The sequence below is a fragment of the Chitinimonas sp. genome (genome assembly GCF_036568685.1).
Lineage (GTDB): Bacteria > Pseudomonadota > Gammaproteobacteria > Burkholderiales > Chitinimonadaceae > Chitinimonas.
Map to the genome: position 1 here is coordinate 1 of NZ_DATCSC010000051.1, position 100,711 is coordinate 100,711.

Annotated in this window: 91 protein-coding genes and 2 tRNA genes; 22 read left to right on the top strand and 71 right to left on the bottom strand. The window is 61.4% G+C overall.

The genetic code is table 11. The features are described 5' to 3' along the window. A partial coding sequence (locus tag VIM95_RS08285) for a hypothetical protein (RefSeq protein ID WP_331984567.1) occupies positions 1 to 1,288 on the bottom strand: 1,288 nt, incomplete at its 3' end. A 187-nt stretch (positions 1,289 to 1,475) separates the two neighbouring features. Here VIM95_RS08285 and VIM95_RS08290 point away from each other — a divergent pair. Genes VIM95_RS08290 through serB form a run of 3 tightly spaced genes read left to right on the top strand, consistent with a single transcriptional unit; the run spans position 1,476 to position 4,244 of the window. Beyond that, a complete protein-coding gene (locus VIM95_RS08290) occupies positions 1,476 to 2,714 on the top strand; it encodes a lipoprotein-releasing ABC transporter permease subunit (RefSeq protein ID WP_331984568.1) in 1,239 nt (412 codons plus the stop codon). Continuing rightward, the gene (lolD, locus tag VIM95_RS08295) at positions 2,707 to 3,381 is read left to right on the top strand and encodes a lipoprotein-releasing ABC transporter ATP-binding protein LolD (protein ID WP_331984569.1); all 675 of its coding nucleotides are present in this window, start codon (positions 2,707 to 2,709) and stop codon (positions 3,379 to 3,381) included. The genes VIM95_RS08290 and lolD overlap by 8 nt, the downstream gene beginning before the upstream one ends. Before the next feature lie 8 nt (positions 3,382 to 3,389). Continuing rightward, positions 3,390 to 4,244, top strand: a complete 855-nt coding sequence (serB, locus tag VIM95_RS08300) for a phosphoserine phosphatase SerB (protein WP_331984570.1) — start codon at positions 3,390 to 3,392, stop codon at positions 4,242 to 4,244. A gap of 4 nt (positions 4,245 to 4,248) precedes the next feature. Here the strand turns inward: serB and VIM95_RS08305 are convergent, their stop codons facing one another. The 8 genes from VIM95_RS08305 to phaR form a co-directional block, all read right to left on the bottom strand. Beyond that, entirely contained in the window at positions 4,249 to 5,148 is a 900-nt protein-coding gene (locus tag VIM95_RS08305; protein ID WP_331984571.1) for an alpha/beta hydrolase, read from the bottom strand. A 72-nt stretch (positions 5,149 to 5,220) separates the two neighbouring features. Continuing rightward, positions 5,221 to 7,629, bottom strand: coding sequence for a DUF1631 domain-containing protein (locus tag VIM95_RS08310; protein ID WP_331984572.1), 2,409 nt, complete (start codon positions 7,627 to 7,629; stop codon positions 5,221 to 5,223). A 376-nt stretch (positions 7,630 to 8,005) separates the two neighbouring features. Next, positions 8,006 to 8,923, bottom strand: coding sequence for an alpha/beta fold hydrolase (locus VIM95_RS08315; RefSeq protein WP_331984573.1), 918 nt, complete (start codon positions 8,921 to 8,923; stop codon positions 8,006 to 8,008). A 55-nt stretch (positions 8,924 to 8,978) separates the two neighbouring features. Then, positions 8,979 to 10,148 carry a GNAT family N-acetyltransferase gene (locus tag VIM95_RS08320; RefSeq protein ID WP_331984574.1) on the bottom strand — a complete coding sequence of 390 codons (1,170 nt, stop codon included), beginning with the start codon at positions 10,146 to 10,148 and terminating at the stop codon, positions 8,979 to 8,981. Positions 10,149 to 10,163: 15 nt separating this feature from the next. Then, positions 10,164 to 11,312 carry an FAD-dependent oxidoreductase gene (locus VIM95_RS08325; RefSeq protein ID WP_331984575.1) on the bottom strand — a complete coding sequence of 383 codons (1,149 nt, stop codon included), beginning with the start codon at positions 11,310 to 11,312 and terminating at the stop codon, positions 10,164 to 10,166. A gap of 91 nt (positions 11,313 to 11,403) precedes the next feature. After that, complete coding sequence (locus VIM95_RS08330; RefSeq protein WP_331984576.1) at positions 11,404 to 12,342, bottom strand: hydrogen peroxide-inducible genes activator; 939 nt, start codon at positions 12,340 to 12,342, stop codon at positions 11,404 to 11,406. A 50-nt stretch (positions 12,343 to 12,392) separates the two neighbouring features. Beyond that, positions 12,393 to 13,709 carry a 30S ribosomal protein S12 methylthiotransferase RimO gene (gene rimO / locus VIM95_RS08335; protein ID WP_331984577.1) on the bottom strand — a complete coding sequence of 439 codons (1,317 nt, stop codon included), beginning with the start codon at positions 13,707 to 13,709 and terminating at the stop codon, positions 12,393 to 12,395. A gap of 79 nt (positions 13,710 to 13,788) precedes the next feature. Next, positions 13,789 to 14,349: a polyhydroxyalkanoate synthesis repressor PhaR gene (gene phaR / locus VIM95_RS08340; RefSeq protein ID WP_331984578.1), complete on the bottom strand. Its 561-nt coding sequence runs from the start codon at positions 14,347 to 14,349 to the stop codon at positions 13,789 to 13,791. Positions 14,350 to 14,534: 185 nt separating this feature from the next. On the opposite strand from phaR, the gene VIM95_RS08345 reads away from it, so the two are divergent. Continuing rightward, positions 14,535 to 15,071 carry a phasin family protein gene (locus VIM95_RS08345; RefSeq protein WP_331984579.1) on the top strand — a complete coding sequence of 179 codons (537 nt, stop codon included), beginning with the start codon at positions 14,535 to 14,537 and terminating at the stop codon, positions 15,069 to 15,071. 102 nt (positions 15,072 to 15,173) lie between these two features. Here VIM95_RS08345 and VIM95_RS08350 read toward each other — a convergent pair whose 3' ends face one another. From VIM95_RS08350 to VIM95_RS08410, 13 genes are all read right to left on the bottom strand, one after another. Next, complete coding sequence (locus tag VIM95_RS08350; protein WP_331984580.1) at positions 15,174 to 16,859, bottom strand: dipeptide ABC transporter ATP-binding protein; 1,686 nt, start codon at positions 16,857 to 16,859, stop codon at positions 15,174 to 15,176. 12 nt (positions 16,860 to 16,871) lie between these two features. After that, positions 16,872 to 17,900: an ABC transporter permease gene (locus VIM95_RS08355; protein WP_331984581.1), complete on the bottom strand. Its 1,029-nt coding sequence runs from the start codon at positions 17,898 to 17,900 to the stop codon at positions 16,872 to 16,874. 15 nt (positions 17,901 to 17,915) lie between these two features. Further along, the gene (locus tag VIM95_RS08360; RefSeq protein ID WP_331984582.1) at positions 17,916 to 18,857 is read right to left on the bottom strand and encodes an ABC transporter permease; all 942 of its coding nucleotides are present in this window, start codon (positions 18,855 to 18,857) and stop codon (positions 17,916 to 17,918) included. Then, on the bottom strand, positions 18,854 to 20,845 hold the full coding sequence (locus VIM95_RS08365) for a M3 family metallopeptidase (protein WP_331984583.1): 1,992 nt from the start codon (positions 20,843 to 20,845) through the stop codon (positions 18,854 to 18,856). The genes VIM95_RS08360 and VIM95_RS08365 overlap by 4 nt, the downstream gene beginning before the upstream one ends. Before the next feature lie 30 nt (positions 20,846 to 20,875). Then, the gene (locus VIM95_RS08370) at positions 20,876 to 22,615 is read right to left on the bottom strand and encodes an ABC transporter substrate-binding protein (protein ID WP_331984584.1); all 1,740 of its coding nucleotides are present in this window, start codon (positions 22,613 to 22,615) and stop codon (positions 20,876 to 20,878) included. A 210-nt stretch (positions 22,616 to 22,825) separates the two neighbouring features. Continuing rightward, entirely contained in the window at positions 22,826 to 24,073 is a 1,248-nt protein-coding gene (locus VIM95_RS08375) for a tetratricopeptide repeat protein (protein WP_331984585.1), read from the bottom strand. Between the two features lie 79 nt (positions 24,074 to 24,152). Continuing rightward, entirely contained in the window at positions 24,153 to 24,581 is a 429-nt protein-coding gene (locus VIM95_RS08380) for a biopolymer transporter ExbD (protein ID WP_331984586.1), read from the bottom strand. Between the two features lie 29 nt (positions 24,582 to 24,610). Beyond that, on the bottom strand, positions 24,611 to 25,033 hold the full coding sequence (locus tag VIM95_RS08385) for a biopolymer transporter ExbD (protein ID WP_331984587.1): 423 nt from the start codon (positions 25,031 to 25,033) through the stop codon (positions 24,611 to 24,613). Between the two features lie 9 nt (positions 25,034 to 25,042). Then, positions 25,043 to 25,942: a MotA/TolQ/ExbB proton channel family protein gene (locus VIM95_RS08390; RefSeq protein ID WP_331984588.1), complete on the bottom strand. Its 900-nt coding sequence runs from the start codon at positions 25,940 to 25,942 to the stop codon at positions 25,043 to 25,045. Between the two features lie 110 nt (positions 25,943 to 26,052). After that, positions 26,053 to 26,715: a hypothetical protein gene (locus VIM95_RS08395; protein WP_331984589.1), complete on the bottom strand. Its 663-nt coding sequence runs from the start codon at positions 26,713 to 26,715 to the stop codon at positions 26,053 to 26,055. A 323-nt stretch (positions 26,716 to 27,038) separates the two neighbouring features. After that, positions 27,039 to 27,115 (bottom strand) — tRNA-Arg (locus tag VIM95_RS08400). Between the two features lie 25 nt (positions 27,116 to 27,140). After that, positions 27,141 to 27,234 (bottom strand) — tRNA-Ser (locus tag VIM95_RS08405). 49 nt (positions 27,235 to 27,283) lie between these two features. Next, positions 27,284 to 28,510, bottom strand: coding sequence for an aspartate kinase (locus VIM95_RS08410; protein WP_331984590.1), 1,227 nt, complete (start codon positions 28,508 to 28,510; stop codon positions 27,284 to 27,286). Between the two features lie 286 nt (positions 28,511 to 28,796). On the opposite strand from VIM95_RS08410, the gene lplT reads away from it, so the two are divergent. Then, positions 28,797 to 30,089 (top strand): lysophospholipid transporter LplT, encoded by a 1,293-nt coding sequence (lplT, locus tag VIM95_RS08415; RefSeq protein WP_331984591.1) that lies wholly within the window; start codon positions 28,797 to 28,799, stop codon positions 30,087 to 30,089. A 67-nt stretch (positions 30,090 to 30,156) separates the two neighbouring features. Here the strand turns inward: lplT and VIM95_RS08420 are convergent, their stop codons facing one another. The 3 genes from VIM95_RS08420 to VIM95_RS08430 are packed head-to-tail and all read right to left on the bottom strand — an operon-like array spanning position 30,157 to position 32,000. After that, positions 30,157 to 30,756: a glutathione S-transferase family protein gene (locus VIM95_RS08420; protein WP_331984592.1), complete on the bottom strand. Its 600-nt coding sequence runs from the start codon at positions 30,754 to 30,756 to the stop codon at positions 30,157 to 30,159. Between the two features lie 55 nt (positions 30,757 to 30,811). Further along, positions 30,812 to 31,486, bottom strand: a complete 675-nt coding sequence (gene ung / locus VIM95_RS08425; protein WP_331984593.1) for a uracil-DNA glycosylase — start codon at positions 31,484 to 31,486, stop codon at positions 30,812 to 30,814. Beyond that, positions 31,476 to 32,000 (bottom strand): PilZ domain-containing protein, encoded by a 525-nt coding sequence (locus VIM95_RS08430; protein WP_331984594.1) that lies wholly within the window; start codon positions 31,998 to 32,000, stop codon positions 31,476 to 31,478. The genes ung and VIM95_RS08430 overlap by 11 nt, the downstream gene beginning before the upstream one ends. A gap of 258 nt (positions 32,001 to 32,258) precedes the next feature. Between VIM95_RS08430 and VIM95_RS08435 the strand changes: the two genes are divergently transcribed. Together VIM95_RS08435 and VIM95_RS08440 are read left to right on the top strand one after the other, a co-directional pair. After that, complete coding sequence (locus VIM95_RS08435; protein WP_331984595.1) at positions 32,259 to 33,029, top strand: phytanoyl-CoA dioxygenase family protein; 771 nt, start codon at positions 32,259 to 32,261, stop codon at positions 33,027 to 33,029. Between the two features lie 118 nt (positions 33,030 to 33,147). Further along, complete coding sequence (locus tag VIM95_RS08440; RefSeq protein ID WP_331984596.1) at positions 33,148 to 34,065, top strand: DMT family transporter; 918 nt, start codon at positions 33,148 to 33,150, stop codon at positions 34,063 to 34,065. Here VIM95_RS08440 and VIM95_RS08445 read toward each other — a convergent pair. The 24 genes from VIM95_RS08445 to VIM95_RS08560 form a co-directional block, all read right to left on the bottom strand. Beyond that, positions 34,045 to 34,818: an RNA methyltransferase gene (locus VIM95_RS08445; RefSeq protein WP_331984597.1), complete on the bottom strand. Its 774-nt coding sequence runs from the start codon at positions 34,816 to 34,818 to the stop codon at positions 34,045 to 34,047. The two genes, VIM95_RS08440 and VIM95_RS08445, sit on opposite strands and share 21 nt — an antisense overlap. Before the next feature lie 73 nt (positions 34,819 to 34,891). Further along, a complete protein-coding gene (locus VIM95_RS08450) occupies positions 34,892 to 36,301 on the bottom strand; it encodes a hypothetical protein (RefSeq protein ID WP_331984598.1) in 1,410 nt (469 codons plus the stop codon). Next, positions 36,298 to 37,023 carry an SAM-dependent methyltransferase gene (locus tag VIM95_RS08455; RefSeq protein WP_331984599.1) on the bottom strand — a complete coding sequence of 242 codons (726 nt, stop codon included), beginning with the start codon at positions 37,021 to 37,023 and terminating at the stop codon, positions 36,298 to 36,300. Before VIM95_RS08455 ends, VIM95_RS08450 begins: the two co-directional genes overlap by 4 nt. Beyond that, positions 37,020 to 37,916 carry a flagellar motor protein MotB gene (gene motB, locus VIM95_RS08460; protein WP_331984600.1) on the bottom strand — a complete coding sequence of 299 codons (897 nt, stop codon included), beginning with the start codon at positions 37,914 to 37,916 and terminating at the stop codon, positions 37,020 to 37,022. The genes VIM95_RS08455 and motB overlap by 4 nt, the downstream gene beginning before the upstream one ends. Before the next feature lie 23 nt (positions 37,917 to 37,939). Beyond that, complete coding sequence (motA, locus tag VIM95_RS08465; RefSeq protein WP_331984601.1) at positions 37,940 to 38,794, bottom strand: flagellar motor stator protein MotA; 855 nt, start codon at positions 38,792 to 38,794, stop codon at positions 37,940 to 37,942. A gap of 109 nt (positions 38,795 to 38,903) precedes the next feature. Next, positions 38,904 to 39,485: a ribonuclease HII gene (gene rnhB / locus VIM95_RS08470; protein ID WP_331984678.1), complete on the bottom strand. Its 582-nt coding sequence runs from the start codon at positions 39,483 to 39,485 to the stop codon at positions 38,904 to 38,906. A gap of 5 nt (positions 39,486 to 39,490) precedes the next feature. Next, entirely contained in the window at positions 39,491 to 40,663 is a 1,173-nt protein-coding gene (lpxB, locus tag VIM95_RS08475; protein WP_331984602.1) for a lipid-A-disaccharide synthase, read from the bottom strand. 11 nt (positions 40,664 to 40,674) lie between these two features. Continuing rightward, complete coding sequence (gene lpxA / locus VIM95_RS08480) at positions 40,675 to 41,451, bottom strand: acyl-ACP--UDP-N-acetylglucosamine O-acyltransferase (RefSeq protein WP_331984603.1); 777 nt, start codon at positions 41,449 to 41,451, stop codon at positions 40,675 to 40,677. A 9-nt stretch (positions 41,452 to 41,460) separates the two neighbouring features. Further along, the gene (gene fabZ / locus VIM95_RS08485; RefSeq protein ID WP_349258182.1) at positions 41,461 to 41,922 is read right to left on the bottom strand and encodes a 3-hydroxyacyl-ACP dehydratase FabZ; all 462 of its coding nucleotides are present in this window, start codon (positions 41,920 to 41,922) and stop codon (positions 41,461 to 41,463) included. Positions 41,923 to 41,948: 26 nt separating this feature from the next. Next, positions 41,949 to 42,983 (bottom strand): UDP-3-O-(3-hydroxymyristoyl)glucosamine N-acyltransferase, encoded by a 1,035-nt coding sequence (gene lpxD, locus VIM95_RS08490; RefSeq protein WP_331984605.1) that lies wholly within the window; start codon positions 42,981 to 42,983, stop codon positions 41,949 to 41,951. Between the two features lie 9 nt (positions 42,984 to 42,992). Continuing rightward, a complete protein-coding gene (locus tag VIM95_RS08495) occupies positions 42,993 to 43,484 on the bottom strand; it encodes an OmpH family outer membrane protein (RefSeq protein ID WP_331984606.1) in 492 nt (163 codons plus the stop codon). A 62-nt stretch (positions 43,485 to 43,546) separates the two neighbouring features. After that, positions 43,547 to 45,859, bottom strand: a complete 2,313-nt coding sequence (bamA, locus tag VIM95_RS08500; protein ID WP_331984607.1) for an outer membrane protein assembly factor BamA — start codon at positions 45,857 to 45,859, stop codon at positions 43,547 to 43,549. Positions 45,860 to 45,936: 77 nt separating this feature from the next. After that, positions 45,937 to 47,283, bottom strand: a complete 1,347-nt coding sequence (gene rseP, locus VIM95_RS08505) for an RIP metalloprotease RseP (protein WP_331984608.1) — start codon at positions 47,281 to 47,283, stop codon at positions 45,937 to 45,939. A gap of 26 nt (positions 47,284 to 47,309) precedes the next feature. Further along, positions 47,310 to 48,503: a 1-deoxy-D-xylulose-5-phosphate reductoisomerase gene (gene ispC / locus VIM95_RS08510; protein WP_331984609.1), complete on the bottom strand. Its 1,194-nt coding sequence runs from the start codon at positions 48,501 to 48,503 to the stop codon at positions 47,310 to 47,312. Positions 48,504 to 48,508: 5 nt separating this feature from the next. Then, complete coding sequence (locus tag VIM95_RS08515) at positions 48,509 to 49,327, bottom strand: phosphatidate cytidylyltransferase (protein ID WP_331984610.1); 819 nt, start codon at positions 49,325 to 49,327, stop codon at positions 48,509 to 48,511. Beyond that, positions 49,321 to 50,076: a polyprenyl diphosphate synthase gene (gene uppS / locus VIM95_RS08520; protein WP_331984680.1), complete on the bottom strand. Its 756-nt coding sequence runs from the start codon at positions 50,074 to 50,076 to the stop codon at positions 49,321 to 49,323. Before uppS ends, VIM95_RS08515 begins: the two co-directional genes overlap by 7 nt. A 19-nt stretch (positions 50,077 to 50,095) precedes the next feature. Continuing rightward, positions 50,096 to 50,653 (bottom strand): ribosome recycling factor, encoded by a 558-nt coding sequence (frr, locus tag VIM95_RS08525; protein ID WP_331984611.1) that lies wholly within the window; start codon positions 50,651 to 50,653, stop codon positions 50,096 to 50,098. 230 nt (positions 50,654 to 50,883) lie between these two features. Continuing rightward, entirely contained in the window at positions 50,884 to 51,603 is a 720-nt protein-coding gene (gene pyrH / locus VIM95_RS08530) for a UMP kinase (RefSeq protein WP_331984612.1), read from the bottom strand. A 136-nt stretch (positions 51,604 to 51,739) separates the two neighbouring features. Beyond that, positions 51,740 to 52,612 (bottom strand): translation elongation factor Ts, encoded by an 873-nt coding sequence (gene tsf / locus VIM95_RS08535; protein WP_331984613.1) that lies wholly within the window; start codon positions 52,610 to 52,612, stop codon positions 51,740 to 51,742. 90 nt (positions 52,613 to 52,702) lie between these two features. Beyond that, entirely contained in the window at positions 52,703 to 53,425 is a 723-nt protein-coding gene (rpsB, locus tag VIM95_RS08540; protein WP_331984614.1) for a 30S ribosomal protein S2, read from the bottom strand. 209 nt (positions 53,426 to 53,634) lie between these two features. Continuing rightward, positions 53,635 to 54,438, bottom strand: a complete 804-nt coding sequence (locus VIM95_RS08545) for a hypothetical protein (protein WP_331984615.1) — start codon at positions 54,436 to 54,438, stop codon at positions 53,635 to 53,637. After that, on the bottom strand, positions 54,435 to 55,388 hold the full coding sequence (locus VIM95_RS08550) for an MlaD family protein (protein ID WP_331984616.1): 954 nt from the start codon (positions 55,386 to 55,388) through the stop codon (positions 54,435 to 54,437). Before VIM95_RS08550 ends, VIM95_RS08545 begins: the two co-directional genes overlap by 4 nt. After that, positions 55,375 to 55,920: a hypothetical protein gene (locus VIM95_RS08555; protein WP_331984617.1), complete on the bottom strand. Its 546-nt coding sequence runs from the start codon at positions 55,918 to 55,920 to the stop codon at positions 55,375 to 55,377. Before VIM95_RS08555 ends, VIM95_RS08550 begins: the two co-directional genes overlap by 14 nt. Beyond that, complete coding sequence (locus VIM95_RS08560) at positions 55,917 to 56,627, bottom strand: ABC transporter permease (protein WP_331984618.1); 711 nt, start codon at positions 56,625 to 56,627, stop codon at positions 55,917 to 55,919. Before VIM95_RS08560 ends, VIM95_RS08555 begins: the two co-directional genes overlap by 4 nt. Positions 56,628 to 56,783: 156 nt before the next feature. Between VIM95_RS08560 and trxB the strand changes: the two genes are divergently transcribed. Beyond that, entirely contained in the window at positions 56,784 to 57,737 is a 954-nt protein-coding gene (gene trxB / locus VIM95_RS08565) for a thioredoxin-disulfide reductase (RefSeq protein WP_331984619.1), read from the top strand. A 76-nt stretch (positions 57,738 to 57,813) separates the two neighbouring features. Beyond that, positions 57,814 to 58,446, top strand: a complete 633-nt coding sequence (locus VIM95_RS08570; protein WP_331984620.1) for a Smr/MutS family protein — start codon at positions 57,814 to 57,816, stop codon at positions 58,444 to 58,446. A gap of 3 nt (positions 58,447 to 58,449) precedes the next feature. On the opposite strand, the gene VIM95_RS08575 is transcribed toward VIM95_RS08570, so the two are convergent. Beyond that, positions 58,450 to 58,989: a dihydrofolate reductase family protein gene (locus tag VIM95_RS08575; protein ID WP_331984621.1), complete on the bottom strand. Its 540-nt coding sequence runs from the start codon at positions 58,987 to 58,989 to the stop codon at positions 58,450 to 58,452. Between the two features lie 160 nt (positions 58,990 to 59,149). On the opposite strand from VIM95_RS08575, the gene VIM95_RS08580 reads away from it, so the two are divergent. Next, on the top strand, positions 59,150 to 60,070 hold the full coding sequence (locus tag VIM95_RS08580; RefSeq protein ID WP_331984622.1) for a 4-deoxy-4-formamido-L-arabinose-phosphoundecaprenol deformylase: 921 nt from the start codon (positions 59,150 to 59,152) through the stop codon (positions 60,068 to 60,070). A gap of 42 nt (positions 60,071 to 60,112) precedes the next feature. Beyond that, a complete protein-coding gene (locus VIM95_RS08585; protein WP_331984623.1) occupies positions 60,113 to 60,541 on the top strand; it encodes a hypothetical protein in 429 nt (142 codons plus the stop codon). A 33-nt stretch (positions 60,542 to 60,574) separates the two neighbouring features. Here the strand turns inward: VIM95_RS08585 and apaG are convergent, their stop codons facing one another. Further along, positions 60,575 to 60,958: a Co2+/Mg2+ efflux protein ApaG gene (gene apaG, locus VIM95_RS08590; protein ID WP_331984624.1), complete on the bottom strand. Its 384-nt coding sequence runs from the start codon at positions 60,956 to 60,958 to the stop codon at positions 60,575 to 60,577. 118 nt (positions 60,959 to 61,076) lie between these two features. Here apaG and rpe point away from each other — a divergent pair, with 118 nt between their 5' ends. The 4 genes from rpe (at position 61,077) to trpE (ending at position 64,772) form a co-directional block, all read left to right on the top strand. Next, entirely contained in the window at positions 61,077 to 61,760 is a 684-nt protein-coding gene (gene rpe, locus VIM95_RS08595) for a ribulose-phosphate 3-epimerase (RefSeq protein WP_331984625.1), read from the top strand. Between the two features lie 2 nt (positions 61,761 to 61,762). Next, positions 61,763 to 62,515: an SDR family NAD(P)-dependent oxidoreductase gene (locus tag VIM95_RS08600; RefSeq protein ID WP_331984626.1), complete on the top strand. Its 753-nt coding sequence runs from the start codon at positions 61,763 to 61,765 to the stop codon at positions 62,513 to 62,515. An 8-nt stretch (positions 62,516 to 62,523) separates the two neighbouring features. After that, a complete protein-coding gene (locus tag VIM95_RS08605) occupies positions 62,524 to 63,195 on the top strand; it encodes a phosphoglycolate phosphatase (protein ID WP_331984627.1) in 672 nt (223 codons plus the stop codon). Between the two features lie 113 nt (positions 63,196 to 63,308). After that, complete coding sequence (trpE, locus tag VIM95_RS08610) at positions 63,309 to 64,772, top strand: anthranilate synthase component I (RefSeq protein ID WP_331984628.1); 1,464 nt, start codon at positions 63,309 to 63,311, stop codon at positions 64,770 to 64,772. Positions 64,773 to 64,800: 28 nt separating this feature from the next. Here the strand turns inward: trpE and VIM95_RS08615 are convergent, their stop codons facing one another. The 13 genes from VIM95_RS08615 to VIM95_RS08675 form a co-directional block, all read right to left on the bottom strand. Continuing rightward, positions 64,801 to 65,511 carry an META domain-containing protein gene (locus VIM95_RS08615; protein WP_331984629.1) on the bottom strand — a complete coding sequence of 237 codons (711 nt, stop codon included), beginning with the start codon at positions 65,509 to 65,511 and terminating at the stop codon, positions 64,801 to 64,803. Between the two features lie 174 nt (positions 65,512 to 65,685). Next, complete coding sequence (gene xdp1, locus VIM95_RS08620) at positions 65,686 to 66,450, bottom strand: exosortase-dependent surface protein XDP1 (RefSeq protein ID WP_331984630.1); 765 nt, start codon at positions 66,448 to 66,450, stop codon at positions 65,686 to 65,688. A gap of 155 nt (positions 66,451 to 66,605) precedes the next feature. Beyond that, positions 66,606 to 69,341 carry an XrtA/PEP-CTERM system TPR-repeat protein PrsT gene (prsT, locus tag VIM95_RS08625; RefSeq protein WP_331984631.1) on the bottom strand — a complete coding sequence of 912 codons (2,736 nt, stop codon included), beginning with the start codon at positions 69,339 to 69,341 and terminating at the stop codon, positions 66,606 to 66,608. A gap of 106 nt (positions 69,342 to 69,447) precedes the next feature. Further along, a complete protein-coding gene (locus tag VIM95_RS08630; RefSeq protein WP_331984632.1) occupies positions 69,448 to 70,815 on the bottom strand; it encodes a phosphomannomutase CpsG in 1,368 nt (455 codons plus the stop codon). A gap of 21 nt (positions 70,816 to 70,836) precedes the next feature. Beyond that, the gene (locus tag VIM95_RS08635; protein WP_331984634.1) at positions 70,837 to 72,291 is read right to left on the bottom strand and encodes a mannose-1-phosphate guanylyltransferase/mannose-6-phosphate isomerase; all 1,455 of its coding nucleotides are present in this window, start codon (positions 72,289 to 72,291) and stop codon (positions 70,837 to 70,839) included. 13 nt (positions 72,292 to 72,304) lie between these two features. Then, the gene (locus VIM95_RS08640) at positions 72,305 to 73,366 is read right to left on the bottom strand and encodes an SDR family oxidoreductase (protein ID WP_331984636.1); all 1,062 of its coding nucleotides are present in this window, start codon (positions 73,364 to 73,366) and stop codon (positions 72,305 to 72,307) included. Beyond that, a complete protein-coding gene (locus tag VIM95_RS08645) occupies positions 73,354 to 74,634 on the bottom strand; it encodes a nucleotide sugar dehydrogenase (RefSeq protein ID WP_331984638.1) in 1,281 nt (426 codons plus the stop codon). Before VIM95_RS08645 ends, VIM95_RS08640 begins: the two co-directional genes overlap by 13 nt. A 47-nt stretch (positions 74,635 to 74,681) precedes the next feature. Further along, positions 74,682 to 77,453, bottom strand: coding sequence for an XrtA/PEP-CTERM system TPR-repeat protein PrsT (gene prsT / locus VIM95_RS08650; RefSeq protein ID WP_331984640.1), 2,772 nt, complete (start codon positions 77,451 to 77,453; stop codon positions 74,682 to 74,684). 42 nt (positions 77,454 to 77,495) lie between these two features. Further along, positions 77,496 to 78,854 carry a PEP-CTERM-box response regulator transcription factor gene (gene prsR / locus VIM95_RS08655; protein WP_331984642.1) on the bottom strand — a complete coding sequence of 453 codons (1,359 nt, stop codon included), beginning with the start codon at positions 78,852 to 78,854 and terminating at the stop codon, positions 77,496 to 77,498. An 11-nt stretch (positions 78,855 to 78,865) separates the two neighbouring features. Next, on the bottom strand, positions 78,866 to 80,953 hold the full coding sequence (gene prsK, locus VIM95_RS08660) for an XrtA/PEP-CTERM system histidine kinase PrsK (RefSeq protein ID WP_331984644.1): 2,088 nt from the start codon (positions 80,951 to 80,953) through the stop codon (positions 78,866 to 78,868). Positions 80,954 to 81,007: 54 nt separating this feature from the next. Next, positions 81,008 to 82,171: a TIGR03013 family XrtA/PEP-CTERM system glycosyltransferase gene (locus tag VIM95_RS08665; protein WP_331984682.1), complete on the bottom strand. Its 1,164-nt coding sequence runs from the start codon at positions 82,169 to 82,171 to the stop codon at positions 81,008 to 81,010. 580 nt (positions 82,172 to 82,751) lie between these two features. Beyond that, positions 82,752 to 85,208, bottom strand: a complete 2,457-nt coding sequence (locus VIM95_RS08670) for a hypothetical protein (RefSeq protein WP_331984646.1) — start codon at positions 85,206 to 85,208, stop codon at positions 82,752 to 82,754. A gap of 12 nt (positions 85,209 to 85,220) precedes the next feature. Next, positions 85,221 to 85,913, bottom strand: a complete 693-nt coding sequence (locus tag VIM95_RS08675; protein ID WP_331984648.1) for a hypothetical protein — start codon at positions 85,911 to 85,913, stop codon at positions 85,221 to 85,223. A 447-nt stretch (positions 85,914 to 86,360) separates the two neighbouring features. Here VIM95_RS08675 and VIM95_RS08680 point away from each other — a divergent pair, with 447 nt between their 5' ends. The 4 genes from VIM95_RS08680 (at position 86,361) to VIM95_RS08695 (ending at position 89,363) form a co-directional block, all read left to right on the top strand. Beyond that, positions 86,361 to 86,939, top strand: a complete 579-nt coding sequence (locus tag VIM95_RS08680; RefSeq protein WP_331984650.1) for a hypothetical protein — start codon at positions 86,361 to 86,363, stop codon at positions 86,937 to 86,939. Positions 86,940 to 87,056: 117 nt separating this feature from the next. Then, positions 87,057 to 87,347 carry an HPr-rel-A system PqqD family peptide chaperone gene (locus VIM95_RS08685; protein WP_331984652.1) on the top strand — a complete coding sequence of 97 codons (291 nt, stop codon included), beginning with the start codon at positions 87,057 to 87,059 and terminating at the stop codon, positions 87,345 to 87,347. Further along, a complete protein-coding gene (locus VIM95_RS08690) occupies positions 87,334 to 88,248 on the top strand; it encodes an HprK-related kinase A (RefSeq protein WP_331984654.1) in 915 nt (304 codons plus the stop codon). Before VIM95_RS08685 ends, VIM95_RS08690 begins: the two co-directional genes overlap by 14 nt. After that, positions 88,245 to 89,363 (top strand): nucleotidyltransferase family protein, encoded by a 1,119-nt coding sequence (locus VIM95_RS08695; RefSeq protein WP_331984656.1) that lies wholly within the window; start codon positions 88,245 to 88,247, stop codon positions 89,361 to 89,363. Before VIM95_RS08690 ends, VIM95_RS08695 begins: the two co-directional genes overlap by 4 nt. Here the strand turns inward: VIM95_RS08695 and VIM95_RS08700 are convergent. From VIM95_RS08700 to VIM95_RS08730, 7 genes are all read right to left on the bottom strand, one after another. Continuing rightward, positions 89,360 to 90,154, bottom strand: coding sequence for a serine protease (locus tag VIM95_RS08700; RefSeq protein WP_331984658.1), 795 nt, complete (start codon positions 90,152 to 90,154; stop codon positions 89,360 to 89,362). The two genes, VIM95_RS08695 and VIM95_RS08700, sit on opposite strands and share 4 nt — an antisense overlap. A 26-nt stretch (positions 90,155 to 90,180) precedes the next feature. Further along, the gene (locus VIM95_RS08705; RefSeq protein WP_331984660.1) at positions 90,181 to 91,137 is read right to left on the bottom strand and encodes a transglycosylase SLT domain-containing protein; all 957 of its coding nucleotides are present in this window, start codon (positions 91,135 to 91,137) and stop codon (positions 90,181 to 90,183) included. Positions 91,138 to 91,259: 122 nt separating this feature from the next. Continuing rightward, positions 91,260 to 92,732, bottom strand: coding sequence for a lipopolysaccharide biosynthesis protein (locus tag VIM95_RS08710; protein ID WP_331984662.1), 1,473 nt, complete (start codon positions 92,730 to 92,732; stop codon positions 91,260 to 91,262). A gap of 12 nt (positions 92,733 to 92,744) precedes the next feature. Then, positions 92,745 to 93,980 (bottom strand): glycosyltransferase, encoded by a 1,236-nt coding sequence (locus VIM95_RS08715; RefSeq protein WP_331984664.1) that lies wholly within the window; start codon positions 93,978 to 93,980, stop codon positions 92,745 to 92,747. Then, positions 93,977 to 94,840 (bottom strand): hydrolase 1, exosortase A system-associated, encoded by an 864-nt coding sequence (locus tag VIM95_RS08720; protein WP_331984666.1) that lies wholly within the window; start codon positions 94,838 to 94,840, stop codon positions 93,977 to 93,979. The genes VIM95_RS08715 and VIM95_RS08720 overlap by 4 nt, the downstream gene beginning before the upstream one ends. Further along, positions 94,837 to 95,652, bottom strand: a complete 816-nt coding sequence (locus tag VIM95_RS08725) for a hydrolase 2, exosortase A system-associated (protein WP_331984668.1) — start codon at positions 95,650 to 95,652, stop codon at positions 94,837 to 94,839. Before VIM95_RS08725 ends, VIM95_RS08720 begins: the two co-directional genes overlap by 4 nt. Before the next feature lie 17 nt (positions 95,653 to 95,669). Continuing rightward, positions 95,670 to 95,915 (bottom strand): acyl carrier protein, encoded by a 246-nt coding sequence (locus VIM95_RS08730; RefSeq protein ID WP_331984670.1) that lies wholly within the window; start codon positions 95,913 to 95,915, stop codon positions 95,670 to 95,672. A 180-nt stretch (positions 95,916 to 96,095) separates the two neighbouring features. Between VIM95_RS08730 and VIM95_RS08735 the strand changes: the two genes are divergently transcribed. The 3 genes from VIM95_RS08735 to VIM95_RS08745 form a co-directional block, all read left to right on the top strand. Next, positions 96,096 to 96,833: a hypothetical protein gene (locus tag VIM95_RS08735; protein ID WP_331984672.1), complete on the top strand. Its 738-nt coding sequence runs from the start codon at positions 96,096 to 96,098 to the stop codon at positions 96,831 to 96,833. Between the two features lie 144 nt (positions 96,834 to 96,977). Next, positions 96,978 to 98,573, top strand: a complete 1,596-nt coding sequence (locus VIM95_RS08740) for an acyl-CoA ligase (AMP-forming), exosortase A system-associated (protein ID WP_331984674.1) — start codon at positions 96,978 to 96,980, stop codon at positions 98,571 to 98,573. Between the two features lie 167 nt (positions 98,574 to 98,740). Beyond that, positions 98,741 to 100,711: Ig-like domain-containing protein (locus VIM95_RS08745; RefSeq protein WP_331984676.1), on the top strand; the 1,971-nt coding region annotated here is incomplete at its 3' end.

Sequence of the window (100,711 nt, forward strand, 5' to 3'; positions counted from 1 at the left end):
ACTCCGGATCGCGTGCCAGCAACTGGATGCCCGCCATGATGTCGTCGTGTCCGCGGACGATGGCACGGCGTACGACGCCGATCCGCCAGTTGACGTCCTTGTCGGTCTTGACGCCAAGCAGCATGCCCACCTTGACCCAGCTACTGCGCTTGGGCAGCTTGAGGCCGACCCCGGTCGCGCTGATATCTTCCACAAGTGCCCGCTCGATGGTGGTCTCGTTGGTGCGGGTCGTGGTTTGCTGCGTGGCCTGTACCACCATGCGGCGGATGGCGCCGAAGTCATAGCAGATGCTCAAAGAGCCACTGATGGCCTTGCGTTCGGACTGGCGCTTTACCTCGCGACCGGTCCAGCGGTTCTTCAGATGCTTGATTACCACCAGCGTCTCTGCCACGTCCAGAAGGCCGTTCGGGTCCATCTTCTGTGGCACTTTGTTCTGCGCGGTGATCAGATTCTCCAGCGCTACCAGCTCCAGCACCGTCTTTTCAAGGCCGTAGAACAGGCCGTGGCCGTCTTGCTTGGCCTTGGTCGGCATCTGGGTCAATACGGTGGGCGGGTTGTCGTCATCATTGGCCTGGCCAAACGGTGTCTGGCTCGAGTGCTGGCTGCTGACCTGGATAAAACTGGCCAGGACGTCGGCCACGCGGTCGGCGATCAAGAGCTGCCGGCCTTGGAGGTCCGGGGTCAGCGTGCGGGACAGCAGTACCAGATGGGCCAACTGCTTTTGCAGCTTGCCTGCCTCCGAATCGGTACGTGCCATGCGGGCGGTGAGCGTACCGCTGAGGCCAAGTGCGAATTCCGCCGCCGGTTTGATCTCGTGCCAGGGTAAACGGTCAGCCTTGGGCTCACGGACAAAGCGCACCACATGGTCGCGGCCTATCCAATACAGCCAGTTGGCAACCGAAATCTGCAGCAGTGGCGTGTTGGCCGGCTTGCGGGCCAGCTCCACCATCTCCCGGCGCATCGCCTCGGTATAAGCTTCGACGATAGTGGTGCAGATCGGCACCGTAGTCTGAAGTAGCAGGCTGAGGCGGGCGTGGTTGCTCTTGGCCTCGAGCATGTCAGACATGGCCCGCTCGACGATATTGCGCAAATGAGTGTCGATGCCGCGCAACACCATGAGGCCATCGCTGCGGTTTTCCGCCCGACGCTGCTCCTGCTGCAGCCATTCGCTGATCGATTGCATGGCCTGCACCGGCGGTAGCGAGGCAGCGCTTTCCACTGTCGCGACCGCCATATCCAACCGCGATTCCCGGCCGAAGACGAACAGTTTTTTGAACGTGTCTATCATGTGCTTAACCTTGGGTACGGCCGCATTTTAACTGTCTACTTATAGACTAGGTGCATATTGTAAAGTGCCCCAGGCTAGTGGTTTACCACAGGCAATCCGCAGTCGTCGTTCCCCGCCGGAGCTCGGGCGTTGGTCGCTAGTCGCCACTGTGGCACACTGCGGCCCTGGCATTTCTCTCTGGTTCCGTGTGAATTCCTTTGAATGGCTGATCGGCCTGCGCTATACCCGCGCCAAGCGCCGCAATGGTTTTATCTCCTTTATTTCTGCCGCCTCGATGGCGGGGATCGCCCTTGGCGTCATCACCCTGATCACAGTCCTGTCGGTCATGAACGGTTTCCAGCGTGAAATCCGTGACCGCATACTCGAAGTTGCTTCGCATATTCAGGCCAGCGGTGAGTACGGGCGTCTGCCGGATTGGCAAACGGCGGCGGCTGAGCTGCGGCGCCAGCCGGAGGTTCAGGCCACTGCACCCTATGTGCAATCGCAAGGTCTGGTGTCCTATGGTGACGCCATGCAAGGCACCTTGGTGCGCGGCATTGAGCCAGCGCTAGAGGAGCAGGTAGCGGGCCTTGGCAAGCATATCGTTGCCGGTCGGCTCGATGGCTTGCGGCCGGGTGAGTTCAATATCGTGTTGGGCCAGGAATTGGCGCGGGCACTCGGGGTGGGGCTGGGTGACAAGGTAACGCTCTATGTTTCGCAGGGGAACATTACGCCGGTGGGCATGGCGCCTCGGCTGCGTACCTTCACCGTGGTGGGTCTCTTTCAGATCATGTACCAGTACGACGCGGGCCTCGCCTATATCAACCTGCAGGATGCGCAGCGCCTCTACCGCATGGGTGACGCCGTCAGCGGCGTAAGGCTACGCATTGCCGATCCGCTCAAGGCGCCGGCACTGGCAGGCAGCCTTCAGGCCAGCCATCCGGCCTTGCAGTTCAACGACTGGACCATGGAGAACGCCAATTACTTCCGTGCGGTGCAGATCGAAAAGCGCATGATGTTCCTGATTCTGACCCTGATCGTGGCGATTGCCGCCTTCAACCTGGTATCCAGCCTGGTCATGACGGTCACTGACAAGCAGGCTGACATCGCTATCCTGCGTACCCTGGGGGCATCGCCGGGCAGCATACTCAAGATATTCGTCATCCAGGGGGCCACCATCGGTGTGGTTGGCACCATTGTCGGCGTACTGGGCGGCGTGCTCTTGGCCTCCAACGTCGGCGCGGTGGTGAGTTTTTTCGAGAACCTGCTGCATGTAAAGGTACTGTCGCCCCAGGTCTATCTCATCTCCGAGCTGCCCAGCGAAGTGCTGCCGGCTGACGTGCTCACCATCGGTTTGATTTCCTTGTTGCTGGCCTTTGCCGCGACGCTTTACCCCAGCTGGCGTGCCGCCCGCATCAACCCGGCGGAGGCACTGCGCTATGAGTGAGCTGATTCTTGAAGCGCGAGGCTTGGCCAAGACCTACCCAGATCTCGATGTGCCAGTGCTCAGTGGCATTGATCTTGACGTGGCCAAGGGGGAGAAGCTGGCCATCGTAGGTAGTTCAGGTTCGGGCAAGAGCACCTTGTTGCATCTGCTGGGTACGCTGGATCAGCCCAGTCAGGGAAGCTTGAGTGTGGCTGGCCAGAACCCCTTCGCACTGACCGAGGCGGCGCGCAGTGCCTTGCGTAACCGGCAGATGGGTTTTGTCTATCAATTCCACCATTTGCTACCGGAATTCAGTGCGCTGGAGAACGTGGCCATGCCCTTGCTGATACGCCGCACCCCGCGTGGTGAGGCGGAAGCCAAGGCTGCAGCTATCTTGGAGCAGGTTGGTCTGGGCCATCGTTTGCGGCATAAGCCGGGTGAATTGTCCGGCGGCGAGCGTCAACGGGCGGCGATTGCCCGGGCGCTGGTGACGGAGCCCCTGTGCCTGCTGGCCGATGAACCGACCGGTAATCTGGATCGGCACACCGCGCAGTCCGTCTACGACTTGATGCTCTCCCTCAACGACCGCCTGGGCACTGCGCTGGTGATCGTGACCCACGATACTGAACTGGCCGCTCGTACCGGGCGTGTCCTGACCCTGGCCGACGGCCGGCTTCATACTGCCTGAGTTCACCCATGTACAAGCTTGTCATTCAGGCGACCGAAGTCGCCACCCAGAATCTCAAACGCTTGGCGCAACTGGTCGGTGCCGGCGAGATCACCGCCGTTCGTTCCGGCGCCCTCGCCCACCAGGCATTCAAGCTCAGCCCCGCTGACCCAGCCCAGCGCGAGGCGGTGGCTAGTTTCTGCGCTGAGGCCGGCTACGACTTCGCTTTCGTGCCATACGGTGCGTCCCTGTCGGACATCGGTTTGATCGCGATGGATATGGATTCCACCCTGATCACCATCGAGTGCATCGATGAGATTGCCGATATGCAGGGCATCAAGCCCCAGGTTGCTGCCATCACTGCTCGCTCCATGCGCGGCGAGTTGGATTTCCGGCAGAGCCTGCTGGAGCGCGTGGCCTTGTTGGCGGGTTTGCCGGAGCAAGCGCTGCTGGCAGTGTATGAGGAGCGGCTCAAGCTGATGCCCGGTGCAGAAACGCTGCTCAAGGCTGCTGGCAAGGTCGGTTGCAAGACCCTGCTGATCTCCGGTGGCTTTACCTTCTTTACCGAGCGCTTGCAGGCCCGTCTGGGCTTGACCCGTGCGGTGGCCAACGTGCTGGAGGTCGCCGACGGCAAGCTGACCGGCCGGGTGGTCGGTGAGGTGGTGGATGCGGCGCGCAAGGCGGCCGAGCTGGTGCGCATGCGCGAAGAGTTGGGCCTGCGGCCCGAGCAGGTCATCGCCCTGGGCGATGGTGCCAACGACCTGCCCATGCTGGCGGCAGCCGGGTTTGGCATCGCTTGCCATGCCAAGCCTGCGGTCCGTGCACAGGCGGCTTATGCGCTCGATCAGGTCGGCCTGGACGGCGTGCTGGGCTACTTCGACTAAGCCATCAGCTTCTTTGGCGCACGGCTTCCAGCAGCAATTCCGCCACCGCCGCTGGGGCGTCGTGTTGCAGGTTGTGGCCGCAGTCCGGCAAGGTCAGGTAGCGCAACTGCCGAAAGCAGGCCCGGCGCTCGGCAAACTGGTCGGCGTCTTCCTTCAGCCATTGCAGCAATCGTGTTTCATCGCCCACTACCCAGGTGGTAGGGGCTTGAACCTCGCGCCAGCAGGCCATGGCCTCCTCCAGCCGATAGAGCACCGGATTGACCCATTTGTGACGTGGATCGGCCCGGTAGCGAGTCTGCCCCCCCTGCTCTATCGCCAACTCGCCAGCTAGCCATCGTGCCTGTTCGGGTGCCAGCCGCGGGTTGACCTTTTGTAGTTGCAGTGCGGCCGTCGCCAGCCCCTGCATGTCCTTTCCTGCTGCGGGCCCGGCGACTTCATCCAGCCACCGTCTGTAGCGAGCCGGTGCCAGGCCTGGCTCGGTGGCCGGTAGACCAAAGCCCTCCAGCGACACGACCTGGGCCACCCGCTCAGGACGTATGCCGGCATACAGGCAGGCGACGATGCCGCCCATGCTATGCCCCAGCAGGGTGGCTGGCTGGTCTGGCGCGTATTGCGTCAGCAAGGCGTCCAGATCCGCCAGGTAGTCGGGGAAGTAATAACTCTGCTCTGCCCAGGCGCTCTGGCCAAAACCCCGCCAATCCAGCGCCAGCAGGTCGTATTCCCGCAATGCGGCCGGCGCGGCGTCGACCAGGAATTGGAAGGTGGCTGCACAATCCATCCAGCCATGCAGCAGGACTATCTTCGGCGTGTCCGGTCGGCCCCAGCGGCATAGTCGATGGGGCATGCCACGCAGCAGCACGGTCTCGCTACGGTAGGGGTGGATGGGGCGATAGATGGCGGTCATAGGCGGCTTCCGGGGGGTAAAACGACAATGCCCGCTTGCGCGGGCATTGTCTACGTACTGACGAATGAATGACTAGGCAGCTTGGGGCTGCAGCATGCCGATCATGTCGCTGACCGCACGTTCCACAGATGGGCCGCTCTCGATCAAGCTGGCTTCACCGCTCTTGAAGAGGGAGATCAGATCCAGCAGGGTGAATTCCATGCTGTTGTCGCCTTGCCGGTTGGTGAACAGGTAGCGGCTCTTGCGTGGGCTCACCCAGGCGAGCTTGGCACGCGTCAGCGAGCCATCGTTCTGGACAAACTCTACCCAGGCCCCGCGCTTGAGCTGATTGGCGACCACATCGTCGTAGTCCTGATATTTGTCGAGGCCGGCATCCCAATTGGCGTCGGTGATCTCGAATCCGGTGGCGGAAGAGCCCATGCTGAGCGCGGGCAGATCGCCCAGATCAGTTGCGGGTGCGGTGGGCGCGGCCGCGGGCTGGGCCGCGCTGGCGACCAGTGCCTGGATAGCCTGGGTGGAGGCTGGCAGCGGTTGAGCAGGCTCTGCCGCAACGGGCTCTACGGGCTTGAGGCCAGACTTGATCGCGTTGGCGTGGCAGTGCACCAGCTCGGCAAAGAAGGACTCGCGCAAGGTGCGATCTATGCCGGCGGCTTCAGTACCATTCTCCAGTCGGCGCAGCAGCTTGGGCAGCAGATTGATCAGGCGCAGGCGTTCCTCAACCCCAACCTTGGGCGAGATGCTCCAGCACAGGTCTTCCAGCGCCTGTTCTGCGTTGGCCAGCGCTTCAGGGTTGCTGTCCTGTTCCAGTGCAGCCTGCTTGAGCACTTCGTGCCACTGGATCAATGCAAAGTCACGGATCAGGTCGGGCATTTCACCCGCAGCGGCCAATTTGCGCTTCACGATCTGGCTGGCTTGCTGCAAGGCCATTTCGTTGCGCTCTTCTGCCATCAGGGCGGCGGCGGCAGCCTCGGCACCCGATTCGGCACGCTGTTCTTCTTCGGCGAGGAAGTTCTCAAGATCGGCCAGGGCAATATCGAACAGGCCGATGTTTTCATCGAACTCGTTGACGATACGCTCGACGATCTCGGCGATCTTGCAATAGAGGCGGTCTTCCAGACCGTCGGCTTCATCCCAGCCCAGCGCTGCATGGGCCAGTGCATCAAGCAGGCGGCGGGTGGGGTGCTGTTTGCGGGCAAAGAACTTGCTGTCCAGCATCGCCACTTTTAGCACCGGGATCTGCAGCCGGCCAATCAGGGCCTTCATCGGACCGGGGATATTGCGGTCGTCGAACAGATTGTCGAATAGCATGGCCACGATATCGATGGTCATGCCGTCGACGTGGCCCAGCGAAGAGGCCAGGCTGGTCGTCTTGATCTGGTGCAGCACGTTGGCAGTGCCACCGGTCAGCGCCTGGATGTCGAGTTCGCCGGCGTCTTCCACAGCGCCTTCAAGCTGGCCCTGCTGGAGAAGGTTCAGGGCATCCAGAAAGCTTTGCCCCAGATTGCCCAGGAAGGTGGGGGCGACCGGTGCGGCTGCTTCGCTTACGGGTGCGGCGGCAGGCTGGCCTGCTGCCGGTGCGGCCTGCATGGCCTGGTTGAAGGCCAGCAGCTGCTGTAGGGAGGACAGCAGTTCCTGCTCGTTACCTACGGCATAGGCGGGCAGCTCGCTACCCGATGGCGCCTGGACCGGGGCGAAGCCACCGGTACCAAAACCCATCTGGCTGGCGTAGCTGGCGAGCTCTGCTGCCGTGGGGGCCGTGCCCTCGCCGCCTTGCTGTCCGGCGGCCGGGTTGCGGCCGGTACGCGGAGCGCCAGGCGCGCGGCGGCGGAAGCCGCCTTTGGGCAGGGTCGGCATGATGTTGCGTTCTACCAGGAAGCGATTCAGGTTCTGGTAGACATTGGGTACATTTTCCGCGGCCAACTGCTCAAACTGCTTGAGCACCAGCAGGCGGACGTTCAGATCGGACTCGATCTTCATGCAGGCGCTGCGGAAGGCTTCCACAACGGCCTGCGGGTTCATTGGGTTGTCTTCGCGGCTTTCCTCGGGCAACTGCATGAGGTGGCCCATGCGGAAATTCAGCGCGTTCAGATCGTCACCGAGCTTGTTCTTGAGCTTGGTGGTGATATTGGTGACGGCGAGGTCTTCCTCGTAGTCGTCGTGGCCGACCAGGGAAAGCTCGAGATCGTCGAAGTTCAGGTTGTCAAAGCTGGACTCAGTGTCCTTGCCACCGTGCACCGTGCGGTTGAAGCCTTCGACAAAGCGACGGCGGAACTCGGTCTCGATTTCACTGCGCTTGCTCTGTGCCTGACCGCGCGCCTCCATGTAGAGGTTGTACGACTCCCGGTCCAGGGCCTTGTCTGCCAGCTCGAACAACGACTCCTCGATCTTGTCGAGCATCGTGACCAGCGACTTGGACAGTAGGTCTGCCGCCAGATCGCGGCAGGAGGACAACATCGCGAGGGCTTCGGGTTTCTGGCTCATGGCGCTTGGACGTGTGGCAACGGCAGGCTGCCCATCAGGCTTGCCTGCTCTGGTTTCAGGTGAAAAATTCAATCCGGCCGCGCTCATAGCCTGCTCCCACGCGTTCCCGACCGGTTGTCTCCAAAGCCTGCAAGCAATGGTAGCACCGTCGGAATTTGGTACATGCCTTGTCTGTCCGCCCTTGCGGCGCCGGCAGACCTGACTGCCTTGCGCAACACAATGGAATATAAGGTCATGTTAATTTTTCGCAGAAATCCCGTCAACTGACGTAGAAAGTATCTCAGCATATGATTACATATCTTTGATTCTTTGGGTTTCTGGCGTGCTCCCCTGTTAATGCCAGTTGCATTTTTTGCCAAAAATGCCTGTGGATAACTTAATTTGTGTGGCGAGTTAGCCAATCCAGTACCTGTGGGTAGACCTCTTGCTCGGCCTGTGGATGGGTCAGCATGTCGATATGGCCGTAATCGCGGCTCAGTCCCGCCTGTCGCGACAACAGTCCGAACGCATGGGCATGCCTGCCGGACTCTGCGGCAAAACGGCGTACGTCGCGTTCGTGGCCGCGCACCGGGTCCTTGCCACCCACCAGATAAAGTGTGGGCGGCAAAGCGGTGGCTTGCAGTGCCGCGACATAATCGAAACCATCGTCGCTATCTTGCCAATCTGCTGCCTTCACCCACTGTTGGCTCTGCCGCAGGCTCTTGAGCGTTTCATCGTCCGCACCCATGCCCAGTTCTGCTGCCGGCAGATAGCCTTTGCGTTTGGCCAGCAGGCTGGCTAAGCGCTGCCAGAAGATTTCGATCTCATAAAGCCGGTGCCAGTTCCATACCCGGATGCTGCGCTTACTACCAAGGTAGACGTTGGCGCGTACTCGCCGCGCCCATTCGGGTTTGCGCGCCAGCGCCGCACTCAACAGCACCCCGCCCCAGGAGTGGGCTACCAGGTAGAGAGGCACCTGTTCACCGCGTAGGCGCTGGATTTCCAATAGCGCCGCCGGGATATCCTCGCAGATGCTCTCGGTCTGACCGTGAGCAGCCCCGCGGGCAATTTTCGGGGTAGACAGGCCACGCCCGCGCAGGTCGAGCACATATACGTCGTAACCGCGTTGAGCCAGCCAAGGACCTAGCCCCTTGCCTTTATCGCTGTAGAAAGTACGGGCGTTGGCCACTGCACCATGCACCATCAGCACGGCGCTGCCGGGTTCCGCCGGATGGATACGCCGCAGGTGCAATTGCGCACCATCAAGGGTGGGAACGAAGAGGGATTGCTGGGTGACAAGCTGCAGTTTGGTCATGGAATTCAAGCAAGCAATAGATTTTTTCGCATGCTACGGCGGCGCCTGACGAGACTCAAGGCAGATCGCCTGGGCGCGAGTCGGCGCTGCGAAACGGGGCTCGCTCGTCCAGTTCGCTGAGGTAATGGTCCATGCCCTGCCCTTCCCTGGCCAGGAAGCGCGCGACCGCACCTGCGAGCTGGGGCTGGGCCAGCCAGTGCCAGGAATGCGTTGCGACTGCCTCGAAACCACGTGCCAATTTATGCTCGCCCTGCGCGCCGCCTTCGAAAGCCTGCAAGCCGCGCTCGATGGCGAACTCGATGCCCTGGTGGTAGCACAGCTCAAAGTGCAGATTGGGTACGTATTCCAACGCGCCCCAATAGCGGCCGTACAGTCTTTCACCGTCCAAGAGGTTGAGGGCTGCGGCAATGGGTTGCCCGTCACGGTAGGCGAGTACCAGAAGGCAGGCTTCAGGCAGGTCCCGCCCCAGCCGTAGGAAGAAATCGAGGTTCAAGTAGGGGCTGGAGCGGTGTGCTTGATAGGTATGTTGATAGCAACGATCAAAGAAGGCCCAGTCCTCTGCGCTGATGGCCGCCCCATGTTTGCGGACTATGGTCAGCCCGGCATCACGGACCTTACGACGTTCCTGCCGCAACTTCTTGCGCTTGTCGTGGTTGAGCGCGGCAAGAAAGGCTTCGTAATCGGCGTAGCCGCGATTGAGCCAGTGAAATTGCAGCCCCTGCCTGCGCAACAGACCGGCGCGCTCGAAATGTGCATCGTCTTCAGCTCGCGGGAACAGGCAATGCAGACCGGACAGCTCGGCCTCGCCCGCCATGCCGAGCACCTGCTGAAGCAGCTCAGTGGCATCCTCCCCCTGCTCTGCCAACAGCCTTGCGCCAGGAACGGGAGTGAAAGGAATGGCGCTGAGCAGCTTGGGGTAGTACGGCAGCCCTGCCCGCTCGCTGGCGTCTGCCCACGCCCAGTCAAACACATACTCACCCCAGGAGTGGTATTTGAGGTAAAGCGGCATGGCGGCCCGTAGCTGCCCAGTCTGGTGTATGGCGGCGTAGAGCGGTTGCCAGCCTGTGTCGCCGCCTACGCAGCCGGTTTCCTCCAGCGCCAGCAGAAAGGCGTGCTGCAGGAAGGGTTGGTTGCCGGCCAGTGCATTCCATTGCCTTGCGTCGAGCTCGGCAATCCTGTCGTGAAACTGGAACTGCCTTTGTGAGGCTGCCGCGCGGGAAGTCATGGAAATGGCCCGCTATCAGGCCAGCGTTGCCGGCAGTTGCGCAGCCAAGGTCTGCCGCTCCTTGGTGGCCTCGCCTAGCAACACCAATCCCTGCAGCTTGCCGGCGGCATCGCAGTACAGGGCACGCAGGCCATCGGCGCCAGACTCGATCTGCCATTCGCCTGCACAAGCGGACGCGGGTGGTGCGATGACAGCTGGACAGGCGGGGGTTTTCACCACCACGGGCATGGCCGGGTAAGCCAGTGCAGTGGCCTGGCCGGCCAGTGTCGGTGCCAAGGCGCGAGCAGCCTGCATGATGGGGAGTACGAACGGTAGCACCAAGCCTTCAACTTCGGCGCAATCGCCCAGGGCATAGATATCCGGGTCGCTGCTGCGCAGATGGCGGTCCACTACGATGCCGCGGCTCGTGGCAAGACCTGCCGCTGCGGCCAAGGCCGTGCGTGGTCGCAGGCCAAGTGCCGAGAGCACGACATCGGCTTTGAGTACAGTGCCGTCAGAGAGCGTCAGCAGATAACCGTCTTCGTCGTGGTCCAGGCGCAGGGCCTGCTGCTGCCAGTGGAACCGGATACCTGCGGCGGACAGCCGCTGCGCCATCCAGTGGCCTGCAGCTTCGGGCAGAAAGCGGGACAGAGGCCAAGCGGCGATATCGACGACCTCGACTTGGTGCCCGGTGGCAACCAAGTCGTTGGCAAATTCGCAGCCGATCAGGCCACCACCTAACAGGACTACCCGTTGCTTACCGTCCAGGGCCTCGCGGTAGATTGCGTAGTCGGCCAGGTCATTGACACGCAATACCGCCTCTGCAGCGTTGCCGCCGAGCTCCGCGCGCGTGGAGTCTGCGCCCAGGGCCAGGACCAGTTGGCTGTACGCGAGCCGTCCGGCCGAGGTCTCTATCTCATGCGCAGCACGGTCGATGGCGCTGACCCGGGTATGGGTCAGCAGAGTGGCTTTCAGCTCCTCCGCCATTTTCTCGGCGGACTTCATGGCTAGCTGGGCAGCCGTCTTGTTGGCATTGAGCCCATTGGACAGCATGGGCTTGGAATAGAAGTCGCCGGCATCGGCGGTCACGATGCACAGCTCGGCATCGGGGGCATGTTTGCGCCACTCGCGGGCGAGGTTGTAGGCGGCCAGTCCGCTGCCGACGATGGTAAGAGGTGCGGCCATGCAGGCTCCATGAATAGACGGGGGCGCGCCGTGGGGTGGGCCAGGGCACGTCATTGGGCAGGCCAGCGCGTCAGGCGGGCCGGTGCGGGAGCTATTCTACCGCCGCGTTGGGCAGCATGCTGACGGAAGGTAGGCCGCCAGCCAGAATGGCCTGGCGCACCGCTTCGATCGCCTCGCGGCGCGGAAAGTTGCGGCGCCAAGCCAATACCACGCGGCGCATTGGGGCCTGGCCCTTGAAGGGGCGGATGGTCAGCAGTTGCTCATCTGCGGGGGTGATCGAGGTGGCGGGCAGAACCGTCACGCCTATGCCACCTGCCACCATATGCCGGATGGTCGTCAGCGAGGAGCCTTGCAAGGTCCGCTGCAGGCTGCTGCCGGTAGGCAGGGCCTCACGGTTGAGTTCCGGACAGGTCTGCAGCACCTGGTCGCGGAAGCAGTTGCCGGGCGATAGCAACAGGACGTTCTCGTCCTCCAGCTGAGCGGCATCGATGGCCTTCAGCGACTCCCAGGCATGCCCCTTGGGGGTGGCGACGACGAACGATTCGTCGTAGACCGCCTGAGTGGCAATACCACTCTCGCGGAAGGGTTCGGACAGGATGGCAATGTCGATATCGCCCTGCTTGAGCATCTCCGCGAGGCGAGCGGTGTAGTTCTCTTCCAGCAGCAGCTGCATCTGCGGCGCCCGCTGGCGCAGGCTGGGAATCAGAAATGGCAACAGGTAGGGGCTGATGGTGTAGATCGCCCCCAGGCGCAGCGGGCCGGAGAGCGGGTCCTTGCCCTGCTCCGCCAGCTGCTTGATGGTTTGCACCTGCTCCAATACCCGTTGCGCTTCGGAAACGATGCGCTCTCCGATCGGAGTGATCGATACGTCGCCGGCGGAACGTTCGAACAGGGTCACTCCCAGCTCGTCCTCCAGCTTCTTGACGGCCACCGACAGGGTCGGTTGGCTGACAAAACAGGCACCCGCTGCCCGGCCAAAATGACGTTCGCGGGCAACGGCAACGATATATTTCAGCTCGGTCAGGGTCATGGCGCTTGGAACATTCCTATCAGCGACAACGGGGTGGTATTAGCAAAAGCTTACACTCGTGTCGCCCACAAGTCATATTCGTCAGCATCGGTCACTTCAACTTCGAGGAAGTCTCCGACCTTCACGCCCGCCTCCTGCTCGACGTAGACGAGGCCGTCGATCTCCGGTGCATCGGCATAACTACGTGCCACGATGCCCTGCTCGTCGATCTCGTCGACCAATACGGTCAGCTTGCGACCAATCTTGGCCTGCAGCTTGGCAGCACTGATGGCCGCCTGCTTTTCCATAAAGCGCGTCTTGCGCTCTTCGGCCACTTCCGGCGAAACGTGGTTGGGCAGGTCGTTGGCGGTGGCACCTTCGACCGGGGAGTAGGTAAAGCAGCCCACGCGGTCGAGCTGGGCGACTTCGATAAAGTCCAGCAGCTGTTCGAAATCGGCCTCGGTCTCGCCGGGGAAGCCGGTGATGAAGGTCGAGCGGATGGCGATGTCCGGACAGATGGCGCGCCAGGCTTCCAGCCGCTTGAGCACATTCTCGGCATTGGCCGGGCGCTTCATGGCCTTCAGCACCGAGTGGCTGGCGTGCTGGAACGGGATATCGAGATAAGGCAGCACCTTGCCGGCGGCCATGAGCTCGATCACCTCGTCGACGTGCGGGTACGGATAGACATAGTGCAGCCGCACCCAGATGCCCATGTCGCCCAGCTCGCGCACCAGTTCGGTCATGCGGGTCTTGACCGGGCGGCCGTTATGGAAGCCGGTCTTGTATTTCACATCGACCCCGTAGGCGCTGGTGTCTTGCGAGATCACCAAAAGTTCCTTCACACCAGCCTTGGCCAGGTTCTCTGCCTCTCTCAGTACCTCATGAATGGGGCGGGAATCGAGATCACCACGCATGGAGGGGATGATGCAGAAAGAGCAGCGGTGGTTGCAGCCTTCAGAGATCTTCAGATAGGCGTAGTGCTTGGGTGTCAGCTTGACGCCCTGCGGCGGTACCAGGTCGATAAAAGGGTCGTGGGGCTTGGGCAGGTGCTCGTGCACCGCCGCCATCACTTCCTGGGTGGCGTGCGGACCGGTGACGGCCAGTACCGAGGGGTGGACGTCACGGATCTGGTTGCCACCGTCCTTGGCGCCCAGGCAGCCGGTCACGATGACCTTACCGTTCTCATTGAGTGCTTCGCCGATCGCATCCAGCGACTCGGCGACTGCGCTATCGATAAAGCCGCAGGTGTTGACCACGACCAAGTCGGCGTCTTCATAGCTTGGCGAAATGGCGTAACCCTCGGCGCGCAGCTGGGTCAGTATCTGTTCCGAATCGACCAGGGCCTTGGGGCATCCGAGGCTGACGAATCCGACTTTGGGGGCGTGCATGGCGTATCCTCAATACAAAAGCAGAACGGGCGTGTCACGCGACACGCCCGCTTGAATAAACGCATTTTAAAACAGCAGACTACTTCTTGTCGCTGCCTCCGGGAGGGAAGCCGAAGCCGGTCCACATATTCTTGGTCCTATCCTGCAGTTGCTGCTGCATCTCGACGAACATATTGGTGCTCTGTTCGAGGTAGCTGGTCATCATGTTCTGCATGGCTGGTGCCTGGAACTTCATGAAGTCGCCCCATAGATTGGCATTGGTACCGAGCGGGTTCTCCCCCTGGCCATAAAGCGACTTGGATTGGTCCTGCAGGCGTTGCTGCATCTGGTTGAAGAGTTGCAGGTTCTTTTCCAGGTAGTTGCCCATCAGGCCCTGCATGGCATGGCCGTAGAAGCGGATGATCTGGGTCAGCACATCATAGGTGAACATCGGTGCCCCACCGCTCTCCTCTTCGAGGATGATCTGCAACAGCACGCTACGGGTGATGTCTTCGTGCGTCTTGGCATCTTCGACGGTGATTTCGACGTTCTCGAGTACCAGCTGCTTCACGTCATCGAGCGTGATGTAGCAGCTCGTGGCCGTATCGTACAGCCGGCGGTTCGGGTATTTCTTGATGATGCGCTTTTCGTTATCAGCCAAGTTTGTCTCCGTGTTTTTCTGTGAATCAATGACTTAGCAAGAAAGATCAGCACTGCTGCAGTGCAGCATGGCCTTCTTGACGGCCCAAAACCCAATTCCTAGAATGAATTCTGTTGTGCGAAGCAGCATAACTATAACGCAAGCCACTGCATACGGCATCCATACCCCAATGTGAGGAGCGAACCATGAGCCAGACCCCCTATTCCGAGTTGGCCCAGCAGCAACTGGACCTGGCTCTGCAGGTGGCGCGTATCAGCATCGACAGCGCAGAGAAATTGTTGCAGTTGCAGCTCGATGCCGCCAAGGAGGCACTCGACGAATCGGCCGAAACGGCCGCCAAGTTTGCCGACATCAAGGACCCGCAAGCAGCTCTGGCCGTCCGCGCCGAACTGGCGGAGCAGACCATGGGGTCGATGTTGGGCCTGTCGCGCAATATCTACGAATTGGCGGCCCAGGCCCAGGCCGAGCTGGCCAAGCTGGGCGAAGCGCGGGCTGGTGCCTTGCAGCAGAGCCTGCTCGAAGGTTTTGACAAGTTCGGCAAGGCAGGGCCTGCAGGATCCGATGCGTTGAGCTCGGCGTTCAAATCCAGCATCAGTGCAAGCCAGGCTGCCTTCGATAGCCTTAACAAGGCGGCCCGCCAAGTGGCGGAATTTGCGGATGCCAGCCTCAAAGCCGCCACCACGGCGACGACTGAGTCGGTCAAGACTACCAAACGCAAATAGGCCAGACCGTCAGCATGCCCTCAAAAGTCTTCGGCCCGGCACCGCAGAGCGGTGACCGGGCCGAAGACTTTTTGCGGCTCGCCAGCTGGCAAGCCCGACAGATCAACCGCGGCCAGGAATCGCCGCCAGCAGCTTCTGTGTGTAGGGGTGCTGCGGGTCGCGGTAAAGCTGGTCCGAGTTGGCGTATTCGACCATCTGCCCCTGGTTCATCACCAGCACCTCGTCCGAGATGTACTTCACCACGCTCAGGTCGTGCGAGATGAACAGATAGCTCATCCCGTACTCCTCTTGCAGTTCCTGCAGCAGGTTGAGCACTTGGGCCTGGACCGAGACGTCGAGCGCGGAAACCGACTCGTCGCAGACGATGATTTCCGGCTTCATGGTCAGGCAGCGCGCGATGCTGATCCGCTGCCGTTGCCCGCCGGAGAACTCATGCGGGTACTTGAAGAAAGCGCCATCGGGCATGGAGACCCGCTTGAGCAGTTCGCGGGCGTGGTCGGCCCGGTCCTTGTCGCTGTCGAAAATGCCGTGTACCCGCATTGGTTCCATCAGGATGTCGCCAACGGTAAAGCGCGGATTCAGGCTGGCGTAGGGGTTCTGGAAGATGATGTTGAGCCGCTTCTTGTAGGGCTTGTAGTCCTTGTCGGACAGCTTCATCAGGTCCTTGCCCTCGAACAGCACTTCCCCGCCCTGGCAGGAGTGCAGGCGCAGAATGGTCTTGCCCAGCGTGGTCTTGCCGGAGCCCGACTCGCCCACGATGCCTACGGTCTTGCCCCGGGCCAGCTTGAAACTGACATCCTTGACCGCATGGACCTCGCGGTGGCCAAACAGGCCCTGCTTGACGGTATAGGTCTTGCTGAGGCCCTTGACCTCCAGCACGATGGGGTCAGCCGGGCCTACGCCACGGCTACGCTCGCCCTGCGGCAGATCCTTCTCGCGGCCTTGCAGGAAGTCGTCTACCACGGGCAGGCGCAGTGGGCGGGTGTCGATATGCGGACGGCAGGCCAGCAGTGCGCGGGTATAGGGATCTTGCGGCGCTTCGAACAGCGCTTCGGAGGCACCCTGTTCGCGGATCACGCCATGCTGCATCACCACCACGTGGTCGGCAATTTCTCGCACCAGCTCCAGGTCATGGGTGATGAACAGAATGCTCATGCCGTGGCTGCGCTGCAGCTTCTTCAAGAGCTCGATGATCTGCTTCTGTACCGTCACGTCGAGCGCGGTAGTCGGTTCATCGGCGATCAAGAGCTTGGGCTCGCAGGCGATGGCCATAGCGATCATTACCCGCTGCTGCTGGCCGCCCGACATTTCGTGCGGGTAGCTGTCGATACGCTTGCTGGGGTCGGGGATGCCGACCTCGGTCAGCAGTTCGATGGCGCGCTCGCGCGCCGCCTTCTTGCTGATCTTCTTGTGCAGCATCAGTACTTCGACAATCTGCTCGCCAACCCGGTAGACCGGGTTGAGCGAGGTCATCGGGTCCTGGAAGATCATGGAGATCTGCTGGCCACAGCGTGCGCGGCGCTGGTCATCCGTTTCCTTCAGCAGGTCGATACCGTTGAACAGGATCTGGCTCTCGGCGGCGAACTCGGTATTGGACTTGGGCAACAGGCCCATGATGGCCATGGCCGAGACCGATTTGCCCGAACCCGACTCACCCACCAGGGCGACGGTAGCGTGTTCGGGCACGACATAGTTCACGCCCTTGAGGGCCTCGAAGCGTTGGCCCTGACCCATGCGGAAAGTTACGCGCAGGTCTTTGATTTCAAGCAGGTTCTTTTGAGTCATCATGCGTCCTGGCGCTTAGCGGCGGGTGGCTTTGGGGTCGAAGGCGTCACGCAGTACGTCGGTGAACAGCCCGAAGCAGACCACGAAGGTCGACATCACAATGGCGACAGTCGCCAATTGCCACCACTTGCCCAGAACCAGTTCCACGGTCACTTCGTTGATCATCACGCCCCAGGAGATCGAATCCAGCGGCACGCCGAAGCCCAGGAAGGACAGCACAACCTCTGCCTTGATGAAGTCGATCACCAGTTGCGAGAGCTGCACCAGGATCAGGTGGGAGACGTTAGGCAGAATGTGCACGAACATCATGCGGCTCTGGCTCGCGCCGATGGCATCGGCCGCCTGCACGTATTCGCGCCCGCGCTGCTTGATGTACTCGGCACGGACCAGGCGGTAGACGCTGGTCCAGCCGGTCAGGCCGAGCACGATGATGACGGCGGCAATACCCTTGGTGCCTACGGCGCCTGCAATGGCGAGCACCAGCAGGAAGTACGGCATGGCGGTGAAGATGCTGTAGAACCATTCCAGCACGTCGCCGATCACACGGCCGAAGTAGCCGCTGATAGCACCCAGGATGGTACCGATGGTGACGGCCAGCAATGCGGCGAGCACGCCAACTGTAATGGAGACCTCGCCACCCTTGATGGCCTTGGCCAGTACATCGCGACCCCACTTGTCGCCACCCAGCGGCAGTGACCAGGCGCGTTTTTCCTCAACCGCCGGGTAGGCCTTGGCGGCCTCCTCGATCTGGGCCTCGTAGCTCGCGAGCGGGTCGACCGCGCGGGTAGCGTCGTCCATGGGGACGCTCTCGGGCTTCATCTGGCTGTTCTTGCCGAAGGGGTTCGGTTCGTCGGCCATGAAGTTGGGATTGGCGAAGGAGACGCCGACGCCCTTGTTCCAGTCGGCGGCAACCAGGCCAAACTTGGAGGCCAGTGCCAGCACGAAGTAGATGGCCAGGATGGCCATGCAGAACTTGGCCAGGTTGTCGCGCCATAGCCGCTTGCCCGCGGCTTGCCAGAAGCTTTGTGATGCTTGTTGGGACATTGCGTGCTTCCTCGATTATTTGAATTCAACGCGCGGGTCGAGCCACTTGTAGAGCACGTCGACCAGCAGGTTGGCGATCATGGTGACCATGGCCGTGTACACGGTGATGGCCTTGATAATCGGGAAGTCGTTGTTGCTGACGGCCAGCACGATTTCGCCGCCCACACCCGGGATGGAGAAGATCTTTTCGATCAGGAAGGAACCGACCAAGAGGCCCGGCAGCTGCAGGCCCAGGTTGGTCACGATGGGCACCGCAGCGTTACGCAGCACGTGCACCAGCATGACCCGGCCCTCGCCCGCGCCCTTGGCACGTGCAGTACGCACATAGTCCTGATTGGCTTCCTCAACGATAAAGGAGCGATACAGGCGCAGGCTCGGTGCGACCGAGACCAACAGGACCAGAAACACCGGCAGCGGCGCATAGCGCGTCAGGTTGGTCCACAGATCGTTCATGGCCCAACCACTGACCGGGAACCAGCCCAGTACACGGCCAATGACATACTGGCCGACCACCACGTACAGCAAGAGGCTGATGGACATGGCGGCGGTGGAGATGGTGACGATGGTGCGGTCGGTCAGCGAGCCACGGCGGTAAGCCACCCAAGAGGCAAGGCTGACGGCGATCAGGGCGTCGAGCAGCCATACCTGCAGCATGATGGTCAGGGTGACGGGCGCACGCGACATCAACAGTGCAGAGACCGGCTCATTGGTACTCCAGCTGCGGCCGAAGTCGAAGGTGACCACCTGCTTGGCGAAGATCAGCAGCTGCATCCACCATGGGTCGAGCAGACCCAGCTGTGCCTGGATGGCGGCGATCTTTTCCTTGTTTGGAATCTTGCCAGCCAGGATCACGCTGGGATCGGCACCGAACACGTTGAAGATGAAGAACACCAGCAGCATGACCCCGATCATGGTCGGGATCATCTGCCAGATACGGCGGATCAGGTAGGCAGTCATTTGGTTCCCTCGACCAGCTTGCGTTGACCGGTAATTTCCTTGAAGAAGGCTTCCGAGTTGGGTTCACGACCCAGGAAGCGGCGCACCAGGTCCATCTCGGGGACCTGTGAGCCGTTCTCGAGGATGGTTTTGCGGAAGCGCATACCGACATCGGTATTCATGAAGTTGCCGGCGAAGGCCGAGCGCATATCGAGTGCCAGCACTTCGGACCACATATAGCCGTAATAGCCGGCAGCATAGCCGCCGACGATATGGCCGAAGGCGCCGGGGAACTCGGTACCCTTCACATAGCCCAGCGCCGTGGCACCTTCCATCTGTTGCCAGAGCTTGAGCGGCTGCTGCGGGCGCGGTCCGGCCAATGCCATGTCGTAGGCCGCGTAGAGCCACTGCCGCGCGTACTTGGTGCCTTGGCCGAACTGGCGGGCCTCGTTCATCTTGCCGATCAGCACCATGTCGATCGGTTTGCAGCTGGGGCAGACCTCATTCCAGAGCTTGAGCGCATCGGGGTGGCGCGACCATTCCTCGTACATCTGCGAGGGTGCTTCGACGAAGTCGCGCTTGGTGTTGGTGCCGGCATTGAGGGTGTAGCGGGTCTTGCTCAGCACGCCATGCATGATGTGGCCGAACTCGTGGAACAGTGTTTCCAGCTCTTCCTCGTCAAAGCCCTTGCGGCTGAAATTGGTGACCAGGGACGAGGTCGGCGTGGTGCCGGCAAGCGTGCTGACCTGGCGGACACTGAAGGCGGCGGCGTGCTTGTACTTGCCGTCGCGCGGGAACAGGTCGAGGTAGAAGCTCGACACGTATTCGCCGCTGGCCTTGTCGAAGACGTCGTAACCCTTCACGTCCGCATGCCAGACCGGCAGCTGCGGATTGGGGCGGAACTCCACACCGTAAAGCCGGCTGGTGACCGCCATCATCCAGTTGATGGTCGCGTCGGTCGGGAACTGCGCGCGGACGGCTTCCTGATCGAGCTGGAAGTGGCTGTGCTTGAGCCGGCTCTCATAGAACGAGAGATCCCAGCGCTCGAGCTTGGCCTTGCTGTCACCTGTGTGGGTGGCCTTCTCGGCGGTCAGCTCCTGCAGCTCCTGCTTTTCGACCTTGGCAACCTGATCCTTGACCTTGGCGAGGAAGTCGAGCACTACCTCAGGCTTGCCCACCATATTGGTGCGGGTGGCCCAGGCTGCGTAGGAGGGATAGCCCATCATGGTGGCCAGGCGCTTACGCAGCTCGCTCACCTCCTGCAGGATGGCAATGTTCTGCCTGCCACCACGCTTCTGGTAGGCAACATAGAGCTGGCGGCGCACTTCTTCGCGCTCGGCATGTTCCATCACCGGCAAGTATTCGGGGTAGTCGAAGCCGACCAGGTAGTTGCCCTTGTCGTCGCGCTTGAAGTTGGCCAGCGTCTCGGCCGGCACGCCCTCCAGGTCGCTTGCGCTGAATGCCAGCTTCTGCTTGTTTTCCCGCACATTGCGGGCGAAATCCTGCTGCAGCTTGTCCAGGCGGGCAAACAGGCGGGCGGCTTCCTTGCGGCCTTGCGGCGGCAGGCTGACACCCTTGTCCTCGAATTCGTTCAGCACACCCTTGAGCGTTTCGGCATCAATCGCGTCGGCGGGTTTGACCGCCTTGAAGCGCTGGTACAACGCCGCGCTCTGCATCACGTCATTCATTACCGCCGAGATCTTGAGGCCACAGGCCTCGTAGGCTTGGCGCACCTTCTCGTCCGGGTGCACATTGGCCAGCAGGTCGCCGCCCCACCAGAATTCACCCAGGGTGCCTATGCTGGCACTCCAAGGCTGCAACACGGTGGCAGGGCTGGCCTGGTTGAGCGGCAGCGCTTCGATGTCGTGCGCGGCAGTCTTGATACGGGCGATGGATTCATCGCAGACACGCGGTACGTCGGCAGCCGCGAGCTGGCTGATCTCGCCACGCTCAGCCGCCAGCGCAAGCGGCGCCCAGAGGCAGGCGATCAGTAGGCTGATCTTCTTCATCACAGTCTCCACAAGTCTTGGTGCGGCCGTTTACTTGGGCTGCTGGCCCAGGCGCTGCAGGCGCTGTGCCATGTCAATGTCCCACATCAGGAAGTGCGGGAACTGGTCAGGATGCGGCACATAGCCCTGCACCCACGGCTGGGAGAGGAAGGTATCGACCTTGCTGAACTCCAGCATCCATGGGGCGTAGGCGGCCACGATGCGGCTCATCTGACGCAGCTTCTCATTGCGGGCCTCGGAGTCGGGCGAGGAGGCAATCTCCTCGTACAGCTTGTCGAACTCCGCATTGCGGAAACGCGACTCATTGGCCGGACCCGAGTTCGGGCCGTACAGGAGCTGCATGAAGTTCTCGGCATCCGGGTAGTCGGCATTCCAGGCGCCGTAGGCCATCTGGTATTTGCCGTTCTGGCGGGCGTTGACCAAGTCGGGGAATTGCACTTTCTTCACATCGCTCTTGATCTTGATGCGGTTCCAGGTTGCCAGCACGTGCTCTTCGTCGTCGCGGGTATCCTTGCCGATCGAGGTCAGGTAAGTGATCTTGAGCGGCTTGCAGCCAGGTGCCTCACGGTAGCCGTCGCCATCGCAGTCCTTGTAACCGAACACATCCAGCATGGCGTTGGCGCGCGCAGGGTCGTAGCGCAGCAAGGCATTGCGGAACTTGGGATCGAAGCCGGTCACGTTGGGGCCGATAGGCGAGTGAGATTGCTCCACGGCACCCATCTGCACGATCCAGTTGTTCCAGGCGCTGTTGAAAGCCAGCGAGAAGGCGCGGCGCAGGGCAACCTGCTCGGGCTTGTAGCCCCCGACCATCGGGTCTTCCATATTGAACATCTTCCACTGCACCGACTGCGACAGCTCGCGGAAGTGTTGCCAATGAAGCTTCTGGTACTTGGGGGCCAACGTGCCGCCCGGGGCTACGGTATTGGCAAGGTTGGAGCCCAGTTCGGCCATGATGTCGAGGCCGCCGTCATCAAAAGCCAGCCAGGCGGACTGCGGCGATTCGATGATGCGGATATCGATCACACCGGCCTGCGGAAAGGTCTTGCCCTGGAGCGCCTTGACCATCGCAGGATCGATGTTCTGGCCACCTGCGACCGGCTCATAGCGGTAGCCGCGGTAGTTCGGGTTGGCTTCCAGTACGATGCGGTTACGCCGCTCCCAGGTACGCAGCTGGTAAGCGCCGGTACCGACCGGGTGGGCGTCCACGTCTTCGCCGTACTTCTCGATAACCTCGCGGGCCATGCCGCTGGTAGCCGGCATCGCCAGGATTTGCGGGATCAGGAAGTCAGGCCGCTTGAGGTTGAACTGCAGGGTGTAGCGGTCCAGTGCCTTGATACCTTCGAAAGGCTTGTCATAGTCGAACTTGCCACCCTTCTTGTTGGCGGCTTCGATTTTTTCGTCCAGACCAATCAGCTTGCCCTTGAGAATGAAGTCCCAGGGGGCACCACGGTTGGCCGGGTCGACGATGCGCTGCAGACAGTAGACGAAGTCCTGGGCGGTCAGCTCGCGCTTCTTGCCGCCAAAGGCCGGGTCGTCCGAAAAGTAGATGCCCTTCTTCAGGCGCACGGTGTATTGCTTGCCGTCGGCACTCATCTGCGGCAGCGCTTCGGCCACCTTGGGTACCAGCTTCATCGGCCGGGCCAGGTAGTCGTATTCGTAGAGCGCTTCGAAGATAGTGAAGTTGACGTTGTTGGAGTAGTGGTCGGTGTACTTCGCCGGGTCAAAACCCGCTTCCGGTGCCCGGAAGTAGTAGCGCAGAACCTTGTTCATGTCTGCCGACTGGGCCGCGGCAGGTGAAGCAAGGCCGGCAACGAGGCAGGCCAACCCTGCGAACGTGGCAAGTTTCATGGTCTTGAAGATCGCTATGGAATACGACTGGTGAGAATGGGCGGGCGAGCGAGACACCGCAACGCTCCCCGGCTGATCACACATGGAATAAGGGCAGGAATGGCTTGCACCACCCTGCCCTGCTTGGCTCGATCAGTGTTGCTGCGCGTAGTAGGTCCAGAGGCGGGCCAGATCGGCGGTGCCGTCGGTGCCCTTCACGGTCTTGAGCGTAGCAATTGCCTTGGCCTTCTGGCCTGCGAGTTGGTAAGCGATACCGAGACGCAGCTTGGCGTCGTCAGGGCGCTTCAGGCTATCCTTGGCGATGCCCTTCTCCATCAGGGCGATACCCTTGGCGGCCTGGCCGGCTCCGACGTAATTCATGCCCAGGCTGACCAGTTGCGAGCCGTCAGCAGCGGCAGAGGCTTCCTGCTCGGCCTTGGCCAGGGTCTGCTGCTCGTCGGCGAGACGTTTGTTGGCGAGATCACGCAGACGCTTCTGACGTTCGGCTTCCTTGCCGGCGCCGAAGATATTGTTGCTGAAGGCCTGGTCGACAATCTTCTTGCCTTCGGCGTTGAAACCTTCCTGCAGAGCAAGCTGGGCCATTTCCATATAGCCGTCGGCCGTGGTCAGGTTGCCGGTAGCGAGCTTGAGGCGGTAGACATCGAGCGCCAGGCGATCGGAAAAGCCGGTCTTACGCTGGATACGGCTGATGATGTCAGTCCATACCGACTTGTCCGGGTAGTGCGCAACCAGCTTTTCCAGCGCGGCGACGTAACCGTCGGTGTTGTTGATCTTGAGGTAGCAGTTGGCCAGCAACTGCAGCTTGTCCTTGGCGGGCGTACGGCCGGCCTTTTCATCGGCATTGACCTGGGCTTGCAGTTCTTTGGCGGTCGCCGCGTAGTCGCCGCTCATATAGCGCAGCTGCGGGATCAGGCCGGTGATTTGCGGGTTGGTACCGCCTTCCTTGGCATAGCGGTTAGCCCAGTTGGCGGTGCTGTTGTAGTCCTTGGCGCGGTAGAAGGCGCTGACCAGGGCTTCCATGGCGCTGAGCTTCTCGGCACCGGACATCTTGCCCGAGTTCATTGCGGCTTCAAGCGATTTGGCCGCGGTCTGTGCATCGCCGGCACCTGCTGCAGCAAAGCCGCGCATCCGGTCGATGACGAAATTTTCGTAGGTACTCTTGTTCGATGCGCCTTCAGCCTCGTGGATCTTGGCGAGGGCTTCCTTGTACTTGCCGCTCTTGAGCAGGCCGCTGGCAGCTTGCAGGGGTTTGCCTACTTCAGGACGCACCGTGTCGGACTCTGCCATGACGGCGGCAGGGCTGGTGGCGACGGAGGTGAGGACAGGGAAACCGAGTGCAGCCCAGAGCAGCAGGCCGGCGGAGAGAGGACGTGTGCGCATCGTTGTTCCGACTTTTCGTTGCGTGAAAAAACAAAGCGCGACGGCACCGCTGAACGATGCCGTCGCCGCCTAGTAGGTATTACATAAACTGTTCGTTACCGACCATACCGATCTTGGTCACGCCAAGACGCTGGGCCGCTGCCATCACTGCAGCAACATCCTTGTACGGGACAAGTTTGTTGGGGCGGAGATGGACTTCCGGCTGGTCAGGGATGGCAGCATATTCACGGAACTTGGCTTCGAGTGCCGCATGGCTGGGCACTGTTTCACCGTCCAAGAAGATGGTGCCATCAAAGTCGATATCGACACGATGCACGATCGGCTCGGTAGTGGTCGGCGGCGGATTGCCGGCCGGCATATCGAGCTTCACAGCATGCAACTGCACCGGGATGGTGATGATCAGCATGATCAACAACACCAGCATCACGTCGATCAACGGCGTGGTGTTCATCTCGGCCATAACTTCCGGATCGCCGGAGCTGTTACCAGAGCCTACATTCATGCCCATGGCTTATCCCTCGTTAATAGGCTGCTTACTTAGCCACGCGGGGGCGGCTCGGTAATGAAGCCGACCTTCACGATACCTGCACGTTGGCAGGCAACAATGACACGACCAACAAACTCGTAGCGTGCACCCTGGTCACCACGGATCTGCACTTCAGGCTGAGGGGTCTTCACCGACTCTTCCTTGAGCTTGCTCACCAGGGTGTTGTTGTCCGGGATCAGAACCTGGTTCCAGAATACATCGCCATCCTTGTTGACCGAGATATTGATGTTTTCCGGCTTGGTTTCGTTCGCCTTGATCGTTTCATTGGGCAATTTCACCGGGACGGTGTGCGTCGCAACCGGGATGGTGATCAGGAAGATGATCAGCAACACCAGCATGACGTCCACGAGCGGGGTGGTATTGATTGCCGATACCACCTCGTCATCGCCGCCGGATTCATTTCCGACGTTCATTCCCATGGCTTAGCCTCGCTTGGACGACTGATTGCTCATCAGCACGTTGTGCAGGTCGGCACCGAAGGCACGCACTTGCTCCATGCCGGTCTTGTTGCGACGAACCAGCCAGTTGTAACCCAGCACGGCGGGAACGGCCACTGCCAGACCGATGGCGGTCATGATCAGCGATTCACCCACGGGGCCGGCAACCTTGTCGATGGAAGCCTGACCGGACATGCCGATTGCAACCAGCGCGTGGTAAATACCCCAAACGGTACCGAACAGACCGATAAACGGAGCGGTCGAACCCACGGTAGCCAGGAAGGCCAGGCCGTCTTGCAGGCGGTTCTGAACGTTTTCGATCGAACGTTGGATGGACATGGTCACCCAGGTGTTACGGTCGATTTGATCCAGCAGAGCACCTTCGTGGTGTTCGTTGGCGTTCACGCCGCTTTCAGCGATGAAGCGGAAAGCCGAACCTTCGTCCAGGGTGCTGACGCCAGCCTTCACGGAACCAGCGCTCCAGAAGGTTTCACGAGCCAGCTTGGCTTGGCGCATCAGTTTGAATTGCTCGTACAGCTTGGTGAACATGATGTACCAGGTGCCCATGGACATGATGATCATGATCACGAGGGTGCTCTTGGCGACGAAGTCACCTTGGCCCCACAGGGCGCCCAGGCCGTAAGGGTTGTCCACGACGACCTTGTCGTCGCCGGCGGCGGGGGCAGCGGCAGCCGGAGCGGCCGGTGCAGCAGCTGCGTCAGCAGCCGGAGCAGCGGGGGCGGCAGCGTCAGCGGCGGCAGCCGGTGCGGTAGCAGCCGGAGCGTCATCTGCGTAAGCAGCCTGGGATACGAAGAGAGCTGCTGCCGGGGCAGCAACAATGGCAGCGGCCGCGAAGAGAGCGGACAAACGGTTGGCTACAGACATGATGCTTCCAGTTCCTTAGCTTAGATTGATCGGCAGAGCCGAAACTTCCAGATTTAACATCGCAACCCACCGACGCATATTAGAAAAGCCGTCGGATTGCACGCCAAAAATTACTCGTCTACCAGAGTAAACACTGCCGGGTAGTAAGTGGTCACATCCTGGCCTTGACCGCGGCAGCTCAGACGCTTCACAGCGCTGATGGCCAGCGAGTTGACCTTGGGGTTGCTCGACTTAACTACACGTGCACTCTTGATCTCACCGCCCGGGCCGATCACGACTTCAACAGTCGCATCTGCCTTGGTGATCTCTTCCTTTGCTGCCAGTACAACCCACTTGTCCTGCATCGCCTGGCCAACTTCAGACACGTTGGAGCACAGACCCTTCACGCTCGGCGGAGCCGGGGGAGCGGGCGGTGCGGACTGAACCGGGGGCGGAGCTGGTGCGAAAGTGGTCTCTGCCGGCTTCACCGTCGTCGCGGCCTGAATGGCGTTGGGCGGAGGTGGTGCCTGAACTTGAACCTCTGGGGGTGCAACAAAGGACGGAGGAGGAGGCGGTGCCTTCATCTCCGGGGGAGGAGGAGGCGGAAGATCCGGTGGAGGAGGAGGTGTGACTTCCTCAATGATCTTGGTCTCAAGCGGTTTCTGAATGATCTGCATCACCTTGTGACCCAAACCGTTCATCAAGGCGTAGACCAATAATGCGTGCAAAAGGATGACGAAGCCAAAGCCGACCAAATGCTTCGCAGGATTCCTCTGCTGCTGCGCAAAATCCATGTTTTACCCTCTATACCCGCCACGCCGTAAGGCAGGATTAAGCAACGTCAACAAGCAAAGCGGATTACGCTGAACTTGCCATCCCAAATGATCATGACGCCAAGCGATGCGGTACATCTTAATTAGCGCAGACTTAACTTTCGAGTCTAGCGCTAACGGTGCCCAGCATCAACCAATTGAGATCGGCGACCGCCCGCAAAACAACACTTAAGATGGGACAATACCACTAAAAGACATGCTCATACCACTCAAGACAGATCGTTGGATTTTTTGTTGTCTTTTTGCGACAAAGGCCACTTGCGTGGCCTTTGTCGTTGGTATGTTGGCGCGCCCGAAGAGATTCGAACTCCTGACCCCTTGGTTCGTAGCCAAGTACTCTATCCAGCTGAGCTACGGGCGCGCTGCAAACCACTAAATATCTTGATTGGCGGAGAAGGAGGGATTCGAACCCTCGATACAGGTTTATGCCCGTATGCTCCCTTAGCAGGGGAGTGCCTTCGACCACTCGGCCACTTCTCCGTCTCAAGAGGTGCGCACTATAGCGGCGCCTTTAAGCCCCGTCAAGCGTTCAGGGCTCTTGATCGAGATTAAATGCTTTATGCAGCACCCGCACCGCCAGCTCGAGGTACTTTTCGTCCAGCACTACCGAGATTTTGATCTCGGAAGTAGAGATCATCTGAATGTTGATGCCCTCTTCGGCCAGCGTGCGGAACATGGTGGAGGCGATGCCGACATGCGAGCGCATGCCTACGCCCACGACCGACACCTTGCAGATCTTGTCGTCACCGGAGATCGATTTGGCACCAATGTGGCCTTGTACGCCTTCCAGGATGCCCAGGGCCTTCTGGTATTCGCTGCGCGGTACGGTGAAGGAGAAGTCGGTATGGCCTTCCACGCCGACGTTCTGGATGATCATGTCGACGTCGATATTGGCATCCGCCACCGGGCCAAGGATCTGGTAGGCAATACCGGGCTTGTCCGGTACGCCGGTTACGTTGATGCGAGCCTCGTCACGGTTGAACGCAATGCCCGAGATGATGGCCTTTTCCATATTGTCTTCTTCCTCGAATGTGATCAGCGTCCCCTCCCCTTCCTCCTGGAAGCTGGACAGGACGCGCAACTTGACCTTGTACTTGCCGGCGAACTCGACCGAGCGGATCTGCAGCACCTTGGAGCCCAGGCTGGCCATTTCCAGCATTTCCTCAAAGGTGACGGTCTTGAGCCGGCGAGCTTCCGGCACCACGCGCGGGTCGGTGGTGTAGACGCCATCGACATCGGTATATATCTGGCACTCGTCGGCCTTGAGCGCTGCGGCCAGGGCAACGCCAGTGGTGTCCGAGCCGCCGCGGCCCAGGGTGGTGAGGTTGCCTTCCGGGTCAGCACCCTGGAAGCCGGCCACCACGACAACACGGCCTGCTTGCAGGTCGGCGCGGATGGCGGCATCGTCGATATGCTGAATACGCGCCTTGGTGTGGGCGCTGTCGGTCATGATCTTGACTTGAGGGCCGGTGTAGCTGCGGGCATCGAGTCCGATATCCTTCAGCGCCATCGACAGGAGGCCAATGGTGACCTGTTCACCAGTCGAGATGACCACGTCCAACTCACGTGGATCGGGCTGGGCCTGAATTTCCTTGGCCAGCGCGATCAGACGATTGGTTTCTCCACTCATGGCAGACACGACCACTACGACGTCGTGACCTTCAGATCGGTATCTTGCTACGCGACGAGCCACATTCTTGATTCGCTCAGGCGAACCCATGGATGTGCCGCCGTACTTCTGGACGATTAGCGCCATTCCTTCCCTCAGGGTATTGCATAGAAAGTAATCGAATCTAAAGAAAGCCTTGCCTGAAGACAAGGAGGCGGTGACTACCTTAATTAGAATATTTCGGTCCGCCTGATGGATGGTCGGGCTATAAGCCAGCACGGAGGGTGCGAATGCGGTCTTGCTCAATACCGGTATGGTCATGGCTGTCTTGGGGCGGCCTGCCTGCGGCGCTGCAGCATCATTCGGACAGGTGCATATGGTATAAAGCCGCTTCCTCCACAACGCGCCTTGGTTCGCCAAGCGACGCAAGCTGATGAATCGCGGTTTCTATACCATCCTTGCCGCGCAGTTTCTGTCTGCGCTGGCTGACAATGCGCTGTTCATCGCCGCGCTGGCTCTCCTGAAGGCTCAGCAGGCCCCAGCTTGGCATCAGTCCATGCTGCTCTGGTGCTTTACCGTTTCCTACGTGGTCCTGGCTCCCTTTGCCGGCTCATTTGCCGATTCGATGCACAAGGGGCGGGCCATGATGCTGTGCAACGGCATCAAGCTCACGGGTTGTATCGGCATGCTGGTCGGTTTGCCGCCCTTGTTCGCCTATGCCATCGTGGGTTTCGGCGCAGCCGCCTATTCCCCTGCCAAGTACGGCATCGTGACCGAATACCTGCCGCATGATCAGCTGGTGGCGGCCAACGGCTGGCTGGAGGGGGCGACCGTGGGGGCGATCATTTTCGGTACTGTGCTCGGTGGTTGGATCGCAGGCCCGAGCGTGGCGGCCTGGTTGGCCACCACGCCGTTGGCGATGATCTCCGGACCGATGTTCGCGTTGATCGTGCTGGCGCTGCTCTATTTGGCGGCGGCGTGGGTGAATCTCTATGTACCCAAGCTCAATGTCGAACTCAAGCCCATCCATTTCAACCCGGGCTATCTGGTCCGCGAATTCTGGGATTGCGTAGTCAAGCTCTGGCGCGACCCGCAGGGCCAGCTATCGCTGGCGGTGACGACCCTGTTCTGGGGGGCTGGCGCCACCATGCGCTTGGTGGTGATCAATTGGGCCATCATCTGGTTGGGCTTCAACTTCCAGCAAGCCACCTTCCTGGTTGCCATCGTGGCCTTTGGCACTGCTGCCGGGGCCATCATTGCCGGTCGCCTGATCCCCTTGAAGGAAGCCTTCCGTGTGCTGCCTGCCGGGGTGGCCATGGGCCTGATCGTGCTCAGTATGCTGGCTATCCACAATGTGGCCATCGCCTCGGTGCAGATGTTCGTGGTTGGTGCGATGGCCGGCTTCTTTGTGGTTCCGCTCAACGCCATGCTCCAGCATCGCGGCCATATGTTGATGGGCGCCGGTCACTCGATTGCCGTGCAGAATTTCAACGAGAACCTTGGCATCCTGGTCATGGTGGGCGCCCACGCCCTTCTGGTGAAATATTTCAGCACCCCGCTCAGTGACAATATGCGCGGTGAGGCCCTGGCCTACTTCCAACACCTGGGCGGTATACCGCCCATGTACGGCATCATCATCGGTTTTGGCCTTTTGCTGATGATCTCCATGCTCTACATCATGCGGCGCCACAAGCGCGGCATAGCGGCCGGCATCATGCACGACTGAGTAATGTAGAAACGGTAAAAAGAAACGCCTCTCCGTGGAGAGGCGTTTCTTTTTCCGGCGCGATCTCTCAGCCCAAGGGGACGTGACCGGGCATGGCGGCGACGCGTGTCAACCAGGCTCGTACGGCGGGATAGTCGGCAAGACTGAAGCCGCCCTCTTCTGCCACATGCGTATAGGCATAGAGCGCGATATCGGCAATGGTGTAGCGGTCAGCCGCCAGATAGTCATGGTCGCGCAGCCGCTGCTCCATGACATCAAGCGCGCGGTAGCCCTGCACTCGACGCTTGGCGATCTCTTCGGCCAGTGCCTCGGCCCGGTCGGTAAAGCGCAACCAGAAACGCACCGTGGCGATATAGGGTTCGTGACTGTACTGCTCGAAGAATAACCACTGCATGACCTCGGCACTCTGCCGCCGCTCGCGTGGCCAGAGTTCGCTGCCATCGGCCAGGTAGCTGAGAATGGCATTCGATTCAGAGAGAAAGCTGCCATCCGGCAACTCCAATACCGGCACCTTGCCATTGGGGTTCTTGGCCAGGAAGTTTGGAGTGCGGGTGCTGCCGTCGCGGACGTCAAGCTCCTGCCAGCGATAGGGCAAGCCGAGTTGTTCCAACGCCAGCTTGAGCTTGTAGCAATTGCCCGAGAGGGCCATGCCGTGCACGGTATACATCGCTTGCCTATGCTCCTTGTCTTCAATGGTGGTGTGCAATTGGAGGCCGCGTCGATCAGTTGAGCGCCCAGTCGATCGGTGCTCTGCCATGGGCTTGCAGATAGTCATTGGCGGCAGAGAAGTGACCGTTGCCCAGGAAGCCGCGATGCGCTGACAGTGGTGAGGGATGGACCGAGCGCAGGATGCAATGCCGCGCAGGGTCGATCAACTCCGCCTTGGCCTCTGCATAGGCCCCCCAGAGCATAAAGACGATGGCCTCCTGTTGCGCTGCAAGCTGGGATACCAGTGCATCGGTAAAACGCTCCCAACCACGTTTTCGATGCGCGCCGGCCAAGCCGGACTCCACGCTCAGGACGCTATTGAGCAAGAGCACGCCCTGCCTGGCCCAGGCGCTGAGATCACCATGTTGTGGTGGCGTGTGGCCGAGATCGCGAGCGATTTCCTTGAAGATATTCTTCAAGGAGGGCGGCGGCTTGACGCCAATCGGTACCGAAAAACTCAGGCCATGCGCCTGACCCGGGCCGTGGTAGGGATCCTGGCCGAGAATGACGACCTTGACCGACTCCGGTGCCAGCGCTTCCAGTGCAGCGTAACGTTGTGCAGCAGGCGGGTAGATGAGCTTGCCCTTGCTGGCTTCCTTGGCAAGAAAAGTATGTAGCTCGGCCCAGTAGGGCTGCGCGGTCTGCGCGTTCAGGAGTGGCCGCCACGCAGCCGGAATGTCAGGTGTCATGCGAATGCTTGCGCTCGTAGACTTCGCGTCGATGGCGACGGAAGATGGTTTTTTCCAGCCAGTCCTGCAGCTCGGCATCCCGGTGCTGAAAGCTGACTTCGATCTGCCATTGCCCGGCTGCGATCTCCTGGCATTGGGTGACGCGGGCGGGCAATTGCAGGGCTTGCGGAATACTGGGCGAGAGATACAGTGCCAACAACCCTTCGCTGCCAACGGCCTGCGGGGCCGTGGACTGCCAGCGCGCGCCCTCGCCACTCAGCTCCAGCGTGCGCGCCGGCGGTGCCGGCTCGCCGCGGGCCAGCAGTTGGCCCAGGAGCTGCAAGGTCAGGTCCAGCCGAGCCTCCATGGCTTGCCAACGCAAGGCATCTGGTCCGTCTTCTTCATCCAGATGTGGCGGGGCGGCTTCCTGCAGCGCCAATACGCGCAACAGCAACACGCCATCCGTATTCGTTGTGCCGGCGCTGGCTTGCCAGGCCAGCGGGGCATCCAGCTTGATCGTCAGGGTCGGGGCCATCGTGCACTCCTTGGACGCGAGATGCTCGCTGTCTCGGATGTTGTTAGGGTAGCGGTATAGGGGTGTTGGTTCCCGCGGCGGCACGGATAGCGCTGGGCGGACAGCTGCACCAGTATACCGCGACGGCAGTTCTGCCTTGCGTCAGGTCAAGAAAGCCGGCCGGGCTTTCCCGCAGGGACAGGGTGCGGAGTAGAATGAATCCGTTGCTTGTCTATTCATGCTGGCTCTGGCCGCTCCTCCCCTTCTGAATACCGCACCATGTCGAATCTGCCGTTCAGCCCCACCGAATTTGCTGCTTTTGAAGCGCAGGGTTTTGTCATTGTCCGTGGCTTGGCGGACCCTGCCCTGTGTCAGGCTCTGCTTGAAGTTGGCAAGGACCATCTGGCCCGCGCCGTGGAGCCGATCGAGTACGAGGCCGATACCCATTACCCGGGTGCGCCTACTTCAAGGAACGCAGAAGGTGGCGCAACGGCACGCCGCCTGCAGCAGGTTTATGCGCGTGACCCGATATTCCAGCGTTGGGCGCTGGATGCTCGGGTGGGTGACAGGGTGAAGCAATTGCTGGGTAGCGAACACGTGGCCCTCACCCAGGCACACCACAACAGCCTGATGACCAAGCAACCGGCCTTCTCCAGCGTGACCCACTGGCATCGCGATATCCGCTACTGGAGTTTCGAGGACGGCAATCTGGTCTCGGTCTGGTTGGCCCTGGGCAAGGAAGTGCGTGACAACGGCTGCCTGGGCTTTCTGCCTGGTACACATCGTATGGAGATCGGGCCGGAACGTTTTGAGAACCGTGCCTTCCTGCGCGCCGACCTGCCTGAGAACCAGGCCCTGATCGAGGCCGCCATCTTTCCTGAGCTGGAGCCAGGGGATGTGGTGTTCTTCCATGCCCAGACCTTCCACGCCGCGGGCTGGAACCGGACCGACGCGGTCAAGTACTCGCTGGTCTTTGGCTATCATCGCCAGGACAACCTGCCCCTACCCGGTTCGCGTAGCGCCAGTTTGCCCTCTATCAAGCTGGACTGAACCCGGCACGAGTGTGTCGTCATGCTGGCCATGACAGTCGGTGAGCAGGCGGCTGGGCTGTGCCTGCTCTGGCGGCGGGGGCTGCGCTATGCTGGCCCGACCTGTCTGAAAGCCCGCCATGCCCAATACCCTGCTCTATGTGGTGGCGACCCTCATCTGGGGTTCCACCTGGCTTGCCATTACCTTCCAATACGGCCAGGTCGCTGCCAGTGCTTCGGTGGCCTACCGCTTCTTGTTGGCGGGTAGTCTGCTGCTGGCCTGGTGTGTGCTGCGCGGCGAGCGCTTGCGCTTCTCCTTGCGCGAGTTTGCCTGGGCGGCACTCCAGGGGGTATTGATGTTCGGCGTCAGCTATATGCTGGTGTACGAAGCCGAGCGGCATATTGCCTCGGGCCTGATGGCGGTGCTCAATTCCAGCATGGTGGTGATGAACCTGGTCGGCATGCGGCTGGCCTTTGGTCGGCCTATCGACCGCAAGTCGATGCTGGGGGCTGGCCTGGGCATTGTGGGCATTGCGCTGGTGTTCTGGCCGGAGTTGCGCGAGGTGCGTGCGGCGTCGAGTTGGCTGGGAGTAGGTTGTGGCCTCGCTGCCGCCTTGTTGGCCTCGCTGGGTAATCTGGCGGCGCAGCGTAACCGCAATATTGGGCTGCCACTCTTGCCCAGCATAGGCTACGGCATGCTGGTGGGCGGTTCGACGGCTTTGGTCTTTACCCTGCTGAGCGGCCAACCCCTGGTGTGGGATAGCCGTCCGAGCTATCTGCTTGCCCTGCTCTACCTTGCCGGCTTTGGCTCCGTGCTGGCCTTCGCTGCTTATCTGACCCTGTTGGGGCGGATCGGCGCAGCACGTTCCGGCTATGTAGCCGTGGCAGTACCTATCGTAGCGTTGCTGCTTTCTGGGCTGTTCGAGGGATTTGCCTGGCAAAGCTGGACGGTAGCGGGCATAGCCTGTGCAGCCTTGGGCAACGTGATCATGCTGGCAGATGTGGCCGCTTGGCTGCGCCGGCGCGGCTGGTCTCGGCTAGCCGCCAGCCTGGCGTAGCCGTTCGTATAGGCAGATGGCGGTCGCCGCCCCTACATTGAGTGACTCCAGCCCTGGCCGCATCGGTATGGTCAGGCGCAGACCGGCTTGCTGCATTACTTCGGTACTTACCCCGCTACCTTCGCTGCCCATGACCAAGGCCAGATCACCACGTAGGTCTGCCTGGTAGAGCGAGATGCTGTTCGCCAAGGCGGTGACGGCGACCTTCCCTGAAAACTGCGCAAGCAGTGCCGGCAACTCCACCCGCTCCAGGATGGGCAGCAGAAAGTGCGCCCCCATGCCGGCCCGCAACACCTTGGGTGACCAGGCATCGGCGCAGGCCGGGTTGAGCCAGACCTGTTCGACGCCCGCTGCGGCTGCCGTACGCAATATCGAGCCTACGTTGCCCGGATCCTGCACACCATCCAACGCCAGAACCAGCCCACGGCTTCGAGCTGCGGGCGCCTCTGGATAGCGCCAAAGTGCCAGGATGCCGCTGATCGACTCCAGTTCGCTCAGGCTGGCGAAGAGTTCATCGTCCAACAGGGCTTTCGGTGCCGTGGTTCTGGCCAGCAAGGCTTGGATTTCGGGCCGGTCCAGAGCGCTTTGCGCCACCAGCACGCGCTCGGGTGGCAGGCTGGCGTCGAGTGCCGCCATCAGCAAGTGCGGGCCATCGAGCAGGGTGAGTCCACTCTTGAGGCGTTCACGGCGTTGGCCGGCCAGTTTGATGCAGGTTTTGACCAGCGGGTTTTGACGGGATTGAATCAGATCCATGGCAATGGGGACACCGTGTGGGGCCGGTGGAGTAGGAAAGAGCGGGCTGCCATGCAGCCCGTGTTGTCGGGGGCTAGTTGCCTAGCTCGCTGCGCTTGGCTTGGCGAGTGAGGGCTTGACCGGTCATCTGGCAGACCTGCTTGAAGGCCGTGTATTGCGCCTCAGTCAGCGGGGCGCCGCGGTTGTCTGCATAGAAGAGGCCAACCGGCTTGTCCTCGACAAACAGGGACATGGCCAGAAAGTCGCCGCCCGCTGTGGCTTGCTTGAGGCTGCGTGGCAAGAGTGCATCGAACTGAGTGCGATTGCCGGCATTCAGCCAGATCGACTGGGGCTTGAGCATCAGCCTGGTCAAGATGTGTGGCGTGGCGAGGTCGATCTGCAACTGCCGCAGCGGGTCTTCTTCGCTTGCGCCGACGATATAACGTGTCTTCAGCGTGTTGTGACCGGCCATCAAAAGGCCGAACAGAATGCGTTTGAAGCCTATGCCCTCAGCCTGGGCACGGATGGCGAGCCCCATGATCTGGTTGAAGGAGGCACCGCTCTGCCCGGCTCGCTGCAGTTCCCGCATGATGTCGTTGAGGCTGGGCTTGGCCGGTTCGGTGGCGGCGGGTTTGGGCCGTGGCCATTCACCGGGCAGCATGGCCAGCCAACGGGCCGGCGGGAATATCTGCGCGTAGGGCCAGTCATTGCGGGCGAAGTGGAGTAGCGCCACGGCGATCAGGCGCCATACTTCGGCTTCCTCCACCCCTAACGCGTGTGCAGCCAAATGGACATCTTCGGTGACGCCCTGTTGCCACCAGCCTTGCTGCAGATGGGCGGATAACCGCAACGCAGCCCGATGCAGCATGCTGCGCTGGGTGCTGGTGCCGCTGTCATCCAACAGCGTGTTGAAGACTTCCGGCAGACGCCAGCGAGCGAACAGCGGCAAGGCGACCTGCGCCAATTCGACCTGTGGTGCCGTGTCAGGCAGGCCGGCCTCGAGCAAGCGCAGCATGCGCGGCAAGTGGCCGAGCAAGGCGGTGACGTAGATCTCGTCTATGCGCGCATCGTAGCGCAGGTTGCCAAAGTCCCGGGCCAGGCGGGCAGCCAGCCGTGCGGCAGCAATCTCCTTGAGCAAGGAGAAATAGTGCCGACCATGCTTGGGTAGCAACAAGGATTCCACCGTAGGCAGGCGGCCAAATTGCTCGATAAAGGTATTGATACCCATCAAAAGCACAATGCTTTCGATGGCGACTACGTCGCTGCTCAGGCTGCCGCGGTCACGCTGATTGATATGGCGTAGCGCATGGGCGGTCAGCAAGGGGTCACGCAGGACCAGTTCGACGATCTCGTCGGTACGGGCCGTCTCTGCCCGCCCGCTCAGGCCGGCCAGCGCGGCCTTGGTCGATTGCAGAATGGGCAGCGGTCGACGTTCCCAAAAGGTCAGCCAGGCTTGCAGCCGTTCATCCGCGGATGCGGCGGGGGTGGCTTGATTGGCAGTCACGGCATTCGCCATATATAGAGCTTTCCGCCCTTCCAGTCGTGAAGTTCAAACACTTCGTCGGCCACTATACCGGGCACGGCGAAACTGTTGCTGATCAATAGGCCGCCAGGATGCATTTCCTGCTTCGCCTTGGTCCACAGCGCGGGCATGGCGGCCGGCGACAGAAAGGCATAAACCACATCATAGTCCGCCAGGCTCACTGCCATCAGGTCGCCACGTATCAACCGGGCCGGGCTGCCAGACAGCTTAAGCCTTAGCCAGGCCAGCAGCCAGGGCAGCCAAGCATGTTCCACCCCGCTAACATTCAGATCCGCGCGGCGCGCCAGTCGCGCCAACACGGTGCCGGTACCGGCACCGACGTCGAGCAGACGGGATTGTGCCGGGACCAACTTATTGAGCGCATCGAGCGCAGCCTGATTACTTAGGTAGAGCGGTACGCGGCTCTGGTCGATACGGCCGAAGACCAGCCAAGTCAGCACAAAGGCTACCAGGTACAGCCAGGGAGGAATGGCCAGCCAGAGCGCAAACGCCAGCGCCGGCGCAAACAGCAGGTGGATCAGCCACCACCAGCGTGGCTGCCCTGCCCAGATGGCCAGCGCTAGGGCGAGCCCTGCCTGGCAAACCAGCCAGACTAGTGCCGGCCAGCTCATCAGCATGGTGAGGCCAGTGGCAACGGCGGCAGCCAGCAGCTGGATGCCCAGCGCCAGCGGGGCTGGCCTCACGGCTTTCCTGTAGCGCCAGCCTGGATGGCTTCGGCTGCGCTGTCGGCCTGCTCCGGTTCACCGGCCTGCTTGCCAGCCAGCTTCATGATGTTCTGCTCGGCTTCCTTGTTCAGCACGATGATGCTGATGCGGCGGTTGACCGGGTTGGCAGGGTTGTCCTTGTCGAAGGGTACTGAGTCGGCCAGGCCGACTACCCGCAAGATCTTGCCCGCGTCCATGCCACCCGTGAGCAATTGCCGGCGCGAGGCATTGGCCCGGTCAGCCGAGAGCTCCCAGTTGGAATAGCTCTTGTCACCGTTCGAGAAGCCCGCAGCATCGGTATGGCCGGACAGCGATAGCCGGTTGGGTACGTCGTTCAGAATGCCGGCGATCTCCCGCAGGATGTCGCCCGCGTAGTTTTCCATCTGGGCGCTGCCGCTCTTGAACATGGGCCGGTTCTGCTGGTCGATGATCTGTACCCGCAATCCTTCGGGAGTGATGTCGAGCAGGATCTGGTCCTTGTACTGCGCGAGTTTGCCGGTGGAGGTGTTCTTGATCGCGTCCTCGAGTTTCTTCTTCAGATCCTCGAGCTTGCGGCTCTCACCCTGCTCCGGGCTACGGCGATAGGCACCGGCCTTGCGTGACAGATCAAGCCCGCCACCCTGCAGCACACTGGTGGAATCGCCTGCGCCGGAGCCACCGCTCATGGCGATGCGCAAGGGGTTCTGGAAGTATTCCGAGATGCCGCGCAGCTCGCCTTTGGTAGAAGAGCCCAACAGCCACATCAGGAGGAAGAAGGCCATCATGGCAGTCACGAAGTCGGCGTAGGCGATCTTCCAGGCGCCGCCGTGGTGGCCGTGACCACCCTTCTTGATCTTCTTGACGACTATGGGCCGTTGCGAATCGTCGCTCATTGCGCGTTCCCCTTAACTGACGATCAGCCCTTCTTGTTCTTCACGTATTCCTCAAGCTCGAGGAAGGAAGGACGGATATGTCCTTCCATGGCCTTACGGCCGAATTCGACCGCTACCTGCGGGGCGTAGCCATTCAGGCTGGCCAGCAATGTGATCTTGATGGTCTGGAAGACGCGGGTGCTCTCGTTGGCCTTGCCCTCGAGAATGGTCGCCAAGGGGCCGACGAAACCATAGGCCAGCAGAATACCCATGAAGGTACCGACCAGGGCTGCACCGATCAGCTTGCCCAGTTCTGCCGGCGGCAGGTGCAGCGAGCCCATGGTGTGAACCACGCCCATCACCGCTGCCACAATACCAAAGGCTGGTAGACCATCGCCGAGCTTGGCGAAGAATTGGGCTGGTATTTCTGATTCGTGATGGTGGGTTTCAATTTCCACATCCATCAGGTTTTCGATTTCAAAGGCATTCAGATTGCCGCCGACCATCAGGCGCAGATAATCGCAAATGAATTCGACCACGTGGTGGTCTTTGGCAATGCTGGCGTATTTGGCAAACAGCGGGCTGGCGTCGGGATTTTCGACGTCGCCTTCAATCGACATCAGGCCTTCCTTGCGCACCTTGGACAGTACTTCGAACATCAGTGCAAACAGGTCCATATAAAAGCTTTTGCCGTAGGGCGAGCCTTTGAGCACGCCGGGAGCCGCCTTGAGGATGCCTTTGAGGTTGGAGCCATAGGCTACGATCATGGCGCCAAGACCGCCGCCGAAAATGATGACCAGTTCTACCGGCTGCCACAGCACATGCAATTCACCGCCATGGGCGGCATAGGCGCCGAAAATACAGGCGCTCATGAAGATGTAGCCAATGATGACGAACATCGAGTACTGCTCCCAGGGGCGCTATTGGCCGATTGGCGCGCAAAAGTGCGCAACGGTTGGATATTAGTGGTGGAGCGGGGTGAATGACAAATTCAAACTGTCGCAAACCTTACCAGAGACGGGTTTGACGCTCATTAAGGTATTGCCTCACCGGACTGAAACTTTGTCTATGGGCTGGGCAGGGGCCAAGTTCGGCCAAGGCTGCCAGGTGGGCCGGTGTGGGGTAGCCCTTGTGGATGGCGAAGCCGTAACCGGGATAAACCTGTTCCAGATCCACGAGTTCGGCATCGCGCGCCACCTTGGCGAGGATGGACGCGGCCGAGATGGCTGGCTCCAGGGCGTCGCCGCGTACGATCGCGCGCCCGCGGCAAGGCAGACCGGGCGGTACCCGGTTACCATCGATCAGCGCCTCGGCAGGCGCATGTTGCAAACCGTCGACAGCACGACGCATGGCCAGCATGGTGGCGTGCAGGATATTGAGCTTATCGATCTCGGCAACGCTGGCGCTGGCCACCGACCAGGCCAGCGCCTGGCTACGGATGGCCAGTGCCAGCGCTTCGCGACGTTCAGGCTTGAGTACCTTGGAGTCGGCCAGGCCTTCTATGCCGTGGCCGTCACCCAGGATGACGGCAGCGGCAAACACGGAGCCGGCGAGCGGGCCCCTGCCCGCTTCGTCCACGCCACACACCAACAAGCTCAACGACGGCCTCGCAGATAAGGCACGATGGCATCGGCCGCGCGCTCGGCAGCGTCTTGCCGCAAGCCTTCGTGCTGCTGGGTGAAGAGCTCGCGCAAGGATTCACCCAGGCGTTTGTCCTCGACACAGTTGCTAAGCGCCTGCGCCAGGTTCTCGGGAGTGGCGTCGGCCTGCAGGAGTTCGGGCACCACGAAGCGGCCGGCCAGCACATTGGGCAAGCCCACATACGGCAGGCGCAGCTTCTTCTTCACCAGCTTGTAGGTGGTATCCGTCATCCGGTAGGTGATGACCATGGGTTGCTTGGTCAGCATGGCTTCCAGCGTGGCGGTGCCGGACGCCACCAGAATGGCATCAGCCGCCTGCATGGCTTCCTGGGCATGGCCGAACATCAGCCGTAAGGGTAGGTCCAGCGCCTTGTGCTTGTAGCGGGCGGTGTCGAACAGGTCGCGCGTCTCACGCGTGACCAGCGGCACCAGAAATTGGGCGGCCGGGTAGCGTTCGTGCAGCTGCCGCGCCGTCTCGATAAACAGCTCGGCATGAAATTCCACCTCGCTGACCCGGCTACCGGGCAGCAAGGCGAATACCAGGCCGTGCTCGGGCAGTCCCAAGACCTCCCGCACCTCGGCCTTGTTGACCGCGATGGGCATCTCGTCGGCCAGTGGGTGGCCCACGTAACTCGCGCGCGCGCCAACCGCGTCGTAGAGCGGCTTCTCGAACGGGAACAGGCACAGCACCTCGTTGGTGGCCGCCTTGATCTTGTGGATGCGCTCGCCGCGCCAAGCCCAGATCGAGGGGCTGACATAGTGCACGGTCGGAATGCCGCCGTCCTTGAGCTTGCGCTCCAGGCCCAGGTTGAAATCCGGCGCATCGATGCCAATGAATAGATCTGGCTTTTCCGCCAGACAGGCACGGCGCAACTCGCTGCGTATGCCCAAGAGCTCGCGCAGGTGCTTGAGTACCTCGACATAGCCGCGTACTGCGAGTTTCTCGATCGGGAATAGGCTCTTGGCCCCGGCAGACTGCATCTTGGGGCCGGCGATACCGGCAAAGCGCGCATCTGGCACCCGACGCTTGATCGCTTCGATCAGGCTGGCTCCCAGCAGGTCGCCAGATGATTCGCCCGCCACGATGGCGATCCGCGGGCCTTGATGACCGTCGAACAAGGACAACATGCGGCGGACCGTCAGCGGATCAGGCCGCGCGTGGCGGTGGGGAAGAACTCGACGAAGGGCTGCAGCTCCGGATGGTCGCCGGCACGGGCCACAATTTCGGCGCAGGCGTCTTCCAGACTCAAGCCTTGGCGGTACAACACCTTGTAGGCACGCTTGATCTCGGTGATCTGCGGCGCGGTATAGCCGCGACGACGCAGGCCTTCGCTATTGATGCCGGCAGGTGCGGCACGGTTACCTGCGGCGGTAACAAAGGGGGGCACATCCTGGGTCACGGCAGCGGTGAAGGCCGTCATGGCATGAACACCGATCTTGCAGAACTGGTGCACCGTGGTGAAGCCGCCCAGGAAGACCCAGTCGCCCACATGCACGTGACCCGCCAGGGTGGCGTTATTGGCCAGGATGGTATGGCTGCCGATATGGCAATCGTGCGCGATATGCACGTAGGCCATGATCCAGTTGTCGTCACCCAGGCTGGTCAGACCTTCATCCTGGCTGGTGCCGGTAGAAATGGTGACGAACTGGTAGATGCTGTTGTTGTCGCCTATGGTCAGCCGGGTAGGCTCGCCTGCGTACTTCTTGTCCTGCGGTGCGCAGCCGATATAGGCCGAGCCGTGAAATACGTTGCCGCTGCCGATGGTGGTGTGGCCTTCGATCACGCAGTGCGGGCCGACACGGGTGCCGGCGCCTATGGTGACGTGTTCACCGATCACGCTGAACGGGCCGATCTCCACGTCATCGGCAAGCTTGGCGCCGGGGTGGACGACGGCGCTGGGGTGGATGGACGCCATACTTCTTCCTTAGGCTGCCGGCGTGGCGGCAGTGCTGCTGGTCGGCACTTTTGCGCACATCAGGTCCGCCTCGGCCACGACGCATTCGCCCACGCGGGCAACCGCCTTGTACTTGTAGATATTGCGCACCTGGCGCTCGATGGTGACTTCGATCAGCATCTGGTCGCCAGGGACGACCTGAGACTTGAAGCGGGCATTGTCGATGCCGGCAAACAGGTAAAGGTAACCATCCTTGGGCTTTTCGCCGGTGGTCTTGAAGCTGAGCACGCCGGCGGCCTGGGCCATGGCTTCAATGATCAACACACCCGGCATGACCGGGTATTTGGGGAAGTGGCCGACGAAGAAGGGCTCGTTATAGGACACGTTCTTCAAGGCCACGATGCGCTTGCCCGGTTCGATCTCGGTAATACGGTCGATCAGGAGGAAGGGAAAGCGATGCGGAAGGTGTTCCAGGATGCCCTGGATGTCCATTTTTTCAAGTGCTTGGGTCATGATGTCTAGGCTCCCTGATCGGCGTCTTGCCGGCCGATTCTACGTTCCAGTTCTTTCAGTCTTTGTGCCATCGCATCCAGTCTGCGCAGGTGCGAGGCGTTGGCCAGCCAGTCTTCATGAGACTGGACCGGGTATTGGCCCACATAGGTACCGGGCTTGAGCACGGACTTGCCGACCAGGGTACCCGCCATGACGTTGACCCGGTCGACGATCTCGAGGTGACCGAGGATCATGGCACTGCCGCCAAAAGTACAGTAGGCGCCGATATGGGTACTGCCTGCCACCCCAACGCAGCCAGCCATGGCGGTGTGTTTGCCGATGTGGACGTTGTGCGCGATCTGGATCTGGTTATCCAGGCGTACCCCATCCTCAAGCACGGTATCGCCGAGCGCGCCGCGGTCCACGGTGGTGGAGGCGCCGATCTCGACATCGTTGCCGATCAGCACGCGGCCGATCTGTGGAATCTTGAACCAGGCTTCGCCATCCCAGGCGTTGCCGAAACCATCAGCGCCAATCACTACTCCACTATGGATGGTGACACGCTGACCAAGCTGGCAGCCGTGATAGATCACGACGTTGGGGTAAAGCCAGCCGCCCTCCCCGATCTCGACACCGGCACCGATCCGGCAGCCGGCTTCGATTACGGTGCCGCTGCCGATCCTGGCGCCGGCGCCAATGGTCACGTAGGGACCGATGCTGACGTCGTCAGCAAGGCTGGCGTCTGGCGCGACGATCGCGCTTGGATGTACACCGTTATCCGGCCGTACTGGCGGGTTGAGTAGCGCCGAAACCTTGGCAAAGTACAGATAAGGGTTCTTGACGACGATACGCGGCTTGTCGGTCAGCTCGCTCGCTTCGGGCGCCAGTACCACTGCACCAACGGCGGAATCGGCCAGCTGCTTGCGGTACTTGGGGTTGGCCAGAAAGCCCAGTTCGTCAGCGCGAGCGGTCTCCAATGCGGCGACCTGGCGTATGGCCAGGTCATCCCCGACCAGTTCGCCGCCCAGTTTCGCGACGAAGTCGGATAAGCGGAAACTCACTGCAATACCTTATTTGTCGGCCAAGGCCTTGAGCACCTTGTCCGTGATATCAAGCTTGGGATTGATATACACCGCCTCCTGCAGGATGGCATCGTACTTCTCCACCGTTGCGATCTGCTGGATGGTGTTGTAGACCCGCTCCTGAATGCCGGAAAGCTCTTCGTTGCGGCGGGTATTCAGGTCTTCCCTGAACTCACGCTGCAAGCGCGCCAGATCCTGCTGCGATTTGACGATGTCGCGCTCTTTGTTACGGCGATCAACCTCAGGCATGGTTGCGCCGCCCTTGTCGAGCTCCGCCTGGCGGGTACGCAGCGAATCGGTCAATTTCTTGAGCTCGCCTTCTCGGTTGGCGAACTCCTTTTCCAGCTTCTTGGTGGCTTTCACCGCCGGGCCCGACTCACGCAGGATACGGTCCAGGTTGACGAAGCCCACCTTGATGTCCTGCGCCATGGCCGGCGCCATCATGCCTGCGGCAAGGATCAGACTGACTATGCGTTTCACGATCACTACCTCGCAACTATTGCTTCAAATACGCCGGGTCGTGGGACGAGCCGTCGGCGTTATCAGAATATCTGGCCCAGCGAGAACTGGAAGCGCTCAAGCTTATCGCCTTCCTTGGCGTTGAGCGGCTTGGCGTAGCTGAACTTCATCGGACCGACCGGCGCCAACCAGCTGAACGCAATACCGGTGGAGTAGCGCAGGTCACCGAACTTCACCTTCTGGCCTTCGCCCCATACGGTACCACCATCGACGAAGGCCGACAGCCGTACCGACTTGTCGAGCTTCATGCCCGGCACGGGCAACAGCAGCTCGAAGTTGTTGACGAAGCGACGGTTACCACCGGTGATATCACTGGTCGAAGTGGTAGTGCCATCGGAGTTGACAACCGAGGCTCGCGGGCCAAGGCTGGAGGTTTCGTAGCCGCGGACCGAGTTCACGCCGCCGGCGAAGAAGTTGGAGTAGAACGGCAGCTTCTGACCACCGTAGCCACCGCCATAGCCGGCTTCCACGTTCCACAGGAAGGTGAAGCGCTTGTCGATCGGGTAGAACCATTGCTGCTGGGCCGTGACCTTGTAGTACTTGATGTCGCCGCCGGGCAGGCCTGCTTCACCATTGATGGTCAAGAGCTTGCCGCGGGTCGGGAACAGTGCGCTATCACGGGTATCCCGCGCCCAGCCTATCGTACCCAGCCAGGTCAGGTTCTTTTCGCCATATTTGTTGACGAAGTCGATATAGGCTTGCGGGCTGGAGGAGAACACGGTCAGGTGCGAACGCTCGCCAGAGAGGCCGAGGTTGATGGCATCGTATTCGCTGATGGGTACCGACCAGCGCAGACCGCCGCCCAGGGTGTCGTTCGAATACAGGCCGATGGAGGTGTTGCTGGGTTCGTAGCGGCGTTTGTAGACGTCAAAGCCACGGGCCACGCCATCCGGCGTTGCGTACGGGTTGGTGAACGATACCGCGTAGACCTTGGAACTCTTGCTGGTGTTGACCTCGAGCTTGAGGTAGTTACCGCTACCGAAGATATTGGACTGGGCGATCGAGCCCGACAGGACCATCCCGTCAGACTGTGAGTAGCCCGCGCCGACCTGGATGTTACCGGTCTGGCGTTCGGTCACCGTGACATTGACATCGACCTGGTCGGTGCTGTCCGCAACCAGTGGGGTGTCGATGTTCACTTCGGTGAAGTAGCCGAGCACGTCCAGACGTTCCTTGGAACGCTTGATCTTCCAGCCTGCATAAGGCGCGGCTTCGAGCTGGCGCAGCTCGCGGCGGATCACCTCATCGCGTGTACGGGTGTTGCCGCTGATGTTCACGCGGCGCACATAGGTCTTGCGGCCCGGATCGACATAGAAGGTGAAGGCAGCTTCGAACTTTTCCTTGTTGACCTCGGGTACGGCGTTGACGTTGGCGAAGGCATAGCCTTCATCGGCCAGACGGTCGGAGATGCGTGCGGTAGCCGCGTTGATCTTTGCACGCGAGAACACCTCGCCCGGCTTGATCTCGACCAGCTTGGCCAGTTCTTCTTCCGGCACGATCAGGTCGCCGGCGAACTTGATGCCGGTCACCTTGTATTGCGCCCCTTCCGTGAGGTTCACGGTCAGGAACATGTCCTTCTTGTCGTCCGACAGGGCAACCTGCTGCGAATCGATGTTGAATTCGAGGTAGCCGTTGTCGAGATAGAAGGAGCGCAGCGCCTCGATATCGGCCTGCAGCTTGGGCTTGGAGTACTGGTTGCTCTTGCTGAACCAGCTGAACCAGCCACCGGTATTGAGCTGGAAGTACTCCTTCAGCTCCTTCTCGGGGTATTTCTCATTGCCGACAAGGTTGATCTGCTTGATGGTGGCAACCAGGCCTTCGGAGATGTCGAAGGCGATGCCGACGCGGTTGCGCTCCAGGCGGGTGACGGTGGTCTTGACCTGGACCGAATACTTGCCGCGGCTGTAATACTGCTTCTTCAGCTCCTGCTCGGCGGCGCCCAGCATGGCCTGGTCAAAGGTACGGCTCTCAGCCAGGCCATTCTCGCGCAGTGCCTTGAGCAACTGGTCCGATTCGAACTCCTTGGCACCTTCGATCTGGATATTGGCGATGATGGGGCGCTCGTCGAGCGACACCACCAGCACATCCTTATCCGCTTCCAGCCGGACATCGCTGTAGAAGCCGGTGGCGAACAGCGCCTTCACGGCTGCCGCGGCTTTGTCGTCATCAATGCGTTCACCTACCTTGACGGGTAGGTAGTTGAATACGGTACCGGCTTCAGTTCGCTGGATGCCTTCGACCCGGATGTCCTTGATGACAAAGGGTTCGAATGCATAAGCGGGAATGGTCAGGCCAAATGCGGCCAAGAGGGCGAGCGAGATCGAGGTCGGTTTCATAAACGGGTCTGGCGAAGCGAACCTGGGTCCGCACCACCGTTGAATGAAGTTTGGGTGGCCAGTATCCCTGCGGGAAACTAGCCGCCCACCAAGCGCGTAACGTCGTTGAACAGAGCGACGACCATCAACGCAGCGAGAAGTCCGACGCCCACGCGCTGACCTAGTTCCATGGCGCGCTCCGACACGGGTCGGCCCCGCAAAAGTTCGGCGGAATAATACATCAAATGACCGCCATCAAGCACCGGCACGGGCAGCAGGTTGAGCACCCCGAGGCTGATGCTGATCAGGCAGAGGAATTCCAAGTAGGCGCGTAGGCCCATCTGTGCGCTCTGGCCAGCGTAACCGGCAATGGCAACGGGGCCGGAGAGTTGCTTGTAGGAGACATGGCCGGTCACCATGCGCCACAGCATCTTGAGCGACAACGCCGAGGTGGTCCAGGTTTGCTTCAGCGCCTTGCCCATGGCGGCTATCGGACCATAGGCCATATTGCGGCGTATGCGATCCAGCGCCGTCGCATCGATATCCCCCACGGCACCAACCTGGCCGACACGCTGTCCGTCCTGGACAACAGCCCTGGGCGTGATCTGCAGTTTCACGACCTTGCCACTGCGCAGCACTTCGACGGCAGTATCCAGGTCCGGGCGAGCGCGCACGGCGAGCGCGAAGCTGCGCCAATCGGGCGTGGGTTTGCCCGCGGTACTCAATACCTGGTCACCAACCTTCATGCCACCGGCCGCCGCGGCACCGCCGGGGATGACTTCGCGCACAGAGAAGGTAACAACAGAGAGGCCCAGGTAGGCTGCGATATTGCCATCCACCGCAGCCTTGTCGATCTGGGTCAGGTCCAGCGTGCGCGTAACGACCGAACCATCGGGCCGTTGTACTTCCACCACCACCTGATTGCGTGCGGCAGCCTGGTCGACCAGGGTGAGCTGCACGTCGGACCAACTGGACTGCTCGACCTCATTGATGCGCAGGATCTGATCACCGGTGGTGAAGCCACTCTGCATGGCCAGCGATGCCGGCATGACCGAAGCAATGCGCGGGGTCAGCACCTGCACGCCGTTCAGGTAGATGGCCCAGTAGACCAGGATGGCGAGCAGGAAGTTGGCCATGGGGCCGGCGATGACGATGGCCATGCGCTTGAGCGGCGATTGGCGATTGAAAGCGCGATCCAGCTCGGCCGCCGCGACGGGACCTTCGCGCTCATCAAGCATCTTTACGTAGCCGCCCAGGGGAATGGCGGCCAGTTGCCACTGCACCTCGCCGCGGCGCCAGCTCAGGAGCGGCTTGCCAAAACCGATGGAGAAAGTCAGGACCTTGACGCCGCAACGCTTGGCGACCCAGTAGTGACCGTATTCATGGATGGAAACAAGGACGCCGATAGCAAGGGCAAAGGCGGCCAGGGTGATCAATAAGGACATTTGGTTCTCCAGGCCCTGGCCGGTGTTCAGTGCTGCTGTTGCAGCCAGCTCCGGGCAAAGCGTCGCGCAGCCGTGTCGGCCGCGGTCAGGCTGTCGAGCGTGCCAGCGTCAAAGTCACCGGCGACCGCCTTGAGTGTGGCGGCATTGAGCTCGGGGATCAGGCTGAAGCCCAGTTGACCGCCCAGGAAGGCATCAACTGCGACCTCGTTGGCGGCATTGAGCACGGCGGGTGCCGCTCCGCCTTGCCGCAGCGACTCGAAGGCCAGCTCCAGGCAGGGGAAACGTGCCAAATCAGGGGCTTCAAAGTCCAGGCGAGCGATCTGGAACAGATCCAGCGGTGTGACGCCGGCGTCGATACGCTCGGGCCAAGCCAAGCCATAGGCGATAGGGGTGCGCATATCCGGGTTGCCCAGTTGGGCCAGTACTGAGCCGTCAACGTATTCCACCATGGAGTGGATGACACTCTGCGGGTGTACGACCACCGAGATGCGCTCCGGGGCGAGGTTGAACAGCCAGCGCGCCTCGATCACTTCCAGGCCTTTGTTCATGAGGCTGGCGGAATCGACCGAAATCTTACGCCCCATGCTCCAGTTGGGGTGCTTGACCGCCTGTTCGGGCGTAACGCTGACCAGTTCCGCCTGGCTAAAGCGGCGGAACGGGCCGCCCGAGGCGGTCAGCAGAATACGGCGTACGCCCTGCCCTGCCTGATCCGAGAATGGGTGCGGCAGGCATTGGTAGATGGCGTTGTGTTCGCTATCGATGGGCAGCAAGGTGGCGCCGCCCTCGCGGGCGGCATCCATAAAGAGCTGGCCGGCCATGACCAGCGTTTCCTTGTTGGCCAACAGCACGCGCTTGCCGGCCCGGGCGGCAGCCAGGGTCGGCCGCATGCCGGTCGCGCCGACAATGGCGGCCATCACGGCGTCCACTTCCGGCTGGCTGGCGATTTGTTCCAGTGCCTCCATGCCGGCCATCGTCTCGATCTCGACGAGTCCGGCTGCGGCCAGCTTGGTACGCAGTTCCGGCAGCCGTTCCGGCTCGGCCAGAACGGCGTAGCGCGGGCGGTGCTGGCGACATTGCTCGACAAGCTTATCGATCTGGGCGTGGGCGCTGAGCGCGAACACGCCGTATTTGTCCGGGTGGCGAGCGATCACATCCAGCGTGCTGACGCCGATGCTGCCGGTTGATCCAAGGACGGTAATGTTTTGGAAGGCGTGCGACATGGCGTTCAGGCAAGGAATTTGGCGTAGCCAAACAAAAGCGCGCTGGCGACCGGTACCACCGCCAGCAGGCTGTCGACACGGTCCAGTATGCCACCATGGCCCGGCAGCAGGGCACTACTGTCCTTCAAGCCGGCTTGGCGCTTGAGCAGGGATTCGATCAGGTCGCCGACCACGCTGACCGCGGTCAGTGCCCAGGCCAGCGGCAAGAGCAGCCACAGTGGCAAAGCGCCGTACAACGGCGCACCCAGCTGGTGCAGGAGCGCGGCATAGACGGCGACGGCTGCCAGGGCGCCATAGACGCCTTCCCAGCTCTTGCCGGGGCTGATGCTGGGTGCCAGTTTGCGCTTGCCGAAGGCCTTGCCGGCGAAGTAAGCGGCAATGTCTGCAACCCAGGCGATCGCCAGCAGCGACAACAGAACCCAGGCGCCGTTCTGCAGCTCGCGGAAGCGGGTGACGCCGGCCAGCGCGGCCAGCAGGATCAACCAGCCAACCAGGGCTGCCAGCCATTTGTGCTTGAGTGCCCACTTCCGGTTCAGCCAGAGCGGCACTGCCAGCAGCCAGAATGGCAGGGCTACGAGATCAAGCGGTAACGACCAGGTCTTGGCCAACGGCAGCAGCAGCCAACAAAGGCTCAGTACGGCAAAGCTGGCGACGAACAGCACGGTTTCGCCGCGGTCGAAGCGGGCCAGCCGGCTCCACTCCCAGGCTCCCAAGGTCAGGGCAAAGGCAGCGAATAGACCCCAGCCCAGCGGCGGCGCGAGAAACAGGCTGCCAAGCACCAGCGGCAAAAGGGCCAGTGCGGTAAGAATGCGGGTTTTCAGCATGGGGTGCTCTTGAGCTGTTCGCTGGTACGGCCGAAGCGACGCTCACGGTGGCGGTAGGATTGGATGGCGGCTTCCAGCGCGGTGCGATTGAAGTCGGGCCAGAAGGTGTCGGTGAAGTAGAGCTCGGTGTAGGCCAATTGCCAGAGCAGGAAGTTCGATACCCTGCCCTCTCCGCCGGTGCGGATGAACAGGTCCGGCTCGGGGGCGTATGCCATGGCCAGATAGGGCTCGAGGTCGGCCTCTTCAAAACCGGTGGTGGCCAGCTCAGGGTGCGCCTTGAGCATGAGCTGGGTGGCATTCATGATGTCCCAGCGGCCGCCGTAGTCGGCTGCGATGGTCAGCGTCAGGCCACTGTTGGCGGCAGTACGCGCTTCGGCGGCTTCGATGGAGCGGATGATTTCCGGTGAGAAGCGGTCGCGTCGGCCGATCAGCCGCAGGCGTATGCCGTTCTTGTCCAGCTTGGCGACTTCCCGCTCCAGTGCGGCAAGGAAGAGCCCCATCAGAAAGGACACCTCCTCGGGAGGGCGGCGCCAGTTTTCGCTGGAGAAGGCGAACAGGGTCAAGTAGCCGACCCCCAGTTCGGAACAGGCTTTTACCGCCTCCCGCACCGTCTCTACGCCCTGCTTGTGGCCCGCAACGCGGGGCAGGAAGCGCTGCTTGGCCCAGCGGCCATTGCCATCCATGATGATGGCAATGTGACAGGGCACCTCGTTGACGGTGGGGATGGTCTGGGTGGAGCTTTTGAACAGGGCCACGAGCGGGTGCGCCTTAGACCGTCAGCAGCTCTTTTTCCTTGTCGGCAAGCTGCTTGTCGATTTCAGAAATGTATTTGTCGGTCAGTTTCTGGATGTCGTCGGTGCCGCGGCGCTCATCGTCCTCGGAGATCAGCTTGTCCTTGACGGCCTTTTTCAGCTGTTCATTGCCATCGCGGCGCAGGTTGCGCACGGCAACACGGCTGTCTTCGGCTTCGCCGCGGACCACCTTGATCAGGTCCTTGCGGCGCTCTTCGGTCAGGGCTGGCATCGGCACGCGCACGATATCGCCCATGCTGGCCGGGTTCAGGCCCAGGTCGGAATCGCGGATGGCCTTTTCGATGGCAGCCCCCATCTTCTTCTCGAACGGCGAGACCGACAGGGTACGTGCATCCATCAGCGAAACGCTGGCAACCTGGTTGATGGGGGTGGGGTTGCCGTAGTAATCGACGGTGATGTGGTCCAGAAGGCCGGTGTGGGCGCGGCCAGTACGGACCTTGGCGAGGTTGTTCTTCAGGTTCTCCACCGACTTCTGCATCTTGGCTTCGGTGTTCTTCTTAACGTCGGCGATCATCTTTCGCTCCTGTACTCAATGTCCAAGTGAGGCCGGTCATGGGCCGACCTACATATTGAAAACGCGGACGTAGACCGTCCGCGCCGTGTGTTCTCGCTTCGGGCCGGGTGCATGCACCGGGCGGCCCATTGCCGGCTGGGTGGCGTCGTCGTGGTATCCGTCCTGGCGACATGGCGGGCTGCAAAGCCCCTTCCCTATCGTCAACCGGTGGATACGCCGCGGCTGGCCGTTCAGCAGTGTACCAGCGTACCCTCATCTTCGCCGAGTACCACGCGCTTGAGCGCGCCGGCCTTGAAGATGCTGAAGACGCGGATATTCATGTTCTGGTCGCGGCACAGGGCCAGCGCGGTAGCGTCCATGACCTTGAGGTTCTTGCTGATCGCTTCATCAAAAGTCAGGGTCGAGTAGCGCACTGCATCCGGGTTCTTCTTGGGGTCGTCGGTATAGACGCCATCCACCTTGGTGGCCTTGAGCACGATATCGGCATTCATTTCCATGCCACGCAGTGCGGCGGCGGTGTCGGTGGTGAAGAAGGGGTTGCCGGTGCCGGCGCCGAAGATGACGACCTTGCCTTCCTCGAGGTACTGGATGGCCTTGGGGCGGATATAGGGCTCGGCGACCTGCTGGATGGTCAGGGCGGACTGCACGCGGCTCACCAGGCCCTGCTGGCGCATGGCATCCTGGATGGCCATGGCGTTCATCACCGTGGCCAGCATGCCCATGTAGTCGGCGGTGGCGCGGTCCATACCGGCAGCGGCCGGGGCTACGCCGCGGAAGATGTTGCCGCCACCGATCACGACGGCCACCTGGATACCCAGCTGGGCCACTTCCTTGATTTCGGCGACGATACGTTCGACGGTCAGGCGGTTGATGCCGTAACTGTCCTCGCCCATCAGCGCTTCACCCGAGAGTTTGAGGAGGATGCGTTTATAGATGGGGGACTGGCTCATGGGCTCACCTTATCGTGTGTGGGAAATCGCTTCTTTGTAGCAGCACATCCTGGAAAAGTTCGGCAATTCCGGACGCTACTTGCAAAAACAACCGCCCGGGTTTCCCCGGACGGTTGTTGGGTACTACGCGTACAACTTAGACCTTGGCAGCGGCGGCTACTTCGGCGGCGAAGTCGACGACCTTCTTTTCAATGCCTTCGCCAACCACGTACATGGTGAACGACTTGATGGAGGCATTGTTGTTCTTCAGCAGCTGCTCGATCGATACCTTGTCGTCCTTGACGAAAGGCTGGCTCAGCAGGGTGACTTCCTTCAGGAACTTCTGCACGGTGCCTTCAGCGATCTTCTCGAGCATGGCTTCCGGCTTGCCGGCTTCCTTGGCGCGCTCAATGGCAACGCGACGCTCGGTTTCGATCAGCTCAGGGTCCACGCCCGAGGCGTCCAGCGACTTCGGCTTGCTGGCGGCGATGTGCATGGCGATGTCCTTGCCCAGCACGTCGCTACCGCCGGCGAAGTCGACGATCACGCCGATCTTGGAGCCGTGCAGGTAGGTGGCCAGTTGGCCTTCGGTCTCGATGCGCACGAAACGGCGCACGTTGATGTTCTCACCCAGCTTGGCGATGATGGCCTTGCGCAGCTCTTCCACGGTCTCGCCGGAAGCGGTCTTGACGTTGCCCAGGGCTTCGATATCGGCCGGGTTGCCGGTGGCGATGGCTTCGGCAGCAGCTTGGGCGAAGGCCAGGAAGCCGGCGTCCTTGCCGACGAAGTCGGTTTCGCAGTTGATTTCAGCCAGCGCGCCAACCTTGCCGTTCACGAAGGCAGCTACGGTGCCTTCAGCAGCGGTACGGCCGGCAACCTTGGAGGCCTTGTTGCCGCTCTTGATGCGCAGGGCTTCTTCGGCAGCCTTCAGGTCGCCGTTGGCTTCAACCAGGGCCTTCTTGCAATCCATCATGCCCAGGCCGGTCATTTCGCGCAGCTCGCCAACCATCTTTGCGGTGATTTCCGCCATGTCAGTACTCCTTGATCGTTCAGTATTCGGTAAGGACTTAACAAAAAGGGGCTACACGCCCCTTTTTGTTCGCATCATGTGACGGCGCGATTAAGCGGCTTGCGCTTCGCTGCCGGCGGCGATGATTTCCTGGATGGCCAAGGCGCGGCCTTCCAGAATGGCATCGGCCACGCCACGGGCGTACAGGCGGATGGCACGGGCCGAGTCATCGTTACCCGGGATCACGTAGTCAATGCCTTCCGGCGAGTTGTTGGTATCGACAACGCCGATGACCGGGATGCCCAGCTTCTGAGCTTCAACGATGGCACCCTTCTGGTAGCCGACGTCGATCACAAAGATGGCGTCCGGCAGACCGTTCATGTCCTTGATGCCGCCCAGCGAGGTTTCCAGCTTTTCTACTTCGCGGGTCAGCAGCAGCAGTTCTTTCTTGGACAGGCCGTTGTTGGCGTCGGCCAGGGTGGCTTGCAGGTCGTTCAGGCGCTTGATCGATTGCTTGACCGTCTTGTAGTTGGTCAGCATGCCGCCGAGCCAGCGGTGGTCAACGAAAGGAGCGCCGGCGCGCAGGGCTTCTTCGCGAACGATTTCACGGGCTTGGCGCTTGGTACCGACGAACAGGATGGAACCCTTGTTGGCGGTCAGGCGACGCACGTAGGTCAGTGCGCTCTCGAACAGCGGCAGGGTCTTTTCGAGGTTGACGATATGAATCTTGTTGCGATGGCCGAAGATGTAGGGGGCCATCTTCGGGTTCCAGTAACGGGTTTGGTGGCCGAAGTGGACGCCGGCTTCCAGCATTTCGCGCATGCTGACGGACATAGTAATAACTCCAATGCGAGGGTTAAGGTCTTACGCTCACGACCGACACATCGGCGGTTGCGGCACGCGCTTCCTGCCTGATGCACCCTGGCTTGCGTGAGCGTTGGATTACTTCCCGAAATTGGGAAGCCGGCGATTATAGGCACAGGACGGGCTTTTTCTCAAGTGCCCGGTTGGTTTTCACGGCTGTGCCAGGTGTCTTGGCTTGTCTATTTTGTGCCGGGCATGCCGCAATCCTGCCCGCCGCCAGCGGTACAGACTGCGCGGGCGCGGCGCTCCAATTCGTCGGCCTCCGGGGCATTGCGCAGGTGGGCAAGCTCCGCGAGGGCCTGCAGGTCGGCTACCAGGCTGCGGTGGCGGGCCAGTGTACGGTCCAGCTCCAGCGCAGCCTCCAGGTTTTGTTTGGCTGACGGCCAATCGGCCTGCCGCATGGCGGCTTGCCCTTGCAGTCGCAGCGCGTTGGCGCGCTCGCCGGGTTCGATCCGTGCGACGGTCAGCGCTTGCCCTGCCCGGCTGCGCGCTTGTGCCCAGTCCCCGCCGGCCAGGGCGGCGCGCGCTCGCAGATTAAATATGGCGGCCTGCAGTGGGTGATCAGTCGGGATGAGCGGCGTGGCGGCGTCCAACAGGGCCTGGGCTGCTGACCAGTCCTGCTGGCCGGCCCGCAGTAGCGCCGCTTGATACTGGGCTTCCGCGCGCAGCGCTGGCGGGTAAGCGGTGTCTTGCAACAATGCCCGTAGGGTGGCCAGCGCTTCCTCGGGCGCACCCAGCGCCGCCTGGGCCTGGGCTTGGCCCAGCCTTGCCTGTCCGGCTGCCGGCCAGTCATCCAGGGCCGTCTGCTTTGCTTCCGTTTCGCGCCACAATGCCAAAGCCGCAGGCCATTTGCCGGCTCGGCTGGCCTGCGCAGCGGCAAGCTGGCTGGCTTCGGCCTGCTTGCGCGCCGCGGGTGTTTCGGTTGGTGTGGTGGCGCAGGCTACCAGGAAAAGCGAGAGCAACAGCGGTACGGCGGATCTCATGGTGCATTCCCTTGGCTATCGCTGCGCGGCGCATTCTTGTCCGGTGGGGCAATCAGTCGGTTGAGCGGCCAGGCGCCGGTGACTGCGTCCACCGTCTGATTGCCCTTCTGGGTCAGGCTGCGGCCTTCCTGTACCAGCGCAGCGGCATCGGGCGACACCTGATCGATGAGTTTGCGGGTGCTGCCGGTGGCGGCTTCCAGGTTGCCCAGGGTCCGGTCGGTCTTGTCCAGTAGCGCCGGCATCCGCTCTTCCACCTGCCGCAAGGCCGCGTCGGCCCGTTGTAGCGCGTCGCGGGTGCTGCGCAAGGTGGCGGGGACATCGTTGGCGGTCAGCCGATTGACGTTGTCCAGCACGCCGTCGAGTTTGGCGCGCGTGTCATTAAGGCCGGCCGAGACAGTGCGCAGATTGGCGAGGGTCTGGTGCAGGTCGCCTTGCGGGTCGTTGACCCGGCGTATCATCGACTCCACCTCGTTGATCACTGGCATGGCGCGGTCTCTGACTTCGCGCAGGATTTCGTCCAGGCTCTTGGCGGGAACGAACTCCAGCTCGGCATCGCGCCCGACCGGCGGCAGGTTCATGCTGCCCAGGCCGACATCGATATAGCCGTCACCGATCAAGCCGTCCTTGGCAACCCGGCCGATCGAATCGGCCTTGACCCATTTCAGGTGCCTGTCTTCGATCATGACGCCAATACGCACCCGGCCGCGATCGTCGAGCTTGAGCTCGCGTACTTCTCCGATCTTGAAGCCAGAGAACTTTACTGCCATGCCGACTTTGAGGTCGTTGCCGTTGTCGCTGATAAAGCTGATGGGGGTCTTGGCCTCGAAGTAGCCCTGCCGCCAGGCAAAATAGCCGATGACCAGCAGGGCGCTGACAAGGGCGCTGACGGCAAAGAAGGCCAGTTTCCAGGGCAGGCCGCGAAAGCGGGGGTCGGTATCACGCAGCAGCATGGTCGGGTCCGGTCTGTGTCGTCTGGCAGCGCCAGATGGGGTTGGGTTGGGCGTGGCCCAGCACCAGCCAGGCCGAGGCCGGACTGTGCTTGCTGAAGGCTTGCTCCAGCCGCTCGGCGTCGGTCTCGTTCAGCCGGCTCAGCCATTCGCTCTCTACAAAGACCCAGGCGGGTTGAGCCATCAGCGTGCGTAGCGCGCAGACCAGGCGTTTCTGCCGGGCATTCAGGCTGGCGACCGGCAAACCGGCAAAGCTGCTGTGCTCATGTTCTGGGATATCCAGCAGCGCCAGCAGTTCGGCAAAGCGGGTCTCGTCGGCGGGCTGGGGGGGCTGGCCAAAGTAGCTGAGCGGCAGGAGGCAGTTTTCCCAGACACGCAGGTTGGCGATCAGGCCGCCCTCCCCCGCCAGCCAGCCGTGCGGACCGGGGCGTTGCGCCGCCGCTTGGGCAAAGCAGCCGTCCCGTTCCTGGCCGTTGATGGGCAGCCAGTAGCGCTCGCCCTCTGCCATGGCGGGCAGGGTAAAGGTGGGGCTCATAAATAGCTCCCCAGCACGATAAACATCAGGTCCAGCGCGAACAGGGTCAGAAGCGCCCGGATAACGGCACTCGATGCGGCGATGGGGACATCGGTGGCGCTGTGCCCGCCCGCCAGCCCCCGGGCGCAGGCGACTGCCGCGATGGCGGCACCGAACACCGCGCTCTTGCCCAGGCAGGTCAACATGGCGCTGACCGGCAGCGCCAGTGGTAGGCGGCTAAGTTCGGTAAGCCAGCCAAAGCCCGCTACACCCACGGCGCCGGTGAATAGCGCGATTGCAGCGAAATAGAAAGTGAGGATGGTGGTGGCCAGCAGCATGCCAAGTATGCGCGGCAGGATCAGATAGGCATGCAGGTCTATCCCCATGTGCTGCAGGCTGGCGAGTTCGCCGCTATAGCGCATCATGGCCAGCTCGCTCGCCATGGCTGAGCTGGAGCGCGCAGTCAGCAGGATGGCGGTCAAAAGCGGCGCCAGCTCGGTAAAGGTGATGGAGGCCAGCAGGCGCAAGCTGCCTTCGCTGCTCTGGCCGATCTGGTAGTGCAGCTGTGCCACCACGATGCCGCCAACCGCTGCGCCGACAAACAGCAGCAGCGGCAAGGCCTCGATGCCGCAGAAATAGAGCTGCTTCATCAATACGCGTTTGACCGGCCAGCGTCGTAGCGATGCGGCAGCCTGGGAGGCCTTCAGCATCAGGGTCAGCCCATTCATGGCAGGCGGGTCCTGGCTTTGGGGGCTATCAGCAGTATTGAAACAATCAATTTATTTCCTTCATGAGGCCGGACTTATACTATCGCCCGATTATGGCCTGCAGTACGGCCATCCAGGATTCGACCCGATTCAGTAACATTGCATAAGGAACCCGCCATGTCCAAGACCACGCACAGCAGCCTGCTTATCCTCGGCTCCGGCCCCGCCGGCTACACGGCCGCCGTCTATGCCGCCCGCGCCAATCGCAAGCCCCTGCTGGTGACCGGTCTGGCTCAGGGTGGTCAGCTGATGACGACCACCGAGGTGGACAACTGGCCGGCCGATGCTGACGGTGTGCAAGGCCCGGAGCTGATGCAGCGCTTTGAAGCCCATGCCCGTCGCTTTGGTACGGAGATCGTGTTCGACCATATCCACACCACCAAGCTGGATGAAAAGCCGATCCGCCTGATCGGCGATGCCGGTGAATACACCTGCGACGCGCTGATCATCGCTACCGGTGCCTCGGCCCAATATCTGGGCCTGCCCAGCGAAGAAGCCTTCATGGGCAAGGGTGTGTCCGGTTGCGCGACCTGCGACGGTTTCTTCTATCGCAACCAGCAGGTGGCGGTAGTCGGCGGCGGTAATACCGCAGTCGAGGAAGCGCTGTACCTGGCCAATATCGCCAGCCACGTGACCCTGGTACACCGTCGTGACACCTTCCGCGCCGAGAAGATCCTGATCGATCATCTGATGGAGAAGGTGGCTGCTGGCAAGATCAGCCTGCAATTGGACAGCACCCTGGATGAAGTGTTGGGCGACGCCACTGGCGTAAACGGTATCCGTGTGAAGTCGACCAAGGATGGCTCGACCAAGGATCTGGCGGTGACCGGCTGCTTTATCGCCATCGGCCACAAGCCCAACACCGACATCTTTGCCGGCCAGCTGGAGATGGAAAACGGTTACATCATCACCAAGGGCGGCAGCCAGGGTGGTGCAACCTCCACCAGCGTGCCGGGCGTGTTCGCTGCCGGCGATGTACAGGACCATATCTACCGCCAGGCCATCACCAGCGCGGCTTCGGGCTGTCAGGCTGCGCTCGACGCCGACAAGTACATCGACACGCTGAAGTAAGCACCTCGCTGTCGCCGTGACTGACAGGGCCGCCTTTGGGCGGCCTTGTCGTTGGTGGTGACGGTAGAATTGCGCCATGTCCCGCCCCAAGACTCCTTTTGCCGAGAAGCTGAAGCCGCTGGCGCGCGCCTTGCGCGTCGAGCGTGCGGCCCGACCGGTTGTGCAACAGCCCCTGGCGCTGCCAAGTGATGAGGCGCTGTTTCGGGCCGCGGTCAAGGATGTGGCGCCGCTGCGTCGGCCGCTGTCCTACCCTCATCCCGTGGAGCCGGTATCGGACCAGCCTTTGCAGCACCAGCAGGATGAAGCGCGCGTCATGCATGACGCGATGACCGACTACTGGCCCTGGGATGAGATCGAGACTGGCGAAGAATTGCTCTACCTGCGCAGCGGACAGCGGCTGGACACCCTCAAGAGGCTGCGGCGTGGACAGTGGGTGGTACAGGCCCACCTCGATCTGCACGGCCTCAATACCGACGAGGCGCGCACAGCGGTTGGTGGCTTTTTGCACCGCTGCGTGCAGGAAGACCGACGTTGCGTCCGCATCGTGCACGGCAAGGGCTTGGGTTCGCCCAACAAGGAGCCGGTGCTCAAGAACAAGCTGCGCAACTGGCTGGCCCAGCGCGATGAGGTCCTGGCCTTTTGCCAGGCCCGACAAGTCGATGGTGGGGCTGGGGCGGTCCTGGTGCTGTTGCGCGGGCTGCGTCGCTAGCGCTTAGCCGGACAGGTGGGCCGGTGCCTTTCTGGCACGCTCATAGCGCACTTGTAGAAGACCGGACTCAAAAGTCTCTACCGAGCTGAGGGTGAGCCTTTTGCTCGATTCGGTATTCGGAAAGAGCGGAATGCCGGCGCCCAGTATCAGGGGGTGGATGGAGACGATCAGTTCGTCGATCAGGTCGTGTTCCAGGCAGGTCTTGATCAGTGCAGCGCCCCCGACCAACCAGACTCGGCCGCCTTCGGCGTGCTTGAGCCGGGTGATGAACTCACCGACCGGCTCGGCGACAGCGGTCACATGAGGGGAGGTCCACGCCAGCGGCCGGCTGGAAAAGACGTAGGCGCACTTGCCTGGATAGGGGTAGTCGCCAAAGCTCAGTGCCTGGTCATAGGTGCGGCGTCCCATCAGGATGCAATCGATCGAGTCGTAAAAGGCCTGGTAGCCATAGTCCTGGTCGGTGAACAACCAATCCACGCCGCCATCCGGGCGGGCGATGTAACCATCCAGGCTGGAGGCGATGAAAAGCACGAGTTTGCGCATGGGCTGAATTCCGTCAGTCGGTGCAAGCGGCGTTCAGCTTGCGGGAATAGGTGTTTCGGCCTTGTGGCCGGACGGATGAGTACGGACAATACGCGCCGCGATAAGTGCTCCAGTCCGAACTGGGGCAACACAACAAAGCCATACAGGGAGAATAGCAGCCATGCTGCTTGCGCTCAGAATCGAAGTCGACAGCCTTGCCGCGGCGCGGCAGGCGGTACCGCCATTGCTGTCCATGTTGCAAACGGCAGGTGCCCAGGCCAGTTTCTATTTCAATATGGGACCGGATCGCAGCGGCCGTGCCCGCGGGCCTTTGTTCCAGGTGGGTGAGCACAAGCGTCAGATCCGGCAGAACCGGCAGCTGTCCGGCCCCCACGGTGCAGCACGGCTCTATGGCTGGCTGCTACCCTCACCTGAGGTATATCGGCAGGCCGGCGCGGTGATCGAGTCGGTCAAACAGGCTGGTTACGAAGTAGGTGTGGGTGCCTGGGACCGGGTGGCCTGGGTCAAGCAGATTGCCGGCGCAGACCAGCGCTGGGTCCGGCAGGAGCTGCAAGCAGCCTTGCATGCCTATGAGACCTTGTTGGGGGAGCCGGGGCGGTCCCTGGCTGCCCCCGGGTGGCGGACCAATCGCCCGGCGCTGCGGCTGGAACAGCTCTTGGGCATGGAGTACGGCAGTGATACGCGGGGTACCCATCCCTTTCTGCCCGTGGTCGATGGTGAGCCTATTCGCGTGCCACAGTTACCGACCACCCTGCCGACCTTGGCGGAGTTGATCGGCTCGGGCAGTCACGATGAGCAATCGGCAGTGGAGGCTTTGCTGGCCAGAACGGCCCAGATCCCATTGACCGGCCATGTCTTCACCATCCATGCCGCGCGGGACGGCGGCAAGCGTTTGCCGGTATTGCAGCGCCTGATTGCCGGTTGGCAGCAGCAAGGGCATGAGCTGGCCTCCTTGCATAGATTGCTTGGCATGCTGCAGCAGGCAAAGCTGCCCTGGCATTGCGTGGAGCAACGTGCTTGGCCGGGCTATGCGGGTCTGTTGTCGGTACAAGGGGAGCCTTTCCCCGGTAGGGTGGCCTGATGATTGCTTGACAGCGCTGGCCCTACTCGCCGGAGCTGTCCCATGACCACCGCCTTTGTTTTTCACGAGCCGCTGCAGACCTTTCTCCAGTCCTCGCCAGCCCGCATGCAAAAGCGTTTGCCCGGTCCTTTGCCGCTGGGCTTTCCGGATGCCTTCCGGGCGCGGCTGGTGCAGTTGGCGGCAGACCCTGGGGTAACCGACGAGACTTTCCAGCGGCTCTATTTCGATCTGGTTGTTTGCCCGCAGATGCATGCCAGCATGCGGCGCATGTATCCCAATAGCCAGGCTGGCAAGGATCAGCCATGTGGCGAGGCGATCTTTCTCGACCCGGCCTTCTCTTGGTCTCGACACCTGGACGAACGGCTGTCGCGGCGCTGGCAAGAGTGCCTGTTGCGACATGGCGAAGGGGCCTGGCTGGATGAATCGCTGGCGCTATTGTCGAGCTTCAGGGTCTTGCTCGAGCATCTGTAGGTGGCGTAGCGGGCTGGTCCGCCGGCCCGTGCTTCAATGCAGGATGCGTGGGACGGACAGCACGAATTCTTCGATCGGGGCGTCGAAGGCGCTACCGTCCTCTGCCACGAAGTGATAGCTGCCGCGCATGGTCCCCACTGGCGAATTGAGGGCCACGCCGCTGTGGTATTCAAAGCCTTCGCCCGGCCGTAGTTTGGGCTGCTCTCCCACCACGCCCTGCCCCCTCACTTCCTGGGTCTTGCCGTCCGCTTCATTGATGATCCAGTGACGGGTCATCAGCTGGGCTACCTCGGTACCGGTATTGATGATGCTGACGTGATAGGCAAACACATAGCGGCCGGCGGTTTCGTCGGACTGATCCGCCAGATATTGTGGCCTGACGGTTACGGTGATGTCGTACTTGCGGGATTCGCCCATGCCTTGATCGTGCGTGCGGAGGAAGTCTGATTACACGCGAAAATGGGCAGGCTCACAAGGCGTGGGCGGGGTCTTGCGGTAAAATCGGGCATCTTCCCCGATTGCAGAGTAGCCCGCCATGGCCAAGCCCAACTACCGAATTGCGCCCTCCATCCTGTCTGCCAACTTCGCCAAGCTGGGCGAAGAGGTTCAGAACGTGATCGCGGCTGGCGCCGACATCATCCATTTCGACGTGATGGACAATCACTACGTCCCCAATCTGACCATCGGGCCCTTGGTCTGCGAGGCGATCCGTCCCTGCACCGATGCGCTGATTGACGTGCACCTGATGGTCAAGCCGGTTGATGCCATCGTGCCGATGTTTGCCAAGGCGGGCGCCAACCTGATCACCTTCCATCCCGAGGCCAGCGAGCACGTGGACCGCACCCTTGGGCTGATCCGTGAGCAGGGTTGCAAAGCCGGTCTGGTATTCAACCCGGCCACGCCGCTGTCCTATCTGGACTATGTGATGGACAAGGTCGACATGGTCCTCCTGATGTCGGTCAATCCGGGCTTTGGCGGCCAGAAATTCATTCCGGCCACGCTCGACAAGCTGCGCGAGGCCCGGCGCCGTATCGACGAGCATTGTGCCAAGACCGGCCAGGATATCTGGCTGGAGATCGATGGCGGGGTCAAGGTGGACAATATCGCGGAGATCGCCCGTGCCGGCGCCGATACCTTTGTAGCCGGCTCGGCCATCTACAACACGCCCGACTACAAGGCCACGATTGACGCCATGCGTGCCGAACTGGCAAAGGTCTGAACATGCGCAGCTATGTCATTACCGGTGCGTCCCGCGGCCTGGGCTTGGGCTTGGCTCGGGCGGTTGCCGCAGCGGGCGGTCAACTGATTGCGCTGGCGCGCAAGGAGTCGGCCGAGCTGGCTGCCCTGGGGGCTGATTTGCCCGGTTATCGTTTCGTCGGTCTGGACCTGGGCCAGCCGGAGGCGGTCGAAGCGGTGGCCGATGAGGTCTTCGGCTCCCTGGCGGCCTTGTCTTCGGAAGGCGTGTACCTGATCAACAATGCGGGTGTGGTCGACCCGATCGCGCCTGCCGGGCAGTATGACAACGCCGCCATGGTGCAGAGCCTGACTGTCAACCTGAGCTCAGCCATACAGTTGTGCAATGTCTTTCTGCGCCACTTCCAGCAGCGTGCCGGCGATAGACGGATACTGAATATCAGCTCGGGTGCGGGGCGCAACCCCTATCCCAGCTGGAGTGTCTACTGCGCCGGCAAAGCCGGTCTCGATATGTACAGCCGCTGCGTAGGTATCGAGCAGGCGGCGCTGCCGGGCGGTGTGCGTATAGCCTCGCTCGCGCCAGGCATCGTCGACACCGGTATGCAGGCCACCATACGCGGTACTGATGCAGCGGATTTTCCCCTGGTGGAACAGTTCCGTGACTATTACGCCGAGGGTGCGCTGGTCGACCCGCTGCAGTGCGGTGCTGAAGTACTGGAGCTGCTGCACAGCGAGCACGTCGGTTTTGGCGACATACTCAATATCCGCGACTACCGCTGAGCCTCCGCATGCCCATACAAGCCATTGCCTTCGACCTCGACGGCACCCTGCTCGATACGATTGCCGACCTCGCGGCTGCCGCCAACGCCATGCGTGCGGACTTTGGCCTGCCCACGCTGGCGCAGGCTCGCCTGGAGAGCTTTGTGGGTGGCGGCATGCAGCAGTTGGTACACCGGGCCTTGACCGACGACAGGGATGGCCAGGCTCATGCGGAGCTGCATGCCGCTGGGGTTGATGCCTTCTGCCGCCACTATGACCGCCTGCTGGCGGTACAGACCCGGCCCTACCCTGGCGTGCTCGAAGGCCTGCAGCAATGCAAGGCCTTGGGTTTGCAACTGGCGGTGGTAACCAACAAGCCCTATCGCTTTTCGGTACCGCTCTTGGAGCATACGGGGCTGGCGTCCTATTTTTCGCTGGTATTGGGGGGAGACAGCCTGCCGGAGAAGAAGCCCAGCGCCTTGCCCTTGCTACATGTCTGCGAGCGGTTTGCTTGTACGCCGGCCGCGCTATTGATGGTGGGTGACTCGCATTTCGACCGCGATGCGGCGGTCAATGCCGGCAGTCCTTGCCTGCTGCTCGACTATGGTTACGAGGACGTCTCGGCTTTGGCTTGCGATGGCCATATAAGCAGCCTTGTCGAGGCGGCGAATTTCGTGAAGAATGCACTTCCCATTTCGTAGTCGAACCTATCCCCACATGACGATCCTGACGAAGCACGGCGGGCTGACCTGGCGATGGCGCTGATAGCGTCCTCCCGGTTTTTTCATTCACCCCTTTGCCCGGAAAGCTCGTCATGACCGAACTCGAATTCGACGCACTCGCGCGTCAAGGCTACAACCGCATCCCCGTCGTCCAGGAAGGCTTGGCCGACCTCTACACCCCGCTTTCGGTCTATCTGCGCCTGGCTGATGCCCCCTACTCCTATCTGCTGGAATCGGTAGTGGGGGGAGAACGCTTCGGTCGCTACAGCTTTATTGGCCTGCCGGCCCGCACCGTTCTGACGGTACGCGGCACGCGGACCGAGGTCAGCGTCAATGGCGAGGTGGTCGAGACGCACGAGGGGGACCCGCTGACTTTCATCGGCGAGTATGAAGCCCGCTTCAAAGCCCCCCAGCGGGCCGATCTGCCGCGCTTTGCCGGTGGCCTGGTAGGTTACTTCGGCTACGACACCATACGCCTGATCGAGAAGAAGCTTGCTCATTGCGACAAGCCCGACCCGATCGGCGCGCCGGATATCCAACTGCTGCTGAGCGAAGAGATTGCCATCTTCGACAACCTCAGCGGCAAGCTCTACCTGGTGGTCTACGCGGACCCGAGCCAACCGCATGCCTACACGCGAGCCCACAGCCGGCTGCACGAGTTGCGCATGCAACTGCGCGACCCGGCGCGCACGCCGCGAGCCGAACCGGCCCCCCCGACAACAGCCAAGTCCGAATTCGGCGAGGCGGCGTTCAAGGTGGCCGTAGACAAGGCCAAGGAATACATCGTCGATGGCGACATCATGCAGGTCGTGCTGTCGCAACGCATGTCCATGCGTTTCGAGCAATCCCCCATCACGCTGTATCGAGCTCTGCGTTCGCTCAACCCTTCGCCCTACATGTTCTATTACCAGCTGGGTGACACGCATATCGTCGGTGCTTCGCCGGAAATCCTGGTGCGGCATGAGGGCGGCACAGTGACGGTACGCCCCATTGCCGGTACCCGCCCGCGCGGCAAGACCCGGGATGAAGATCTGGCACTGGAAGCTGAGCTGCTGGCCGACCCCAAGGAAGTGGCAGAACACGTCATGCTCATGGACTTGGGTCGCAATGATGTGGGTCGGGTGGCGAAGACCGGCTCGGTCAAGGTGACCGATGACCGCGTGATCGAACGCTACTCGCACGTGATGCACATCGTTTCCAGCGTCGAGGCCAGCCTCAAGCCCGGTATGAGCAATCTCGATATTCTGCGGGCGACCTTCCCTGCCGGCACCGTCTCTGGTGCGCCCAAGGTGCGCGCCATGCAGATCATCGACGAGCTTGAGCCGACCAAGCGCGGTATCTATGCCGGCGCAGTGGGTTATCTGGGCTTCAATGGCGATATGGATGTTGCGATCGCCCTGCGTACCGCCGTCATCAAGGACAAGACGCTCTATGTCCAGGCTGGCGCTGGCATCGTGGCCGACTCTGTGCCGCAGTCCGAGTGGTTGGAGACGCAGAACAAGGCACGCGCCGTGCTGCGCGCGGCAGAAATGGCACAAAAGGGCCTAGACGCCTGAATGCAGTGGCGGGCGGCTTTGTGCCGCCTCAGCCTTTGCCATTGAGCCGGCAATTGCGCAGCGAGAGCTCGCCCATGTCCAGCATGGCCTCGCCGCCTTTGCCTTGAAAGCGCAGGTTGGGTGCTTCGTAGGCCACGCCTGACGCCGCACTGACTTGGCCGGCCCGCACAAAGCGGCCATCAAACTCGATGGCCACATCCGACCCTGGCAGGTCGACCAGGCTGAATTTCAGCCCACCTTGGCAGGTATAACGGCTCAACTTCAGCGGCGCAAAGCGCATGATGGTGCCCTCGCCCGCTGCACTCAGTTGCAGATTGTTCTCGACAAAGCCCAGCTGCACCATGTGGCTGAGGTCGGTGCTGAAGCGCCCGCCCTGGCCGCCGCCCGGACAGGCCATCTTGGTCAGTGCCACCGGTCCCATGGCGAGCTGCTTGCCGTCCTGGCTGTACTTGGCACTGCCTCGGTTGCAGTCGGCGGTTACCCTGACATAGCCTTCACCGGCAAAGTCCAGCAGATATAGACCGGTACGTGGGGCGGGGGTGCGCCCAGCCGCTGTACTGGTCTCGATCCAGGCCCAGCGTGTGCCGGCTAGCTTGGGTGTACCGCTGAACAGGCTGCCCAACCCGCCGCTGGCTGGCGCAGGCTTGCTTTCGCCGGTGCCCTGGCCGCTGGGCGTCGTAGCGCAGCCGGCCAGAATCAGCAAAGCCGCCAGCAAACTCGGTAGCAAGGGGTGTTTCATGGGCCGGTGTTCCGTGGAAGGTTGCTAGGGCATAAGTATTGGAGTGTGGCAGCGGTCGGTGAATACTTGCTGAACAAGCTACCCCGTGCCTGCACAAAAAAACACGGCACCCATTTGCATGGGTGCCGCTTGAGATTGAAAGCGTACTGCAATACTTCCCGGAATATCCCTACCCTACTGTTTCTGCGTCTGCCGGCGACGGATGCCCAATGCAGCCAGCAAGGCCGCACCGGCCAGCGCGAGCGAACCCGGTTCCGGTACCCTCGAAGGCGGCGGAGGCGGTACGACGACACCAGAGACCGAATAGAGCTTGACGTAGTCGGAACTGGTGCCGGTCACGCTACCACCGTTGGGGTTGGCGAGCGGGTTGTAGGCACCGATCAGCCAATAGGACGACACGACACCGCCGGCGTTGATCGCCTTGCTATTGGTGCCCAGGTCAGAGTAGTTGCCAATGTTTGCCCAACCGGAACCACCTAGTTGGTCATAAGTTTTGCCAATCAGCGTCGGCGTGCCGGCGCCGGTATAGGCCATCACGGTGACGTCCGAGTCGGTCTGCCACCAGCCGAGCAGCATGTCGGTCAGCTTGACCAAGCTGTCGAAAGTCAGCAGCACCATGTCGTAACGTTGGTTGTTGTCGATAGAGTGCTCAGGCGAGGTGCCCTCGGTCACGTCGCAATAGGTGCCGGAGCTGCAGGCATCGGCATTCGATATACCTACGCCACCGCTATACCACACGGAAGTTGCGGCTTGTATGGTCTGCGTTGCTGCATTGTTGGCGGTGCTGCCCGCGGTGTCAGTGCCGCCGGTATTGGAAACACCGCTGACGGCTACACCGGTGCTTGGGGTCGGTCCCAGCACCCAAGTCGTACCGGCGGATGCCTGTCCAGCCAAAGCCAGCGCACCTAGGCCGCATAAGAACTTCATCTGGAGTTTCACGATTACACCTTTGGGTTTGGCTACAGTCCCACCATATAAAGCAACAATGGGGCCAGTCTTTAAATTTCCAACAAAATCAATTGCTTGCATTGATGGTTCGAGTGTTGAAGCCGACCGTTGTAAAGTAATCCGACAAGTAGATCGCACCGGTAGGATCAAAGCCCCAGCTCCCGCTGCAGGCTTGCAACCGCTTCGCTGGGCGCCAGGCGCCCGCTGACCTGGAAGGCCGCGCTGAGTTCATCCTTGGCCTCGGCCTTGCGCCCGGTCTTACTCAGCGCATAGGCAAGGTGGTAGCGGATCTCACCGTTCTCCGGGTTGCGCAGGCGGGCTTCTCTCAGATAACGCAGCCCTGCTTCGTACTGTCCTTGCTGCACCAATATCCATCCCAGTGTGTCGGCGTAAGCAGGGTTGCTGGGGGCCTGCTTGAGCGCCTTCTCGGCCTGTGCCTGCGCGGCCGGATCTTTGAGCTTGAGCAGCAGGTTGGCGTAGTTGTTCAGGGTAGACGCATCGTCGGGCTCCATGGTCAGGGCACGACCATAGCTCTGCTTGGCGGCAGCCAGCTGGCCGGAGCGGAATTGCGCCTCAGCGAGCGAGCGGATCGCCAGGATGTCGCTAGGGTGCTGCTTCTGCCAACCGTCAAGGAAGCTGACCGCCTTGCCCCCCTCGCCCGCCGCCAGGTAGGCATTGGCCAGCTTGAGGGCATTGGCCGTGGTCGCGGCCTTGGCAAGCACTGCGTTGTAGGCCGTCGCTGCATTGGCATATTGGCCGCGCAACATGGCGAGGTCCGCGCTAGCGAGCAGGCTGGCCGGGTGGTCGGGGTGCTTGCTGCGTAGCAGCGCCAAGGCTTCGTCGGCCTTGGCAGCGCTGCCGCGACGAGACTCGGTCTCCACCAGCAGGGCCAGGGCCGCCGGATCGTCCGGCTTACCCTGCAGTGCCTTCTGTATGCTGTAGAACGCGCCTTCCGGGTTGCCGGCCGCCAGCTGCAGACGGGCAATCTCCACCTGCTGCTCCGGGTCGAATTCTGCCTGCCGGGTAGCCGCCTGGAAGATATTGCGTGCACTGGCCGGGTCGCCCACCTGCAGATAGGTGCGGCCTAGCGCCAGTTGTACGGTCAGGTTCTCGGGGAAGCGTGCCAACAGGCTCTTGGCCGCGTTCAGTGCCTGGCTGGGCTGGCGCTGCGCCAGGTAGACATCGACCAGCACCAGGCCTGCGCGCGGGTCTCGCCTATCGACATCGCTGGCCTTCTGCAAGGCGCGCATTGCATCGGCCATACGGCCCGCCTGGTACTCAACCAGGCCCAATTCGAACAAGGCGGTCGGGGCATCCCTATGCTTGGTGAGGAAGGCATTGAGCCGGTTTCTCGCGTCGTCGTAGCGCTTCTCGCTGGCGTCGAGCTTGGCCATGTTCAGTACAGCCGGCGTATAGCCTGGTTCCTTGGCAAGCACCTGACCAAAGGCGGTCCTGGCGCCAGCCCGATCGCCTCCCGCGCTTTTGACTGTGCCTAGGAAATTGAGCATGGTCAGGTTGCCAGCGTCTTGCTTGGCTGCGCCTTCAGCAACCTGGATCGCCTTCTTGATATCGCCGCTGCGCATCAGGATGGTGGCCAGCGCCATGGCGGTGTGCGCATCGCCTGGGTTACTGGCCAGGGCTTTTTCCAGATTACGGCGGGCGAGCTCCCCCTGCCCGTTGCCCAGCTGGCTCAGGGCCAGCGTACGGTTTACCCGGCCGGTCGGCGTACGGCCAGCGGCCTTCTCCAGAAGTTCGCTCGCCTGCTGGTAGCGATGCTGGGCCATGTATACCGTACCCAGCAGATAGAGCACTTGTGGGTCGTTGGCGTTATCGCGCTGCAAGATATCGAGCAAGCCCAAGGCGCGGGGGTAGTCACGCTTCTCCACATAGAGTGTGGCCAGCAGCTTGCGGGCGCCGATATGGCGGCTGTTCTGTTTGAGTATCAGATCCAGGTACTCCCTGGCCTTCTCGGTATTGCCCAGCCCGTAGTGGGACAAGGCTCCCACCATCAACAGCTGCTCGCGGCGAGCCAGCCAGGGCGGCGGCAGGCTGTCGATCTCCTTGGCGGCTTCATTGAGCGCCGCCGTACTTGCCTTGCTGTCGCCGGCCTGGCCGGCGATCACCGCCCGTAAATAGGCAGCGCGCGGTTCGTCCGGTGCCTGGCTTGCCAGGTAGTCGAGGTCCTTGACTGCGTCGGCATTACGTTTGAGATCGAGCAAAAGACCGGCACGGGCAATCCGTGCATCGATCAACTTGGGTTCAAAGCCCAGCGCCTTATCGTAGGCAGCCAATGCTCCGGGCAAATCCATACGGGCGTGCAGGACCGAGGCATACATATTCCAGGCATAGGCATTGCGTGGGCCCAGCTCAATGGCCTGGCTGGCCAAGAGGCGCGCTTGCTCGTCCTGGCCGGAGCTCAACAATACCGGCACCTCGGCCACCAGTGGGACCACCGACTTTGGGTCTAGCGCTTTCGCCGCGCCAAAACTCTGCCGCGCCAAGGCGGGCTTGCCGAGTTCGGCGTAGGCGGTGCCGCGCATGGTCAGCACATCGACCTGGACTGCTGTGGGCAGGCCGGAAATCGGTAACCGCTCTATCACCATCTGCGGCTTGCCCAGTGCCAGGTAGAGCTGACCCAAGGTCTGTGCCACCTCGCCGATACTGACGCCCTGCTGCAGCGACTCTTCCAGCGCAGCTTCCGCGCTCTTCAGGTCACCCTTGCGCAGCAAAGCCTTACCCAGCAGCAAGCGTGCCGCCAGCATGGAATTGTCTTCCTGCAGCGTGTTTTTGAGCTGGATGATGGCGCCGGCAATGTCGCCGCGTTCGTAACGTCCTAGCGCGTCTTCGTAGTAACGCCCTGCCTTCTCTACGCTGGCGAGCACTGTTGCCGAGCAGCATGCCAGCAGACCCAATAGCGCACCGCGCCCAAGTTGAAGCACAGGTCTGAAGAGGCCGTTACGCCGTGTGATTGTCATGATTGATCGCATATCAGCTGCGTGCCTGCAGCAGGGATTCGACTTCGGCCACTCGCTGCTGAACCAAGGCTGGGTCCGCGCGGCTCTCGATGTTGAGGCGCAGCAGCGGCTCGGTATTGGATGCACGCAGGTTCAAGCGCCAGGTCGGGAAGGTCAGACTCAGGCCATCGATCTGCTCTTCCTGCGGCTGCTGTGGCGCATAGTAGGCACGGACCTTGGCGATGGCCGCGGCCGGGTCGTCGACCTGGTAGTTGATCTCGCCACTACAGGGAAAGGCACGTATCCGCTCGGCCAATAGTTGGGACAGTGGTTGGCCACGCTTGGACAACAACTCGGCCACCATCAGCCAGGGGATCATGCCGCTATCGCAGTAGGCAAAATCCCGAAAATAGTGGTGCGCGCTCATCTCGCCACCATAGATGGCATTTTCCGCCCGCATCCGTTCCTTGATAAAGGCATGGCCGGTCTTGCTCTGTATGGGCTGGCCACCCATGCGCCGGACGATTTCGACCGTGTTCCAGGTGAGTCGAGGGTCGTGGATGACGCGCTCGCCCGGCCGGCGAGAGAGGCAGACCTCGGCCAGCAAGCCGACGATGTAGTAACCCTCGACAAATTCGCCCTGTTCGTCGAACAGGAAGCAGCGGTCGAAGTCTCCATCCCATGCGATACCCATGTCGGCACCATGGGCGCGAACTGCGTCTGCCGTCGCTGCGCGATTCTCGGGCAGCAAGGGGTTGGGTATGCCATGCGGGAAGCTGCCATCCGGCTCATGGTGCAGTTTGATGAAGCGGATGGGTATGCCGCGCTGGGCGAGGCGACATTCCAGCGCATCAATCACGTGGCCGGCAGCACCGTTGCCCGCGTTGACCACCAAGGTAAGCGGGCGGATTGCGGCAAGATCAAGATAGCCCAGCAAGTGCTCCACGTAGGCGTCCAGGATGGACTGGTACATATAGACACCGCGCTGCGCTGTCGGCTCGAAGTCATTGCGTTCGACCAGTGCCTCAATGGCCTTCAGGCCGCTGTCACCGCTGATGGGCTTGGCGCCACTCCTTACCAGCTTCATGCCGTTGTAGTCGATAGGATTGTGGCTGGCAGTGATCTCGATGGCGCCATCGCAATCGAGATGGAAGGCAGCGAAGTACACCTCCTCGGTCCCGGTCAAGCCGATATCGATCACGTCGCTGCCGGCATCCTGCAAGCCGCGGGCCAAGGCGGCCTTGAGCGCTTCGCTGCTGAGCCGGATATCGGCCCCGACCACCACCCGCTTGGCTCCCAGGTACTGCGCAAAGGCTCGGCCTATGCGATAGGCGATATCCTCGTCGAGGTCCACACCCAACTTGCCACGTATATCGTAGGCCTTGAAGCACTTGAGGCTCATGGTTTCCTTTCCGGCATACTGCTAACGGCCATAGACATCCTCAAAACGGATGATGTCGTCCTCGCCCAGATAGGAGCCCGATTGCACCTCGATCATCTCGAGCGGCACCCGACCGGGGTTTTCCAGCCTGTGCTTGGTGCCGAGCGGGATAAAGGTCGATTCGTTTTCTGTGACCAGAAATTCGCTGTCGCCACGCGTTACCTTGGCCGTGCCGCGTACCACCACCCAATGCTCGGCGCGGTGATGGTGCATCTGTAGCGAGAGCGTGCCGCCGGGCTTGACCACAATGCGCTTGACCTGAAAGCGCTCGCCGTTGTCGACGCTGTCGTACCAGCCCCAAGGGCGAAACACCTTGCGGTGTGAGAGGCCCTCGGTCCTGCCTTTGCGTTTGAGGTGCTCGACTACCGCTTTGACGTCCTGGGTCTTGTCCTTATGGGCGACCAGCACCGCGTCGGCGGTTTCCACTACCACCAGGTCGGAGACCCCAATACAGGCCAGCAGCCTGCCCTCTGAGATCGCCAAGGTATCGCGGCTGTCGTGCAGAAACACGTCACCACGTACGACGTTACCTTGCCCATCCTTGGGCAGTACCTGCCACAGCGCATCCCAGGCGCCCACGTCGGACCAGCCGCCGGAGAACGGGATGACCACGGCGGGTGGCAATCCGCCCTGCCCGCCTGCGATGCGTTCCATCACGGCATAGTCGATGGAGTCGCTGGGGCATTGCGTGAAGGCGGCCTTGTCGACACGGAGGAAGTCGCCGTCACTGGTAAGTCCGGCCCAGGCTGTCTGGCAAGCTTGCAGGATGTCCGCCCGGCATGCTTGCAGCGCGGTCAGCCAGACCGAGGCCTTGAGCATGAACAGGCCGCTGTTCCATAGGAAGTTGCCTGCGTCCACATAGGACTGCGCGGTCGGCCGGTCAGGCTTTTCAACAAAGCGGGCGATACTGCTGGCGCCATCAGCGCCAAGCGGAGTCCCCGCCTGGATATAGCCGTAGCCAGTCTCGGGGCTATCCGGCGTGATGCCAAAAGTGACCACGTGACCCTTGGCGGCCCAGGCTGCACCTGCACTGGCCACGCGGTGAAAGGCCGGAATGTCGGTGATTACGTGATCTGAAGGCATGACCAGCAAGATAGGGTCGCTGCCATCGCGGCTGGCGGCCAGCGCTGCCAGGGTGAGCGCTGGCGCAGTATTGCGCCCGGCCGGCTCCAGCACGATGCTGCCCTCGCGGCCGAGCAGTCGTAGCTGCTCGGCGATCACGAAGCGGTATTCCTCGTTGCAAACCAACACGGCCTTGGCCAAGGTCAGCCCCTGTAGACCGTCCACGCGCCGCAAGGTGGCCTGCAACAGCGAGTCTTCACCAATCAACGGCAGAAGTTGCTTGGGGTATTTCTCGCGTGACAGCGGCCAGAGCCGGGTACCCGACCCGCCAGACAGGACCACGGGGACCAGTGTCTGCATGATGTCCTTGTCCACTTTGGCTCCACTCCTAGCGTAAGGCAGCTTCGAAATGCGCCTTGTACCAGGGCATGGCCACCTTCACGCCGTCGCTTAAGCGATGGCTGGGCACATAGCCCAACAGGCGGTTGGCCTTGCTGATATCGGCCTGGGAATGGCGCACATCGCCAGCACGGAAGTCCTGGTAGGCCGGCTGCAGCTCGGCAAGCTCCGGGTGAGACCCCGCTAGCGTGTCACGCAAGATGGTGAACAGCTGGTTGAGCGTGGTCCGGTCGTTCACCGCGATGTTATAGACCTGGTTGATCGCATCGGCATTCTGGGTGGTTGCCGCCAGGATATTGGCTTGCACCGCGTTCTCCACGAAGCAGAAGTCACGGCTGGTCTCGCCATCGCCGTTGATGGCAACCCGCTCGCCCAACAGCATGGCCTTGACCCAGCAGGGGATCACCGCCGCGTAGGCGCCTTCAGGGTCCTGCCTTGCGCCGAAGATGTTGAAGTAGCGCAAGCCGATGGAGCCAAAACCGTAGCAGCGGCCGAACACATCGGCGTAGAGCTCGTTCACATACTTGGTCACGGCGTAGGGCGAGAGTGGCCGGCCGATGGCGTCCTCGACCTTGGGCAAGCCTGGGTGGTCGCCATAGGTGGAGCTGGACGCAGCATAGACAAAACGTTTCACGCCGGCGTCGCGCGCGGCTACCAGCATATTGAGAAAGCCGTCGATATTGGAGGCGTGGGTCAGCAATGGGTCCTCGATGGAACGCGTTACCGAACCCAGCGCCGCCTGATGCAGCACATAGTCCACCCCCTGCACTGCGGCGCGGCAGGCTTCTAGGTCGCGGATGTCCGCGCGCTGGAAGCGAAAGCGTGACCATTGCTCGGCACTGACCTGCCGCTGTATCTCATCCAGGTTGCGCTGGTAGCCGGTCGAGAAATTGTCGAGCCCGACCACCTGTTGGTCGAGCTTGAGCAAGGTCTCCGCCAAGTGCGAACCGATAAAGCCCGCAGCGCCCGTGACCAGCCAGCGGGTGGGTTGCTGACGCAGATGGGCACAGACCTGGCCATAGGCGCCAGTATCGGGAGTTACAGGCGCCATACCGTTGCTCCCAGCGCGGTCAGCTTGGCGGTGTCGTAGCTGCTCTTCACGTCGGTAAAGACGCCGTTGGCTTGCAGCCGCTCGGCGTAGTCCGACAGCGGCCGGGCTTTGTACTCCTTGTGTGCCACGGCGGCGACGATGGCGGCGGCCTTGGGTAACGACTCCCAGGGCGTGAGTGGAATGCCGTACTCATGCACGGCCTCGTCAGGATCTGCCACCGGGTCATGCACAAAGACCTCGGTGCCATAGGATTGCAGCTCGCGGATCACATCGATCACGCGCGAGTTGCGCAGGTCCGGGCAGTCTTCCTTGAAGGTCAGACCCAGCACGATCACAGGCGCACTACGCACCTGCCAGCCGTTGCGGACCATGTGCTTGATGGTCTGCTCGGCAATGAACTTGCCCATGCCGTCATTGATGCGGCGACCGGCGGTGATCACCTCCGGGTGGTAGCCCAGCATCTCGGCCTTGTGGGTCAGGTAGTAGGGGTCCACGCCTATGCAATGGCCGCCAACCAGGCCTGGTCGGAAGGGCAGAAAGTTCCACTTGCTGCCAGCCGCTTGCAGCACTTCCAGCGTGTCGATACCCACGCGATCGAAAATGATGGCTAGCTCGTTCATCAGCGCGATATTGAGGTCGCGCTGGGTGTTCTCGATCACCTTGGCGGCCTCCGCCACCTTGATGCTGGAGGCGCGGTAGACACCGGCGGTGACCACGCTGCCGTAGACCTCGGCCACTCGTTCCAGGGTCTCCGGGGTATCACCCGAGACAACCTTCACGATCTTGGTCAGGGTACGTTCCTTGTCGCCTGGGTTGATGCGCTCGGGCGAGTATCCGACGTTGAAGTCCTGCTTCCACTTCAGGCCGGAGTGCTTTTCGATGATGGGGATGCATACCTCTTCGGTCGCGCCGGGGTAGACCGTGGATTCGAATACCACCGTCGCACCGCGCTTGAGGTGCTTGCCGACCGACTCGGAGGAGCCGATCAAGGGGCGGAAGTCCGGTTGGTGGGCCTCATCGACTGGCGTGGGAACGGCGACGATGATGAAGTCGGCTTCGGCCAGGGCGGCAGGGTCGCTGCCGACCTCCAGATACTTGGCCGCCTTCAGCTCCTCGGTGCTGACTTCCCCGGTCGGATCGATGTACTCGCGATAGTGCGCGATCTTCTGTGCGGACAGATCGAAGCCTATGGTGCGAGACTTCTTACCGAATTCGACTGCCAGCGGCAGACCAACATAGCCCAGACCTACGACTGCAACGGTTGTCATGTAACCCTCTTCTCTCTTCTTGATACTGGTATGAAGCGCAGCTTGGCCTAGAGGCTCTTTTGTAGCTGCGCAACCTCGGTTTGCGCCGGGAATTTGTCTCCCAGCTTGGCCAGGACATCCAGTTCCTTCCTGGCATCGTTCTTCTGACCGGCCTTGATCAGTGCCTTGGCCAGGTTGAGCCGTAATTGCGGTGCCTGCGGTGCCAGCGTTACCGCCTTGCGCATCAGCTCAAGCGCCCGTGCGCTATCTCCCTTTTCAGAGAGCAGTACACCCAGGGTGTCCATGATGGCGGGCTGGTCGGGCGCCATCTTGTAAGCCTTCTCGGCATATTCCAGCGCCTTGGGGTCCTTGTTCTGGAAGGCGGCCCAGGCGAGGTTATTCATCAGCAAGGCGTTGTTGGGGGCCGTCTCCGCCAGCGTCTTGTAGTAACGCACCGCAGTCGCATAGTCCTTCCTGCCGTTGGCTACTTCGGCCAGATAGAGCTTGAACTGCTCGTCGGTCGGATGTTCCTTGGCCCAACTGTCGGCAAACTTCGTGGCCTCGGGGGAGGCACTGTTCAATAGCGCCGAGTGCAGGCGGATCGCGAGGTCGGTGGTCTGCACCTGCTTGATGCCCTCGCGGTAGGCCGCAGTGGCCTCCGGCCAGGCTTTGCGCAGAACCTGTACGTCTCCTTCCAGCATGTAGCCAACCGACTCCTTGGGACGCTGTTTCTGCACGTTGCGCGCTTCTTCGATGGCCTTGTCTGTGTGACCGGCATCGAGCTCAAGCAAAATCACCCCGCGCTGCGCTTCCACCAGATTAGGCGTGATGGACAAGGCCTTGCGCAGGCTTTCCAGCGCAGCCGGCTTGTTCTTCTCGGCCAACTGCACTTCGGCAATGTGCAGATAGGGCTGCGCAGATTTGGGTTGCAGGCTTGCCAGCTTGTTGTAGCTGGTTAGCGCCTGATTGGTATCGCCTGCAGCCAGTTGCGCCCGACCGGCGGCCTCAAGCAATTCGGGACGGTCCGGTTGGGCAGCCAGCGCTTCTTGGGTTGCTGCGAGTGCCTTCTTGGCATCTTTCTGATTGAGGTAGTAGCCAATCAGGGCGAGCCGAGGAGCCAGCGCATTCGGGTCCGCGGTGACTGCCTTGCCGATCAGGGTGGTGATCTCGTCAGGTTTGCCCCCTTGCTTGGCCAACAGCTCGGCGGTTGCCAGCAGCGCCTGGATATTCTTGGGGTCTTTGGCCGTGATGGCTTCGAAGCGCTTACGGGCCTCGGCCGGCTTCTTATCGACCAGGTCGAGGTTGGCCAGGTTGGCAGCCGCAGGGAAATAGGTCGGGTCTACCTTGAGTGCTTGTTCAAAGCTGGCTCGTGCACCATCACGATCACGCTTGGCAAGCAACACGGTGCCGCGCAGGTTCTTGGCGATGGGGCTGTTGGGCTGCTTCTTCTCAAGGCCATCCACTGCCTTCAGCGCCTTGTCGTATTCCTTGCGCTGCAGATGGGCACTGATGAGCGCCATGTCTGCACCAACGCCCAGATCGGCCTCGGCCACCTGCTCCAGCTCCCGGAAGGCGTTGCTGTCACCACTGCGGGCAATGCGCGACACCGCAACCGAAGCGCGTTTTTCCTTGCTGTTGGGATCCAGCGCCGCGGCCCTGGCGAAGTAGGTCTCCGCCTTAGCCGAGTCCCCATTCTGCATATAGACCTGGCCAGCCAATGCCAGCATATTGGAATTCTTGTCGATCTTGTCGAGCGCCGGCTGCAGGACCTCTTGGGCCTTGCGGCCTTGGCCACTCTGCAGATAACTCATGATGAGCATGCCACGCGCCATATCAAGGTCCGGCGTGATCGATAGCGCCTTGAGCAGGAAGGTCTCTGCTTGGGCGAAGCTGCGTAGCTTGTACTCAATGGCACCGGCGAGTTGTAGCCCGAGCGGATTGTCAGGGGTCAGCTTGAGCACCTGCTGGATCGATTCCCTGGCGGCCGGGTAACGCTTTTGCTGGTAGGCCAGCAAGGCATCGAGATAGAGCGTCTGAGGGTGCTTGGCGGCAGTCTTCTTGAGGCTATCGAGTTCCTTGGCGGCCTCGTCCTGCTTATTGCTCTCAAGCAGGCGCATGATCAGCGCAGCGTGCGCCGGTAGGGAGTCGGGCTTGTTCTCGAGCGCCTTGCGATAGGTGACGATCGCCTCCTCGTCCTTACCTTCTGCAACCTGGATATCACCCTTGAGCTGCCAGGCCTCAACCAGCTTGGCATCCTGTGCGATCGCCTTGTCCACCAAGCCCTGGGCGGTGGCAAAGTCCTTTTCTGCCGCAGCCATGCGGGCCTGGCTGACTAGGGCTGGCGGGTAGCCAGGCTTGATTTCAAGCGCGGTTTCGAAGGACTGCTTGGCGGCATCCATCTTGCCTTGCAGATAGTAGGCTTGGCCCATGCTGACCTGTAGGTCGGCCTTGCTGTCCGGGGTAGTCAGATTGCTATTGGCCAGATCATCACTGACCTTGCGGAATTCACCCTTGGCCAGCAGGGCTCGGGCCAAGGCCGGGATCACCTGCTCTGGTGCGTATTTCAGTTCCTGGGCCTTCCGCAATTCGACCTCTGCGGCCACAGCGTCCCCACCCTCAAGCAGGGTCTTGCCAAGCAGAAAGCGCGCCTCGGCAAGCTCAGGGTTGCCTTGCAGGGCATTCTTGAGCTGGATGACAGCAGCTTTGCCGTCGTTCTTGGCAAGATAGTCCTTGGCCGAGGCAAGCTGGGTTTCCGGCTTTTCCCCACCACAGGCTGTCAGTAGCAAGGACAGCAGCAACGCCGAAGCGGTCAAGGATTTCACGGTATGGGATGTAGTCACGGTCATCTCTGATAAGAAATTGAACGACGGATCTGCGCGTACTTACTTGAGTCCAAAGCGATGCATCAGGTCATAGAGCGTGGGGCGGCTCACACCCAGCAGTTCGGCCGCCTTCACGATATTGCCGTCGACTCGGCTGAGCGCGGTGATGACGACCCGCTTCTCCGCATCATCACGTGCCTGGCGTAGGTCGAGCGGCGCCATGTCGTCTTCTGCCGGGGCCTGCAAGCCGACGTCTTCAACGGTGATCTGGTTGCCATCGGCCATGATGACCGCCCGCTTGATGCAGTTTTCGAGTTCACGCACATTGCCCGGCCAGTTATGCGCCTCGATGGCGCGTACGGCGTCCTCGCGCAGGCTCATGGAGCCGCGTTTCTGCTCGGCGGCAAAGCGTCGTACAAAGGCATGGGCCAGCAAGGTGGCGTCCCCCTGGCGGGCCCGTAGCGGCGGGATGTTCACCACGATCTCTGCGAGGCGGTAGTACAGGTCCTCGCGGAAGCGACCTTCCTTGATCAATACCTTGAGATCCTGGTGCGTAGCGCAGACGATGCGTACATCCACCGGGATCTCCTGTCGGCCCCCCACCCGTTCTATGACCCGTTCCTGCAGGAAACGGAGCAGCTTGGCCTGCAGTGCATGCGGCAGATCGCCGATCTCGTCGAGCATCAGGGTGCCGCGGTGTGCAGTTTCGATCTTGCCGGGCGTGGTCTTGGCGGCGCCGGTAAAGGCGCCCTTCTCGTAACCGAAGAGTTCGCTTTCGAGCAGGTTGTCCGGAATGGCGGCGCAATTGATCGCCACAAAGCGCTCGCCGCTGCGGGGCGAAGCATCGTGCGCGGCGCGAGCCAAGAGTTCCTTGCCGGTCCCGCTCTCACCCAGCAAGAGCACGGTCGCATTGGCGACCGAGACCTTCTCGATGGTCCGACAGACCCGCAGCAGCTCAGGGTCCTTGGTGATCAGCCCGGAAAGTACATCCGGCTGCTGCATCTGCTGGAGACGCCGGTTTTCCTGCTGCAGATCGTAGAGCCGAAAGGCGCGTTCAATGGTGAGCGCCAGCAAATCCACCTCGAACGGCTTGGCGAAGAAGTCATAGGCACCGAGGTCAATCGCCCGCAAGGCGTTGGCACGGTCGTTCTGGCCAGTAAGCACAATGACCTTGGTATCCGGCGCGATCTGCAGGATCTGCTCCAGCAAGCGGAAACCTTCAGACACCGAATCCGGATCGGGCGGCAGGCCCAGGTCCATGGTCACTACCGGTGGAATATTGCGTCTGATCTGTACGAGCGCACTCTCGCGGTCGTTGGCGGTCAGCGTCTCATATTGATCGAATGCCCAGCGGATCTGCTTTTGCAAGGCGGGGTCATCTTCGACAATCAGCAAGGGACGTAGCTTTTCGGAACTCACTCCAACTCCTTCTACTGCCTGTTTTCTTTATGCATGCCGCCTTCCAGGTCAAACAGCGGCAAGAGCAGGCTGACCTGGGTACCCACGTTGAGCGCACTGTCGACCGACACCTTGCCGCCGAGCTCGTGCACATACTGGAAGCTTTCATAGGCGCCAATGCCCATGCCCGCCGGCTTGGTAGTCTGGAAAGGTCGGAACAGTCGTTCGCGCACGAACTCTGGCGTCATGCCATGGCCGCTATCGCCGACCTCTACCAGCGCATGCGAGTCCTGCTTGTCCAGTTTGACCCACACCCGCCCGCCGTTCTCGGTCGCGTCTAGCGCGTTCTGCACAATATGGCCGATGACTCTCTCCACCCGCTCCTCGTGACCCTTGGCGATTACCCTTTCGCGTAACTCGACCTCCACATCCCTGCCCTGCTCCGCCTTGGTAGTCTGGATACGCCGTATCACATCACCAAGATCGATACCCCGAGCACTGTCGACCGGTGTGGCGCCGTCCCGCAGTTGCATCATCAGTTGGCGCATCCGCTCCACCGAGTGCTGGACCGTCATCAGCATGTCCTGCTGGAACTCTGGGTTTTCGCGATGCCGCTCGGCGTTCTTCAGCATCAGCGAGAGCTGGGCCACCACATTCTTGAGGTCGTGCACCACAAAGGCCGACATGCGGTTGAAAGCGTCAAACTTGCGGACCTCCAGCAATGCCTCGGTAGCCTGCATCTGCCCCAGGAAGGCACCAGCCTGCCGGCCAGCAGTCTTGAGCAGGTCATTCACTTCCCAGTTGACGTCGATCTGCGTACGCGCCGTGGTCAGCACGACAAAACCGATCAACTCGATACCGGTTGCCAGCGGAACGACCAGCCAGGCGTTGGGGACCTCCAGCAACCAGGTAGGTAGTGTCAAATGGTCATAACGTCGTGGTACCGACCGGTACTCCTCCAGATTGATCACCCAGCCATTGTCGAGCAGGAACTGACACAAACCGCTGTCGGCATCCTCGGTAGCGGTGGAGAGCGTGATGTTCCAGCAGGCAGCCTGCGCAAAAAAATGCCCCGAGGGGTCCTTTAGCCACAGTGCACCAGCCGGGCTTTCCACCATGTCAGCCAAGCCTTTGACCACATGCCGTCCCATCTCGGAGAAGCCGTCCTGCGAGGACAGCGTCTGGGTAAAGCGCAGCCATTCCTCCCGATAGTCGTAGCGGTAGCTGAAAAAATGCTTGCCGACCTGCACTCGCAGCTTGGCGCGCATCGAACCTGAGAGTGCCAGCACGCCCAGGATCAGCAGTGCCGAAAACAACAAGGCCAGCTGGAGTGCCCTACCCCAGTCACCGCCGAAATAGCGGACGTAATAGCCGGCCGCCGCCATCAGCAGCAGATATACGCCAACGGCCAGCAAAGTGACCGATTGCAACGCTGCCCGTTGTGACAACACAACCCGCGCCTTGAAGTTATGGCTGCGGATGGTGGAGATCACCAACAACGGCACGACCAGCGCGTGGACAAAACCACGGATGCTGAAGGCATCGGCATCCAGGCGGTTGAACAACAAGGCATCCGAGTACAGGTATAGGTCAAACAGCAAGGCACCGCCGAGCCCAACGCAGAGTGGCTTGATGCTCCAGCGGCGGTCGGCCGGCACATTGCGGAACAGCTGCTCAACCAGGGTCAATGCGAATACGGTCATCACCAACGAATCGAACAGCGCGAGTCGCAGGGGAGAATAGGGAAAAGGTATGCCGCTGACGGCGATGAACTGGGCGCCTACACCGATCGCAACCAGGCCGCTGGCCAGTGCAATCAGCAGGTGCATTCTGGGAGAGCCCTTGGTACCTGCGATCGGCTCAGGGCGGAGCAGCACCAACAGAAACAGGAACCAGCTGCCAAAGCGCAGGACTTCGGTCAGCAAGCTCGCAGCCAGGAAGAACACCTGCCCGGTCAGGACAGCGGCCAGATTCACCGCACCCCATAGCGAGCAGACTGCCACCGCCAAAGTGAGGGTACGGCTACGCGGACCACTACGCCCTACCGCCAGCAGATAGAGGAAAAAGGCCGAGTAGACCACCGCCGCAAGGCCATAGCTCCATGCGGCTATTGTCGCCATGCTGGTCATGGAGAAACGAGCGCCTTCTTCGAGGCGCTTCGACTACCACTCATGTCACTGGGCGCCTTTCCCCGTCAACACCACACCCACGGTCTTGACCAGCACATTGAAGTCAAGCAGCAGCGTATGGTTCTTCACGTAGTACAAGTCGTACTGCAGTTTCTGAACGGAGTCGTCTACCGAGGCGCCGTAGTGGTAGTTCACCTGCGCCCAGCCGGTAACACCTGGCTTGACGCTATGGCGAACCGCATAGAAGGGAATGTCACGAGTCAGCTGATCAACGAAATAAGGACGTTCCGGGCGAGGGCCAACCAGGCTCATATCGCCCGCCAGCACACTGAAGAGCTGCGGCAATTCGTCGATACGCAGCTTGCGGATCACGCGGCCGACGCGGGTAACGCGGTCGTCATTGGCAGTAGCCCAGCGTGGTCGGCCATCTTTTTCCGCATCTACCCGCATGCTGCGGAACTTGATCACATTGAACAACCGGCCGCCCAGGCCGACGCGCTCCTGCCGGTAGAGTATGGGCATACCGTCTTCCAGCATGATCAGCATGGCGGTAATCAGCATGATAGGCAGCGCCAGAGCCAGCAGAAGACTGGAGGCGACGATGTCAAAGGTGCGCTTGACCAGCGTACGCGCCCAGCCTTGGCGAAAGCCATCGCCGAAGATCAGCCAGCCTGCCTTTAGCGAGTCCATCCGGATTTGCCCCAGCGAGCGTTCGAAGTAACTTGCAAGATCGAGCACGCGCATGCCGGAGAGTTTGCAATCAAGCAGCTCGCGCAGGGGCAGGATGCCGCCACGGCGCTCGCGGACTGCAACAATGATTTCATTGACCTTGAGTGCGTGGGCGGTGTCAGACAACGACATGTCACGCGACAAGGTATTCTGGGTGGGAACGCGGATATCGGTACAGGTGGGGCTGGGATAGTAGCCAACGATCTGCACACCAGCGTCGGACTTTCTCAACACTTTGCCGACCGATTCAGCCTCGGCACCGGCGCCGAAGATCATGACCCGGTGGGTCAGCAAACCCCGGGGGCGACGTGGTGTGCTGCTTTCCCCGTGCATGGGGCGCCCTGCCTGGCGAACCTTGGTCTTGGCCACCGGCGACAGAAAGCTGACGTTGCTGCGGTTGTAAGTGGAGGCCGCGACCCGGGCATGAACCTTATCGGTCGCGGTGCTGGTTTGACGTGAGACAGAATCAAGATTTCCCATCACGGCCACAATCATTGTTAGCTAATAATCTAAAATGCCCGATGTTATTAAATTTCAAGGCGGGCGATTTATCTTCGATTATCGGCGAAATTACCATCCCCCATATGGGGTATGAGCAGGACTGGGGCCTTGAGCCCAATTTTGCTGCGTCCTGCCACGCTCTCCCTCGAATTGGCGGTGACCGGCGACTTTGTATTGCCGGAAAGCCATTCGTTTTCCAGCGATGATAGCCATCCCACTGGCGCCGTCAAAGCTCATTTCTTGTTAAGAATTGCCTAAAAACCCATACCGCAAGTATCTGAACGTAAATTCATTATGACAATGTCATTGATTGTCATGTAATTTAAAGAAGTGCATTAATTGATTAGGTAAAACTGATGTTTCAAGTCATTGATACTGCATCGGCTCCGGACAATAGTGGCGAAATATGTCGGATAAATTAAAGTGTTAGATTTCTCTAACATTCTGTGGGTAACTATTTGCCATTTTCAGAAATGGCGTGCGCTGGGCAGCAAAATAATTTTTGTAAAAATTACCAAGTGATCAGTGGAACGGGTTCCACGGATCATGAGGCAGATAATTATCGGGCTCCACCCGTTGCGACGGGAGCGGATGGCCGGCCCGGACGGGGTGCGGGGAGATAAAGGGCGAGCATCAGCAGCAGATAGAACAGAAAGGCGACCCGAGGCACGTCCAGCAGGCTGTCAAACGCCCCGACAACCAGAAAGGCCAGTAGCGAGGCGGCGAGCGCCGGCGCCAGTGGGTGGCTGCGGGCGTCGCCGACCAGCAGGCGCCAACCGGCTGCAACCAGGAGGCAGAGAAAGAGCGCCAGGCCGATCAGTCCTTGGTCGAACAGCACGTTCAGGAACAGGTTCTTGATATGCCAGGGCAAGTGCTGCCTGTCGCTGGTAAAGAACCAGTGGGCCATCTCCCGCGCAAAGTCGCCGTTGCCCAGCAAGGAGCGCCCCTGAGCATCGAGCAGTTGCACATTGTCGATGTCCATTACCCTGCCCCGGGTGTCGACAGCGATGGAAAAGAATGCCAGCCGGGGAGCATAGCTCGGCCCCCCGCCGAGGTTCGTGGCGTCGAGCCTTAAAGTCAGCGTTCGCCAGCTACCAGGGTCTGGCTTCAAGGCCAGAGATTGCAGTGCGCAACCTGCGTTGTAGAGCAACTGCTTCTCGCAAACCTCGACGTGCAGGGTGGTCTCTTCCTTCACACGTACATCGAGCTTGGCTGTATAGGCGCCACCATGTTGGACCGGTACACGCTGCGCCATGCGGAACAATTCGCCGAATCCCAGGATGTGCCGAGGTCCGGCCAGGGTCAGATAAGCGTTGCCGTGCTCATTGTTGATGCGATAGCTGCCTGGAAATTCATTGTCACTGGCACCGTACAGATAGTTGGCAGGAAAACGCCCCAGACCTTTGCCTAGCAGCCAATCCCCATCGCTGTGCAGGAGACTGAGTCCGCTGCTCCAGTGCTGGAGGCGGCCACCCATATCACGCTCGCTGGTCGAGAAGCGCCCTGCCATATAGCCGCCGCCGCTGAGCACCGCGATCGTACCCGAGATCAGCATAATCACGCCGAACACGGCCCCCTGCCCTTGCAATTGGCTGGGCCAGAGTGGTGAGCTGGTCTTCAACTGCCAGAACAGTACCAGCAGCAAACCGATCAAGGTGAGAGAGGTATCGAGCAAGGCGCCATCGCCTCCCCAGTGCCAAGCCACCATGGCGGCCTGTACCACGGTCCAGCCGTAGGTGGCGATGGAAGCCACCTGCCAAAGGCGGGTGGACCGAAGCTTGTACATGGTCTGCGCCAGTAGCGCTGCGCCTAGGGCGAGCGCAAAGAGCAGATATGGTCCCTTGCTGACAAGGCCGGCGGCAAAGCCCCCCAATAGACCCAGCAGCAGGCCCGCGAGCCCGCCTGCCATCCAGTCTCCAGGCTTGCCGGCCTTGGTGCTGCTGCCGAGCGGCAGACTGAGCAGGACAACCGCCAACACGGCCAGCATGGCGCGATAGCCGCCGCTCTTGAACACCAGCTGCATGGCCAGCACGGTGAGCGCAAGCAGGATGCCGCCGAACAGCAGTCGCCGCACGGGAGGGCGTGCTTGCGGGGCGTTGCGATTGCGTAGCTGGCAAAGGACGAGCACCACCAGTGCAGTACCTACTGCCAGGTAGACGCCGCGGGAGAAGGTGGTCAGGCAGACATAGATGCTCAGTAACAGAACTGCGGCCAGCCACAGCCAACGCAGCTTGCTACGGGTGCGCAGCACGGCGTCAAGCGCGAAAGGCAGGGTCAGAGCCAGGAAACCGTCCAGGGCGGCGCCGCCGACATGCATTTCCCAGAACAAGGCGGTGGTCCGGTAGTCGCTTGAAAAGTCGAGCAGCCCGGGAAAGGCTGCCCGTTCCCACACTGCGGCCAAGCCCGCCCCTGCCAGGCCCAGGATCAAGCCTCCGCCTAGCCAGCGGGCCACGCCGCGGCCATCCCGCGCCAGTTCCCAGCGTAAGAGCGGGCTCAGCAATAGCGCAAAGAGCAGGCTCTTGAGTAGCCGCAGGCTGTTGAGTGCCTCGTCATAGCCTTGAAACCATCCCAGCTGCAAGCCACCAGCATCGAGCACGCCCCGATACAGGGCGACCAGGGCGCTGATCAACAGGGCGTTGAGCAGCAGCTTGCTTCGCAGGGCCAATCTGGGAGTGCGCCAGTTGGCGCTGGCGGTAGGTTGCCTGGCTTGCACGACCAGTCTGGCATATGCCCCCGCTGCCGCGCCAAGCAACAGCAGATCGAATTCCTCAAATGTCAGCCAGCCACTCCAAGGGGCAAGGTCGATCAAGGGCAGCAGCGCCGGGACGATCAACAGCCAAAGTCTGGGCAAGGCTGCGCAAGCCAGGCTCCATGTCAGTACGAGCACCAGGGCGGTGTCGGCGGAAAGCGGATGATGGGCGGCGATGCCCAGGCCGCCAACGAGGCTGGCCAGGGCCATCACCGCGGCGATGCCGCGGCTGGCAAGGGAGTGTTGCTCTGGCGGTCGCTGTGACATGAGGCGGTAGGGCTACTGGCCCGCCGCAGGCGGGTTGCCTGCCGGACTTGCCTCCGTGGTGGGTTGGGCATCCGCGTCTGGCTTGAGTGGTTCGGGCTCGCGCCATTTACCGGCTTTTTGCAGCTTGTTGCGCAGGCCGGGTAGGCTGAAGCCGAGCTGATAGGCACGTTGGGCGTGGGAAAGGGATTGGGTGTAATCACCCAGCTCAAAGTAAGCCAGACCGAGGTTGTACTGGATGTTCGCATTGTCGCCAGCATTCTCGCGAGCAGCTTCGAGCTGCTTGACTCCCTCCTCCTTCTGGCCGTGCTTGGTCAGATAGTTGGCGTAGATCAGCCTTGCCATGCTGTCTTCGGGTCGAAACCGCAGGGCGCGTTCCAGATAGCATTTGACGGTGTAGTTTGCGCCGGGGGTGTGTTCGGTCTTCAGCCGCTCGGCCCAGCGCACCATGGCGATCAGCGCGCGGTGATGGTTGGGCACGGCTCGCAGCGTGTAATCAAGGTCAGCGCCGATAACGCCGGTTGCACCGCGCTTGAGGTTTTCTACCGGCGGGGTGAAGTGGTACTGCTCGACCACCGCGATCTTGTCCTGATCGGTCCGATAGTCAAAGGGGCCGTAGGCATTGGCCAACGGGCCGCACTCTTCATAGGCCTGGGCGCAGCCAATGGTCAGGCCCAATGCCAGGATGACACACCAAATTCTTGCCACCTCGTAATCCCTCCCTACGAAAGCTGGAAACACCGCGTCTTGCTCGGCTGGCCGCTGGGCCATTCGCGGCCTCGGCATGTCGCCGCTCTTGTTATAAATATCACAGTGATAGCCCGACGGGTTAGTGTGGTCGCTATTTGCATCAACTATCGCTAATTAGTTAATCGATAGTCTGATTTGATTTGTCGGATTTTTTTACAATTGACCAAATTGGGGGGCTTTTTTGAGTGCCCTATGCCCTCGTTTTTCCATGTTTATCAATGGCTTGTTGTTTAATTTTGCGGTAGGGTATGGATCGTGCTTTGCAGTTGGTGAGGTGTCCGTCTTTATGCCGCGCCAAGTAGTTAGAGAGATTAGAATGGGTCGTCGCAAAGCCCCCGCTTGCAGGACTAGTGCGAGTTGGGTGTGACGGTCAACAGGATGCGATTTCGATCAAGGTAGAATTCCATGAGCATCAACCACTCCGATGAAAACCCCAGTAAGCCCGAGCGCATGGGACTGCCTGAGTCATCGGCTCCTACCGAATCGCGCCGTCGCTTTATCAAGGGTGGTCTGGCGGTCGGCGTTCCTGCCGTCCTGACCCTGTCCAGCCCTTCGGTTCTGGCCTGCCATTGCAAATCGCCGTCTGCACATGGTTCGCTGACCGGTAGCCAACTCAACCGTAATGCCTATGCATTCACCCAATCCAAATCGTACTCGGATTGGATGCAACCCAATGTCACCTTCCCCAGTGGCTGCAGCAGGACCATGAAGTTCTGGCAGCTCTTCCCGGGAGGTGTCGACGTGAAAATCTGTGACCTTACTGTCCAGTTCCAGAAGGATCTGGTCACGGCAGCGTTGAATATCAAGGCCAACTACATTCCTACCCAGTGCCTGACCATGACCGATCTGCAGTCCATGGCCAAATTGACCTACAAGCCATTCGGTAGCAGCACGACCTGGACCCAGACCCAGATCCAACAGTATCTGGATGCAACCTGGATGCTGGGTACGCCCAAAGACATGACCAAGGCGTACTCCAAATAACCCGCCGGCCTTCCTGGCGTTGCGCCGCCCGTCCTGGGTGGCGTCACGGATTGAGAGTGGCACTCGCCGGTGTGTATCATCGGTCCCGTTGACGATACTCGTCGTGCTCTGGACCCGATGCTCGCTTATATCTTGGAACCTTCCGGCCGCTTTCTCCTGCATGTGTGGGAGGAAGAGGCCTTGGTGTTCGATACCTGCTCCGGCGACACCCATATGTTGGACCCTGTAGCGACCGCGCTGGTCGGTCGGCTGGGTGAGTCCGGACTCGATTTGCCCGCTCTGCAGCGCTGGTTGGATGAGACCTTTGTCTTGCCAGATCAGCAGGCGGCCTCAACCCTGGCCGAGGCAGCGCTGCTAAATTTGCGCGCCATCGGCCTTGTCCGCCTGGTTCCGCTTGAAGATCGCTGATCTGCCCTTTAACGAGCTGGCCCGTCGCCTGCGCGACGGTACATTGTTACTCGACCTGCACCCCTTTGTGGTCCGCATAAGGGCACCACAGGCGGCTGTCGCCACCGCGCTGGGAAAATTGTATGCGCACTTCCCGGTGCAGGAGGCCGACGCTTTTGCAGACTTCCATATTGCCTTGCGGCCAGGGCGTGGTCTGCGCCGTTGGATCAGGCCGCAGGTCAGCTTTGAGTTCGATGGCAAGCAGGCCTTCAAGCCGCTGCCTGAGGACCAGGCCTACCCCATGTTCGAATGGGGGTTGAACTGGTGCATAGCTGCACACGCCCATCAATTCCTGATTTTGCACGCCGCGGTCATCGAACGAGGCGGTCGGGCCATCATCATGCCGGCTCCACCTGGCTCGGGTAAAAGCACCCTGTGTGCCGGCCTGGTCAGCCGCGGCTGGCGGCTGCTCTCCGATGAGCTTGCGCTCGTGCATATGGAAACGGGCTTGGTGCACGGCATGGCCCGGCCGATCAACCTGAAGAATCGTTCCATTGAGGTTATACGGCGATTTCAGCCGGGCGCCGCCATGAGCGATCCCGTCAACGATACCGTCAAGGGTACCGTTGCCTTGCTTGGCCCGCCCGCGGAGAGTGTATCCCGGGTCCGGGAAGCCGCCCTGCCCGCCCATATCGTATTCCCCCGCTATCTGGCCGACGCGCCGGCAGCCTTTGTGCCGGCCGACAAGACACACTCGGCCATGCGGGTGGCTGACGAAGCATTCAACTATGGCATCCACGGTCGCCGCGGTTTTGAGGCGCTGACGGCCTTGATCGACCGTTGCACATGCCATGAGTTTGCCTATGGCAGCCTGGAGGAAGCAATCGAGGCGTTTGAGCAATTGCCGGGGATTCCGCAATGAGCAGGCCGAATGATCTGATATTGCAGGGCTTGCTGGAGCCGGCTTCGCTTGAGCGATTCAGCCCTGGGCAGTGGGACTTGTTGGTGCGGCAAGGGCGACGGGCCAATGTGTTGAGCAGGTTGGCGCTGTTGCTGCAGGGGCGTAAAGGTAGTGAGTATTTATTCGCGCCGGCCAGAGCCCACTTGGAGGCGGCTGCGGTGATCGCCCGCCAGCAGGAGGTGGCCATACGCTGGGAGGTCAGTTGCATACAGGCCGCCTTGCAAGAAAGTGGTGTGCCACTGGTACTGCTCAAGGGGGCGGCCTATGTCATGGCCAACCTGCCCGTTGCGCAGGGGCGGGTGTTCTCTGACGTTGATATCCTCTTGCCGCGGGCGCAGATCGCAGATGCCGAGTCGGCCCTGATGCTCCATGGCTGGATCAGCAGCCATCACGATGCCTACTACCAGCGCTACTACCGGCAATGGATGCATGAGATTCCGCCCATGCTGCATGTGCGTCGTGGCACCGTGATAGACGTCCATCATGCCATCCTGCCTGAGACAGCACGTATCCGGGCCAACTCGGCCGCCATGCTGGCGGCGGCCGTGCCAGTGCCAGGGATGCCGGGCGTTGCCGTGCTGGCGCCAATGGATATGGTGCTGCATAGCGCCACGCATCTGTTCCATGAGGGCGAGTTCGACAATGGCTTGCGCGACTTGCTGGATCTGGATGGATTGCTGCGGCACTTTGGTCTGCAGGCGGATTTCTGGTCGGCCCTGGTGCCGCGGGCGGTGCAAGTAGGTTTGGTGCGACCGCTCTACTATGCCCTGCACTATGCCAGCCTGATATTGGGTACGCCGGTGCCTGGCGAAGTCATGGCCGCGGCCAAGACGCAAGGTGGGCCTGGTCCGGTGACCGGCTGGCTGATGGATGCCTGCATGCTGCGCGCCCTACGTCCGAATCACCCCAGCTGTGCTGATCGCTGGACCGGTCTGGCTCGGTGGCTGCTCTATGTCCGTTCCCATTGGCTGCGTATGCCCTTGCCGCTGCTATTGCTGCACCTGACTCGCAAGGCACTGGTCAAGGAGACGGCAGTTCAGGAATCGCGGGCCGAGGATCAGGGGGCGCAGCCTTAACGCGCGCTGCGCAATAGTTCCTGCAGGTACTGGGACGGCATGGCGAAGCTGATGCCTGAGGGCTGGCTCAGTACGGCTTCCTTGGTGCCTTTGACGAAGACCATATTGATGATGCCGATCACCTCTCCCTTGTCGAGGTCGAACAGCGGCCCACCGCTATTGCCAGGGTAGGCGGTGGCGTCGAGTTGGTAGACCGGAAAGCTGCCGGTCTTGATCCGGCGGATCATCTTCTCGTTGAGCTGCTGTGCCGTTGGGCTGGGGAGTACGATGGGCGTAACCGCCGAGACGATGCCGCGATGGGTGACCGGGCTCAGGCCCAGGACCGACCCGATGGGAAAGCCGATAAATGCGATCGCCTGCCCTTCCCGCGCGGTCGCCCCGCCATTGAGTGGCAAGGGCGGCAGGCCATCTCCCTCGAATTTCAGCAGCGCCAGGTCATGGATGTCGTCGAGCACCTCGCTCTTGGCCAGGCGCAACTGCGAGCCGGCAAAGCCCGATACCAGCTGAATTGCCAGGCTCTCGCCGTTGCCCGTATCCAGCAACTCCGGAACTACATGCACATTGGTGACGACCTGGTTGCCGTTGCCAACGACAAAGCCGGTTCCCCGCATGATGAAGGCGGGACTACGAGTCTTTTGATAAGTGCCGACCACCACGATGGAGGGTTTGACCCGGTCTATCAAGTCGGGCAGCGATTCGGCGGCGATGGCCGTGATGGTGAGCGGCAGGAGGATCAGAACCACGAGCAGGCTATGGGCTCGTCGGATATAGGCTCGCGGACTGGCTTGCATTGGACTTCCTCTTGAAAGGCGCGCCCCTACAGGGACTTGGCGCTCTGTATGCGGGGCATTTCCGGCGACGGCGGTGTGACCGCCGCATCGAAAGGGTGCTCGACACGTTGGTAGACATTGATGATGCGTTTGACGTAGTCCCGCGTCTCTGGGTATGGCGGTACGCCTTTGAAGCGCTCCACGGCCCCCTCCCCTGCATTGTAGGCGGCAGCGACCAAGGCGACATTGCCTTGGAAATAGGCCAGCAACCAACGCAGATAGGATAGACCGCCCCGCACATTCTGCTCGGGGTCAAAAGGCTTGCTCACATTGAAACGGATGGCGGTATCCGGGATCAGCTGCATCAGGCCCTGGGCGTTCTTGTCCGAGACGGCGACCGGATCAAAGTTCGATTCCGCTTTGATGACGGCGATGGCCAGCCTCGGCTTGACGCCGTACTCGGGCGCCAGCCGCTGGATCAGGCCGATGATTTTCTTCTGAGGCTCGGTGCTGGTGAGCAGGATGTCCTCAATGTCGTCCTCGGATTCATCAGACTGCCACTGCATGGGTGGCCGCAGGCATTCGGGCTGGCGCGCCTCGGCATGGCCGAGAAAGCGCAGCATGCGTAAGGATGCCTGGTGCCCCTGCGCCGCAGCAGCGCCAAACAGATAAGCGGCGAGCTCATCATCTCTTGGCAGCCCTCGGCCGTTCGCGTACATCCAGCCCAGGTTGTAGAGGGCTTCGGCATCGCCTAGCTTGGCGGCCTGGCAATACAGCTCCGCAGCCTTCTTGGCATCTCGCGGTACGCCTTCGCCATGCTCAAGTGCCAAGGCAGTAAGGCGTAGCTGTTCGGCCCCAGGCCCCCCGTCGGCACGGGCCGGAGAGCTGATCGTGACGAATAGCCCCACCAGCAGCGCGGCCAGTCCTCCGCGGGGTTGAGCGGCGCCGGTACCAATCCCGGTGCCTGGACTGTGCGGCTTGATGTTGGGTGGTGCACAAGGCATGACCTGACATCCTGGTCTAAGTGCCTGGCCGTTCGGATGGGCTGCGGTAGATGCCGCAAGCGTCAGGCCGTTCCAGTATAGGCCTGCCCATCTGGTCGCGGCATGCCGGCGAGCGGCTGGCTTCAGCCATGTTGTCCACCCAGTTTCAGTCGGGCACTGACTTTGCCGAGGCAGAAGCTTTCTGCCCCCTGCGGACGGCCTGCCACCTGCCAAAGCACCAGCGACACGCCCATGTAGACTACGGCGCCAAAGGCCGATTCGACAAAGAGCCTGACCCAGGGATTGTGTGCAGCCAGGTGCAGGTCAAAGCCACGCACGCTCGTGTACATCACCAGTACCGCCAGGGTTGGACGCCAAAGCACGGCACTCAGATCACGCCAGCGAAAGCCCAGCATGCCGCGCGTCAGCCGCATGGCTACCGGCACGGTCGGTACATGGGCTAGCAGGTAGGCATAACCTGCGCCTATCACCCCGTAACGCCCCAGGAAGTAATACAGCCCCGGCCCAAGTATGAGCAGGAAGAAGGCGGTCATGATGGTGACCTCTCGGGTGCGCCCCATCACCATCCAGACCACGCTGTTGTTGGTCTGCGTGGCGGTGATGGCGCCGTAGACGGCCAACAGTTGGATCAGTGGCACCGCATCGAGCCATTTGTCCCCAAGCACGGCACGGACCAGTGGGTCGGCCACGGCGGCGATGCCCAGGCCTACCGGCAGAATGAGTAAACCGATCATACCCATCAGCTTGAGGTAGGACGCGCTGATCAAGGCCGGGTCTGCCATCTTGGAGAAGCCGGGAAAGGTGGCGCGGTTGATGGGGGCGACCAGTTCGGTGGACGGTAGGTTTGATATCTCGTAGGCAACCGAGAAGATGCCAACACCGGTCGCACCGTAGAGCTTGGCGATGATGAAATTGCAACCGTTTCCCTGCAAGAACTGGAAGGTGTTGTTGAGGAACAGCCACTTGGAAAAGTGGAATAGCTCGCGGGAGGCGGATAGTGATAACCGCGGGCGATAGTCGCTCATGCGGAAGCTCGCGATGACGCCAACGATGCGGCCGACAATGATGCCGGTGACCAGAGCCCAGTAAGAGTGGAACCAGAGTGCGCCACCCACGGTTGCGCCGAATGTCACGATGCGGCGCAGGAACAACAGCCGGAATTCGTCGCGGAAGTTCAGGTCTTTGCGGAAATTGACCACGCCGACGTTGGACAGCCCGCCAAATAGATAGGCCAGTGCCAAGGCACACATCACCGCCGACAGTCTGGGCTCGTTGTAGAAGACGGCTGCCGGCCAGGCCAGGCCAACCAGGGCCAGCGCACAGAACAGGCCAAACAGGACATTGAAGGTCCAGACCGTGTCGTACTCCGAGCGTCCGGCTTGCTGGTTCTGGATCAGCGCCAGCTCAAAGCTGAAGGCGCCGAGCAGGTCGAGTACGCCGCCGATGGCGGTGGCCATGGCGACGAGACCGAAGTCGCCCGGTACCAGCAGGCGCGCCAGGATCAGGGTGCTGACAACGCCAATACTGCGGTCCATCAAGCGGGCGGCGACCATCCAGATGATGCCGCGGGCCATTTTTTGCTGCACATCCGCCATGTGGCGAGCTTCCTATTGAGTGGCGATCTGGTCCAATAATTGGACGAAAGAGGTGGAGCGGCCTCGTCGGGAGGCCTGTTGCACGGCTTCTGGCGTGGGTAGGCGAACCTGGCCGGCACGTAGCTCGGCCAAAAAACGTGGCAGCAGGGCCTCGATTTCCTCGGCGCTATCGAGCCGCGCCAAGGCATCCAGCCCGGCAGCATGCAACACGCCGGCGGTATCGCCCGCCGGGTCGGTCAGCGCCAGGATGGGCCTGCCGGCGCGCAGGTATTCATAGATCTTGGCGGGGATCTGGGCATTGCAATTGGCAGCCTGCATGACCAGTAGTGCGTCTACGGTCATCATCTCCTGCAGGGCTTCCTTGTAAGGCACGCTGGGGCAGATCTCCAGTAGCTCGCTCACGCCATGCTCGGCGGCCAAAGAGCGCAGCAGTTCGTCATGTACTGCCGCCCTGAACCGCAGGCGCAGATCCTGGCGGCCGAGCTGGCCACTGCGGATCAGACGCCCGAGTGCGACAAAGAGCTGGGTCGGATCCCGTTCGGACGGGTAAATGATGCCGCTGTGCAGCAGCGTCACCGGTGCGTCGCCGGCCAGGCGGCCCACGGCGGAGGCAGGCGGGAAGCTTTCCTCGTCAAAGCCATTTTCCAGCACGCTGATGCGGCTGGCCGCCTGTGGGTAGCGCTCGCGGTACATGCGGGCGGCGCTGGGCGTGGTGAAGAGCGCGTGGCGCGCCCTTTGCAGGGCCACTTCCTCAATCTGCTTATAGCTGTGCCAGGTCTTGGGATCAGTAGGGTAGTCGTCCTGCGCCATGGGGTCGCGGAAGTCGGCCACCCATGGCAAGCCGCTGCGGCGTTGCAGTTCGGCGGCGATCACATGGGCGGTGGCGATCGGGTAGGTCGACCAGATCACATCCGGTCGGTATTCCTCAATCAGCCGCATGCCTTCGCGGATGGCGGCGAATTTCCAGCTGATCCAGCGGTCCGGCCGCGCCATCCAGCCCAGATAACGCCCCTTGATGGTCAGGTGACGTCCGGTGTCGAGTGCAAAGGCACGCTTTACCACGGTGCCTGTCGGTACGTCCGCCAGCAGGTCGTCACTGGTTTTCTCGTAAGCGCGCGGATCGGCGCTCAGTACGATAGGTTGCCAGCCAAGTTCGGGCAGGTGCTGTACAAAGCGCAAGGTGCGCTGGATGCCGCTGCTACCCGCCAATGGCGGGAAGTGGTACGCAATCATCAGGATGCGTTTCATGCCTTGTCCAGGAAGGTTTGCAGCCAGTTGAGGGTCAGGGACTCGACTTCGGCCCGCCAGGCTGCGGTGGAGAAGGTATGGTCAGCCTCGGCCAGGGTGTGGCAGCTGACCTTGTCCTGCAGCAGCAGGCCGGACCAGGCCGGTTCGCTGGCCGTGCATTCGAGGAATTCCTTGGCGGTGTAGTCGCGACCGCTGAGTATGAGCAGTAGCGGCCCGGGGAATTGCGCCCAGCCTTGGGCCATCCGTTCCGGAAATGGCCGACCTGCCACTTGGCTGGCTGGCTGCGCCGGGCGATGCAGCCGCCGGATGGCGAACCACAGGCTGGCAGCAGCCGAACCCCAGTTCACCCCGCCGCGCAGCAGCTTCTTCCAGAAATCAGCCTGTAGCAGCCTTTGCCGGTAGTAGTGCTTGATTTGTGTACGCGCCTGGGTGGCTTCGCTGCGTACCCAGGGGTTGAGCAGACTGAGACCGCAGATGCGCGGGTCTTGTCTTTCCTGCCAGTACAGAAGCGCGGCCGATGCCGCATCACACAGGCCCCAGATCACCACCCGCTGTACCGACGGACAAGCTGCCTGGAAAGCATCCAGCGCCGCGGCAATGTCTGCACTGACCGATTCAAAGCTCCGACTTTCACCGCCGCTGTCACCCATGCCCCGATAATCAAAGCGCCAGGTGGCGTAACCGGCTGCGGCAAGGTGGCGCGACAGCAACAGGAATTGGCGATGGCTGCCGGCGCGGTACTGTGGCCCGCCGACCACCACCAGTACGCCGCAGTCCCTCGGCAACGATGGGCTGGCGAGCATGCCCAGCAGCTGCTCACCCTCGCAGGGAAAGAGGACCGCCTGTTCGCGTAGGTTCATGCCGCCACCTGCTCGCCCAATGCCATCAGGCTGACCTCGCAGAGCGTGGCGATGGTTTCTATCTCGGTGGTCTGCCAGAAGCTGGGCCCGTTGACCGGTAGCCCTTCCGCTGCCAAGCCGGCTGCGCGCCATTTTTCCAGCCGCGATGCCGTTGCAGGGGACAAACCAGGCTCGGTACGGCTGCTGATTTCGACCACGACGACACGACCGCGCCCGTCCGGCACCAACTCCGCCTGTTCCAGGCCCGCTGCCAAGGCGGGCGAGAGCGTATAGCCAGCCACCTCGACCGACTCGCCGCGGGCCAACTGCTCGCGAGGATTCTCTCCCCTGCTCTCGCCCGTCAGCATATCGCCTGCACTCTTGAGCCGCAGAAATTGCTGCAGAAACTGCTTGCCCGAAAATACCGGCTGCCATAGCAAGAGGTGGACGGGTTCGGCCTGGCCGGCCGCCGCTGCAGCGGCGAGCAGGCAGCCCGTACGCAGCCCCCATAGCCAGCGCTCCTGGCCGGGGTAGTGCTCCCCTAGCCAGTCACAAGCTCGTGCCAAGTCTTGCAGCCAGGCATTCCAGTTGGCGTCGGCAAAGTCGCCAGCGCTGTCGCCGGTGCCGTAGAGGTCGAGCTGCAGTACTGCGTAGCCAGCCCTGGCCAAGGCTTGTGCCTGTAGCGCCGCCATGCGGCGGGACTTGTTCATTTCTTCGGCAAACGGTGGGACGTAGACAACTGTGCCATGCACGAGGCTGTCCTTGGGTGGCGCGTGGTGCAGACAGAGGCACTGGCCAGCGGGGGTGTCCAGGTAGAAAGCGTCCAGGGCCATGATGGCGTTGGCCGGTCTTATAGCTTGCCGCGGATGAAGTCGATCAGGGTGCCCACCGTGCCAAAGACCGAGCCATCGATCTCGTCGTCGTCGACGGTGATGCCAAAGCGGTCTTCGAGGCTGGTGATCAGTGCGACCACTGCCATGGAGTCCAGTTCGGGAATCGCGCCGAGCAGCGCAGTATTCTCGTCGAAAGTCTGGGCTCGACCCTTGAGGCTGAGCACTTCATCGAGAATGGCGAGTAGTTCCTGTTTTATATCCATAAGTCCCCTCTTATTAAGAGTATTCAAATATTGCCTAATAACGGCGGTTATTGGTGATGGCGATTATACGGGCTCTTTGCCACAAATTTCGTGCGATACTTTTACCACCATAAAGAATTAACAATAGCTAATGAATAAACATGGCCCATTCACCGGCGCCATCGAGGGGCGGCCGGGAATATGAGTGAGGGACAGCAGCAGGGCAGGATCCGGCGGGCGCTCGCCGATGCGGTGCATAGACTGGGCTGGCTGGATGGCGGGCTCTATCTGTGCAGCCGGTTGCTGGAGCGGCTGAGCGGCGGGCGGGCCAGGTTGGTGAAATACCACATCGTTGCCCAGCCGGTAGGTGCCGGTGCCTTCGATGCCGTGCGTGCCGACCCTGCTACGGTGGTTGCTCCGGCCGGGCCGGGCAACCCACTGGTGCCAGTGTTTCCGCGCCCTGCAGCCATTATCCAGCAACGCTTTGCGATTGGTGCCGAGTGTCTGACTGCGGAGGTCAAGGGTAGCTTTGCGGGCTATCTGTGGCTGGCGCGCCAAGCCTATGACGAAGACGAGGTACGTTGCCGCTTCATCTTGCAGGACCCGATGCGCAGCGTTTGGGATTTCGATGTCTATGTAGAGCCGCGCTTTCGTCTGGGACGCACCATGGCCAGGCTCTGGCAGGCTGCCGATGCGCGCCTGGCGGCCCAGGGTGTTGCATGGACGTTCAGCCGTATATCGGCTTTCAATGCCGAATCACTGTCAGCCCATGGTCGTCTAGGTGTAGTCAAATGTCATAGCCTGGTTTTCGTGGTTTTAGGCCGACTGCAATTGTCTTTCCTGCCGCATTGGCCCTATCTGCATCTGAGTATTTCTGACTTATCCCCACCGCAAATCCATCTGCCCCTGCCCAGTGCCCATCGGCAGGGCGGCAGTTAATGGAAGATTATGGAATTATTCACAATCTTTACTTTTTCAACTCGATAGAATGAATCGGGAAAATCGGTTAAATCCTGCCCTGATTTAACCATTGCTTATTTAGTTTGCGCCTATGGCGCATTTCACTTCATTGCCGACATTGCCATGATTGCAAAGAACGCCGCCCTGCTTCCTGAATTGATTGCCCTCTCCGCGGAGTCACGCCCCGAGGCGCCCGCCTTGAGCTATGGCAAGGACACGCTGAGCTATGAGGCGCTGCAGCGCGCCGTCGTCGAGTTTGCCAACGGTTTGTTGGCCTTGGGCCTACAACGCGGTGAGCGGGTTGCGATCTATCTTGAGAAGCGTTTCGAGACGGTAATCGCGAGCTTTGGGGCGACCCAGGCCGGTTGCGTATTCGTGCCGCTTAACCCACTTCTCAAGCCAGAGCAGGCGATGTACATCATGCAGGACTGCAATGTCCGCCTGCTGGTCACCTCCAGTGAGCGGCTGATCCAGTTGCTACCGGTTTTGTCGCAGTGCCCCGATCTGCGCCACGTGGTCACGACCGGATCGGTTGCGCCGGCGGTGCCGGAAGGCTTGGCTGGGCACGACTGGGCGAGTTTCATGGCGGCGCCACAAGCTACTGGCCATCGGTTGATCGATGTGGACATGGCGGCCATCCTTTATACCTCGGGTAGTACCGGTCGCCCCAAGGGAGTGGTCCTGTCTCACCGCAATATGGTGGCGGGTGCCAAGAGTGTGGCGAGCTACCTCGAAAACCGGCCGGAAGACACATTGCTGGCCGCCCTGCCCCTGTCCTTTGATGCCGGCTTCAGCCAGTTGACGACCGCTTTCCATAGTGGCGCCAGGGTCGTCCTGTTGAACTATCTCTTGCCCCGCGATGTGCTCAAGGCGCTGGAAAACGAGCGGGTGACCGGCCTGACGGCGGTCCCGCCACTGTATATCCAGCTCTCGCAGCTGGAGTGGTCGGCCGGTATTACCGAGCACCTGCGCTACTTTGCCAATACGGGTGGCCGCATGCCGCGCGAGACCTTGGCCGCGTTGCGTAGCCGTTTGCCCAAGAGCAAGCCTTACCTCATGTACGGTCTGACCGAGGCCTTTCGCTCGACCTATCTGCCACCCGAGGAGGTGGACCGTCGGCCGGATTCCATCGGCAAGGCCATACCCAATGCCGAGATTCTGGTCCTGCGTGAGGACGGCAGTCCCTGTGCGCCCAATGAGCCGGGTGAGCTGGTACATCGAGGCGCCCTGGTTGGCATGGGTTACTGGAACGATATCGAAAAAACAGCGGAGCGTTACAAGCCGCTACCTACCGGCATCCCTGGGCGAGAGCCCGGCTTGGTATTGCCGGAACTGGCCGTTTTTTCCGGCGACACCGTCAGGATGGATGAAGAGGGCTTCCTCTACTTCATCGGCCGGCGGGATGAAATGATGAAAACGTCGGGTTATCGCGTCAGCCCGACCGAGGTGGAGGAAATTCTGTATGCGACCAAGCTGGTCGGTGAGTGCGTAGCCTTCGGTGTGCCGCATGACACCCTGGGCCAGGCGATCTGCGTGATTGCGACCCGCGCTACAGAGACGGTGAATGAAGCCGCCCTGCTGGCGGAGTGCCGTGTCCATATGCCGGCCTATATGGTGCCGACTCAGATCGAGTTCCGCGAGGGACCGCTGCCGCGCAATCCGAACGGCAAGATTGATCGCAAGACCCTATCCACCGAGTTTCAGATGAGCCCGGCCTAGCAAATTGCTGGCCTTGGGAGGGCCATTTCATGATGCAAACAATAAAAAACGCGCTTCACGACAGGGAAGCCGTCGAAGCTACCGATTTGCCCGTGCCGGCTTGCTTGGACAAAGGTCGCAGCCAACGCGGGGGGCGCCTCTGGGCCCGGACGCTAGCTCTGACCGCTTTGGCTTGTACCGCCCTGTGGGCGAGTAGCCAGAATGCGCCTCTGACCAATCTGCGTACACAGCTCGAAGCAGTGCCTGAGGGGGGCTGGGTCAAGGTCAACCTCAATCTCTATTCCGATGTGTGGACGCCGGCAGACCTGCGCCCGCTGTATGGCTCATCCAACCCGACGCCTTTTACCATCATCAATGCCTGGAGTGGCTTTGCCTGGGACCCGAATCGCGGCGACCTGATCATCTATGGCGGCGGGCATGCCAATTCGCCGGGTAATGACGTCTATCGCTGGCATGGCGCTACCCAGCTGTGGGAGCGTGCCTCGCTACCCAGTGAAGTGATCTATAACCCGCTGGGCTTTCACCAGACCATAGACGGGCCGTTCAATTCGCCGATCGCCGCCCATACCTACGACAACAATAGTTACCTGCCGATTGCAGATCGCTTCCTGGTCTTTGGTGGCGCGTCCTTCAATACTGGTGGCCCCTATATGGTCGAGGACCCGGCTGGCAGCGCCCGCAAGACCGGTCCCTATTTCTTCGATCCCAACCGGGCTGACCCGAACAAGGTGGGTGGCCTGACCGGTTCGCATGTGCAGCGTGTGGCGCCGCACCCCGAGATCGTCGGTGGCCAGATGTGGAGCAACCGGGACATCTTCAACCGCTATCCGGCAGCCTCCATGCCAGGGTCCTTCGTCAATGGTGTATCCGGCTATAAGCAGGAGAACGGCCATGACGTGGTCTACATCGGCGGCTACGGCCCCGGTGGCGGGACCGATACCAATCTCTTCAAGTACACCGTGGTGGATGTCAATGACCCCAGCAAGGATACGATGGAGAAGGTCGGGACCTACTGGGTCACGCCCGGCCCAGCCGCGGGTACCTATGACCCGGTACGCAATATCTTCCTGGCCACGGGGGTAGACCCGACGCCATTTACCTTCTGGGATCTTTCGACCGCCGGCCCAACCAACAAGGACCAGCGCCTCTTCCCCACCGATCTGACCGGTGGTTTTTCCATGACCTCGAACTATGGTCTGGACTACGACCCGGTCCGTGACCAGTATCTGCTCTGGCAAGGTGGGCCTGATGTCTGGGTGCTCAAGGGGCCTCAGACCATGGCGCTGACAGGCTGGACTATGCAGAAGGCGGCCGCGCCGACATCTGCCACCGTTCCTCCCGCGCTGCTCACCTCGGGTGGCGTGCGCGGCAAGTGGAAGTATGTCCCCAACCTGGACGTTTTCATCGCGCTCGAGGATGCCAACCAGGGCAATGTCTGGTTCTATAAGCCGGTAGGCTGGTCGCCACCGGCGGCCAGTGGCTTGCCCACCGTCAGTCTGACCGCACCTGCGGCAGGCAGCAGCTTTGTCGCGCCAACGACGGTTACCGTCTCCGCCAACGCCAGTGATAGTGATGGCACCGTGGCACGCGTGGATTTCTATGCCGGTAGCACGCTGATTGGCAGCGATAGCACCGCACCGTACAGCATCAGCTGGAATGCCAGCACCGCCGGCAGCTACAGCCTGACCGCCGTGGCCGTGGACAACCTGGGTGGCAGCACGACCTCCAGCCCGGTGGCCGTCACGGTGACCGGCGGCAGCAATGCCGCGCCCACCGTCAGCCTGAGTGCCCCCTCGGCCGGTGCCAGCTTCACCGCCCCGGCAGCGATCACCGTCTCGGCCAGTGCCAGCGATAGTGATGGCACGATAGCCCGGGTGGACTTCTACGCCGGTGGCACCCTGATCGGCAGCGACAGCAGTGCGCCGTACAGCATCAGCTGGAGCAATGTGGCCGCTGGCAGCTACAGCCTGACGGCAGTGGCCGTGGATAACCTGGGCGCAAGCACCACCTCCTCGGCCGTTGCGGTCACGGTCGGCACGGCCAGCAACGCAGCCCCGACGGTGAGCCTGACCGCCCCGGCCGGTGGCACCAGCTATACCGCCCCGGCCCTGGTCACCCTGAGCGCCACGGCCGCCGAC

What these genes read in the sequence shown, in the direction of transcription:
- VIM95_RS08360 (WP_331984582.1), bottom strand. Translation starts at nt 18,857, where the DNA reads ATGACTGCCTACCTGATCCGCCGTATCTGGCAGATGATCCCGACCATG.
- VIM95_RS08645 (WP_331984638.1), bottom strand. Translation starts at nt 74,634, where the DNA reads ATGACAACCGTTGCAGTCGTAGGTCTGGGCTATGTTGGTCTGCCGCTG.
- VIM95_RS08665 (WP_331984682.1), bottom strand. Translation starts at nt 82,171, where the DNA reads ATGGGAAATCTTGATTCTGTCTCACGTCAAACCAGCACCGCGACCGAT.
- VIM95_RS08365 (WP_331984583.1), bottom strand. Translation starts at nt 20,845, where the DNA reads ATGAAGAAGATCAGCCTACTGATCGCCTGCCTCTGGGCGCCGCTTGCG.
- VIM95_RS08380 (WP_331984586.1), bottom strand. Translation starts at nt 24,581, where the DNA reads ATGGGCATGAATGTAGGCTCTGGTAACAGCTCCGGCGATCCGGAAGTT.
- motA (WP_331984601.1), bottom strand. Translation starts at nt 38,794, where the DNA reads ATGTTCGTCATCATTGGCTACATCTTCATGAGCGCCTGTATTTTCGGC.
- VIM95_RS08420 (WP_331984592.1), bottom strand. Translation starts at nt 30,756, where the DNA reads ATGTATACCGTGCACGGCATGGCCCTCTCGGGCAATTGCTACAAGCTC.
- VIM95_RS08310 (WP_331984572.1), bottom strand. Translation starts at nt 7,629, where the DNA reads ATGAGCCAGAAACCCGAAGCCCTCGCGATGTTGTCCTCCTGCCGCGAT.
- serB (WP_331984570.1), top strand. Translation starts at nt 3,390, where the DNA reads ATGTACAAGCTTGTCATTCAGGCGACCGAAGTCGCCACCCAGAATCTC.
- VIM95_RS08735 (WP_331984672.1), top strand. Translation starts at nt 96,096, where the DNA reads ATGAGTGAGGGACAGCAGCAGGGCAGGATCCGGCGGGCGCTCGCCGAT.
- VIM95_RS08720 (WP_331984666.1), bottom strand. Translation starts at nt 94,840, where the DNA reads ATGAACCTACGCGAACAGGCGGTCCTCTTTCCCTGCGAGGGTGAGCAG.
- VIM95_RS08575 (WP_331984621.1), bottom strand. Translation starts at nt 58,989, where the DNA reads ATGCGCAAACTCGTGCTTTTCATCGCCTCCAGCCTGGATGGTTACATC.
- VIM95_RS08710 (WP_331984662.1), bottom strand. Translation starts at nt 92,732, where the DNA reads ATGGCGGATGTGCAGCAAAAAATGGCCCGCGGCATCATCTGGATGGTC.
- rimO (WP_331984577.1), bottom strand. Translation starts at nt 13,709, where the DNA reads ATGCACGCCCCCAAAGTCGGATTCGTCAGCCTCGGATGCCCCAAGGCC.
- VIM95_RS08395 (WP_331984589.1), bottom strand. Translation starts at nt 26,715, where the DNA reads ATGGATTTTGCGCAGCAGCAGAGGAATCCTGCGAAGCATTTGGTCGGC.
- VIM95_RS08740 (WP_331984674.1), top strand. Translation starts at nt 96,978, where the DNA reads ATGATTGCAAAGAACGCCGCCCTGCTTCCTGAATTGATTGCCCTCTCC.
- VIM95_RS08570 (WP_331984620.1), top strand. Translation starts at nt 57,814, where the DNA reads ATGTCCCGCCCCAAGACTCCTTTTGCCGAGAAGCTGAAGCCGCTGGCG.
- VIM95_RS08435 (WP_331984595.1), top strand. Translation starts at nt 32,259, where the DNA reads ATGTCGAATCTGCCGTTCAGCCCCACCGAATTTGCTGCTTTTGAAGCG.
- tsf (WP_331984613.1), bottom strand. Translation starts at nt 52,612, where the DNA reads ATGGCGGAAATCACCGCAAAGATGGTTGGCGAGCTGCGCGAAATGACC.
- VIM95_RS08630 (WP_331984632.1), bottom strand. Translation starts at nt 70,815, where the DNA reads ATGAGCCTCAAGTGCTTCAAGGCCTACGATATACGTGGCAAGTTGGGT.
- VIM95_RS08320 (WP_331984574.1), bottom strand. Translation starts at nt 10,148, where the DNA reads ATGACTTCCCGCGCGGCAGCCTCACAAAGGCAGTTCCAGTTTCACGAC.
- lpxB (WP_331984602.1), bottom strand. Translation starts at nt 40,663, where the DNA reads ATGTTGTCCTTGTTCGACGGTCATCAAGGCCCGCGGATCGCCATCGTG.
- VIM95_RS08550 (WP_331984616.1), bottom strand. Translation starts at nt 55,388, where the DNA reads ATGCTGCTGCGTGATACCGACCCCCGCTTTCGCGGCCTGCCCTGGAAA.
- VIM95_RS08345 (WP_331984579.1), top strand. Translation starts at nt 14,535, where the DNA reads ATGAGCCAGACCCCCTATTCCGAGTTGGCCCAGCAGCAACTGGACCTG.
- VIM95_RS08430 (WP_331984594.1), bottom strand. Translation starts at nt 32,000, where the DNA reads ATGGCCCCGACCCTGACGATCAAGCTGGATGCCCCGCTGGCCTGGCAA.
- lplT (WP_331984591.1), top strand. Translation starts at nt 28,797, where the DNA reads ATGAATCGCGGTTTCTATACCATCCTTGCCGCGCAGTTTCTGTCTGCG.
- apaG (WP_331984624.1), bottom strand. Translation starts at nt 60,958, where the DNA reads ATGGGCGAATCCCGCAAGTACGACATCACCGTAACCGTCAGGCCACAA.
- VIM95_RS08440 (WP_331984596.1), top strand. Translation starts at nt 33,148, where the DNA reads ATGCCCAATACCCTGCTCTATGTGGTGGCGACCCTCATCTGGGGTTCC.
- motB (WP_331984600.1), bottom strand. Translation starts at nt 37,916, where the DNA reads ATGAGCGACGATTCGCAACGGCCCATAGTCGTCAAGAAGATCAAGAAG.
- bamA (WP_331984607.1), bottom strand. Translation starts at nt 45,859, where the DNA reads ATGAAACCGACCTCGATCTCGCTCGCCCTCTTGGCCGCATTTGGCCTG.
- VIM95_RS08615 (WP_331984629.1), bottom strand. Translation starts at nt 65,511, where the DNA reads ATGAAACACCCCTTGCTACCGAGTTTGCTGGCGGCTTTGCTGATTCTG.
- VIM95_RS08355 (WP_331984581.1), bottom strand. Translation starts at nt 17,900, where the DNA reads ATGTCCCAACAAGCATCACAAAGCTTCTGGCAAGCCGCGGGCAAGCGG.
- VIM95_RS08370 (WP_331984584.1), bottom strand. Translation starts at nt 22,615, where the DNA reads ATGAACAAGGTTCTGCGCTACTACTTCCGGGCACCGGAAGCGGGTTTT.
- VIM95_RS08515 (WP_331984610.1), bottom strand. Translation starts at nt 49,327, where the DNA reads ATGCTGAAAACCCGCATTCTTACCGCACTGGCCCTTTTGCCGCTGGTG.
- rpe (WP_331984625.1), top strand. Translation starts at nt 61,077, where the DNA reads ATGGCCAAGCCCAACTACCGAATTGCGCCCTCCATCCTGTCTGCCAAC.
- rseP (WP_331984608.1), bottom strand. Translation starts at nt 47,283, where the DNA reads ATGTCCTTATTGATCACCCTGGCCGCCTTTGCCCTTGCTATCGGCGTC.
- fabZ (WP_349258182.1), bottom strand. Translation starts at nt 41,922, where the DNA reads ATGGACATCCAGGGCATCCTGGAACACCTTCCGCATCGCTTTCCCTTC.
- lolD (WP_331984569.1), top strand. Translation starts at nt 2,707, where the DNA reads ATGAGTGAGCTGATTCTTGAAGCGCGAGGCTTGGCCAAGACCTACCCA.
- VIM95_RS08325 (WP_331984575.1), bottom strand. Translation starts at nt 11,312, where the DNA reads ATGGCCGCACCTCTTACCATCGTCGGCAGCGGACTGGCCGCCTACAAC.
- VIM95_RS08730 (WP_331984670.1), bottom strand. Translation starts at nt 95,915, where the DNA reads ATGGATATAAAACAGGAACTACTCGCCATTCTCGATGAAGTGCTCAGC.
- VIM95_RS08315 (WP_331984573.1), bottom strand. Translation starts at nt 8,923, where the DNA reads ATGACCAAACTGCAGCTTGTCACCCAGCAATCCCTCTTCGTTCCCACC.
- ispC (WP_331984609.1), bottom strand. Translation starts at nt 48,503, where the DNA reads ATGTCGCACGCCTTCCAAAACATTACCGTCCTTGGATCAACCGGCAGC.
- VIM95_RS08700 (WP_331984658.1), bottom strand. Translation starts at nt 90,154, where the DNA reads ATGCAAGCCAGTCCGCGAGCCTATATCCGACGAGCCCATAGCCTGCTC.
- pyrH (WP_331984612.1), bottom strand. Translation starts at nt 51,603, where the DNA reads ATGAGCCAGTCCCCCATCTATAAACGCATCCTCCTCAAACTCTCGGGT.
- trpE (WP_331984628.1), top strand. Translation starts at nt 63,309, where the DNA reads ATGACCGAACTCGAATTCGACGCACTCGCGCGTCAAGGCTACAACCGC.
- VIM95_RS08545 (WP_331984615.1), bottom strand. Translation starts at nt 54,438, where the DNA reads ATGAGATCCGCCGTACCGCTGTTGCTCTCGCTTTTCCTGGTAGCCTGC.
- VIM95_RS08725 (WP_331984668.1), bottom strand. Translation starts at nt 95,652, where the DNA reads ATGGCCCTGGACGCTTTCTACCTGGACACCCCCGCTGGCCAGTGCCTC.
- VIM95_RS08375 (WP_331984585.1), bottom strand. Translation starts at nt 24,073, where the DNA reads ATGCGCACACGTCCTCTCTCCGCCGGCCTGCTGCTCTGGGCTGCACTC.
- VIM95_RS08445 (WP_331984597.1), bottom strand. Translation starts at nt 34,818, where the DNA reads ATGGATCTGATTCAATCCCGTCAAAACCCGCTGGTCAAAACCTGCATC.
- VIM95_RS08385 (WP_331984587.1), bottom strand. Translation starts at nt 25,033, where the DNA reads ATGAACGTCGGAAATGAATCCGGCGGCGATGACGAGGTGGTATCGGCA.
- VIM95_RS08670 (WP_331984646.1), bottom strand. Translation starts at nt 85,208, where the DNA reads ATGTCACAGCGACCGCCAGAGCAACACTCCCTTGCCAGCCGCGGCATC.
- VIM95_RS08560 (WP_331984618.1), bottom strand. Translation starts at nt 56,627, where the DNA reads ATGAATGGGCTGACCCTGATGCTGAAGGCCTCCCAGGCTGCCGCATCG.
- VIM95_RS08390 (WP_331984588.1), bottom strand. Translation starts at nt 25,942, where the DNA reads ATGTCTGTAGCCAACCGTTTGTCCGCTCTCTTCGCGGCCGCTGCCATT.
- trxB (WP_331984619.1), top strand. Translation starts at nt 56,784, where the DNA reads ATGTCCAAGACCACGCACAGCAGCCTGCTTATCCTCGGCTCCGGCCCC.
- lpxA (WP_331984603.1), bottom strand. Translation starts at nt 41,451, where the DNA reads ATGGCGTCCATCCACCCCAGCGCCGTCGTCCACCCCGGCGCCAAGCTT.
- VIM95_RS08305 (WP_331984571.1), bottom strand. Translation starts at nt 5,148, where the DNA reads ATGACCGCCATCTATCGCCCCATCCACCCCTACCGTAGCGAGACCGTG.
- VIM95_RS08705 (WP_331984660.1), bottom strand. Translation starts at nt 91,137, where the DNA reads ATGCCTTGTGCACCACCCAACATCAAGCCGCACAGTCCAGGCACCGGG.
- VIM95_RS08685 (WP_331984652.1), top strand. Translation starts at nt 87,057, where the DNA reads ATGCTCGCTTATATCTTGGAACCTTCCGGCCGCTTTCTCCTGCATGTG.
- VIM95_RS08580 (WP_331984622.1), top strand. Translation starts at nt 59,150, where the DNA reads ATGCTGCTTGCGCTCAGAATCGAAGTCGACAGCCTTGCCGCGGCGCGG.
- VIM95_RS08330 (WP_331984576.1), bottom strand. Translation starts at nt 12,342, where the DNA reads ATGACCCTGACCGAGCTGAAATATATCGTTGCCGTTGCCCGCGAACGT.
- VIM95_RS08600 (WP_331984626.1), top strand. Translation starts at nt 61,763, where the DNA reads ATGCGCAGCTATGTCATTACCGGTGCGTCCCGCGGCCTGGGCTTGGGC.
- prsK (WP_331984644.1), bottom strand. Translation starts at nt 80,953, where the DNA reads ATGGCGACAATAGCCGCATGGAGCTATGGCCTTGCGGCGGTGGTCTAC.
- VIM95_RS08715 (WP_331984664.1), bottom strand. Translation starts at nt 93,980, where the DNA reads ATGAAACGCATCCTGATGATTGCGTACCACTTCCCGCCATTGGCGGGT.
- ung (WP_331984593.1), bottom strand. Translation starts at nt 31,486, where the DNA reads ATGACACCTGACATTCCGGCTGCGTGGCGGCCACTCCTGAACGCGCAG.
- VIM95_RS08350 (WP_331984580.1), bottom strand. Translation starts at nt 16,859, where the DNA reads ATGATGACTCAAAAGAACCTGCTTGAAATCAAAGACCTGCGCGTAACT.
- VIM95_RS08680 (WP_331984650.1), top strand. Translation starts at nt 86,361, where the DNA reads ATGAGCATCAACCACTCCGATGAAAACCCCAGTAAGCCCGAGCGCATG.
- VIM95_RS08640 (WP_331984636.1), bottom strand. Translation starts at nt 73,366, where the DNA reads ATGGCGCCTGTAACTCCCGATACTGGCGCCTATGGCCAGGTCTGTGCC.
- rpsB (WP_331984614.1), bottom strand. Translation starts at nt 53,425, where the DNA reads ATGTCCGTCAGCATGCGCGAAATGCTGGAAGCCGGCGTCCACTTCGGC.
- VIM95_RS08695 (WP_331984656.1), top strand. Translation starts at nt 88,245, where the DNA reads ATGAGCAGGCCGAATGATCTGATATTGCAGGGCTTGCTGGAGCCGGCT.
- VIM95_RS08585 (WP_331984623.1), top strand. Translation starts at nt 60,113, where the DNA reads ATGACCACCGCCTTTGTTTTTCACGAGCCGCTGCAGACCTTTCTCCAG.
- VIM95_RS08410 (WP_331984590.1), bottom strand. Translation starts at nt 28,510, where the DNA reads ATGGCGCTAATCGTCCAGAAGTACGGCGGCACATCCATGGGTTCGCCT.
- VIM95_RS08555 (WP_331984617.1), bottom strand. Translation starts at nt 55,920, where the DNA reads ATGAGCCCCACCTTTACCCTGCCCGCCATGGCAGAGGGCGAGCGCTAC.
- frr (WP_331984611.1), bottom strand. Translation starts at nt 50,653, where the DNA reads ATGATCGCCGACGTTAAGAAGAACACCGAAGCCAAGATGCAGAAGTCG.
- VIM95_RS08605 (WP_331984627.1), top strand. Translation starts at nt 62,524, where the DNA reads ATGCCCATACAAGCCATTGCCTTCGACCTCGACGGCACCCTGCTCGAT.